Below are 84818 nucleotides of genomic sequence, written 5' to 3' on the forward strand. Positions count from 1 at the left end.
GCGGTAGTTCAGTTGGTTAGAATACCTGCCTGTCACGCAGGGGGTCGCGGGTTCGAGTCCCGTCCGTTCCGCCACTTATTAGAAAATTAAGCCTGCTACTAAGCAGGCTTAATGATAAAAAATTTAGGGGCGTAGCTCAGTTGGTAGAGCACCGGTCTCCAAAACCGGGTGTCGCGAGTTCGAGTCTCTCCGCCCCTGCCAGAAACAATCCTTAGCATTCTTGCTAAGGATTTTTTTTATCTGCAATTTGCGCAGTGCCTTCCAGTTGTTTTATTCTCGGCATCCTTGCCCATATTTTCTTTAATCTTCCAGAATATTCGTGCTCAGCAAGTCGCAAATCAGTGCATGTTTATCGCTGTTTTGCAGCCAAACTGCATATAACGGGCGCGAAAGGGTTGTACTGTCAGTAACCGTATGGAGATCGCTTTTACCTTTAGCCCAACTGACCGGAAGCCAGCTAAAGCCTCTAAGGACTGAAAGTTGCTGCCTGGCCAATTCTGCCGAACTGGTGGTGAGTACCGGCACTTCATCTCCCGCAATCAATCCCGCTTCGTGTTGCTGAAAGTCAGGTCCCCATTCCAGACGCAGATAATTCAGTTCATCCTTGGTTTGCGAAGGAGAGCTGCAATAGAGCGCCAGCGTGAAATATCCCAACAGTTGGCTGCTAAATTCGTCCATTTTGGGCGTTTCGGTAGTAATCAGTAGATCAAGCTGTCGTTCATGGAGCTGTTTTACTAACGACTGTCGCTGAGCGATCCTCGCTTCAAACTGCAGGCTGGATTGCGGCTCCTGGGATTGGTACAAACGCCCCAACCAGCCATTAAGCATGCATTCCCAGAGGGATGCGCTGGCACCAATAGAAAACTCGTTATGCCGCGAGGTATTCGCAACCTCCTTACGTGCGGCTTGCCACGTATTCATCAGCGTTTCAGCGTAAGGCAGTAATTTTTCACCTGCAGCGGTTAAACGGATATTGTTTCTGTGTCGGGTGAACAGGTTTACACCCAATTGATTTTCCAGTTGTCTGATCCGGAAACTAACCGCTGATTGGGTCAGATAGAGCGCTTCAGCAGCCCTGCCAAAGTGGCGTGTCCGGCTAACTTCCAGGAAAGTTTTTAACAATTCCGTATCCACAACTCGCTCCATAAAATTATTTGTCGTTATGATTTAAATCTTTTGTTTGACGCTCTGTCAAGCGTAACTAATACTCCGCGCCATAAATAGCTCGGCCAAAGAATTAGGAGCGTGCAGGATGGCGGAAAGCTTTACGACGACTAATCGATATTTCGATAATAAATATTATCCCCGCGGATTCTCCCGTCATGGTGATTTCACCATTAAAGAAGCACAACTGCTTGAGCGTCACGGTTATGCTTTCAACGAGCTGGATCTGGGCAAGCGTGAGCCGGTAACGGAAGAAGAAAAACTGTTTGTTGCGGTATGCCGTGGTGAGCGCGAACCGGTTACCGAAGCTGAACGTGTGTGGTCCAAATACATGACGCGCATTAAGCGTCCAAAACGCTTCCACACGCTGTCAGGCGGGAAACCTCAGGTGGAAGGTGCGGAAGACTACACCGAATCTGATGATTAATAAAAAAGGGCGAAAGCCCTTTTTTTATGCCAGTAGTTTTTGCAAATGAATGAGTAATCTGTCTATCGCCCGATACCCAACAGCCTCCTGTAAGTGCTGGCGAGAGATATGGTCAGATTGTTCTATATCCGCGATCGTTCGAGCAACCTTTATCAGGCGTAACCAGGCGCGGATAGATAATCCGAGATGCGCGAGCGTTTCTTCAAGCCACTGTGCATCGTCGCTGCGCAGTGGACAGTATTTATGGATATCCTGACTGTCCAGATGCGCGTTTAACTTATTTTGTCGTCGATACTGACGATCTCGCGCTGCCATAACACGTTGCTTCACCGTTGCGCTATCTTCCCCTTTTACCTGGTTCTGGCTGAGTATCCCGGGCGGTGGCAAAGGGATTTCGAGAGAGAGATCGAAGCGGTCAAGAAATGGACCTGATAATCGATTGAGGTAGCGTAGCGTCTGCTCTGGGGTACAGCGGTTATGGTTCCCCTGATAATGGCCTGTTGGGCTGGGATTCATGGCGGCTATGAGTTGAAAGCGAGCGGGATAGGTGATTTTTGCTCTGGTGCGGGATAGATGTATCTGTCCGGACTCAATGGGTTCGCGCAGTGCATCCAGTGTGCGCCGCTCAAACTCGGGTAGTTCATCCAGAAATAGTATGCCGTTATGCGCCAGAGAGATCTCGCCTGGCGCAGGAATAGAGCCTCCACCGACCATGGCGGTTAATGAAGCACTGTGATGCGGAGAGCGAAAAGGGCGTTGTTTCCACTGTTTCTGTAGCGTGTCGGAATTGACCAGACTAAGAATCGCGGCGCTTTCCAGTGCCTCATCGTTACTCAGTGGCGGAAGCAATCCTCTCAGGCGACTGGCCAGCATAGTCTTACCCGTACCCGGAGGGCCGATGAGTATGAGGTTATGACCGCCAGCTGCGGTAAGCTCCAGCCCGCGTTTACCCTGTTCCTGGCCGATAACATCGCTCAGATCATCTGCTAATGCGCAGGGGATAAAATCTGCTGATGATGGTCTGTCTAAATCATGCTTACCTTCGAGGAATGCGCATACTGCCTGTAGATGATCGGCTATGAGGCACCCTTCACCCTGTATTAGTCCAACTTCAGCTGCATTCTCTTTTGCGACAATAATTCTCCTGCCTGCGCGAATGGCTTCGGTTGCACTTGATATCGCACCGGGAACGCCGCGTAACGCACCTGTAAGCGCTAATTCGCCTACCAGCTCATATGTATCGAGATTATGGGTAGTAAGCTGCTCAGAAGCGGCCAGAAGCGCAACTGCGATAGGTAAATCATATCGTCCCCCTTCTTTTGGGAGATCGGCTGGCGCGAGGTTTATGGTTATCTTTTTTGCCGGGAATTCATAACCGCTATTAATTACCGCACTGCGAACCCGATCGCGGGCCTCTTTTACCGTTGTTTCGGGTAATCCCACCATGGTTAAACCAGGCAAACCATTGCTGATATGTACCTCGATGGTAATGGCTGGCGCATTCACGCCCAACGCAGCGCGTGTGTGAACAATCGATAGTGACATAAGCCCTCCTGATGAAAGCATTATGTCGCAATACATCGCTGCAAGATTTCACATAATTACGGTTTTTAGAGGCTTATTCCCGTGTTTTTATGTGGCTCAACACTGATTACATTAAGTCTGGAATAGCGCTCGCAAACGCTTTTGCATGGCGTTTTTAGTAGGGAGTGGGTTGCCGAGAATCACCTGAAACGTGAAATATTTTCACCTTTGATTTTCTGTTTAAAAAACAACGATATTTATCTAAACCGTTAACGTCGTCAGAAAAACGAATAAAAAAATATCTTGTGTCATTTGCAAATTCTATGGTAACTCTTTAGGTATTCCTTCGAACAAGATGCAAGAAAATACAAAAATGACAGCCCTTCTACGAGTGATTAGCCTGGTCGTGATTAGCGTGGTGGTGATTATTATCCCACCGTGCGGGGCTGCACTTGGACGAGGAAAGGCTTAGAAAACAAGCCTTAACGAACTAAGACCCCCGCACCGAAAGGTCCGGGGGTTTTTTTTGACCTTAAAAACATACACGAGGAGCAGAAAGTGAACGGTAGCATAAAATTCTGTTTCTCAAGATTTACGGCGGGGATGTAACTATGAATGGGGCACAGTGGGTGGTACATGCGTTGCGTGCACAAGGGGTTCAAACCGTCTTTGGTTATCCTGGTGGCGCAATTATGCCGGTTTACGATGCGTTATATGACGGCGGCGTAGAACACCTGTTGTGCCGACACGAGCAGGGCGCGGCAATGGCAGCAATTGGCTATGCCCGTGCGACCGGTAAAACCGGCGTGTGTATCGCCACTTCCGGACCTGGTGCTACCAACCTGATCACGGGCCTTGCCGATGCGCTGTTAGATTCAGTTCCTGTGGTGGCGATCACCGGCCAGGTGGCATCATCTTTCATCGGAACGGATGCGTTCCAGGAAGTGGACGTTCTGGGTATGTCTCTGTCCTGCACCAAACACAGTTTCCTGGTGCAGTCACTGGAAGAGCTGCCGCGCATCATGGCTGAAGCTTTTGCTGTGGCGAATTCCGGTCGTCCGGGGCCGGTTCTGGTTGATATCCCGAAAGACATCCAATTGGCCAGCGGTACGCTGGAGCCGTATTTTACGACAGTCAAAAACGTAGAGGTTTTCCCGCACGCTGACGTTGAGCAGGCGCGTAAAATGCTGGCACAAGCGCAGAAACCTATCCTGTACGTAGGTGGCGGCGTTGGTATGGCGCAGGCGGTCCCGGCCCTGCGTGAATTTATCGCGGTAACCCAAATGCCGGTCGCCTGCACGTTGAAGGGGCTGGGCGCAGTAGAGGCTGACTACCCATACTATTTGGGTATGTTGGGAATGCACGGCACTAAAGCGGCAAATTTCGCGGTGCAAGAATGTGATTTACTGATTGCAGTGGGCGCGCGTTTTGATGACCGGGTAACCGGCAAGCTGAATACCTTCGCACCAAACGCCAGCGTGATCCACATGGATATCGACCCTGCGGAAATGAACAAGCTGCGCCAGGCGCACGTAGCATTGCAGGGTGATTTAAATTCTCTGCTGCCGGCATTGCAGCAATCGCTGAAGATTGACGCATGGCGTCAGCATAGTGCTGAACTGCGCACAGAGCATACCTGGCGCTATGATCATCCCGGTGAGGCTATCTACGCGCCACTGTTGTTGAAGCAGTTGTCCGATCGCAAACCCGCGGACAGCGTAGTGACAACGGATGTTGGCCAGCATCAGATGTGGTCGGCGCAGCATATGACCTACACCCGCCCGGAAAATTTTATCACCTCGAGCGGCCTGGGCACGATGGGCTTTGGCTTGCCAGCAGCGGTTGGCGCGCAGGTTGCTCGCCCGAACGATACGGTAATCTGTATCTCCGGTGACGGTTCCTTCATGATGAATGTACAGGAGCTCGGCACCGTAAAACGCAAGCAGTTGCCGCTGAAGATAGTTTTACTCGACAACCAGCGGTTAGGCATGGTGCGACAATGGCAGCAGCTGTTTTTCCAGGAACGTTATAGCGAAACCACCCTTACCGATAACCCCGATTTCCTCATGTTGGCCAGTGCCTTCGGCATCCCAGGTCAACACATCACCCGTAAAGACCAGGTTGAAGCGGCACTCGACACCATGCTGAACAGCGAGGGGCCATACCTGCTTCATGTCTCAATCGACGAACTTGAGAATGTCTGGCCTCTGGTACCGCCAGGTGCCAGTAACTCAGAAATGCTGGAGAAATTATCATGATGCAACATCAGGTCGCCGTTGAGGCTCGGTTCAATCCGGAAACGTTAGAACGTGTTTTACGCGTGGTACGCCATCGCGGTTTTCAGGTGTGCTCCATGAATATGGAAGCCGCCAGCGATGCGCAAAATATAAATATCGAATTGACCGTTGCCAGCCCCCGGTCGGTCGACTTACTGTTTAGTCAGTTAAGTAAACTGGTAGACGTTGCACATGTTGCTATCTGCCAGAGCACAACCACATCACAACAAATCCGCGCCTGAGCGCAAAAGGAAGAAAAATGACGACGAAAAAAGCTGATTACATTTGGTCTAATGGCGAGATGATTCGTTGGGAAGACGCTAAGGTTCACGTGATGTCCCACGCGCTGCACTACGGTACTTCTGTATTTGAAGGCATCCGTTGCTACGATTCTCACAAAGGGCCGGTGGTGTTCCGTCATCGCGAACATATGCAGCGTCTGCGTGATTCAGCCAAGATCTATCGTTTTCCGGTTTCTCAGAGCGTTGATGAGTTGATGGAAGCTTGCCGTGAGGTGATTCGTAAAAACAATCTGACCAGCGCCTATATCCGTCCGCTGGTGTTTGTTGGCGACGTGGGGATGGGCGTTAACCCGCCAGCGGGATACACCACTGACGTGATCATCGCTGCGTTCCCGTGGGGCGCTTACCTTGGTGCTGAAGCGCTGGAACAGGGGATCGACGCGATGGTTTCTTCCTGGAACCGCGTTGCGCCGAACACCATCCCTACAGCGGCTAAAGCGGGCGGTAACTATCTGTCTTCGCTGCTGGTGGGTAGTGAAGCGCGTCGTCATGGCTATCAGGAAGGCATTGCCCTGGATGTGAATGGTTACATTTCTGAAGGCGCGGGTGAAAACCTGTTTGAAGTAAAAGACGGCATTCTGTTTACCCCGCCGTTTACCTCTTCTGCACTGCCGGGTATCACCCGTGACGCGATCATTAAGCTGGCGAAAGATCTCGATATCGAAGTGCGTGAGCAGGTGCTGTCCCGTGAATCGCTGTACCTGGCCGACGAAGTGTTCATGTCCGGTACCGCGGCCGAAATCACCCCAGTACGCAGCGTCGATGGTATCCAGGTGGGCGAAGGCCGCTGCGGTCCGGTCACCAAACGCATCCAGCAGGCCTTCTTTGGCCTCTTCACTGGTGAAACGGAAGATAAATACGGCTGGTTGGATCAGGTTAATCAATAAACATAAATTTGGGACGGCACGCACCGTCCCAATTATTAGACAGACGGGAGTTAATCAAGCATGCCTAAGTATCGTTCTGCTACCACCACCCACGGCCGCAATATGGCGGGTGCCCGCGCACTGTGGCGCGCCACCGGGATGACCGATGATGATTTCGGTAAACCGATTATCGCTGTGGTGAACTCTTTTACCCAGTTTGTGCCGGGTCACGTCCACCTGCGCGATCTCGGTAAACTGGTTGCCGAACAAATCGAAGCCTCAGGCGGCGTGGCGAAAGAGTTCAACACCATTGCTGTGGATGATGGTATCGCCATGGGGCACGGTGGCATGCTGTATTCACTGCCGTCGCGCGAGCTGATTGCTGACTCCGTTGAGTACATGGTTAACGCCCACTGCGCCGATGCGATGGTCTGTATCTCTAACTGCGACAAAATCACCCCTGGGATGTTAATGGCCTCTTTGCGCCTGAATATTCCGGTGATCTTTGTTTCCGGCGGTCCGATGGAAGCCGGGAAAACCAAGCTCTCTGACCAAATCATCAAGCTCGACCTGGTTGATGCGATGATTCAGGGCGCTGACCCGAAAGTCTCCGACTCACAAAGCGAGCAGGTTGAACGTTCCGCCTGTCCAACCTGCGGCTCCTGCTCCGGCATGTTCACCGCCAACTCAATGAACTGCCTGACCGAAGCGCTGGGCCTGTCGCAGCCGGGTAACGGTTCGCTGCTGGCGACTCACGCCGACCGTAAAACGCTGTTCCTTAACGCGGGTAAACGCATCGTTGAGCTGACTAAACGCTACTATGAGCAGGATGATGCCTCCGCCCTGCCGCGCAACATTGCCAGTAAAGCGGCGTTTGAGAACGCCATGACGCTGGATATCGCCATGGGCGGCTCCACCAACACCGTTCTGCACCTGCTGGCGGCCGCACAGGAAGCGGAAATCGACTTCACCATGAGTGATATCGACAAGCTGTCCCGCAAAGTCCCACAGCTGTGTAAAGTGGCGCCGAGCACGCAGAAATACCATATGGAAGACGTGCACCGCGCAGGCGGCGTACTGGGTATTTTAGGCGAACTGGATCGTGCCGGACTGCTGAACCGCGACGTGAAAAACGTGCTGGGTCTGACTCTGCCGCAAACGCTTGATCGGTATGACGTGATGTTGACCAAAGACGACGCGGTGAAAAAAATGTTCCGCGCCGGACCGGCGGGCATCCGTACCACCCAGGCGTTCTCGCAGGACTGCCGTTGGGATACGCTGGATGACAACCGCGCTGAAGGCTGCATCCGCTCGCTGGAACATGCTTACAGCAAAGACGGCGGTCTGGCAGTCCTGTACGGTAACTTTGCGGAAAACGGCTGTATCGTAAAAACTGCAGGCGTGGATGACAGTATCCTGAAATTCACCGGCCCGGCAAAAGTTTATGAAAGCCAGGACGATGCGGTTGAAGCAATCCTCGGCGGTAAAGTGGTGGCTGGCGACGTGGTTGTCATTCGCTACGAAGGGCCGAAAGGCGGGCCAGGCATGCAGGAAATGCTCTACCCAACCACCTTCCTTAAATCGATGGGCCTCGGCAAGGCTTGTGCGCTGATTACCGATGGTCGTTTCTCCGGCGGTACTTCGGGGCTTTCAATCGGTCACGTTTCTCCGGAAGCGGCCAGCGGCGGTAATATCGCGATTATCGAAGATGGTGACATGATTGCCATCGATATCCCGAATCGTGGCATTCAACTGCAACTGAGTGATGCGGAAATCGCTGCGCGCCGTGAAGCGCAGGAAGCTCGCGGTGACAAAGCCTGGACGCCAAAAGATCGTCAACGTCAGGTCTCCTTTGCACTGCGCGCCTATGCCAGCCTGGCAACCAGTGCCGACAAAGGTGCGGTGCGCGATAAGTCGAAGCTCGGGGGATAATGACCATGGCGGATTCACAACCTCTATCCGGTGCTCCTGAGGGCGCTGAGTATCTCAGAGCGGTACTGCGTGCGCCGGTATACGAAGCGGCACAGGTAACGCCGCTACAGAAAATGGAAAAGCTTTCTTCGCGCCTCGATAACGTCATTCTGGTGAAGCGCGAAGACCGTCAACCCGTTCACAGCTTCAAGCTACGCGGTGCCTATGCCATGATGGCGGGCTTGACCGAAGAGCAAAAAGCGCATGGGGTCATCACCGCATCGGCGGGTAATCATGCTCAGGGTGTCGCGTTCTCTTCTGCGCGCTTAGGCGTGAAGGCGCTGATTGTCATGCCAACGGCTACCGCCGATATCAAAGTCGATGCCGTTCGCGGCTTCGGCGGAGAAGTGCTGCTGCACGGCGCGAATTTTGATGAAGCCAAAGCCAAAGCGATTGAACTGTCACAGCAGCAGGGTTTTACCTGGGTTCCACCGTTTGATCATCCGATGGTGATTGCCGGGCAGGGCACGCTGGCGCTGGAGCTGCTCCAGCAGGACGCTCATCTCGATCGCGTATTCGTGCCTGTTGGTGGTGGCGGATTAGCGGCAGGTGTTGCGGTGCTGATTAAACAGCTGATGCCGCAAATCAAAGTGATTGCCGTGGAAGCGGAAGATTCGGCCTGCCTGAAAGCGGCGCTGGATGCTGGTCATCCGGTGGATCTGCCGCGTGTGGGTCTCTTTGCCGAAGGCGTAGCGGTGAAACGTATTGGCGATGAAACCTTCCGTCTGTGCCAGGAATATCTCGACGATATTATCACTGTCGATAGCGATGCTATTTGTGCGGCAATGAAAGACCTGTTCGAGGATGTACGTGCGGTGGCTGAGCCTTCCGGGGCGCTGGCGCTGGCGGGGATGAAAAAATACATCGCCCAGCACAATATTCGCGGTGAACGTCTGGCGCATGTTCTTTCCGGCGCTAACGTTAACTTCCACGGCCTGCGCTACGTTTCCGAACGTTGCGAGCTGGGCGAACAGCGTGAAGCGTTGCTGGCGGTGACGATTCCGGAAGAGAAGGGCAGCTTCCTGAAGTTCTGCCAGCTGCTGGGAGGGCGTTCGGTGACCGAGTTCAATTATCGCTTTGCTGACGCCAAAGATGCCTGCATCTTCGTGGGCGTGCGGCTGAGCCGCGGCGTTGAGGAGCGTAAGGAAATCCTTAGCCTACTCAAAGATGGCGGTTACAGCGTGGTGGATCTGTCAGACGATGAAATGGCCAAGTTGCATGTGCGCTATATGGTCGGTGGCCGTCCTTCTAAGCCGTTGCAAGAGCGCCTTTATAGCTTTGAGTTCCCGGAATCGCCGGGCGCGCTGCTGAAGTTCCTCTACACCCTGGGAACGCACTGGAATATCTCGCTATTCCACTACCGTAGCCACGGTACCGACTACGGCCGTGTACTGGCGGCGTTTGAGCTGGGCGATAACGAACCGGACTTCGAAACCCGGCTCAATGAACTGGGCTATGAGTGCCACGACGAGACCCATAACCCGGCGTTCAGGTTCTTCCTGGCGGGTTAACAACAGCCATTAAAAAAGGGTTCATGTAAAAACATGAACCCTTTTTGCTACTGTATCAGCAGATTACAGCGTGATAACGTCGAATTCGACTTCGGTGTTCACGTCAGCGTCGTAGTCCACGCCGTCGAGACCAAAACCGAACAGGTTCAGGAATTCCTGCTTGTAGCCTGCATAATCGGTTTCTTGCGCCAGGTTTTCGGTGGTGATCAGCGGCCACAGGTCGCGACATGCCTGCTGAATGTCATCACGCAGTTCCCAGTCATCCATACGGATACGCTGGTTGTCATCAAGCGCCACTTTGTCACCGTACAGGCTGGTGGTCATCAGACGGTTGATTTGCTCGATACAACCTTCATGAATCCCCTGTGCTTTCATCAGCTTGAAGACCATGGAGATGTACAGCGGCATCACTGGAATGGCGGAAGACGCCTGGGTGATTACGGATTTCAGTACGGCAACGTTCGCAGAGCCGTGCAGCGGAGCCAGCTGGTTACGCAGTTCGCCCGCGGCGCGATCGAGATCTTCTTTCGCTTTGCCCAGCGCGCCGTGCCAGTAGATTGGCCAGGTCAGGTCGGTACCGATGTAGGAGTAGGCTACGGTTTTCACGCCGTCAGCCAGCACGCCAGCTTCGCTCAGCGCGCCCATCCACAGTTCCCAGTCTTCTCCGCCCATTACGGTAACGGTGTTCTGAACTTCTTCTTCGGTTGCCGGCTCAATGCTGGCGGTGATGATCTGATCTTTGTTGGTATCGATCGCTTTAGAGGTGTAAACCTCACCGATTGGCTTCAGCGCAGAACGGACGATTTCACCGGTTTTCGGCATTTTACGCACTGGGGACGCCAGTGAGTAAACCACCAGGTCAATCTGACCCAGGTCTTCTTTTATCAGTTTGATCACTTCATCACGGCATTCGTCAGAGAACGCATCGCCGTTGATGCTTTTGGAGTACAGACCTTCACGCTTAGCGGCTTCATCGAAGGCGGCAGAGTTATACCAGCCTGCGGAACCCGGTTTGGTATCCGTGCCCGGTTTTTCGAAAAATACGCCGATAGTGGCGGCTCCGCTGCCAAAGGCGGCAGAAATTCTGGAAGCCAGACCGTAACCGGTGGAAGCACCGATCACCAGCACGCGGGACGGGCCGTTCTCGATTTTCCCGTTCTGCTTAACATACTCGATCTGCTTTTCCACGTTGACTTTGCAGCCAGTCGGATGGGTCGTTGTACAGATGAATCCACGAATTTTTGGTTTGATTATCATAATGATGGCTAATTAAGTTTGTATTTTCGCTGTCAAGTGCGCAATGACACCGTCTGTTCTGGCCTGCTTAACGCGATGGTTAACAAGCCCCCCACTACAATGGATCACGACATTATACAGAAAAGGAGCGCCAATACTGAATCTACCACTGATTTTAGGCCTGACGCTGGCGCTAGTCGGCAGATTTACGTTCCAGAACAATCTTCCAGAACGCGTCGATCAGCGGTTCATGCAGCCGCTTTTTCGGCGCGCAGACGCCGAGTTCGAACGGCGTTTTCTCGTCGCTGCGTTCTAAAATCATCACGCGGTTACGTACCGGCTCCGGGCTGTTTTCCAGCACCACTTCCGGCAGCAGCGCCACGCCGCAGCCCAGCGCCACCATTGAGACCATCGCTTCATGACCGCCTACCGTAGCGTAAATCGATGGGTTGCTGATTTTGTGACGGCGGAACCACAGCTCAATGCGGCGGCGGACCGGCCCCTGGTCGGCCATGATAAACGGCACCGTCGACCAGTCGGGTTTCTCGACGGAAACCTGATTACGCACCGGGCAGGGCAGCGCCGGGGCGATCAGCACCACCGTCAGATTCTCCAGCATCGAGAACGCCACCGCGCCGGGTAGTGTCTCGGGCTTACCGGCAATCGCCAGATCGGCTTCACCAGTGACCACTTTGTCCATCGCATCGGCGGCGTCGCCGGTGGTGAGCTTAATTTCCACCGATGGATGCTCGGCGCGGAAACGATCGAGAATGGGTGGCAGATGGCTGTATGCCGCAGTTACCGAACAGAAAATATGCAGTTCGCCTGACAGCGACGGCCCTTGTTGATCGAGGGTGTGGCGCAGTTGCTGGTATTGCAGCAGCGTCTGTTGGGCGAATACGCGCAGCTCTTCGCCCGCTTCGGTCAGCGTGACCGTGCGGTTATCGCGCACAAACAGCGGCTGGCCGAGATCTTCTTCCAGGCGCTGAATCTGGCGCGAAAGCGTGGAGGGGCTGACGTGCATTGCCCGTGCGCTGCGGCCAAAGTGGCGACTTTCAGCCAAATGCAGGAACATTTTCAGATCGCGTAAATCCACAGACGAACCTCCGATTTTCTACGTTGCATAAATTGCAATGTGATGTTGTGAATATATCAATTTCCGCAATAAATTTCCTGTTGTAATGTGGATTCAATCTCGCAAATACAAATCTGCGAACCGAATAATAAGCACCACAACACAACATCACGGAGTACACCATCATGGCTAACTACTTTAATACACTGAACCTGCGCCAGCAGCTGGCACAGCTGGGTAAATGTCGCTTTATGGGCCGCGACGAATTCGCCGATGGTGCGAGCTACCTTCAGGGTAAAAAAGTGGTCATCGTCGGCTGTGGCGCTCAGGGTCTGAACCAGGGCCTGAACATGCGTGACTCCGGTCTGGATATCTCCTACGCACTGCGTAAAGAAGCCATTGCTGAGAAGCGTGCTTCCTGGCGTAAAGCGACCGAAAACGGCTTCAAAGTGGGTACCTACGAAGAGCTGATCCCGCAGGCGGACCTGGTCGTTAACCTGACCCCGGACAAACAGCACTCCGACGTGGTGCGCTCCGTACAGCCGCTGATGAAAGATGGCGCGGCGCTGGGCTACTCCCACGGCTTCAACATCGTCGAAGTGGGCGAGCAGATCCGTAAAGACATCACCGTTGTGATGGTGGCACCGAAGTGCCCGGGTACTGAAGTTCGTGAAGAGTACAAACGTGGCTTCGGTGTACCGACCCTGATCGCCGTTCACCCGGAAAACGATCCGAAAGGAGAAGGCATGGCGATTGCTAAAGCCTGGGCTGCGGCCACCGGTGGTCACCGTGCGGGCGTGCTGGAGTCCTCCTTCGTTGCGGAAGTGAAATCTGATCTGATGGGTGAGCAGACTATCCTGTGCGGTATGCTGCAGGCAGGTTCTCTGCTGTGCTTCGATAAGCTGGTGGAAGAAGGTACTGACCCGGCATATGCTGAAAAACTGATTCAGTTCGGCTGGGAAACCATCACCGAAGCGCTGAAGCAGGGCGGCATCACCCTGATGATGGACCGTCTGTCTAACCCGGCGAAACTGCGTGCTTACGCGCTGTCCGAACAGCTGAAAGAGATTATGGCGCCGCTGTTCCAGAAACACATGGACGACATCATTTCCGGCGAATTCTCTTCCGGCATGATGGCTGACTGGGCTAACGACGATAAGAAACTGCTGACCTGGCGTGAAGAGACCGGTAAAACCGCGTTCGAAACCGCCCCGCAGTTTGAAGGTAAAATCGGTGAGCAGGAGTACTTCGATAAAGGCGTTCTAATGATTGCGATGGTGAAAGCGGGCGTTGAGCTGGCATTCGAAACCATGGTTGATTCCGGCATCATCGAAGAATCTGCTTACTACGAATCACTGCATGAACTGCCGCTGATCGCCAATACCATCGCCCGTAAGCGTCTGTACGAAATGAACGTGGTTATCTCCGATACCGCAGAATACGGCAACTACCTGTTCTCTTACGCTTGCGTACCGCTGCTGAAAGAGTTCATGACCACCCTGCAGACCGGCGACCTGGGCAAAGCGATTGCCGAAGGCGCGGTAGACAACGCGCAGCTGCGCGACGTGAACGATGCGATTCGCAGCCACGCTATCGAGAAAGTGGGCCAGAAACTGCGTGGCTATATGACCGATATGAAACGCATTGCCGTTGCTGGCTAAATAGGATGTCGGGTGGCGCTTGCGCTTACCCGACCTACGCACAGCAGATGTAGGCCGGATAAGGCGTAGCCGCCATCCGGCAAAAAAAGTCCGGTGTTTAACACCGGGCTTTCTATTAGTTACGGTACAGCACTTTAATGATGTGGTAACCAAACTGAGTGTGCAGCGGGCCGGTTGGCTCCAGCACAGGGCAGGAAAAGACCACTTTGTCGAACGCCGGAACCATCTGGCCCTGACGGAATTCACCTAAATCACCGCCGCGTTTGCCTGATGGACAGATAGAGTGTTTCTTCGCCAATTTGCCGAAGTCGGCGCCGTTTTTAATCTGTTCCAGAAGATCCAGTGCCAGTTTCTCTTCTTTAACAAGGATATGCACTGCTGCTGCTGTTTTTGCCATGATCGTGCCTTGAGTGGGGTGGTTAAGGCTGGCTATACTACCACGCTGTTATTCTCCCCTCCCGACTTTCATGAGTGACCCTTTATGCGTTTGAACCCCGGACAACAACAAGCCGTCGAATTCGTCACCGGACCTTGCCTGGTGCTGGCGGGAGCGGGTTCCGGCAAGACGCGTGTTATCACCAACAAAATCGCCCATCTGATCCGTGAATGTGGTTATCAGGCACGCCATATTGCGGCCGTGACCTTTACCAATAAGGCTGCGCGCGAGATGAAAGAGCGCGTGGCGCAAACGCTGGGTCGTAAAGAGGCGCGTGGGTTGATGATCTCCACCTTCCACACCCTGGGACTGGATATCATTAAGCGTGAATATGCGGCGCTGGGGATGAAGTCGAACTTCTCGTTGTTTGACGATACTGACCAGGTGGCCTTGCTTAAGGAACTGACCGAAGGGCTAATCGAAGACGATAAGCTTATCCTCCAGCAGTTGATCTCGACGATCTCCAACTGGAAAAACGATCTGATGACTCCGGCACAGGCGGCAGCCAGCGCCAAGGGCGAGCGCGATCGTATTTTTGCCCACTGCTATGGTCTGTATGACGCGCATATGAAGGCGTGTAACGTCCTCGATTTTGACGATCTGATCCTGCTTCCCACGCTGCTGCTACAGCGCAATGAAGAAGTGCGTGAGCGCTGGCAAAACAGAATCCGCTACCTGCTGGTGGATGAATATCAGGATACCAACACCAGCCAGTACGAGCTGGTGAAGTTGCTGGTAGGTAAACGCGCGCGCTTTACCGTCGTGGGCGATGACGATCAGTCGATCTACTCCTGGCGCGGCGCCCGTCCACAGAACCTGGTACTGTTAAGCAAAGATTTTCCGGCTTTGCAGGTGGTGAAGCTGGAGCAAAACTACCGTTCATCAGGTCGCATCCTGAAGGCGGCGAACATCCTTATTGCGAACAATCCACACGTCTTTGAAAAGCGACTCTTTTCCGAGTTGGGTTACGGTGCTGAACTGAAGGTACTGAGTGCCAATAATGAAGAGCACGAAGCGGAACGCGTGACCGGGGAATTAATTGCCCATCATTTTGTGAACAAGACGCAGTATAAAGACTACGCCATCCTGTATCGCGGTAATCATCAGTCGCGCGTGTTCGAAAAGTTTCTAATGCAGAACCGTATCCCGTACAAAATTTCCGGCGGAACGTCGTTCTTCTCGCGTCCGGAGATTAAAGATCTGCTGGCTTATCTGCGCGTGCTGAGCAACCCGGATGACGATAGCGCATTTTTGCGGATCGTAAACACGCCAAAACGTGAAATCGGCCCGGCCACGCTGCAAAAGTTGGGGGAATGGGCGATGACACGTAATAAAAGCCTGTTTACCGCCAGCTTTGATATGGGGCTTAGCCAGACACTGACCGGGCGCGGGTATGATTCTCTGACTCGCTTTACGCACTGGCTGGGGGTAATTCAGCGTCTGGCGGAGCGTGAGCCGGTTGCCGCTGTGCGCGATCTTATCCACGGTATTGATTACGAATCCTGGCTGTATGAAACCTCGCCGAGCCCGAAAGCGGCTGAAATGCGTATGAAAAACGTCAATACGCTGTTCAGTTGGATGACGGAGATGCTGGAAGGCAGTGAGCTGGAAGAGCCAATGACCCTGACCCAGGTTGTTACCCGCTTTACCCTACGCGACATGATGGAACGTGGAGAGAGTGAAGAAGAGCTGGATCAGGTGCAATTGATGACACTGCATGCCTCAAAAGGGCTGGAGTTTCCATACGTGTTTATGGTGGGAATGGAAGAAGGATTTTTGCCGCACCAGAGCAGTATCGATGAAGACAATATCGACGAAGAACGTCGTCTGGCTTATGTAGGGATTACGCGTGCACAAAAAGAGCTCATCTTCACGCTATGTAAAGAGCGTCGTCAGTACGGTGAGCTGGTGCGTCCGGAACCGAGTCGTTTCCTTCTGGAGCTGCCACAGGATGACGTTATCTGGGAGCAAGAGCGAAAAGTGGTGAGCGCAGAGGAACGGATGCAAAAAGGTCAGGCCAGCATCGCTAATATTCGGGCAATGATGGCGAAAGCTAAAGCGAAGTAGGTATTTTATGGGCCGGATATGTGTAAGCACTATCCGGCAACCAACATCTAATGAACGTCCAGCGGCCAATGGACATAGCTTTGCCACTGGCTTTCCTGATCGATTAACTCTTTACCCAGCGGATGATGTTCCAGCCAGCCTTCTGGTAGAGTGACCGTCAGGTGCTCGTTTCTTGCATCCAGTTGAATTTCCGGCACAAGATCGTCACGGCGACGACTGGCGAAAATGATCGCCAGGCGTAGCAAACGACAAAGATGCTCCGCGATGCGCGGTGGCACTGCGTTTTGCTGGTGGAGCGAAGAGAGATCGACGGGATTGGTCTGGTTGAGTAACAGCGTCGCTAGCAGTTTCTTTTGCGCAGGTGTAAAACCCGGAAGATCGAGATTGCGCACCAGATAAGCGGCATGCTGTGGTGCCTGTTTAAAATCAACGCTTAGGCCAATTTCATGCAACTGACAGGCACTAATCAGTAGTTCGCGGCTAATCGGTTCAAGATGCCACTTTTTTTCTACCTGATCGAGAAATTTAGTCGCTAAATTGGCAACACGATGTGCTTGCTCTGTATCGACCATAAAGCGGCGCTGGATATTGCGTAATGTGCGGCTACGAATATCCTGATCCACCGCCAGATGCAGCATACCGTAGACCAGACCTTCACGTAATGCGCCGCCGGCCAGGGTCATGCATTGAATGTTTAGTTCGGTGAAAATAGCAATCAGAATGGCCAGCCCGCTGGGGAAAACCAGCGCACGTTCCAGCGTTAACCCTTCGATTTCCAGCTCTTCCAGACGACCGCAGTGAATGGCACGCTGCTTAAGCTGCTGAAGTTTGGCCAGCGTAATGCGCTCATCCATGCCCTGCGCCATCATGATTTCCTGCAACGCCTGGACGGTGCCAGAGGCACCAACGCAAACTTTCCAGCCATGAAAACGCAGTTTGTCGGCGACCGGGCGCAGAACTTCGCGAGCGGCTTTCTCGGCCTCGTCAAAGTTTTCCTGTGCCAGATTACGATCGGTAAAATAGCGTTCGAGCCAGGTGACGCAGCCCATTGACAGGCTGAACAGGGAAGTGGTTTGCGCGCCAGAACCTGTAACCAACTCTGTGCTGGCCCCGCCAATGTCGACGACCAGACGCTGATCTGCGCCGCCGGTAGTGTGGGCCACACCTTGATAAATCAGGCGCGCTTCTTCTTCACCGCTAATCACCTGGACAGGGCAGCCGAGGATCTCTTGCGCTTTAGCAATAAACACATCGGCATTTACGGCGATGCGTAATGTTGCCGTGGCGACCACGCGGATTTGTGGATGCGGGATATCCTGCAGACGTTCTGCAAACAGGCGCAAACATTGCCAGCCGCGCTCCATTGCTTCAACAGAGAGCTCGTTGTCACCGTTGAGTCCAGCAGCCAGACGCACTTTGCGTTTGATACGAGTGAGCGTCTGGATGCTTCCTGCCACCTCGCGTACAACCAGCATATGAAAACTATTTGATCCGAGATCGATTGCCGCATACAGCGAAGTAGAATTCATACACTTCATCCTTCAACCTGTATCTGTGTTGGCTGCGTTCTCTCACCCGAATCACTTACTAAAGTAGGTTCATCAGGATTCGTTTTCTTGCCGCCTTGATACAGGCTGAATGATTTTGTGTATGGCATAACTTTTCTTAACCTGAACGACGACGATTACGCGGAGCACCACCGGTACGGCGTGGGCCATTGCCTGTGCGCGGGCGCGTTAAGCGCAAAGGCTTCGGCAGATCGGTCATCAGCGCATCCGGGTTATATTTGCTGACCGGAATCGAGTGGCCGATATAGGTCTCAATTGCGGGTAAATTCAGCGCGTACTCTTCACAAGCGAGGCTGATAGAGTGACCGCTTGCACCAGCACGACCGGTACGACCAATACGGTGAACGTAATCTTCACAGTCATCCGGCAGGTCATAGTTAAATACGTGCGTTACGGCTGGGATATGCAGACCACGTGCAGCAACATCCGTCGCAACGAGAATGTCGATATCGCCACGGGTGAATTCATCGAGGATTCGCAGACGTTTTTTCTGCGCCACGTCACCGGTCAGCAGACCGACACGATGGCCGTCTGCAGCAAGGCTGCCCCAGATATCTTCACAACGATGCTTGGTGTTAGCAAAAACAATGGCGCGATCTGGCCACTCTTCTTCAATCAGCGTTTGCAGCAAACGCATTTTCTCTTCGTTGGAGGGGTAGAAGAGCTCTTCTTTAATGCGATGGCCAGTTTTCTGTTCCGGTTCGACTTCAACGTACTCAGCGTTATTCATTTGTTCGAACGCCAGTTCGCGAACGCGATAAGAGAGGGTTGCAGAAAACAGCATATTCAGACGTTGGGTGGTTGGCGGCATACGACGGAACAGCCAACGGATATCTTTAATAAAGCCCAGATCGTACATACGATCGGCTTCATCCAGCACCACGACCTGAATCGCGCCCAGATTAATGTGGTTCTGTTTTGCATAGTCGATAAGACGACCGGTCGTGCCGATAAGAATATCGACGCCGCTTTCCAGCACTTTCAGCTGTTTATCGTAACCGTCGCCGCCATACGCCAGGCCTAATTTCAGACCAGTGGTCTGTGCCAGCGGCTCGGCATCGGCGTGGATCTGCACGGCTAACTCACGCGTTGGCGCCATAATTAACGCACGCGGTTGGTTCACCTTGCGATCGGCAATCGCGGGATGAGAGAGAAGATAATGAAACGTTGACGTCAGGAACGCCATCGTTTTTCCGGTACCGGTTTGCGCCTGCCCGGCAACATCACGACCAGCCAGCGTTAGCGGCAGCGCGAGGGCCTGAATGGGCGTGCAGTTATGAAAGCCTTTGTTTTCAAGGGCTTCTATCACCTTTGGGTGCAGGGCGAAGTCGGAAAACTTCTGTTCTGTTAAATGTGTTTTGCTCATAGTGTGGTAGAATATCAGCTTACTATTGCTTTACGAAAGCGTATCCGGTGAAATAAAGTCAACCTTTAGTTGGTTAATGCTACATCAACACGTCGTTGATTAATGCTACACCAATGCACCAGGCTTATTCCTGTGGAGTTATTATGAGCGATAAAATTATTCACCTGACTGACGACAGTTTTGACACGGATGTACTCAAAGCGGACGGAGCAATCCTCGTTGATTTCTGGGCAGAGTGGTGCGGTCCGTGCAAAATGATCGCTCCGATTCTGGATGAAATCGCTGACGAATATCAGGGCAAACTGACGGTTGCTAAATTGAACATTGACCAAAACCCAGGCACCGCGCCGAAGTATGGTATCCGTGGCATCCCGACCCTGTTGCTGTTTAAAAACGGCGAAGTTGCGGCGACAAAAGTCGGCGCGCTGTCCAAAGGTCAGTTGAAAGAATTCCTCGACGCTAATTTAGCGTAAGGAAGTCTCATGATCGGGCGACCATACTTCGAAATGATTCGGATGACTGGACGCCCGACTTGAGTCGTGCTAAGTTAGTGTTGACTTCGTATTAAACATACCTTATTAAGTTTGAATCTAGTTATATCCAATACTTCCCGTTGTTTCTCGCGCGAGAAGTGGACAGATTCCTGGCTTGTCACTCAATCCGTCTTGTCGTTTCAGTTCTGCGTACTTTCCTGTGACCAGACAGCGAACAGACATGAGTTGATGGCCGTAAACAGGCATGGATGACCCTGCCATACCATTCACAACATTAAGTTCGAGATTTACCCCAAGTTTAAGAACTCACACCATTATGAATCTTACCGAATTAAAGAATACGCCGGTTTCTGAGCTGATCACTCTCGGCGAAAATATGGGCCTTGAAAACCTGGCTCGTATGCGCAAGCAGGACATTATTTTTGCCATCCTGAAGCAGCACGCAAAGAGTGGCGAAGATATCTTTGGTGACGGTGTGCTGGAGATATTGCAGGATGGATTTGGTTTCCTCCGCTCTGCAGACAGCTCCTACCTCGCCGGTCCTGATGACATCTACGTTTCTCCCAGCCAAATCCGCCGTTTCAACCTCCGCACTGGTGATACCATTTCTGGTAAGATTCGCCCGCCGAAAGAAGGTGAACGCTACTTTGCGCTGTTGAAAGTTAACGAAGTTAACTACGACAAACCAGAAAACGCCCGTAACAAAATCCTCTTTGAGAACTTAACGCCGCTGCACGCAAACTCTCGTCTGCGTATGGAGCGTGGTAACGGTTCTACTGAAGATTTAACGGCACGTGTACTGGATTTGGCATCGCCGATCGGTCGTGGCCAACGTGGTCTGATTGTTGCTCCGCCGAAAGCGGGTAAAACCATGCTGCTGCAGAACATCGCGCAGAGCATTGCATACAATCATCCTGACTGCGTGTTGATGGTGCTGCTGATTGACGAACGTCCGGAAGAAGTTACCGAGATGCAGCGTCTGGTGAAAGGTGAAGTGGTTGCGTCTACTTTTGACGAACCAGCCTCCCGCCACGTTCAGGTTGCGGAAATGGTTATCGAGAAGGCGAAACGTCTGGTTGAACACAAGAAAGACGTTATCATTCTGCTTGACTCCATCACCCGTCTGGCACGTGCATATAACACCGTGGTTCCTGCTTCCGGTAAAGTACTGACCGGTGGTGTGGACGCCAACGCCCTGCATCGTCCGAAGCGTTTCTTTGGTGCTGCACGTAACGTGGAAGAGGGCGGTAGCCTGACCATCATCGCGACTGCGCTGATTGATACCGGCTCTAAAATGGATGAAGTTATCTATGAAGAGTTTAAAGGTACCGGCAACATGGAACTGCACCTCTCTCGTAAGATTGCTGAAAAACGCGTCTTCCCGGCTATCGACTACAACCGTTCCGGTACCCGTAAAGAAGAGTTGCTCACCACCCAGGAAGAGCTGCAGAAAATGTGGATCCTGCGTAAAATCATCCATCCGATGGGTGAAATCGACGCCATGGAGTTCCTCATTAACAAGCTGGCGATGACCAAGACCAATGACGACTTCTTCGATATGATGAAGCGTTCCTGATTCAGGCATCATCTGAAAACGCCACGTTTTTACGTGGCGTTTTGCTTTTGTGGATGTAATCTTAACGACACAATAATAATAATCCGGTATGACATACCGCCTGGTGACGAAGGGTTGTAATTCGTATTTTGTGGTTAATAATCATACAGAACCACCTGATATGGAATCGGGTTTCTCTTCTGAATAATCGCCCGGATGGTTATACTTCATATATTGATATTCTCTGAGAGCATGTATAGTGAATTTACTGACAGCAAGTACTGATCTCATCAGTATTTTTTTATTCACAACGCTGTTTCTTTTCTTTGCCCGCAAGGTTGCGAAAAAGATTGGATTGGTGGATAAACCCAACTTCCGTAAACGTCATCAGGGACTGATTCCGCTGGTTGGGGGGATTTCGGTTTACGCAGGCATTTGCTTTACCTTCCTCATCGCCGATTATTATATCCCGCATGCGACTCTCTACCTGGCTTGTGCCGGTGTACTGGTGTTTATTGGTGCGCTGGACGACCGCTTTGATATCAGTGTAAAAATCCGCGCGACCATCCAGGCCCTTATTGGCATCATTATGATGTCAGTGGGCAAACTCTATCTGCTAAGCCTTGGCTATATTTTCGGCCCCTGGGAGATGGTGCTCGGTCCTTTTGGTTATTTCCTGACCCTGTTTGCCGTTTGGGCGGCGATTAACGCCTTCAATATGGTCGATGGGATCGATGGTCTGCTCGGTGGGCTATCCAGCGTCTCATTCGCAGCGATGGGGCTTATTCTGTGGTTCGATGGCCAGACAAGCCTGGCAATCTGGTGTTTTGCCATGATCGCCGCCATTCTGCCTTACATCCTACTGAACCTGGGGATTCTCGGACGCCGCTATAAAGTCTTTATGGGGGATGCAGGAAGTACGTTGATTGGCTTCACGGTGATTTGGATTCTGCTGGAGACTACCCAGGGGCCAACGCATCCTATTAGCCCGGTCACGGCTCTGTGGATTATTGCCATTCCGTTAATGGATATGGTGGCAATTATGTATCGCCGTTTACGTAAAGGCATGAGCCCTTTCTCCCCGGATCGCCAACATATTCACCATTTAATCATGCGCGCCGGGTTTACTTCCCGACAGGCTTTTGTCCTGATTACGCTGGCTGCTGCGATCCTGGCTTCTATCGGCGTGTTGGCTGAATATTCTCGTATTGTCCCGGAATGGGTGATGTTGGTGCTCTTTTTACTGGCGTTTGTCCTGTACGACATCTGTATAAAACGCGCCTGGAAGGTGGCGAGATTTATCAAACGCTGGAAGCGCAAGTTGCGTAGAAACCGTGACAGTAAACCAAACTTAACCAAATAAATTGAGGGTACGATGACACAACCATTACCGGGGGAACATGCCATGAGCGCTGAAAATGAACTGGACATCCGTGGGTTGTTTCGTACTTTGTGGACAGGGAAGGTGTGGATCGTCGGTATGGCTCTCGCCTTCGCGTTAGTCGCTCTCGCCTATACGTTCTTTGCTCGTCAGGAGTGGAGTGCGACGGCGATTTCAGACAGGCCAACGGTCAATATGTTGGGCGGCTATTACTCTCAGCAGCAGTTTTTGCGTAACCTGGACATCAAGGCCAGTCTTGCATCTGCGGATCAACCGTCAGTGATGGATGAAGCCTATAAAGAATTTATTATGCAGCTTGCCTCATGGGATACGCGCCGTGAATTCTGGCAGCAGACAGATTACTACAAGCAACGTATGGTGGGTAACAGCAAAGCCGATGCGGCGATGCTGGATGAACTGATCAATAACATTCAGTTTATGCCTGGCGATGCGGTTCGTAATACCAACGACAGCGTGAAGCTGATTGCCGAGACGGCGCCTGATGCCAACAATTTGCTGCGTCAGTACGTGGCGTTTGCCAGCCAGCGCGCAGCGCGTCATCTGAATGATGAGTTGAAGGGCGCCTGGGCTGCACGCACCGTGCAGATGAAGGCGCAGGTTAAACGTCAGGAGGAAGTGGCGAAATCGATCTTCTCTCGCCGTGTTCACAACATTGAGCAGGCGCTCAAAATTGCGGAACAGCATAATATTTCGCGTACTTCTACGGATGTTCCTGCTGAGGAATTACCGGATTCTGAACTGTTCTTGCTTGGACGTCCTATGCTGCAGGCGCGACTCGAGAACCTGCAATCTGTTGGTCCTGATTTCGATCTGGACTACTTCCAAAACCGGGCCATGCTTAACACACTGAACGTTGGGCCAACGCTGGATCCGCGTTTTCAGACCTATCGTTATTTGCGTACGCCGGAAGAACCGGTAAAACGTGACAGCCCTCGTCGTGCTTTCCTGATGATTATGTGGGGCATCGTTGGGGCTCTGATCGGTGCTGGTGTCGCGTTAACCCGCCGCCGCACGATCTAGCAATATCGTTGCAGTGAGGGGCTGGGCCCTCACTGCCAATCCGAAGAGAATCGATGTGAAAGTACTGACTGTATTTGGCACGCGACCGGAGGCCATAAAAATGGCACCTCTGGTTCATGCGTTGGCAAAAGATCCTGATTTTGAGGCAAAAGTTTGCGTCACGGCGCAGCATCGGGAGATGCTCGATCAGGTGTTGAACCTCTTTTCCATTGTACCTGACTACGATCTCAACATTATGCAGCCAGGTCAGGGACTAACAGAAATCACCTGCCGAATACTGGAAGGATTAAAGCCAATTCTGGCTGATTTTAAACCTGATGTGGTGTTGGTTCATGGTGATACCACAACGACCATTGCCACGAGTCTGGCTGCGTTCTATCAGCGCATCCCGGTGGGGCATGTAGAGGCTGGTTTACGTACTGGTGATCTCTATTCTCCCTGGCCGGAAGAGGCGAACCGTACGCTGACCGGGCGTCTGGCTATGTATCATTTTGCGCCAACAGAAAACTCGCGCCAAAATTTGTTACGGGAAGCTATTCCCGAAAATCGTATTTTCGTCACAGGCAATACGGTGATTGATGCGTTGATCTGGGTTCGCGACCGCGTACTGGCGAACGATAAATTGCGTGCTGAATTAGCAGAGCATTATCCTTTCCTGAGCTCTGATAAAAAAATGATACTGGTGACCGGTCATCGTCGGGAAAGCTTCGGTCGCGGTTTTGAACGCATTTGCCATGCGCTGGCGGAAATTGCTGCGGCCAATCAGAACGTGCAGATTGTTTATCCGGTTCACCTGAATCCTAACGTCAGCGAACCGGTGAATCGCATTCTGGGTCACGTTGAAAACGTCATCCTGATTGAACCGCAGGATTACATGCCGTTTGTCTGGCTGATGAATCATGCCTGGCTGATCCTGACCGACTCCGGTGGGATTCAGGAAGAAGCCCCATCTTTGGGGAAACCGGTACTGGTGATGCGCGAAACGACGGAACGTCCGGAAGCGATTACTGCAGGTACAGTACGTCTGGTAGGGACAGACCCGCAGCGTATTGTCGAAGAAGTCACGCGTTTGCTGCATGACGATAATGAATATCAGACCATGAGCCGCGCCCATAATCCGTATGGTGACGGGCAGGCATGTGGCCGCATTTTACACGCGTTAAAAAATAATCGGATATCGCTATGAGTTTTACGACCATTTCTGTCATTGGGCTGGGTTATATCGGACTGCCGACGGCGGCTGCCTTTGCTTCCCGTCAAAAGCATGTGATTGGCGTAGATGTAAATCAACACGCGGTGGATACCATTAATCGCGGTGAAATTCATATCGTTGAGCCAGATTTGGGCGCCGTGGTGAAAACGGCGGTCGAAAATGGATTTCTGCGTGCGACCACAACCCCTGTAGATGCGGATGCCTTTCTGATTGCTGTGCCTACTCCGTTTAAGGGGGAGCACGAACCCGATATGGTCTACGTTGAAGCCGCAGCCAAGTCTCTTGCACCGGTGTTGAAAAAAGGCGCGTTGGTGATCCTTGAATCGACGTCGCCTGTCGGGGCTACCGAACAGATGGCCACATGGCTGGCTGAAATGCGTCCTGATTTGACTTTCCCGCAGCAGGTCGGTGAACAGGCTGACGTTAACATTGCTTATTGTCCAGAACGTGTGCTGCCGGGCCAGGTGATGGTTGAACTGATTAAAAACGACCGCGTGATTGGGGGCATGACCTCCGTCTGTTCCGCACGCGCCAGTGAGCTGTACAACATCTTCCTTGAAGGGGAATGTGTCGTGACCAACGCCCGCACTGCGGAAATGTGCAAGCTGACTGAAAATAGCTTCCGCGACGTCAATATCGCCTTCGCTAATGAGTTGTCGCTGATTTGCGCCGATCAGGGGATCAACGTCTGGGAACTGATTCGCCTGGCAAATCGCCATCCGCGCGTGAATATTTTGCAGCCGGGTCCGGGTGTTGGCGGGCACTGTATCGCAGTTGATCCGTGGTTTATCGTGGCGCAGAACCCGCAGCAGGCGAAATTGATTCGCACCGCGCGTGAGGTAAACGACGGTAAGCCTCATTGGGTGGTCGATCGGGTAAAAGCAGCCGTGGCCGACTGTCTGGCGGATACCAATAAACGGGCCAGCGAAGTGAAAATTGCCTGTTTTGGTCTGGCATTTAAACCGAATATTGATGATTTACGTGAAAGCCCGGCGATGGGAATTGCGCAAAGTATCGCGCATTGGCACAAAGGCGAAACATTGGTGGTGGAACCGAATATCCATCAACTGCCGAAAAAACTGGACGGTCTGTGCCAACTGGCAACGCTGGGCGATGCCCTGGAAAGCGCCGATGTACTGGTCTTGCTGGTCGACCACAATGAATTTAAAGCCATTAAAGGCGATGCGGTTCACCAGCAATATGTCGTTGATACCAAAGGGGTCTGGCGGTGAAAATCCGCGCCAGTATTGAGCCGCTTAGCTGGGAAAATACGTTCTTTGGCGTGCATAGCGCCATTGTGCGTTTTGACCAACACGCGTCGGTTCTGACTGCGGATGCGTTGCAGCCCTGGTCGCGGGTACAGGCAAAAATACCTGCCGCCAATACCCAAGCATTAGATGCCCTGCAACAAATGGGCTTCTCACTGGTTGAAGGTGAAGTAGATTTTGTGCTGCCAGTGACGTGTGCGCATGGTGACCCCGGTGCGCAGGTCGCACAAACTACGGATATCCCTGCATTACGCCATCTGGCAGGACAGGCGTTCGCGCAAAGTCGTTTTCGCGCCCCGTGGTATGCCGCAGATGCCAGCGCGCGTTTTTATGCGCAGTGGATTGAAAACGCGGTGCTGGGGACGTTCGATCATCAATGCCTCGTTTTTCGTACACCAACAGGTGAGATTCGTGGCTATGTCTCGCTGCGTGAACTGAATGCGACCGAGGCGCGAATTGGCCTGCTAGCCGGGCGTGGGGCGGGAGCAGAACTGATGCAGGCCGCGCTTTGCTGGGCGCAGGCTCACGGTAAAACAGCACTGCGTGTGGCGACCCAAATGGGCAATACCGCCGCGCTTAAACGTTATATACACAGTGGTGCGAATGTGGAAAGCACCGCGTATTGGTTATACAGGTGACACGATGATTCCATTTAACGCACCGCCGGTGGTGGGCACTGAACTCGATTACATGCAGTCTGCGATGAACAGCGGCAAACTGTGTGGCGATGGCGGTTTTACCCGTCGCTGCCAGCAGTGGCTGGAACAGCATTTTGGCAGCGAGAAAGTATTGCTGACGCCTTCATGCACCGCATCGCTTGAGATGGCGGCATTGCTGCTGGATATCCAGCCTGGCGATGAAGTCATTATGCCAAGCTATACGTTTGTCTCCACGGCCAATGCTTTCGTGCTGCGAGGCGCGAAAATTGTCTTTGTTGATATCCGCCCGGATACCATGAATATTGACGAAACGCTGATTGAAGCGGCGATCACCGACAAAACCCGCGCTATTGTGCCGGTGCATTACGCAGGCGTGGCCTGCGAAATGGATACTATTATGGCGCTGGCGACCAAACATAACCTGTTTGTGGTGGAAGATGCGGCCCAGGGCGTTATGTCGACTTACAAAGGTCGGGCGCTGGGGACGATTGGTCACATCGGTTGCTTTAGCTTTCATGAGACCAAAAATTATACCGCAGGTGGTGAAGGCGGCGCGACGCTGATTAATGATAAAAAATTAGTCGAACGTGCAGAGATCATCCGTGAAAAAGGGACAAACCGCAGCCAGTTTTTCCGTGGCCAGGTAGATAAATATACCTGGCGTGATATCGGCTCCAGCTATTTGATGTCCGATCTACAGGCCGCCTATCTGTGGGCGCAACTGGAAGCGGCGGACCGCATTAACCAGCAGCGTCTGGCGCTGTGGCAGAACTACTATGATGCTCTTGAACCGCTGGCGCGTGCCGGACGTATCGAGCTGCCTTCTGTACCGGAAGACTGCGTGCAAAACGCCCATATGTTTTACATCAAGCTGCGCGATATCGACGATCGCACGGCGTTGATTAACTTCCTGAAAGAAGCTGAAATTATGGCGGTGTTCCACTATATCCCGCTGCATGATTGCCCGGCTGGCGACAAATTCGGCGTATTTGCCGGTGTTGATCGTTACACCACCAAAGAGAGCGAGCGTTTGCTGCGTTTACCGCTGTTCTACAACCTGTCGCCGGTCAACCAGCGAACGGTAATTTCGACCTTACTCAACTACTTCGCCTGAAATGTCGCTTGCTAAAGCGTCCTTATGGACGGCAGCCAGTACGCTGGTAAAAATTGGTGCGGGTTTGCTGGTCGTGAAGCTGCTGGCGGTGTCGTTTGGCCCGGCAGGCGTGGGGCAGGCGGGTAACTTCCGCCAGATGGTCACCGTGCTTGGTGTCCTGGCGGGGGCCGGCATTTTCAACGGCGTCACGAAATATGTTGCGCAGCACCATGACGATCCGAACCGGCTCCGCAAGGTCGTCGGTACATCTTCCGCGATGGTGCTGGGATTCTCTACGCTGATGGCGGTGATTTTTCTGCTGGCGGCCGCACCAATCAGTCAGGGATTGTTTGGTCATACTCATTATCAGGGGCTGGTAAGACTGGTTGCGCTGGTGCAGATGGGCATTGCCTGGGCGAATCTGCTGCTGGCGTTGATGAAGGGGTTTCGCGATGCGGCGGGTAACGCGCTGTCGCTGATTGTGGGTAGTCTGGTGGGCGTAGTGGCTTATTATGGCTGTTATCGCCTGGGAGGGTATGAAGGCGCTTTGCTGGGTCTGGCGTTAGTGCCCGCGTTGGTCGTTATCCCTGCCGCTATTATGCTGATTAAGCGCGGGGCGATTCCTCTGCATTACCTGAAACCCTCGTGGGATAACGGTCTGGCTGGACAGCTAAGCAAGTTTACGCTGATGGCGCTGATTACCTCCGTAACGTTGCCTGTGGCATACGTGATGATGCGAAACCTGCTGGCGGCGCAGTACAGTTGGGATGATGTGGGGATTTGGCAGGGGGTAAGCAGTATCTCTGATGCTTATCTGCAATTCATTACCGCTTCATTCAGCGTTTACTTGCTGCCGACGTTGTCGCGACTGACTGAAAAGCGCGACATTACGCGCGAGGTGGTTAAGTCGCTGAAGTTCGTGTTACCAGCAGTTGCCGCCGCGAGCTTTACCGTTTGGCTACTGCGTGACTTTGCTATCTGGCTGCTTTTCTCCGCAAAATTCACCGCCATGCGCGATCTGTTTGCCTGGCAACTGGTTGGCGATGTCCTAAAAGTTGGGGCGTATGTCTTTGGGTATCTGGTGATCGCGAAAGCATCACTGCGGTTTTATATTTTGGCTGAAATTAGCCAGTTCATGTTATTGACGGTGTTTGCTCACTGGCTGATCCCTGCACATGGTTCGCTGGGAGCGGCACAGGCTTATATGGCAACGTACATCGTCTATTTTTCTCTTTGTTGTGGCGTGTTTTTACTCTGGCGTAGGCGGGCATGACTGTACTGATTCACGTTCTGGGATCGGATATCCCTCACCATAACCAAACCGTGCTGCGGTTTTTCAACGACTCGCTTGCCGCGACGAGCGAGCACGCGCGCACGTTTATGGTTGCCGGTCAGGATGCGGGATTCAGTGAGAGCTGCCCGGCGTTATCGCTGAGTTTCTACAGCGGGAAAAAAGCGTTAGCCGAAGCAGTTATTGCGAAAGCAAAAGCGAATCGCCAACAGCGATTCTTCTTCCACGGTCAGTTCAACACCAGCCTGTGGTTGGCGCTGCTGAGCGGGGGAATTAAACCGACGCAGTTTTACTGGCATATCTGGGGTGCTGATTTATACGAAGTCTCCAGTGGGCTGAAATTCCGCCTGTTTTACCCGATTCGCCGCATGGCGCAGAACCGCGTGGGCTGCGTATTTGCCACGCGGGGTGATTTACGTTATTTCGCCGAGCAACATCCGCATGTACGGGGTGAGTTGCTCTATTTCCCAACGCGAATGGATCCTTCACTCAATAACATGAGCAATGATTGTCAGCGCAGCGGCAAGATGACGGTGCTGGTTGGCAACTCTGGCGATCGCAGCAATGAGCATGTTGCCGCGCTGCGTGCTGTCCATCAGCAGTTCGGCGACACGGTGAACGTGATTGTACCGATGGGTTACCCCGCCAATAATGAGGCCTATATCGACGAGGTTCGCCAGGCCGGTATGGCATTATTTAGCGCTGATAATCTGCAGATTTTAAGTGAAAAGCTGGAATTTGATGCCTATCTAACATTATTGCGGCAATGCGATTTGGGTTACTTTATTTTTGCCCGACAGCAGGGGATCGGTACCCTGTGTTTGCTGATCCAGGCGGGTATCCCGTGCGTGCTCAACCGTGAAAATCCCTTCTGGCAGGATATGGTGGAACAGAATCTTCCGGTGTTATTTACCACGGATGATCTCAATGAAGGCGTCGTACGTGAAGCGCAGCGCCAGTTGGCATCGGTAGATAAAAACACGATTACCTTCTTTAGCCCGAATTATCTGCAGCCGTGGTATAACGCGCTGCGCATTGCTTCAGGAGAAACCGTATGAGCCTGATGCAATTCAGCGGTCTGCTGGTAGTCTGGCTGCTCTCCACCTTGTTTATCGCCACGCTGACCTGGTTTGAGTTCCGCCGCGTACGTTTTAACTTCAATGTTTTCTTCTCATTGTTGTTCTTGCTGACGTTCTTCTTCGGATTCCCGTTAACCAGCATCCTGGTGTTCCGCTTTGATGTGGCAGTGGCTCCGCCGGAGATCCTGCTGCAGGCCTTGCTGTCAGCAGCCTGTTTCTATGCCGTCTACTACGTGACGTATAAAACGCGATTGCGTAAGCGAGTAGAGGGTAAGCCGCGCAGGCCGCTGTTTACCATCAATCGCGTTGAAGCCCATTTGACCTGGGTTATCCTGATGGCGATTGCGCTGGTGAGCGTGGGCGTCTTCTTTATGCACAATGGATTCCTGCTGTTCAGACTGCAATCCTATAGCCAGATTTTTTCCAGCGAAGTCTCTGGAGTCGCTCTGAAGCGTTTCTTCTACTTCTTCATTCCGGCCATGCTGGTGGTTTATTTCCTGCGTCAGGACAGCAAAGCGTGGTTGTTCTTCCTGGTGAGCACCGTCGCGTTTGGTTTGCTGACCTATATGATTGTGGGCGGGACGCGCGCCAATATCATAATCGCGTTTGCCATCTTCTTGTTTATCGGCATTATTCGCGGCTGGATTTCGCTGTGGATGTTGGTCGCCGCAGGCGTGCTGGGTATTGTCGGGATGTTCTGGCTGGCCTTGAAGCGCTACGGAATGAGCGTTAGCGGCGATGAGGCGTTCTATACGTTCCTGTACCTTACGCGCGACACCTTCTCGCCGTGGGAGAACCTGGCGCTGTTGCTGCAGAATTACCACAATATTGAGTTCCAGGGGCTGGCGCCGATTGTTCGTGACTTCTATGTCTTTATCCCTTCCTGGCTGTGGCCTGGGCGGCCGAGTATTGTACTCAACTCAGCGAACTACTTTACCTGGGAAGTGTTGAACAACCACTCGGGACTGGCGATTTCGCCGACGTTAATTGGTTCACTGGTGGTGATGGGCGGGGCGCTTTTTATACCATTAGGCGCGATTGTCGTTGGACTCATTATCAAGTGGTTCGACTGGCTGTATGAGCTAGGTAACCAAGAAACCAATCGCTATAAGGCGGCGATTTTGCACAGTTTCTGTTTTGGCGCCATTTTCAATATGATCGTGTTGGCACGTGAAGGGCTGGATTCGTTTGTCTCGCGAGTGGTCTTTTTCCTCGTGATTTTTGGCGTTTGCCTACTGATGGCAAAACTGCTGTTTTGGCTATTCGATAGCGCAGGACTCATCCATAAACGAATCAAGTCGCTGCCCCGGACACAAATTGAAGGATCGTAATGACAGATAACATAACTGCGCCGCTGTATTCGCTGCGCGGATTACAACTGATTGGCTGGCGCGATATGCAACATGCGCTGAATTACCTGTTTGCCGAAGGACACCTCAGGTCAGGAACGCTGGTGGCTATCAACGCTGAGAAAATGCTGACAGCAGAAGATAATCCTGAAGTGAGGGAGCTGATCAACGCCGCGGAGTTCAAATATGCGGATGGGATTAGCGTGGTGCGTTCGGTGCGCAAAAAATTCCCACAGGCGCAGGTTTCACGTGTGGCCGGTGCTGACCTTTGGGAAGCGCTGATGGCGCGAGCCGGGCAAAACGGAACGCCTGTTTTCCTGGTTGGTGGCAAGCCTGACGTTCTGGCGCAAACAGAGGCAAAACTACGTGCACAGTGGCGTGTGAACATTGTGGGTAGCCAGGATGGTTATTTTACCCCAGAGCAGCGTCAGGCGTTATTTGAGCGTATTCACGCCAGCGGCGCGCAAATTGTGACGGTGGCGATGGGTTCGCCGAAACAAGAGATCTTTATGCGTGATTGCCGCAAGACTCACCCTGACGCGCTGTATATGGGCGTGGGTGGCACCTACGACGTCTTTACCGGTCACGTTAAGCGTGCGCCTAAAATCTGGCAAAATCTGGGACTGGAGTGGCTGTATCGCTTATTGTCGCAACCGAGCCGTATTACTCGACAACTTCGCTTATTACGCTATCTACGCTGGCACTATACCGGCAACCTCTGACGCCCTCTCTCCTCTGATAAGTAGCGTGATCTGCTAATTACGCTACTTATTCACAACATAATCGCTGCTTTCTCGCACAATATATTCATTTTTTGAATGCTTTAATTGCCATTTAAGCGATTTTAGGAAACCATTCGCAACAATCATTTCAGTGCCGTGGAGTTTTGACGCCAACTGCTAAGCGGTCGGTGTCGTATAGCCTGTTATGACATAACAAGATGTACCCATAACGAGAACCGGTAATACCGGACAGCATGCAAACACAACAAGAGGATTTATGGCCGAGAACAAACCTGAGCTACAGCGTGGGCTGGAGGCTCGTCACATCGAATTAATTGCCCTCGGGGGCACTATTGGCGTCGGGCTGTTTATGGGGGCCGCCAGTACCCTGAAATGGGCGGGACCTTCGGTTCTGCTGGCGTATATCGTCGCCGGGCTGTTCGTATTTTTCATTATGCGTTCTATGGGGGAGATGTTATTCCTCGAGCCGGTTGCCGGTTCATTCGCTGTTTACGCTCACCGTTATATGAGCCCCTTCTTTGGCTATCTCACCGCCTGGTCATACTGGTTTATGTGGATGGCGGTGGGGATCTCAGAGATTACCGCCATCGGGGTGTACGTCCAGTTCTGGTTCCCGGAAATGGCGCAATGGATACCCGCACTGATCGCGGTCGGACTGGTTGCATTGGCGAACCTCGCCGCAGTTCGCTTGTATGGTGAAATTGAGTTCTGGTTTGCCATGATCAAAGTGACCACCATCATTGTGATGATCGTCATTGGGTTAGGGGTGATTTTCTTCGGTTTTGGTAATGGCGGTCAGGCGATCGGCTTTGGCAACCTGACCGAACACGGCGGTTTCTTTGCCGGCGGTTGGAAGGGCTTCCTGACAGCATTGTGTATTGTCGTGGCTTCTTACCAGGGCGTGGAGCTGATTGGCATTACTGCAGGTGAAGCGAAGAACCCACAGGTCACGCTACGTAGCGCGGTAGGTAAAGTGCTGTGGCGTATCCTGATTTTCTACGTTGGTGCGATTTTTGTTATCGTCACTATTTTCCCGTGGAACGAGATTGGCAGCAACGGCAGTCCGTTTGTTCTCACCTTTGCCAAGATTGGTATTACCGCCGCGGCGGGGATTATTAACTTTGTGGTCCTGACGGCGGCGCTGTCGGGTTGTAACAGTGGCATGTACAGCTGTGGGCGTATGCTCTACGCGCTGGCCAAGAATCGCCAGCTCCCCGCCGCTGTTGGGAAAGTTTCTCGCCATGGCGTACCGGTTGCCGGCGTGGCCATTTCTATCGCGATCCTGCTGATTGGTTCGTGCCTGAACTACATCATTCCCAATCCGCAGCGCGTGTTTGTTTATGTCTATAGCGCCAGCGTGTTGCCGGGGATGGTGCCGTGGTTTGTGATCCTGATAAGTCAGCTGCGTTTCCGTCAGGCGCATAAAGCGGCGATTGCCAGTCATCCATTCCGCTCCATTCTGTTCCCTTGGGCGAATTATTTGACGATGGCGTTCCTGATTTGCGTATTAATTGGCATGTACTTTAATGAAGATACCCGAATGTCGCTTTTTGTTGGCATGGGTTTCTTGTTGGCCGTGACGTTCATTTATAAGGTTTTTGGTCTGAATCGTCATGGCACAGCCCATAAATTGCGGGAATAAGCGACAAAACGCACAAACCATGACCAAACGATAATTTATTTTAAAAAAGCACTAGACAGAAGACCGAGACCTCCGTAATATCCAGCCCCGCAACGGCGCTAAGCGCCCGTAGCTCAGCTGGATAGAGCGCTGCCCTCCGGAGGCAGAGGTCTCAGGTTCGAATCCTGTCGGGCGCACCATTTAGTAGGGTGCCAGAGCTGCGGTGGTTTTAATACCGCGTAAAAGATTTGCAGTGGTGGCTATAGCTCAGTTGGTAGAGCCCTGGATTGTGATTCCAGTTGTCGTGGGTTCGAATCCCATTAGCCACCCCATTAATTTAAAGTTGTGAAATGCGAAGGTGGCGGAATTGGTAGACGCGCTAGCTTCAGGTGTTAGTGTCCTTAGGATGTGGGGGTTCGAGTCCCCCCCCTCGCACCACGACTTAAAGAATTGAACTAAAAATTCAAAAAGCAGTAAAACGGCGAGTAGCGCAGCTTGGTAGCGCAACTGGTTTGGGACCAGTGGGTCGGAGGTTCGAATCCTCTCTCGCCGACCAATTTTGAACCCCGCTTCGGCGGGGTTTTTTGTTTTCTGATTTTCCCTTCTCAGCCTTTATTCCCGCGAATTACCTGATGTCTTAAAAAGTCCGAATACCTGGTTTTTGCAGTGCAATCGTGGCATGCCTTGTGCAATAATATGCGGGTAGATGCTCATTCCATCTCTTATGTTCGCCCTCTGGCCTCATAAACTCAGGAATGATGCAGAGCCATTTACGGTGCTTATCGTCCACAGACAGATGTCGCGTAGCCTCATCAAACACCATGGACATAACGTTGAGTGAAGCACCCATTTATGTTGTCATACAGACCTGTTTAACGCCTGCTCCTTACCGAGTGGGCGTTTTTTTATGCATACACAAAATCCTTCGAGCTGTTTCTCGAATGATTTTGTGTATACGAGATGAAAAATATGTAGGCCCGGTAAGCGAAAGCGCCACCGGGCATTCAGGAGTTACTGCGGGGGATTGTTGTTCTGCAACGTCAACATCAGGCCATCACGACGCATGGTGGCGGCTTCTTCCGGTTGATGCAGTCTGTCCAGCGCGTCAGCAAGCCAGGCGTAGTCATAGGCATCCGGGCGCTGTTTGAGAGCGGCACGGAAGGCGAGCGTGGCTTCCTGCCATTCCCCATGCTTCATTAACGACTGACCCAGCGTACTCCACAGCAACGGGCGATCGCCCACGGCTTTAATCTGCTGGCGCAGCACTTTTTCTATCTGTTCCGGATTATTGGTTTTCAGACGCGGGATTGGCAGCACCAGGCGGTCATCGTACTGACGTTTCAAACCATCAATGATGACCTGCTGCGCCGTATCGTGATCGTCACACTCAATCAGATGTTCAGCCATTGCTACCTGCAAAGCAACCTGATGACGGGTTTTACGGTTCTGGTTTTTCCACCATGCACGCAGCCCCTCGCTGCCCTGATCGGCACGGACCTGATCCATCAAGCCAACCCATGCCTGTTGTTCCAGCATAGCGCGGTGCTCGTCATCACCCACATGCGCTTTTGCCATGGATGGGATGATATCCAGCAAGGAACTCCATGCGCCGGTGCGAATGTAGGCCTGCTCAGCCAGACGCAGCACTTCCGGATGACGTGGCGTTACTTCCAGCAGTTTGTCTATGCTGTGGCGTGCGGCGTGATTTTCATTACGCGCCAGTTGCAGGCGAACGCGAGCGATTTCTACCGGGATCGTATCATTTCCCGCCAGTTCGGCAGCACGCTCAAGGTGTTGGTTGGCGCGAGCTTCGTCACCGCGCTGCTGAGCCGCTTCTGCCGCCAGCAGGTAATTCACTACTGGCTGTTCTGCATGATCGGCATTTTTCGACATCAGCTTCTCAACCTGCTGATAGTCACCTTCTGCCAGTTTGAGCAGCGCCTGTTCGGTCTGCTTACGGGCGCGACGACGTTTACGACCCACAAACCACCCACGGGTATGTGCGCCGGTGCGGAAAATTCGGCGCAACAGCCATTCAATCGCAAACAGGACGACCATGGCGACGATCAGGATGATCACCAGGCCCGTCACGCTGGTTTCGATATTGTAGTTATCCGTCTGGATCAGCACATAGCCCTGATGACCGGCTATCATCGGACCGACGACGATCCCGGCGATCAACAGCACAAAGAGCAACAATACTTTTAGCATCATTATTCTCCTTGCGGCGCGGTTGCCGGAGCGTCTGTCGAAGGCGCTGGCGCTGCTGCTACCGGTGCTGTGGCAGGTTGCGCCAGTAAATTACGTACGCGGGTCTGCATTAACTTGTCGAGAATAGCCTGACTCTGCAGCGTTTCTGGGACATCCATACTGATGCTTTGCTGGCTCAGTTGGTCTACTTCTTCAAGGAACGCTTTGGTCGCTGCATCGTCGGTGTCGTAGTAAGCACGCACCCATGTGGAGACATTTTCCAGCGCCTGGCGGTATGTCTCTTCCTGATGACGCGGCACGGCCTGTGCAGCTACTAACAGGCGGGAACGGATATTTTCACGTAAGTAAACGTCCTGGTTCGGTGCCAGCAGCGGTACGGCAGTTTCATCACGACGGCGCACGGTGATAAAGCTGTCCATAAAGTTCTGCCAGCTTTTTTGCAGATTGACGCGCCATTCGCTAATCGAGCTGGAAAGCTCGCTGCTGTCCGAGTCCATCGGTGAATCGTCGGTGTCGTTGTCGGCCAAACGCAGGTTATCGATCTGATTAGAGAGTTGATTCACTTTCAGGATAATGCCGTCATAGTCGACCTGAGTCACCGCGGAGAGGCTCGCGATATCGTCAGTAATCGCACGTCGCGCGGTAATTAAGCTCGGGTCGTTCATATCTGCCAGACTGGCATCGGCGCTTTTCAGCAGCGCCGCGGCGGTAGTGACGTCCTGATCGCTCCATAATTTGCGACCAGCCAGTTTCACCAGGAAATCAGCCTGCGCCAGCAGCCATGTTCCAGCATCGCTGCCGGAGATGGTGGCGACTTTTTGCTGGACTTCATCAAGCTGTTTGACCAGCGCGGCCTGCTGGCGAGTGGCTTCATCCAGCTGCGTTGCCTGCTGTTTAATAATGCCTTCCAGCTCAGCTTTTTGGCTTTCCTGCGCTTTTTGCAGTGCCGTCAGCTGGTTCGCCAGCGCATCGCTGGTTGCCGTTTGTGTTGTTGCCTGTTGTTTCCCCCAGCCGTACAGCCCAACGCCTGCTGCCAGCGCAATAGCAATCGCCACAGCGCTCAGAATCAGCGCGGTGCTGTTCTTACTCTTTTTTTCAGTATTAACTGGCTGTGACGTGGTTTCCACGGCCTCCCTGGTCTCTTCAACCACGGCGGAGGATTTTTCTTGTTCCGTCATTATGGCATCCCATTATGAGAGTTATTGTAATGCGCGTAGTAGCGCATCGTTGTCGGCGTTATCAGCGACCTTAATATCTTGCCAGCCCAGTTCCCGGGCGAGGTGCGCCAGACGCTCACTGACGACCAGCAGCCGACAGCGTAGTAACCAGTGCTCACGATACCACTGTGGAATGAGCGTCCAGAGTTGTTGTAGCATCTCTCCGCTAGTGACAACCACCGTGGTTACGCCACGGGATTGCCAGCGCATCGCTTCTTCTGCACCATCGTAATATTTTGCACTGCGTTGATAACATTCACAAAAATCGACATCGGCTCCGCGTGCCGTCAGGGTTTCACCTATCAGCTCACGGCCACCGTTGCCGCGTAATATAAGCGCGCGTTTTCCCGCAATATTTTGTAATTCAGGTAATTGTAGCAAGACTTCGCTAATTTCCCGATCCAGAGGGTAGTGAATATTGAAGCCGCTAACAGTATGCAGCGCCAGCGCCGTTGTACGGCCAATGGCAAAATACCGCGGAAGGGATGGCCAGCTTTTCTCTTGCTGCTGAAGCTCGGCATCTGCAAAGGTAACGGCGTGCTGCGAGAGGGCGAAGACCAGATCGTTCTCCGTCAGCGCCGACAGTCGGGAAGCAAGCGTCGCCAGTTCCCGACCAGGTGAAAACTCGATGAGCGGAAAACTCCAGGCCACCTGCCCCAGTGTGCGCAGACGGCTCACTAACTCTTCCCCAGCGGGAGACGGGCGGGTGACCAGAATACTCATGCGGGTGCTTCTCCGTTATAAACTTCAGCCAGAATGGCGCGCGCACCGTTCTCCAGCAGTTCTTCTGCCAGAGAGATGCCCATCTGTTCGGCATCCTGTGTGGCGCCGCGACGTTCTCCGCATACCATCTGTGAACCGTCTGGCGCGCCGACCAGCGCACGTAGCCAAATCTCACCGTCGATGATTTCGGCATAGCTACCAATAGGTACCTGACATCCCCCTTCCAGGCGGGTGTTCATGGCGCGTTCTGCTTTGACGCGTAGCGCCGTCTCTTCATGGTTGAGCGGCGCTAACAGCGCCTGAGTGCGCATATCATCCAGTCGACATTCTATGCCTACTGCGCCTTGTCCGACAGCGGGCAGGGAGACTTCCGGCGGCAGAGCGGTACGGACTCGCGACTCAAGACCTAAACGTTTTAATCCAGCGACCGCCAGAATAATGGCGTCATAATCGCCGTTATCCAGTTTGCTGAGGCGCGTGCCTACGTTGCCGCGCAGCGAACGGATGACGAGATCCGGGCGACGCTTCGCCAACTGGCACTGGCGACGCAAACTGGATGTCCCAACGATGCTGCCTGCGGGGAGTTCATCCAGCGTGTTGTACTTATTTGAGACGAAAGCATCACGCGGATCCTCTCGCTCGCAAATGGTGACCAGTCCAAGACCGTCAGGGAATTCAACCGGCACATCCTTCATGGAATGCACGGCGATATCGGCGCGTTTTTCCAGCAGCGCGACTTCCAGCTCTTTAACAAACAACCCTTTCCCTCCGACTTTCGCCAGCGGGGTATCAAGGATCACATCGCCACGGGTTACCATAGGAACCAGTTCCACGATCAGACCTGGGTGGTTTGCCATTAAGGCGTCTTTGACATAATGTGCCTGCCAGAGCGCAAGGGGGCTTTGGCGTGTGGCAATTCTCAAAACATTGTCTAACATGCTTGTTACCGTCATTATCAATCATTGACCATCCTAACATCCTTATCAAAGGGATGTCAGCGTTACGCTCAAACGTAAGTGAGAGGAAAAGGCGCTGCATCATCACTGTCAGTGAATAATGACGAGAAAAACCTCCCGACCGTATGAAGGAATTTACACGTAACGAACGGTGCTACACTGGTATGTAGCGCATCTTTCTTTACGGTCAATGAGCAAGGTGTTAAATTGATCACGTTTTAGACCATTTTTTCATCTGTAACTAATAAAAGTGCAGGGGAAAAAGGTAACGGTTATTTTTGACATACGGTTTATCCGGACTGATGACGAGGGTGGTGAGCGTTTGCGCCGCTGCTATCGACGCCATGACGGATGCAACATCAGGCGATACGTCTTGTACCTCTATATTGAGACTCTGAAACAGAGACTGGATGCCATAAATCAACTGCGTGTGGATCGCGCGCTTGCTGCCATGGGACCTGCTTTCCAGCAGGTATACAGTCTGCTGCCGACATTATTGCACTACCACCATCCGCTGATGCCGGGTTACCTTGATGGTAACGTTCCCAAGGGCATATGCCTTTACACGCCTGATGAAACCCAACGCCACTACCTGAACGAGCTGGAACTGTACCGCGGTATGTCGCCGCAGGACCCGCCGAAGGGCGAACTGCCGATCACCGGCGTTTACTCAATGGGCAGTACCTCTTCGGTAGGGCAAAGCTGTTCGTCTGACCTTGATATCTGGGTCTGCCATCAATCCTGGCTGGATAGCGAAGAGCGCCAACTGCTGCAGCGTAAATGTAGCCTGCTGGAAAGCTGGGCGGCCTCGTTGGGCGTGGAAGTCAGTTTCTTCCTGATTGACGAAAACCGTTTCCGTCACAATGAAAGCGGCAGTCTGGGTGGTGAGGACTGTGGCTCGACGCAGCATATCCTGTTGCTGGATGAATTCTATCGCACCGCTGTGCGCCTCGCGGGTAAACGTATTCTGTGGAATATGGTGCCGGGCGACGAAGAAGAGCACTACGACGATTACGTCATGACGCTCTACGCACAGGGGGTGTTAACGCCAAATGAATGGCTGGATCTCGGCGGACTCAGTTCGCTTTCCGCCGAAGAGTACTTTGGCGCCAGCCTCTGGCAGTTGTACAAGAGTATCGACTCCCCGTACAAAGCGGTGCTGAAAACGCTGTTGCTGGAAGCCTATTCCTGGGAATATCCCAACCCACGCCTGTTGGCGAAAGACATTAAACAGCGCTTGCATGACGGCGAGATCGTCTCTTTTGGTCTCGACCCTTACTGCATGATGCTGGAGCGCGTTACCGAGTACCTCACGGCGATCGAAGATCCGACGCGCCTGGATTTAGTACGTCGATGTTTCTACTTAAAAGTGTGCGAGAAACTGAGCCGTGAGCGCGCCTGCGTGGGCTGGCGTCGTGAAGTATTAAGTCAGTTAGTGAAAGAGTGGGGCTGGGATGACACCCGTCTGACCATGCTGGATAACCGCGCTAACTGGAAGATTGACCAGGTACGTGAAGCGCATAACGAACTGCTCGATGCGATGATGCAGAGCTATCGTAACCTGATCCGCTTTGCGCGGCGCAATAACCTCAGCGTCAGCGCCAGCCCGCAGGATATCGGTGTGCTGACCCGTAAGCTGTATGCTGCGTTTGAAGCGTTGCCGGGTAAGGTCACGCTGGTGAACCCGCAGATATCTCCGGATCTCTCGGAACCGAATCTGACCTTTATCCATGTACCGCCGGGTCGTGCCAACCGTTCGGGTTGGTATCTCTACAACCGCGCGCCTAACATGGACTCGATCATCAGCCATCAGCCGCTGGAATATAACCGCTATCTCAACAAGCTGGTGGCGTGGGCCTGGTTCAATGGCCTGCTGACCTCGCGTACGCATTTGTTTATTAAGGGCAACGGCATTGTTGATTTGCCGAAGCTGCAGGAAATGGTCGCCGACGTGTCGCACCACTTCCCTCTGCGACTGCCTGCGCCAACGCCGAAAGCGCTCTATAGCCCATGCGAAATTCGCCATCTGGCGATTATCGTTAACCTCGAATATGACCCGACGGCAGCGTTTCGCAATCAGGTGGTGCATTTTGATTTCCGTAAGCTGGACGTCTTCAGTTTTGGTGAAGAGCAAAAATGCCTGGTGGGTAGCGTAGACCTGCTGTACCGCAACTCGTGGAATGAAGTACGTACGCTGCACTTCAACGGCGAGCAGGCGATGATTGAAGCGTTAAAAACGATTCTGGGCAAAATGCACCAGGATGCCGCGCCGCCAGATAGCGTCGAGGTTTTCTGCTATAGCCAGCATCTGCGCGGTTTAATTCGCACCCGCGTTCAGCAACTGGTGTCTGAGTGCATCGAACTACGCCTCTCCAGCACCCGTCAGGAAACCGGACGTTTCAAAGCGCTGCGTGTTTCCGGCCAGACGTGGGGGCTGTTCTTCGAACGCCTGAACGTCTCGGTACAGAAGCTGGAAAACGCGATTGAATTCTATGGCGCGATTTCACATAACAAACTGCACGGGCTTTCCGTCCAGGTTGAGACCAACCATGTGAAACTCCCGTCGGTGGTGGACGGATTTGCCAGTGAAGGGATCATTCAGTTCTTTTTCGAAGAAACGGGTGATGAGCAGGGCTTTAATATCTACATTCTGGACGAAAGCAATCGGGCTGAGGTGTATCACCACTGCGAAGGTAGTAAAGAGGAACTGGTACGCGACGTCAGCCGTTTCTACTCATCGTCGCACGATCGTTTTACCTACGGCTCCAGCTTCATCAACTTTAACCTGCCGCAGTTCTATCAGATTGTGAAAACCGACGGGCGCGCGCAGGTGATTCCGTTCCGCACCCAGCCGATTAGCGCTGTTCCGCCCGTTAATCAGGACAACGACGCGCCGCAGTTGCAGCAGTATTTCTCTTAAGCATAGTGCCGGATGGCGGTGTAAACACCTTATCCGGCCTCCAAATGCGCGAGATACCCAGGCAGGATAAGCGAAGCGCATCCGGCAATCACACTTAGTGGAAGCTCACCTCTTCACCTGCCTGCTGCGTTGCCGCCTGTTCCAGCAGATCCCAGAACGTTTCGCCGCTTCGGTCGCAGATCCACTCGTCGCCTTTCAGGTCAAAATGGTAGCCGCCCTGTTTGGTCGCCAGCCATACCTGGTGCAGCGGCTCCTGACGGTTAATGATAATTTTGCTGCCGTTTTCGAAACTGATGGTCAGAACGCCGCCGTTGATCTCACAATCAATATCGCTGTCGCCATCCCAGTCATCCAGACGTTCTTCAATGGTCATCCACAGGGTGTCAGCAAGGCGATGAAATTCACTGTCGTTCATTTTCTTATCCTATTTTTCTTGATGCCCGCAGTATAACGTGGAATAAATCGCGATGCAGTTTTTAGCCAAACTCTTGCTTTTACGCCTTCTCCTGCGATGATAGAAAACAGAAAGCATGAACTTTACAGGCCATCAATAATGAAAAACGTGTTAAAGCCACTCGCTGTCATTTTTACTCTGTTCAGCCTGACGGGCTGTGGGCTAAAAGGCCCGCTCTATTTCCCGCCAGCTGATAAAACCGCGCCGCCTCCGACCAAGAGCGTTCAGCCGCAATCGCAATCCACCACGCCTGAGAAAAACGATCGTGGGATTAGTGATGGGCCTTCTCAGGTGAATTACTAACGGCAGGAATAGATTTTACATTTCTGTACCCGCGTGAACGGAGTGAATGATGCAATTCTCTAAAATGCATGGCCTTGGCAACGATTTTATGGTCGTCGACGCGGTAACGCAGAATGTCTTTTTCTCACCAGAGCTGATCCGCCGCCTGGCCGACAGACATCTCGGCGTTGGATTTGATCAACTGCTGGTGGTTGAACCTCCGTATGATCCGGAGCTGGATTTCCACTACCGTATTTTTAATGCCGACGGCAGTGAAGTGTCACAGTGCGGCAATGGCGCCCGCTGTTTTGCCCGTTTTGTTCGCCTGAAAGGGCTGACCAATAAGCGCGATATTCGCGTCAGTACCGCGAATGGTCGTATGGTATTAACCGTAACCGACGACGAGCTGGTGCGGGTGAATATGGGCGAACCCAATTTTGAACCCTCGCAGGTTCCTTTTCGCGCTAATAAAGCAGAGAAGACCTATATTATGCGCGTGGCCGAACAGACAGTATTGTGCGGCGTGGTTTCAATGGGGAACCCGCACTGCGTGATTCAGGTTGATGATGTTGATACGGCCACGGTAGAAACACTGGGACCGGTTCTGGAAAGCCATGAACGCTTCCCTGAACGCGCCAACATCGGATTTATGCAGGTGGTAAAACGCGAGCATATCCGACTGCGCGTCTATGAGCGCGGTGCGGGTGAAACGCAGGCCTGCGGCAGCGGTGCATGCGCCGCCGTTGCAGTCGGTATCCAGCAGGGGCTGCTGGCAGAAGAAGTGAGGGTGGAATTACCGGGCGGTCGACTTGATATCGCCTGGAAAGGTCCGGGTCATCCGCTGTATATGACTGGCCCGGCGGCACATGTCTACGACGGATTTATTCACTTATGAAGCAACCAGGGGAAGAACTACAGGAAACGCTCATGGAGCTCGACGATCGGGCGGTCGTCGATTATCTGCAACGTAATCCTGAGTTTTTTATCCGTAATGCCCAGGCTGTTGAAGCGATGCGAGTTCCGCACCCAGTGCGGGGCACGGTCTCTTTAGTGGAATGGCATATGGCGCGGGCGCGTAATCATATTAACGTGCTGGAAGAGAACATGGCGCTGTTGATGGAACAGGCCAACGCCAATGAAAGCCTGTTCTATCGTCTGTTAAATCTGCAAGGACGTCTGGTGGCGGCCAGCAGCCTTGACGATATGCTGATGCGATTTCATCGCTGGGCGCGTGAGTTAGGGCTGGCAGGAGCGACGGTTCGTCTGTTCCCGGATCGCTGGCGACTAGGCGCGCCCTCAAAATTCACCCATCTGGCATTAAGCCGTCAGGCTTTTGAACCGTTGCGTATCCAGCGTTTGGGCCAGTCGCAGCACTATCTTGGGCCGCTCAATGGTCCTGAATTGCTGGTCATGATGCCGGAGGCGAAAGCCATAGGCTCAGTCGCGATGTCGATGCTCGGGCAGGATGGATCCCTTGGCGTGATGCTGTTTAGCAGTCGTGATGTTAATCATTACCAGCAGGGGCAAGGCACGCAATTGCTGCAGGAAATCTCGCTGATGTTGCCGGAGCTGCTGGAGCGCTGGATTGAACGCGTATGACCGATTCACCCCTTTCTCAGGATGTGGCGCGCTTTTTGCGCTATCTGGGCGTTGAGCGTCAGCTTAGCCCGATCACCTTGCTTAATTATCAGCGTCAGCTTGATGCCATCATTGCGTTAGCTGGAGAGACCGGTCTGCAAAGCTGGCAACAATGTGATGCGCTCATGGTCCGCAGTTTTGCTGTTCGCAGCCGTCGTAAAGGATTGGGGCCGGCGAGTCTGGCGCTGCGTCTCTCCGCGTTACGCAGTTTCTTCGACTGGCTGGTTAATCAGGGCGAACTGAAAGCCAATCCGGCAAAAAGCGTTTCCGCGCCGAAAGCACCGCGTCATCTGCCTAAAAATATCGATGTCGACGACGTTAATCGTCTGCTGGATATCGATCTCAACGACCCCCTTGCCGTGCGTGATAGAGCGATGCTGGAAGTGATGTACGGCGCGGGTCTGCGTTTATCTGAACTGGTTGGGCTGGATATTAAACATCTCGATCTCGACACCGGCGAAGTGTGGGTGATGGGTAAGGGCAGTAAAGAGCGTCGCCTGCCGATTGGCCGCAATGCGGTGGCGTGGATTGAGCACTGGCTGGATCTGCGCGGACTCTTTGGCTGCGATGACGATGCGCTATTTCTGTCCAAACTGGGCAAACGCATCTCGGCGCGTAACGTGCAGAAACGCTTTGCTGAATGGGGTATCAAGCAGGGGCTGAACAGCCACGTACATCCCCACAAATTACGCCACTCCTTTGCGACGCATATGCTGGAGTCGAGCGGCGATCTGCGCGGAGTGCAGGAGTTATTGGGTCATGCCAATCTCTCCACAACTCAAATCTATACCCATCTTGATTTTCAACACCTGGCTTCAGTGTACGATGCGGCGCATCCGCGCGCCAAACGGGGGAAATAATGCGTTTTTACCGGCCTTTGGGGCGCATTTCTGCGCTCACCTTTGACCTTGATGACACCCTTTACGATAACCGTCCCGTTATCACACGCACCGAGCAGGAAGCGCTCGCGTTTGTACAAAATTACCATCCGGCGTTGAATTCGCTGCAAAATAGCGACCTACAGCGCTTGCGTCAGGCCGTTCGCGACGCCGAGCCGGAAATCTATCACGATGTTACCCAATGGCGTCACCGGGCCGTAGAACGCGCTATGCTGGAGGCGGGTTTGTCAGCGGCAGAAGCCAGAATGGGGGCGAATGCGGCGATGATGAATTTTGCCAAATGGCGTAGCCGCATTGAAGTCCCACAGACGACGCATGACACGCTGAAAGCGCTGGCTCGCAAATGGCCGCTGGTGGCGATCACCAACGGTAACGCGCAGCCGGAACTGTTTGGCCTGGGTGATTACTTTGAGTTTGTGCTGCGCGCCGGCCCCGACGGACGATCAAAACCGTTCAGCGACATGTACACGCTGGCGGCGGAAAAACTGAAAATGCCTGTAGGTGAGATCCTACATGTGGGTGATGACCTGACGACAGACGTCGCGGGCGCCATCCGTTGTGGTATGCAGGCCTGCTGGATCAAACCGGAAAATGCCGACCTGATGCACACCGCAGACAGTCGTTTGCTGCCGCATATCGAAATTTCACAGTTGGCATCTCTGACCTCGCTGATATAATCACCAACAACTCTGTATAAATTCCCAGGGGTCCGGCTGGGCCCTGTTGATTCCGGCGGTGCCAATGGACGTTTCTTACCTGCTCGATAGCCTCAATGACGAACAGCGCCAGGCTGTGGCCGCGCCACGCAGCAACATGTTGGTTCTGGCAGGCGCGGGGAGTGGTAAAACGCGCGTGCTGGTGCACCGTATCGCCTGGTTACTGACGGTAGAGAACAACTCGCCGTATTCGATTATGGCGGTAACCTTTACCAATAAAGCGGCGGCGGAAATGCGCCACCGTATTGGTCAGATCATGGGAACCAGCCAGGGCGGTATGTGGGTGGGGACGTTCCACGGTCTGGCGCACCGTCTGCTGCGCGCGCACCATATGGATGCCAACCTGCCGCAGGATTTCCAGATCCTCGACAGCGAAGACCAACTGCGTCTGCTTAAGCGCCTGATCAAGGCGATGAACCTGGATGAGAAGCAGTGGCCGCCGCGTCAGGCGATGTGGTTTATTAATAGTCAGAAAGACGAAGGGCTGCGCCCGCACCATCTGCAGAGCTATGGCAACCCGGTTGAGCAAACCTGGCAGAAAGTGTATCAGGCTTACCAGGAAGCGTGTGATCGCGCCGGGCTGGTGGATTTCGCCGAGCTGCTACTGCGCGCCCATGAACTGTGGCTCAACAAGCCGCATATCCTGCAGCACTATCGCGAACGCTTTACCAATATCCTGGTGGACGAATTTCAGGATACCAACAACATTCAATACGCCTGGATCCGCCTGCTGGCGGGCGATACCGGTAAAGTGATGATCGTGGGTGATGACGACCAGTCGATCTACGGCTGGCGCGGGGCGCAGGTGGAAAACATCCAGCGCTTCCTCACCGATTTCCCTGGCGCAGAAACCATTCGTCTGGAGCAGAATTACCGCTCGACCAACAATATCCTCAGCGCAGCTAACGCCCTGATTGAGAACAACAACGGGCGTCTGGGTAAAAAGCTGTGGACCGACGGTGTCGACGGTGAACCGATCTCGCTTTACTGCGCGTTCAACGAACTTGATGAAGCGCGTTTTGTGGTTAACCGCATCAAGACCTGGCAGGACAACGGTGGCGCGCTTGAACAATGCGCTATTCTGTACCGCAGCAACGCCCAGTCGCGCGTACTGGAAGAGGCGTTGTTACAGGCCAGCATGCCGTATCGGATTTATGGCGGGATGCGCTTCTTCGAACGCCAGGAAATCAAAGATGCGCTCTCTTACCTGCGCCTGATCGCTAATCGCAATGACGACGCCGCATTTGAGCGCGTGGTGAATACACCGACCCGCGGGATTGGCGATCGTACTTTAGATGTGGTGCGTCAGACCTCCCGTGACCGCCAGCTAACGTTGTGGCAGGCTTGTCGTGAGCTGTTGCAGGAAAAAGCCCTCGCGGGGCGCGCTGCCAGCGCCTTACAGCGTTTTATGGAGCTGATTGACGCCCTGGCACAGGAGACCGCCGATATGCCGCTGCACGTGCAAACTGACCGGGTGATTAAAGACTCCGGCCTGCGCATGATGTACGAGCAGGAAAAAGGCGAGAAGGGCCAGACGCGTATCGAAAACTTAGACGAACTGGTGACGGCAACGCGCCAGTTTAGCTACAACGAGGAAGATGAAGACTTAATGCCGTTGCAGGCGTTCCTGTCTCACGCCGCGCTGGAGGCGGGCGAAGGGCAGGCGGATACCTGGCAGGATGCGGTTCAGCTGATGACCCTGCACTCGGCGAAAGGTCTGGAGTTCCCGCAGGTGTTTATCGTCGGCATGGAAGAAGGCATGTTCCCCAGCCAGATGTCGCTGGACGAAGGCGGACGTCTCGAAGAGGAACGCCGCCTGGCCTACGTCGGCGTGACCCGCGCGATGCAAAAGCTGACGCTGACCTACGCCGAAACGCGTCGTCTGTACGGCAAAGAGGTTTACCATCGCCCGTCGCGCTTTATTGGTGAACTGCCGGAAGCGTGTGTTGAAGAGGTACGTCTGCGCGCCACGGTCAGCCGCCCGGTAAGCCATCAGCGAATGGGCACGCCAATGGCGGAAAACGATACCGGCTATAAGCTTGGCCAGCGCGTACGCCATGCCAAGTTTGGCGAGGGCACCATTGTCAATCTGGAAGGCAGCGGCGAGCACAGTCGTTTGCAGGTCGCGTTCCAGGGGCAGGGGATCAAATGGCTGGTGGCGGCCTATGCCCGACTGGAAACGGTATAACTTTCAGAAAAATATCATTATTTTGTAACGATCTGCTAGCCTTACTGATGAGCAGGTAATTTATCCAGGCTAGCGTTTCGTTGCGTGTTGACGTCAAAATTTTGCTGGCGTAACATGCGCGCACGATTACGCTAAGAGGACATTCGCCTTGGACACACCCAGTAGATACTGGCTCATTATCCTGTCATCCAGGATCAACTCCTAAGGCTATCCCTTTTTGCTGATAGCCTTCGCGGTTGTCAGCGACCTTCTGTTTTTCCCGTCGCGCTGAGTCAGGCTGTTTAATGGTCTGAAACCCAATTTGTTTCTGTGTGCCCTCCGAACTGTCCGATAATTTTTTGCATTGGGAGTCCCGGTCATGCTGAGCGCATTTCAACTGGAAAACAATCGTTTAACTCGCCTTGAGGCAGACGAGATCGAGCACCTGGCCAGTTCGGTTTGGGTCGATTTAGTCGAGCCGGATGACGAAGAACGAAACCGTGTGCAAAAGGACTTGGGCCAGAATCTGGCTACGCGCCCTGAACTGGAAGACATCGAAGCATCCGCGCGTTTTTTTGAAGACGAAGACGGTCTGCACATTCACTCCTTCTTCTTTTATGAAGATGCCGACGATCACGCGGGTAACTCAACCGTCGCATTTACTATTCGCGAAGGCCGTCTGTTTACCCTGCGTGAGCGCGAATTGCCGGCCTTTCGCCTGTACCGCATGCGTGCGCGTAACCAGGCTATGGTGGATGGCAATGCCTACGAGCTGTTGCTCGACCTGTTCGAAACCAAAATTGAACAGCTGGCGGATGAGATCGAAAACATCTACAGCGACCTGGAAAAACTCAGCCGTGTGATCATGGAAGGGCGTCAGGGCGATGAATATGACGAAGCGCTGTCGACGCTGGCGGAACTGGAAGATATCGGCTGGAAGGTACGCTTGTGTCTGATGGATACCCAACGCGCACTGAACTTCCTGGTGCGTAAAGCGCGGTTGCCGGGCAGTCAGCTGGAGCAGGCGCGTGAGATCCTGCGCGATATCGAATCTCTGCTGCCGCACAATGAATCGCTGTTCCAGAAGGTTAACTTCCTGATGCAGGCGGCGATGGGTTTTATCAACATCGAGCAGAACCGCATCATCAAGATCTTCTCAGTGGTTTCTGTGGTGTTCCTGCCGCCGACGCTGGTGGCGTCCAGCTATGGGATGAACTTTGAGTTCATGCCGGAACTGCACTGGAGCTTTGGTTATCCTGGGGCGATTGTCTTTATGATGCTCGCCGGTCTGGCGCCGTATCTGTACTTTAAGCGCAAGAACTGGCTGTAATGGCGGTGACTTATCCGGCCTACGGTGATGTGTTTTTGTAGGCCGGATAAGCGAAGCGCCATCCGGCAATCCCCTAGCTCCGACGAACCCGTCGTTGCGTATAAATCGCATCCATTACGAAAATCGCCAGCGCGACCCAGATAAACGCGAAAGTGACCATCTTGTCCGCACCCGGTACTTCACCGTAGAACGTTACCGCCAGCAGGAACATCAGCGTAGGGCCAATGTACTGGAAAAAACCCAGCGTCGACAGACGCAGGCGGGTTGCCGCGCCGGTAAAGCACAGCAGCGGTATGGTGGTCACGACACCCGCAGCAATCAGCAGCAGATTGAGCGACATCGGGTTTTGCCCCATATGGCTGGTTGGGCTGTCCGCAATGCCAAACAGATAGATGGCTGCAACGGGTAAAAGCCACAGGGTTTCGATCAGCATGCCGGTTTGTGCTTCGACCGCAATCTTCTTGCGCACCAGGCCATAGAACGCAAAGCTGAACGCCAGTCCCAGCGCGATGATTGGCAGCGATCCGAAGGTCCACAGCTGTACCAGCACGCCGCATGCGGCTAACAGTACCGCCAGCCACTGCATGCGACGAAAGCGTTCGCCGAGGAAAAGCATTCCCAGCACAATATTCACCAGCGGGTTAATAAAATAGCCGAGGCTGGCTTCCAGCATATGGTGATTATTGACCGCCCAAATGAACAGCAGCCAGTTTCCGCCGATGAGCACCGCCGAGAGCGCCAGCAGGAAGATCTTCTTTGGCGTTTGGAGCAGCGTTTTGACACCCGACCATTGGCGGCTGATGCTCATCAGCACCACCATGAAGAAAAATGACCAGATGACACGGTGCGTCAAGATCTCATCCGCCGGGACATAGTAAATCAGCTTGAAGTAGGCAGGTGCGATACCCCAAATAAAATAAGCAGCAAGAGCGAGTAACACGCCCTGCCGCGTTTGTTTAGCATCCATCGGGAAAACTCATTGCAGAAATGTAACAGCAGTTTACCTTTTTTTGGCTGCTTACCCCACCATATAAGTGGCGGTTGCGCTGGCAATATAAAGCTGTTCTTCGTTATGCAGTTCCACGCGTGCCACGGCGACTTTATTACCCGCCCGCAGCAGGCTGCTGGTGGCGGTAAAGCGATTCCCTCTCCCTGGACGCAGGTAATCAACGCGCAAATCGATGGTTCCCATGCGTGACATCCGCTGACGCAGTTCGTCCTCACTGATCGTCTCATGGCGGGTTAGCGTACTGCCAACGCACACCAGTCCGGCGGCGACGTCCAGCGCCGAGGCGATCACGCCGCCATGCAAAATGCTTTGCGCCCAGTTGCCGACCATCATCGGTTGATTATTAAAGGCTAATTGAGCAAATTCTTTCTCATAGCGTTCAAGCTCCAGTCCCAGCGCCCGGTTAAACGGCATATGATAGACAAACATTTCACCCACTAACTTCAGCGCTTCCTCAGCAGTAAGTACGGCAGACATATGATCCCTACATCTTAATAGTTAATGAAATGTTGATATTATGCTTATTATTTGTTGTTTTCTACTTTAGGACGGGATAACTAACGAGGAACTCGCTAAGTATGTAGAATACTTGCCAGATAATTATACAATTCATCAATATTTTGGTTCAGGAGAACAGTACCGATGCGGGCGATTCTGGGATGGTTACTACCAGCAGTCATGCTGCCGTTGACCGCGTATGCGCAGGAAGCGACAGTGAAAGAGATTCATGATGCACCGGCGGTTCGTGGCAGTATTATCGCCAACATGCTGCAGGAACATGACAACCCTTTCACGCTTTATCCTTATGACACTAACTATCTTATCTACACTAATACCAGCGACATGAACAAAGAGGCGATCAGCAGCTATAGCTGGTCCGAAAATGCGCGCAAAGATGAGGTTAAGTTTCAGCTAAGCCTGGCGTTTCCGCTGTGGCGCGGGATATTAGGCCCAAATTCGGTACTCGGCGGCTCCTATACCCAGAAATCCTGGTGGCAGCTTTCTAACAGTGAAGAGTCTTCACCGTTTCGCGAAACCAACTACGAACCGCAATTGTTCCTCGGTTTCGCCACAGACTACCGCTTTGCCGGTTGGACGCTTCGTGATGTCGAAATGGGCTATAACCATGATTCCAACGGTCGTTCCGATCCGACCTCGCGTAGCTGGAACCGTCTTTATACTCGTCTGATGGCTGAAAACGGTAACTGGCTGGTGGAAGTTAAGCCGTGGTACGTCATCGGCAGCACTGATGATAACCCGGATATCACAAAATATATGGGCTACTATCAGCTCAAACTGGGTTATCACCTCGGTGACGCCGTCTTAAGTGCGAAAGGTCAGTACAACTGGAATACCGGTTACGGCGGCGCTGAGTTGGGTGTCAGTTACCCCATTACGAAGCATGTACGTCTTTACACCCAGGTTTACAGCGGTTACGGCGAATCGCTGATTGACTATAACTTCAATCAGACCCGTGTTGGTGTGGGCGTGATGCTCAACGATATCTTCTGATAAGTATTGAGAGTATTTTAATCATTGCAGTTTCTCTCTCAGGCGCTGAAAATAGCGCCTGTTTTTATTTCAGGCTAATGGGGTTAATGTGGCGCAGGCGGAAGTGTTGAATCTGGAAATGGGCGCTAAACAGGTTTTGCAAGAAACCTTTGGCTACCAACAGTTTCGCCCTGGTCAGGAAGAAATCATTGATACCGTGCTCTCTGGTCGCGACTGCCTGGTCGTTATGCCGACCGGCGGCGGTAAATCCCTGTGCTATCAAATTCCCGCATTATTGCTAAACGGACTCACCGTTGTTGTTTCTCCGCTGATTTCCTTGATGAAGGATCAGGTCGATCAACTGCTGGCCAACGGCGTGGCGGCGGCGTGCCTTAACTCTACTCAAAGTCGTGAGCAGCAGCTTGAGGTGATGGCAGGCTGTCGTACAGGACAGATTCGCTTACTGTACATTGCGCCCGAACGCCTGATGCTGGATAACTTCCTTGAGCATCTGGCGCACTGGAATCCGGTGCTGCTGGCGGTTGATGAAGCGCACTGTATTTCGCAGTGGGGGCATGATTTCCGCCCCGAATACGCGGCGCTGGGCCAGTTGCGCCAACGTTTCCCAACCCTGCCGTTTGTGGCGCTGACCGCGACTGCGGATGAGACAACCCGGCTGGACATTGTGCGTCTGCTGGGACTCAACGACCCGTTAATTCAGATCAGCAGCTTTGACCGCCCGAACATTCGCTACATGTTGATGGAGAAATTTAAGCCGCTCGATCAGCTGATGCGCTATGTGCAAGAGCAGCGCGGCAAGTCTGGCATTATCTACTGTAACAGTCGCGCTAAAGTCGAGGACACCGCCGCGCGTCTGCAAAGCCGTGGCATCAGCGCCGGGGCTTATCATGCTGGGCTGGAAAATGCCGTACGCGCCGAGGTGCAGGAGAAATTCCAGCGCGACGACCTGCAAATCGTGGTGGCGACCGTGGCGTTCGGTATGGGGATCAACAAACCTAACGTACGCTTCGTGGTGCATTTCGACATTCCGCGCAATATCGAATCCTATTACCAGGAAACCGGCCGCGCCGGGCGTGATGGCCTACCGGCAGAAGCGATGCTGTTTTACGATCCGGCTGATATGGCATGGCTACGCCGTTGCCTCGAAGAGAAACCCGCTGGGCAACTGCTGGATATCGAACGGCATAAGCTCAATGCGATGGGGGCGTTTGCCGAGGCGCAAACCTGTCGTCGCCTGGTGCTGCTGAACTATTTTGGCGAAGGGCGTCAGGAGCCGTGTGGTAACTGCGACATCTGCCTCGATCCGCCAAAGCAGTACGACGGACTCATGGATGCGCGTAAAGCGCTGTCGACGATTTACCGTGTTAACCAACGCTTCGGCATGGGGTACGTCGTGGAAGTGCTGCGCGGAGCGAATAACCAGCGTATTCGCGAACTGGCTCATGACAAACTGCCGGTCTATGGCATTGGTCGCGAGCAAAGCCACGAACACTGGGTGAGCGTTATTCGCCAGCTTATTCACCTGGGCCTGGTGACGCAGAATATTGCTCATCACTCCGCGTTACAGTTAACCGAAGCCGCGCGTCCGGTCCTGCGCGGTGAAGTTCCACTACAGCTTGCCGTGCCGCGTATTGTGGCGCTGAAACCGCGCGCGATGCAGAAATCCTTCGGCGGCAACTATGACCGCAAACTGTTCGCCAAATTGCGTAAGCTGCGTAAAGCCATTGCCGATGAAGAGAACATCCCACCGTACGTGGTGTTCAACGACGCCACGCTGATTGAAATGGCCGAACAAACGCCGGTTTCACCGAGTGAAATGCTGAGCGTCAACGGCGTGGGAATGCGTAAACTTGAACGTTTTGGCAAAGAGTTTATGGCGCTTATCCGCGCACACGTTGATGGTGATGACGAAGAGTAGTCAGCAGGGCAAAAAAGTGCCAGGATGGTGACTCACTGAACTATTCCCCCGCGAGTCATTTTTATGTTAACGCTATTTTTCACCGTTGCGTTGGTGCATATCGTTGCGCTGATGAGCCCCGGTCCCGATTTCTTTTTTGTTTCTCAAACTGCGGTTAGCCGTTCGCGCAAAGAGGCGATGATGGGCGTGCTGGGTATTACCTGCGGCGTCATGGTCTGGGCTGGCGTGGCACTGCTCGGCCTGCATCTGATTATCGAAAAAATGGCCTGGCTGCACACCATTATTATGGTAGGTGGGGGTCTGTATCTGTGCTGGATGGGTTATCAGATGCTGCGCGGCGCGTTTAAAAAACAGGATGTTGCAGCTCCCACTCCGCAGGTTGAGCTGGCGCAGAGCGGACGCAGCTTCTTGAAAGGCCTGCTGACCAATCTGGCGAACCCTAAAGCCATTATCTATTTTGGCTCCGTCTTCTCGTTATTTGTTGGCGACAACGTCGGAACGGGAGCGCGTTGGGGGATTTTTGCCCTGATTATTGTGGAAACGCTGGCGTGGTTTACCGTGGTTGCCAGCCTGTTTGCGCTGCCGAAGATGCGTCGTGGCTATCAGCGCCTGGCGAAGTGGATTGATGGTTTTGCCGGGGCGCTGTTCGCGGGTTTCGGCATCCACCTGATTATTTCGCGCTAAGTTTGTTACCCGCCTGGGAGTCCCAGGCGGAGTACGGTTTATTGCGCAAGCTTCTGTAATTCATCCTTCGAAAGGCCGGTCATTTCCATAATCGCATCGGTATCAAGACCTCGCTTGAGCATTGCTTTTGCTACATCAGTGAGGGCAATGCGTTTGCCCTCTTCACGGCCTATCTGCTTTAGTTGATCCGCCATTGTCATCAGTTTGTCTCCATGCTGCGGCACACGCTGTGCCAGCTTATACAGTAATGTCTGAACATCTTGTGTATTCCCTGCTTGCACCATGTAGTTTACCAGCACGGTTATTTGTTGTCCGCTCATCTTCTCCAGCATAAACAGGCGGGTAAGTTTATCCAGCAGCTGTGCCATGTCGCGCTGGCGAATATGCTTTTGCACTAATGTCAGCGCCGCCATACTGCGATGCTGCATGATTTCATCATCTGGAATAACCGTCACATCCACCAACGGAAACGGTGTGCTGTAAAGTTGAAGGGCGGTTCCCGAATCCTCAAAGTGATCCAGCCAGTTCATTGAGCCTTGCCATGGGCTTTGCTTGCCATGGTAAAAGAGCACTGGAATCACCAGCGGTAGAGTGTCGTTTCCAGCCTCAAGATGACGTTGCATCGCGGCGATAGCGTAGCGCATCAGGCGAAATGACATATGCTTGTCAGGTGAGCTTTGATGCTCAATAAGCACATGTACATAGCCTTGTCCGCTGGTGGTTTCCAGTGAGTAGAGAATATCGCTGAAATAGGGGCGCAGATCGTCCTCCACAAAACTGCCTGATTCCAGACGGAGCGTTTCCAGTTTGCAGATTTTGATTAACGAGGGAGGAAGATGAAGTTCGATAAAGTCCCGCGCGGTTTCCACGCGGGAGAGGAAGGTCTTAAATACTGCGTCATGGGGTGTCGTTGCTTCCGCCATCGTCCATCATCCGTGAGAAGTGAGAGTGGCGGCATTCTTACACTGGTATTCAACACCTAACAGCGCAGAATAAAAGACTTTTCCTCCTTTGCGGCTAAGTACGGAAAGTCATATTCAGACGTTCATACTGTTAGCATTTCTTTGCGAGTGCCGTTCCATTGGCTAGGCATGCCTTGCCGATGCCAGCAGGGCGCCTATCAGCATAAACAGCGAGCCGAACACTTTGTTCAGCGCCTTCATTTGCTTTGGCCCTTTAATCCAGCCAGCAATGCGCGTGGCCAGCGTTGCGTAACCGATCATCACAATGATATCGACTACAATGGTCGTAACGCCAAGCACCACGTACTGCATCAGTTGCGGTTCCTGCGGCAGGATAAACTGCGGGAACAGGGCGGCAAGAAAAACAATGCTCTTGGGGTTGGTCAGATTCACAAAGACCGCGCGTTTGAACAGGCGGCTGCGTGATTGTGTATTCGCCATGGTGTTCAGATCGATAGCGCCCGCAGCCCGCCATTGTTGAATACCCAGCCAAATCAGATAGGCCGCTCCCGCCCACTTCAGCACCTCAAATGCGATCACCGAACGTGAAAATAGCGTTCCCAGCCCCACGCCTACCAAAACGATATGAATGCCCAGCCCGGTCTGTAAACCCGCAATCGACGCGCTGGCACCGCGATAACCATGGCTGATGGCGGTGGTCATAGTGTTGATTGCGCCAGAGCCTGGAGACAAGCTCAAAATAATAGAGGTCAGCAGGTAGGCGAACCACCATTCAAAGGTCATGAGAAACTCCCGGATTGTCTATTTTTATGCCACAATACGCTACTGCCGTTAGGTTGTATCAGCGACGGCGAAAAAAACGATTTTACTTGGTCAGCGAGGCTGGATACCCGATGTTTCAGCAGCAAAAGGACTGGGAAACAAGAGAAAACGCGTTTGCTGCTTTTTCCATGGGGCCACTGACAGATTTCTGGCGTCAGCGGGAAGAAGCGGAATTTACGGGTGTGGATGATATCCCCGTACATTTTGTGCGTTTTCATGCAGAAAAAAACGATCGCGTCATCGTCGTCTGTCCTGGACGCATTGAAAGCTATGTGAAATACGCTGAACTGGCGTATGACCTGTTTCATTCTGGTTTTGACGTGCTCATTATCGATCACCGTGGTCAGGGGCGTTCCGGGCGAATGCTTTCGGATCCACATCGCGGTCATGTCGATAACTTTAATGACTATGTCGACGATTTAACCGCCTTCTGGCAGCAGGAGGTGCTACCCGGCCCGTGGAGAAAACGCTATATCCTGGCGCATTCAATGGGCGGGGCGATTGCCACGTTATTCCTGCAGCGCCACCCGAATCAGTGTGATGCCATCGCGCTTTGTGCACCGATGTTTGGTATTGTGATGCGCTTTCCCGACTGGATGGTGCGCCACATTCTGGACTGGGCTGAAGGGCATCCGCGGATTCGCGAAGGCTATGCGATGGGAACCGGGCGCTGGCGGGCGCTGCCGTTCGGTATGAATGCGTTAACCCATAGTCGACAGCGCTATCGGCGCAATCTACGCTTCTATGCTGATGAGCCGCGGTTGCGCGTTGGCGGTCCCACCTATCACTGGGTACGCGAAGGGATTCTGGCTGGTGAACAGGTTTTGGCTGGCGCGGGAGACGACGCGACGCCGACGCTGCTTATTCAGGCTGAAGAAGAACGTGTAGTGGATAACCGCATGCACGATCGTTTTTGTGAACTCCGCGCCGCAGCGGGCCATCCTGTAGAAGGAGGTCAGCCGCTTGTCATAAAAGGCGCGTACCATGAGATCCTTTTTGAAAAGGACGCCATGCGCTCAGTCGCGCTTAACGCTATTGTCGAATTTTTCGACAAACATAACTCATCCAGCGGAACCCGCTTTGCCTAGAGGTTGAATTTTCTTATGTATCAGGTTGTTGCGTCTGATTTAGACGGTACGCTGCTTTCCCCCGACCATACTCTGTCCCCTTATGCCAAAGAGACGCTGAAGTTATTGACCGCTCGCGGCGTTAACTTCGTGTTTGCGACTGGCCGTCATCATGTTGATGTGGGGCAAATTCGCGATAACCTCGGCATTAAAACCTACATGATCACGTCCAACGGCGCGCGGGTGCATGATTCTGACGGGAATCTGGTTTTTTCCCATAACCTGGATCGCGACATTGCCAGCGACCTGTTTGGCGTAGTGAATGCAAATCCGGACATCGTGACCAACGTTTATCGCGATGATGAATGGTTTATGAATCGCCATCGTCCGGACGAAATGCGATTCTTCAAAGAAGCAGTGTTTAACTATTCCCTGTTTGAACCTGCATTACTGGAGCCTGAAGGTGTCAGCAAAGTGTTCTTCACCACCGACTCTCACGAAAGACTGCTACCGCTGGAGCAGGCGATTAACGCCCGCTGGGGCGATCGCGTCAACGTCAGCTTCTCTACGCTTACCTGTCTGGAAGTCATGGCGGGCGGCGTGTCGAAAGGTCATGCGCTGGAAGCGGTAGCGAAAGCGATGGGCTACAGCCTGAAAGACTGCATCGCTTTTGGCGATGGGATGAACGATGCGGAAATGCTCTCCATGGCGGGCAAAGGCTGCATCATGGGCAATGCCCACCAGCGCCTGAAGGATCTGCATCCGGAGCTGGAAGTCATTGGTCTTAATGCTGACGATGCCGTGCCGCACTACCTGCGCGATCTCTTTTTAAAGTGATTGTTCTTTAGTTGACCAGTTGTCAACTAAACTCTCCGCTACAATGGACGTTCCCTGTTCTAAGAGACATCCATTGTGGCGCTACTCATCATTACCACTATTTTGTGGGCCTTTTCCTTCAGCCTGTTTGGCGAGTACCTTGCCGGTCATGTCGATAGCTATTTTGCGGTGCTGGTGCGCGTTGGACTCGCGGCGCTGGTGTTCCTGCCGTTCTTACGTACCCGCGGGCACAGCGTAAAAACGATCGCGCTATATATGCTGGTGGGGGCCATGCAGCTTGGCATTATGTATATGCTGAGTTTTCACGCCTACCTGTACCTGACGGTTTCAGAGCTGTTGCTTTTCACCGTGCTGACGCCGCTCTACATCACGCTGATTTATGACCTGATGAGCGGGCGCCGTTTGCGTTGGAGCTACGCTTTCAGTGCGTTACTGGCGGTGATTGGCGCGGGGATTATTCGTTACGATCAGGTAACCAGCCACTTCTGGACTGGCCTGCTGCTGGTGCAGCTTTCCAACATTAGTTTTGCCATCGGTATGGTGGGCTACAAGCGTCTGATGGAAACCCGCCCAATGCCACAGCATAACGCTTTTGCCTGGTTTTATATGGGGGCCTTTATGGTGGCTGTCGTGGCCTGGTTCATGCTGGGCAATGCGCAGAAAATGCCTACCACTACGCTACAGTGGGGTATCCTGGTCTTTCTTGGCGTGGCAGCGTCCGGCATTGGTTACTTTATGTGGAACTACGGCGCGACCCAGGTGGATGCCGGTACGCTGGGCATCATGAACAATATGCATGTGCCGGCCGGGCTGTTGGTCAACCTGGCTATCTGGCATCAACAGCCTCACTGGCCAAGCTTCATCATTGGCGCGGCTGTGATAGTGGCCTCACTGTGGGTACATCGAAAGTGGGTCGTTCCGCATTCCGCACAAACGGCAGATGATCGCAGGCGTGATTCCGCGCTGAGCGAATAAACGCTTCAGTGACCGGCTGTCGCTGCTCGCCATCACGCACGGCGGCGTACAGTCGGCTCCACAATCCATCACCCAGGGTTTTAGTCACTACTAAACCCTGGCGTTCAAAACTCTCCACCACCCAGTGCGGTAACGCCGCGATACCCATTCTGGCTGCAACCATCTGAATCAGCAGCAGGGTGTTATCCACGCTCTTCAGCGACGGACTAACACCCGCAGGCTGCAGGAAATGCCGCCATACATCCAGTCGACTCCGTTGCACTGGGTAAATGAGCAGCGTCTCGCTGGCCAAATCTTCCGGCGTGATTTGCGTTTTGCTGGCCAACGGATGGTCCGGCGCCAGTACCAGGCGGACTTCAAAATCAAACATCGGTGAGTAGTGCAATCCGCTGCGCGGCAGGATGTCGGAGGTTAATACCAGATCCAGCTCATCCTGCTGTAGCGCTGGTTGCGGATCGAACGTCACGCCGGATTTAAAGTCCATCTCCACCTGTGGCCAGTTGGCACGAAAATTCTCCAGCGCGGGCGCCAGCCATTGAATACAACTGTGACATTCAATTGCGATTCGCAGCCGGGTTTGCTGCGGTTCGTTGCAAGCCTGCAGCGCACGACCAATTTGCGGCAACACCTGATTGGCTAACTGCAGCAGGATTTCTCCCTGCGGCGTAAAGCGCAGAGGCTGGCTTTTACGGATAAAAAGTCGAAAGCCAAGGCGCTGCTCCAGATCGCTGAACTGGTGAGAAAGGGCGGATTGGGTCTGATGCAACGTCGCCGCGGCGGCTGCCAGCGAACCGCTATTCCGCAACGCCTGGAGCGTTTTCAGGTGTTTAATCTCGATCATGAAAGTCCTTCACTTCGGCATGAACAAATTGCGCTTGAGGAATATACAGTAACCGCCAATTATGGATGTGTAAACATCTGGACGGCTAAAATCCTTCGTCTTTTAAATTTATGGTGCGTTGGCTTAGTTTCCCCACCCCAGTCACTTACTTCAGTAAGCTCCTGGGGATGAGTAAACTTGCCGCCTTCCCTAAATTCAAAATCCATAGGATTTACATATAATTAGAGGAAGAAAAATGACAATATTGAATCACACCCTCGGTTTCCCTCGCGTTGGCCTGCGTCGCGAGTTGAAGAAAGCGCAAGAAAGCTACTGGGCGGGAAATTCCTCCCGTGAAGAATTGCTGGCCGTTGGCCGCGAGCTGCGTGCCCGCCATTGGGAGCAGCAGAAGCAGGCGGGTGTTGACCTGCTGCCGGTAGGTGATTTTGCCTGGTACGATCACGTGCTGACTACCAGCCTGCTGCTCGGCAACGTTCCGGCTCGTCATCAGAATAAAGACGGCTCGGTCGATATCGATACCTTATTCCGTATTGGCCGTGGCCGCGCACCGACCGGTGAGCCAGCGGCGGCGGCAGAAATGACCAAATGGTTTAATACCAACTATCACTACATGGTGCCAGAGTTCACCAAAGGTCAGCAGTTCAAACTGACCTGGACGCAACTGCTGGATGAAGTAGACGAAGCGCTGGCGCTCGGGCACAAGGTGAAACCTGTGCTGCTGGGGCCGGTAACTTACCTGTGGCTGGGGAAAGTGAAGGGCGAACAGTTTGACCGCCTGAGTCTGTTGAACGACATTCTGCCGGTTTACCAGCAGGTGTTGTCTGAGCTGGCAAAACGGGGTATTGAGTGGGTGCAGATTGACGAACCTGCTCTGGTGCTGGAATTACCGCAAGCGTGGCTGGACGCTTTCAAACCAGCTTATGATGCCTTGCGGGGCCAGGTGAAGCTGTTACTGACCACCTACTTCGAAGGCGTAACGCCAAACCTGGATACCATTACCGCGCTGCCGGTGCAGGGACTGCACGTTGACTTCGTGCACGGTAAAGATGATGTCGCCGAGCTGCACAAACGTCTGCCTGCCGACTGGCTGCTGTCAGCGGGCCTGGTGAACGGGCGCAACGTCTGGCGCGCCGATCTCAGCGAAAAATACGCGCAAATTAAAGATATCGTCGGGAAACGTGACCTGTGGGTGGCTTCTTCCTGCTCCCTGCTGCACAGCCCCATCGATCTCAGCGTGGAAACCCGCCTTGATGCAGAGGTGAAGAGCTGGTTTGCCTTCGCCCTGCAAAAATGCGGCGAGCTGGCGCTGCTGCGTGATGCGTTGAACAGCGGTGATACGGCGGCAATTGTCGAATGGAGCGCACCGATTCAGGCTCGTCGTCACTCTACTCGTGTCCACAACGCCGCAGTGGAAAAACGTCTGGCGGCAATCACCGCCCAGGACAGCCAGCGCGCCAACGCTTATCCGGTTCGTGCCGAGGCGCAACGTGCCCGCTTTAATCTGCCGGCATGGCCGACCACGACTATCGGCTCATTCCCGCAAACCACCGAAATTCGCGGTCTGCGTCTGGACTTCAAAAAGGGCAACCTGGATGCCGGTAACTACCGCACCGGTATTGCGGAACATATCAAACAGGCGATCGCCGAACAGGAGCGTCTGGGGCTCGACGTGCTGGTACACGGTGAAGCCGAACGTAACGACATGGTGGAATACTTTGGTGAGCATCTGGACGGGTTCGTCTTTACCCAGAACGGTTGGGTGCAGAGCTATGGCTCCCGTTGCGTGAAGCCACCGGTAGTCATTGGCGACGTCAGCCGCCCGGAAGCGATCACCGTGGAGTGGGCGAAGTATGCCCAGTCACTGACCGACAAACCGGTAAAAGGTATGCTGACCGGTCCGGTGACCATTCTTTGCTGGTCATTCCCGCGTGAAGACGTGACGCGTGAAACCATCGCGAAGCAGATTGCGCTGGCGTTGCGTGATGAAGTTGCGGATCTGGAAGCAGCGGGGATCGGCATTATCCAGATTGATGAGCCGGCACTGCGTGAAGGTTTACCGCTGCGTCGCAGCGACTGGGCGGCATATCTGGAATGGGGCGTGGAGGCTTTCCGCATTAACGCGGCGGTGGCGAAGGATGAAACCCAGATCCACACCCACATGTGTTACTGCGAGTTCAACGACATCATGGACTCCATTGCGGCGCTGGACGCAGACGTGATCACTATTGAGACTTCACGTTCTGATATGGAGCTGCTGGAGTCGTTCGAAGAGTTCGACTATCCGAACGAAATAGGGCCGGGCGTCTACGACATTCACTCGCCGAACGTCCCGAGCGTGGAGTGGATTGAAGCTCTGCTGAAGAAAGCCGAGCAGCGTATTCCGGCTGAGCGTCTGTGGGTGAACCCGGACTGCGGTCTGAAAACGCGCGGTTGGCCGGAAACCCGTGCCGCGCTGGCAAACATGGTTAAAGCGGCGCAGAATCTGCGTCAGGCGTAAAAACAAAACGGAGGCTGATGCCTCCGTTTTGTTTATTGGTTTGCCTGGCGGGAATTATTTCTTCCCACCGTATTGCGCGAACCACTCCAGCATTCTCTGCCAGCCGTCTTTCGCGGACTCTTCGTGATAGCTCGGGCGATAATCGGCGTTGAAGGCATGTCCGGCATCGGGATAGACCACGATTTCCGCTTTCGCATTGGCGGCGCGTAGCGCCTGACGCATTGTTTCAACGGTATCTTGCGGAATGCTGGTATCCTGGGCGCCATAAAGTCCCAAAACGGGGGCGTTAAGATCGGTTGCGATATCAACGGGATGTTTCGGCGAGTTGAGGGTTTTATCACCCACCAGTTTGCCATACCACGCCACCGCCGCTTTTAACTGCGGATTATGTGCGGCATACAGCCAGGTGATGCGTCCACCCCAGCAAAATCCGGTGATCATCAGTTGGTGCGCATCTCCCCCGTTGCGGGAGGCCCAACTGGCGACGTGGTCCAGATCGGCCAGTACCTGAGAGTCAGGCACTTTGGCGACAAGGCCGCTGAGCAACGTGGGGATATCGGCAAAGTCATTGGGATCGCCTTCGCGAAAATAGAGTTCTGGTGCGATAGCCAGATACCCTTCCAGAGCCAGACGGCGGCAAACGTCACGAATGTGCTCATGAATACCAAAAATCTCCTGCACGACAATGACCACGGGAAGCAGTCCATCGGTTTGTTTTGGTCGTGCGTGATACGCTGGCATATCATCGCCTTGTGAAGGTATGGACGTTACACCGGCGATAATTTCGTTATCCGGAGTGTGAACCGTGGTAGACGTCGGTGGAGATACAGCAGGTGCAAAGCCAGATTGTCGTGTTGTCATGGTATTCTCCGTACCCTTAAATATTCAGCCAAAAAGCGCATTGTTAACTATAGACACATGCAACGAACCACATTGCCTTAAACGGGCTATCTTTTGTGCAGGGCTTCCTTACATCGCATCATTTATGTGATACGCATCACTTTTTGATGGTAATTGAATGCAATTGATTTACATCATAGTGATGACTGTCACGAAAATATGTTCATGCCTTCGGTAAAGTGTGTTTTTGCTTCTTCTGACAAAACCGATTCACAGAGGAGTTTTTATGTCTAAGTCTGATGTTTTTCATCTCGGCCTCACTAAGAGCGACTTACAAGGGGCTACGCTTGCTATCGTCCCTGGCGACCCGGAGCGGGTGGAAAAGATCGCCGCGCTGATGGATAAGCCGGTTAAGCTGGCATCTCATCGCGAGTTCACTACCTGGCGTGCTGAGCTGGATGGTAAAGCCGTGATCGTTTGCTCTACCGGTATCGGCGGCCCGTCAACCTCTATTGCCGTTGAAGAACTGGCACAACTGGGCATTCGTACCTTCCTGCGTATCGGTACGACTGGCGCTATCCAACCGCATATCAATGTAGGTGATGTCCTGGTCACCACGGCGTCTGTCCGTCTGGACGGCGCAAGCCTGCACTTCGCGCCAATGGAGTTCCCGGCCGTTGCGGACTTCGAGTGCACCACCGCGCTGGTGGAAGCGGCGAAATCTATCGGCGCCACTACCCACGTGGGCGTTACCGCATCTTCTGACACCTTCTACCCGGGCCAGGAACGTTACGACACCTTCTCTGGTCGCGTCGTGAGCCGTTTCAAAGGCTCGATGGAAGAGTGGCAGTCTATGGGCGTTATGAACTACGAAATGGAATCTGCCACGCTGCTGACCATGTGCGCAAGCCAGGGTCTGCGTGCCGGTATGGTCGCGGGTGTTATCGTGAACCGTACTCAGCAAGAGATCCCTAATGCGGAAACGATGAAACAAACAGAAAGCCATGCGGTAAAAATCGTGGTGGAAGCTGCGCGTCGTTTACTGTAATTCTCCCGTCTATTCAAAAAGGCCGACGCGTTCGGCCTTTTTATTTTGCGTAGTACCTCGCAGGAAATTCCTTTTAAACTGGACGTTTATACAGCACAATTCTATTTTGTGCGGGTAAGTCGTTGCTGTAAGGGGGCGTTGTGGATATTTCAATTATGATGAGTGCCGTGTTGGCGTTAGCCGCAGGGCTGCTGGTTGGGTGGCTGGCAACAAAAGCGCACGCCGACAGGATCCGTGCCGATCTCATCGAAGAACGACGTGAACTGGATATCGCGCTAAGTGCCGCCCGGCAACAACTCTCACAGGAAGCCCACTGGCGTGATGAGTGCGAACTGCTTAATAACGAATTGCGCAGCCTGCACAGTATCAACACCTCTCTGGAAGCTGATCTCCGTGAAGTCACTACCCGGCTGGAAGCAACGCAACAGCATGCGGAAGATAAGATCCGTCAGATGATCAACAGCGAACAGCGCCTGAGCGAGCAGTTTGAAAATCTGGCGAACCGTATATTCGAGCACAGCAATCGCCGCGTAGATGAGCAAAATCGCCAAAGCCTGAACAGCCTGCTGGCACCGCTTCGCGAACAATTGGACGGATTTCGACGCCAGGTTCAGGACAGCTTTGGTAAAGAGGCACAGGAACGTCATACTCTGGCGCACGAAATTCGTAATCTCCAGCAACTGAATGCGCAGATGGCACAGGAAGCGGTAAACCTGACGCGGGCATTAAAAGGCGATAACAAAACGCAGGGTAACTGGGGCGAGGTCGTACTCACGCGGGTGCTTGAGGCTTCCGGTCTGCGCGAAGGCTATGAATACGAAACCCAGGTCAGCATCGAAAACGACGCCCGTTCGCGGATGCAGCCAGATGTTATTGTCCGATTACCGCAGGGCAAAGATGTGGTGATTGATGCGAAAATGACGCTGGTCGCCTATGAACGCTATTTTAACGCTGAAGATGAATTCACCCGCGAGAGCGCGTTGCAGGAGCACATCGCCTCGGTGCGCAACCACATTCGTCTGCTGGGCCGCAAAGACTATCAGCAGCTTCCGGGGCTGCGTACGCTTGACTATGTGCTGATGTTTATCCCCGTTGAGCCCGCTTTTTTGCTGGCGTTAGACAGACAGCCCGAACTGATTACCGAAGCGCTTAGAAATAACATTATGCTGGTGAGTCCTACCACGCTGTTGGTGGCATTGCGCACGATCGCCAACCTGTGGCGCTACGAGCATCAGAGTCGTAATGCGCAACAAATTGCCGATCGGGCCAGCAAACTTTATGACAAGATGCGGTTGTTTGTGGATGATATGTCGGCAATAGGTCAAAGCCTGGACAAAGCCCAGGATAATTACCGACAGGCGATGAAAAAACTCTCTTCCGGTCGTGGAAACGTCCTGTCGCAGGCAGAAGCGTTTCGCAGTTTAGGTGTAGAAATTAAGCGCGAGATTAATCCTGAGCTGGCTGAGCAAGCCACTACGCAGGATGAAGAATACCGCTTGCGCTCGGTCCCTGAGACGCAACAAGATGCATCTTGCCCCGATGGTGAAGCGGTAAATCAGCAATCAAACTAGTCCATTTGGGGTAGTTGAACCCGGCAGAAGGGTAGGGCAAATTGGCCCAATCTGTTACACTTCTCGAACATTTTTTGGATGAGCAGGCACTGAGATGGTGGATAATTCACAAGAAACGACGCACTTTGGCTTTCAGACCGTCGCTAAAGAGCAGAAAGCTGACATGGTGGCCCACGTTTTTCATTCTGTGGCCTCTAAATATGACGTTATGAATGACTTAATGTCATTCGGCATTCATCGTTTGTGGAAGCGCTTCACCATTGACTGCAGTGGCGTGCGTCGCGGGCAAACCGTTCTCGATTTAGCAGGCGGTACCGGCGATCTGACGGCGAAATTCTCTCGCATGGTAGGCGAAACCGGCAAAGTTGTGCTGGCGGATATCAATGACTCAATGCTCAAAATGGGTCGCGAAAAGCTGCGCAATATTGGTGTGGTGGGTAACGTTGAGTACGTTCAGGCGAATGCGGAAGCACTACCTTTCCCTGACAACACGTTTGACTGCATCACCATCTCTTTCGGTCTGCGCAACGTTACGGATAAAGACAAAGCATTACGCTCCATGTACCGCGTATTGAAGCCGGGCGGACGTCTACTGGTGCTGGAATTCTCCAAGCCGATTATCGAACCGTTGAGCAAAGCCTACGACGCGTACTCTTTCCATGTTCTGCCGCGTATAGGTTCAATGGTAGCAAGCGATGCGGACAGCTATCGCTATCTGGCGGAATCCATCCGCATGCATCCCGATCAGGACACCTTAAAAGCAATGATGCAAGATGCCGGGTTCGAAAGCGTTGATTACTACAACCTGACAGCAGGTGTCGTTGCGCTGCATCGTGGATACAAGTTCTGACAGGAGAGTGGGGATGCCTTTAAAACCCTTAGTGACCGCAGGCGTTGAAAATCTGCTCAACACCTTTCTGTACCGCTCTCCTGCGCTCAAGTCAGCCAGAACGCGTTTACAGGGCAAAGTGCTACGTGTTGATCTCAAAGGATTTTCAACATCGTTAGTCCTGGTGTTTAGTGAGCGCCAGGTCGATGTGCTGGGGGCGTGGGAAGGCGAAGCCGATTGCACCGTAATCACATATGCCAGTGTGTTACCGAAATTGCGTGACAGACAGCAACTCACCACGCTTATCCGCAGCGGTGAACTGGAAGTCCAGGGTGATATCCAGGTAGTACAGAACTTTGTTGCGCTTGCCGATCTGGCCGAGTTGGATCCTGCAGAACTGTTAGCACCCTATACTGGCGATATCGTCGCGGAAGGGGTCAGCAAAGTCTTGCGTGGTGGAGCGAAGTTCCTGTGCCATAACTTTCAGCGCCAGCAGCGCTATGTCGCCGAAGCGATCACCGAAGAGTGGCGCATGGCTCCTGGCCCACTAGAGGTTGCATGGTTTGCTGAAGAAACGGCAGCCGTTGAGCGCGCGGTTGAATCTCTGGCCAAACGGCTGGAAAAACTGGAGGCCAAATGACGCCAGGTGAAGTACGGCGCCTTTATTTCATCATTCGCACTTTTTTAAGCTACGGTCTTGATGAACTCATCCCCAAAATGCGAATCACGCTGCCGCTTAGGTTGTGGCGATACTCGTTGTTCTGGATGCCCAACCGACATAAAGACAAACCGCTGGGAGAAAGGCTGAGACTGGCTTTACAGGAACTCGGCCCGGTGTGGATCAAGTTTGGGCAGATGCTCTCCACCCGTCGTGACCTTTTCCCTCCGCACATCGCCGATCAGCTTGCGCTATTGCAGGATCGTGTTGCCCCGTTTGATGGGCTTAGAGCGAAAAAACAAATCGAAGAGGCCATGGGCGGGCTGCCCGTCGAGGAATGGTTTGATGATTTTGAAATCACGCCGCTGGCATCTGCGTCTGTTGCTCAGGTTCACACTGCGCGATTGAAATCGAATGGCAAAGAGGTGGTGATCAAAGTTATTCGCCCGGACATACTGCCGGTCATCAAAGCGGATTTAAAACTGATCTACCGCCTGGCTCGTTGGGTTCCTCGTCTGCTGCCAGATGGGCGTCGCCTGCGACCAACAGAAGTCGTCCGTGAATATGAAAAAACGTTGATTGATGAGCTAAATCTGCTGCGCGAATCGGCGAACGCCATTCAGCTACGACGTAATTTTGAAGATAGCCCGATGCTGTACATCCCGGAAGTGTATTCCGACTATTGCAGTCAGAACATGATGGTGATGGAGCGCATTTACGGTATCCCGGTTTCAGATGTCACCACGCTTGAGAAGAACGGCACCAATATGAAGTTGCTGGCTGAACGTGGTGTTCAGGTCTTCTTTACTCAGGTATTCCGCGACAGCTTTTTCCATGCGGATATGCACCCTGGGAACATTTTTGTCAGTTATGAGCACCCTGAAAACCCGAAATACATTGGTATTGATTGTGGGATTGTGGGCTCTTTAAACAAAGAAGATAAACGTTACCTGGCTGAAAACTTCATTGCGTTCTTTAACCGCGATTACCGCAAAGTTGCTGAACTGCACGTGGATTCTGGTTGGGTTCCACCGGATACCAACGTTGAAGAGTTTGAATTTGCCATTCGTACCGTGTGCGAGCCGATTTTTGAAAAACCGCTGGCGGAGATTTCCTTTGGTCATGTGCTGTTGAATTTGTTCAACACTGCGCGCCGCTTCAATATGGAAGTCCAGCCTCAACTGGTATTGCTACAGAAGACGCTGCTGTACGTTGAGGGGGTCGGACGACAGCTCTACCCGCAGTTAGATTTGTGGAAAACGGCTAAGCCATTCCTCGAATCCTGGATTAAAGATCAGGTCGGTATTCCGGCGCTCGTTAGGGCATTTAAAGAAAAAGCACCGTTCTGGGTCGAAAAAATGCCAGAAATACCTGAACTGGTGTATGACAGTTTGCGCCAGGGCAAATATTTACAGCACAGTGTTGATAAGATTGCCCGCGAGCTTCACGCGAATCATGTACGCCAGGGACAATCCCGTTATTTATTGGGCATTGGCGCAACATTGTTGCTAAGTGGAACATTCCTGCTGGTAAGCCGCCCTGAGTGGGGGCTTATGCCGGGCTGGTTGATGGCAGGCGGTGTCTTAGCCTGGTTAATCGGCTGGCGCAAAATGCGCTGAATTTTTCATCGCCCAAGGCAGGCCGTGTAACGTATACTACGGCCTTATTAATTCATCATCTATGACAGAGGAACATGTATGGGTGGTATCAGTATTTGGCAGTTGTTGATCATTGCCGTCATCGTTGTACTGCTATTTGGCACCAAGAAACTCGGCTCCATCGGTTCCGATCTTGGCGCATCGATTAAAGGCTTCAAAAAAGCGATGGGTGATGATGAGCCTAAGCAAGATAAAACCAGCCAGGACGCTGATTTTACAGCTAAATCCATCACCGATAAGCAGGGCGAAGTGAAAAAGGAAGACGCCAAAAGCCAAGATAAAGAGCAGGTATAATCCGTGTTTGATATCGGTTTTAGCGAACTGTTATTGGTGTTCGTGATCGGCCTCATTGTCCTGGGGCCGCAACGATTACCCGTAGCGGTAAAAACGGTTGCTGGCTGGGTGCGTGCTTTACGTTCCCTGGCAACTACTGTTCAGAATGAACTGACCCAGGAGCTTAAGCTTCAGGAGTTTCAGGACAGCCTGAAGAAAGTAGAGAAAGCGAGCCTGACAAATCTGACCCCGGAGCTGAAAGCGTCAATGGATGAGCTGCGTGAAGCGGCGGAATCGATGAAGCGTTCTTACAGCGTGCACGATCCTGAGAAAGCGAGCGATGAAGCGCACACTATCCATAATCCGGTGGTGAAAGAAGGTGAAGCGCAGCGAGAAGGGGTCACCCCTGCCGCCGCTGAAAATCAGGCCAGTTCGCCGGAGCAAAAACCGGAATCCACGGGTGCTAAAACGCCAGAGCCGACGGAAAACACTTCCGCTACGTTGATGGATGCAGAAAAGAAAGCTGCCGCACCTGTTGTCGAATCCTCACCCTCGTCGAGTGATAAACCGTAAACATGTCTGTAGAAGATACCCAACCGCTCATCACGCATCTTATTGAGCTGCGTAAGCGACTCCTGAACTGCATTATTGCGGTAATCGTGATCTTTCTGGCGTTGGTTTATTTTGCCAACGACATTTACCATATGGTTGCAGCGCCTCTGATTAAACAGATGCCGCAGGGTGCAACGATGATCGCCACCGATGTGGCTTCGCCGTTCTTTACGCCAATCAAGTTGACCTTCATGGTGTCGCTGATCCTGTCAGCGCCAGTGATCCTCTACCAGGTATGGGCATTCATTGCGCCTGCTTTGTACAAACATGAACGTCGCCTGGTTGTGCCGCTGCTGGTCTCCAGTTCGTTGCTGTTCTACATCGGCATGGCATTCGCCTATTTTGTTGTCTTCCCGTTGGCGTTTGGTTTTCTGGCTAACACGGCTCCGCAAGGCGTACAGGTATCAACGGACATTGCCAGCTATCTCAGTTTCGTCATGGCGCTGTTTATGGCTTTCGGGGTCTCTTTTGAGGTCCCTGTCGCCATTGTGCTGCTATGCTGGATGGGCATTACGACGCCAGACGATTTACGCAAGAAGCGTCCTTACGTTGTGGTTGGGGCATTTGTCGTCGGGATGTTACTGACCCCGCCAGATGTCTTCTCGCAAACGTTGTTGGCGATACCGATGTACTGCCTGTTTGAAGTGGGCGTTTTCTTCTCTCGTTTCTATGTCGGCAAGCGACGTACGCGAGATGAGGACAACGAGGCCGAAGAAGCAAAAGAAGCCGAAGCCACCGAGAAAACAGAAGAGTAAATTCAACCGCCCGTCAGGGCGGTTGTCATATGGGAGGTAGCATGTTTGACATTGGCGTTAATTTAACCAGTTCACAATTTGCAAAAGACAGGGATGATGTTGTGGCGCGCGCCTTTGCTGCGGGCGTAAACGGTATGCTTCTGACCGGAACAAACCTGCACGAAAGCCAGCAGGCGCTAAAGTTGGCACAGCATTATCCGCATTGCTGGTCCACGGCTGGCGTGCACCCGCATGACAGCAGCCAATGGCAATCCTCAACGGAAGACGAGATTATCGCGCTGGCAAACCAGTCTGAGGTGGTCGCTATTGGCGAGTGCGGTCTGGATTTCAATCGCAATTTCTCCACGCCGCAGGAGCAGGAACGTGCTTTTGAGGCGCAACTGCGCATTGCTGCTGAACTGCAGATGCCGATTTTCATGCATTGTCGGGATGCCCATGAGCGTTTTCTGACGTTGCTGGAGCCGTGGCTGGATAGCCTCCCAGGCGCGGTGCTGCACTGTTTTACCGGAACGCGGCAGGAGATGCAGGACTGCGTGGACCGGGGACTTTATATCGGTATCACCGGCTGGGTCTGTGATGAGCGCCGGGGGATGGAACTGCGGGAACTGCTGCCGTTTATTCCGGTGGAAAGGCTGCTGATTGAAACCGATGCGCCTTACCTACTCCCTCGCGACTTAACGCCTAAACCGACGTCACGGCGCAATGAACCGGCGCACCTGCCACATATTCTTGAGCGTATTGCCCACTGGCGCGGGGAAAATCCTCAATGGCTGTCAGCAACCATTGATGCTAACGTCCGAACACTGTTCGAAGTGACCTTCTAAACGGCTTAAATTTTTCGAAAGCCGGTATTTTTCACACTCTGCTTAACCTCTTTATTCAACAGGTTAAGCAGTAGCATGGAACGTGCTTCGCCATCCGGTTCGGTGAAGATCGCTTTTAGCCCCTCAAACGCCCCTTCAGTAATAATCACGCTGTCCCCTGGCTGAGGAGTTTGCGGGTCAACAATTCCTTCAGGCTTGTAGATAGAAAGCTGGTGAATAACGGGAGAAGGAACTGTCGCAGGCGTCGCGCCAAAACGGACGAAATGGCTGACACCACGCGTGGCATTGATAGTGGTGGTGTGGATCACTTCCGGGTCGAACTCGACAAACATGTAATTAGGGAATAGTGGTTCACTGACTGTGGTACGTTTACCGCGCACTATTTTTTCCAGGGTGATCATAGGCGTCAGGCAGTTCACCGCCTGCCTTTCCAGGTGTTCCTGGGCTCGCTGAAGTTGCCCACGTTTGCAGTACAGTAAATACCAGGATTGCATAATAACTCTTATCCGCTTGTTCTGAGCGCCAGCATAGCAAAAGCCATGCGTTAAGTTAATTATACCCGCCTCAACGCAGGCTGAAACCCAATGGGTATATACTCCCAGGGCTTATATGTATCGCCAGAGTTCACGCTAATTTAACAAAAATACAGCATCACAATGATGAACGCCGTATAATGAAGCGCTTACGAAGAGGCCACAATGGACGCCATGAAATATCACGATTTACGCGACTTCCTGACGCTGCTTGAACAGCAGGGCGAACTCAAACGCATTTCGCTTGAGGTGGATCCCCACCTGGAAATTACTGAAATTGCCGATCGCACTCTGCGTGCCGGTGGGCCTGCGTTACTGTTTGAGAATCCGAAAGGCTATTCAATGCCGGTGCTGTGTAACCTGTTTGGCACACCAAAGCGTGTTGCGATGGGAATGGGACAAGAAGATGTCTCGGCGCTACGAGAAGTCGGTAAACTGTTGGCGTTTTTGAAAGAGCCAGAGCCACCGAAAGGATTCCGCGATCTGTTTGATAAGCTGCCGCAGTTTAAGCAGGTGTTGAACATGCCGACTAAGCGGTTGCGCGGTGCGCCTTGTCAGCAAAAAATCTACTCCGGCGATGACGTTGATTTAAACCGCATTCCGATTATGACCTGCTGGCCGGAAGATGCCGCGCCGCTGATTACCTGGGGACTCACCGTCACGCGTGGTCCGCATAAAGAGCGGCAGAATCTGGGCATCTATCGCCAGCAGCTGATTGGTAAAAACAAGCTTATTATGCGCTGGTTGTCCCATCGCGGCGGCGCGCTTGATTATCAGGAGTGGTGCGCGGCGCATCCTGGTGAACGTTTCCCGGTTTCAGTGGCGTTGGGGGCAGATCCTGCGACCATTCTGGGGGCTGTGACACCCGTTCCTGATACATTATCCGAGTACGCATTTGCCGGGCTGTTGCGCGGTACCAAGACCGAAGTGGTCAAATGTATTTCCAACGACCTGGAAGTGCCTGCCAGCGCAGAAATCGTACTGGAAGGGTACATCGAACCGGGCGAGCTGGCTCCAGAAGGGCCCTATGGCGATCATACCGGCTACTACAACGAAGTAGATAATTTCCCGGTCTTTACCGTCACCCACATTACCCAGCGTGAAGATGCTATTTATCACTCTACCTATACCGGACGTCCGCCTGATGAGCCAGCAGTGCTCGGCGTGGCGCTGAACGAAGTATTCGTTCCTATTCTGCAAAAGCAGTTCCCGGAAATCGTCGATTTTTACCTGCCTCCGGAAGGCTGTTCATATCGTCTGGCCGTGGTGACGATGAAAAAACAGTACGCAGGCCATGCCAAACGCGTCATGATGGGTGTTTGGTCGTTTTTGCGTCAGTTCATGTACACCAAATTTGTTATTGTCTGCGATGATGACGTTAACGCGCGCGACTGGAATGATGTAATTTGGGCTATTACTACCCGTATGGACCCCGCCCGGGATACGGTACTGGTAGAGAATACGCCAATTGATTACCTGGACTTTGCCTCGCCGGTTTCCGGCCTTGGTTCAAAAATGGGGCTGGATGCCACAAATAAATGGCCGGGCGAAACCCAACGCGAATGGGGACGTCCGATTAAAAAAGATCCTGAAGTGATTGCGCGTATTGACGCAATTTGGGATGAACTGGCCATCTTTAATGACGGCAAAAGCGCCTGAGGCGCGATCGTTTTGCCTATTGATCCGACAGAGAGAGCGCATGACAACCTTAAGCTGTAAAGTGACCTCGGTAGAAGCTATAACTGACACCGTATATCGCGTTCGTTTAGTGCCAGACGCGGCGTTTTCCTTTCGTGCTGGCCAGTATTTAATGGTCGTTATGGACGAAAGGGATAAGCGTCCGTTCTCCATGGCATCAACGCCGGACGAGCAAGGATTCATTGAGCTGCACGTTGGCGCCTCTGAGCTAAATCTTTACGCCATGGCCGTGATGGACCGTATTCTGAAAGACCGGGAAATCAAGGTCGATATTCCGCATGGCGAAGCCTGGCTGCGTGATGAAGACGAGCGCCCGCTGATCCTGATTGCCGGAGGTACAGGGTTCTCTTACGTGCGTTCTATTTTGCTTACCGCGCTGGCACGCAATCCCAACCGCGATATCACTATTTACTGGGGCGGGCGCGAAGAGAAGCATCTCTACGATCTCTCAGAGCTGGAAGCATTGTCGGTGAATCACCCGAACCTGCGTGTTGAGCCGGTGGTAGAGCAGCCTGAAGACGGCTGGCGTGGTCGTACGGGAACCGTGTTAACGGCAGTATTGCAGGATTACGGTACTCTGGCGGAACACGATATCTACATTGCCGGTCGTTTTGAGATGGCAAAAATCGCGCGCGACCTGTTCTGTAATGAGCGTCAGGCACGTGAAGATCGCCTGTTTGGCGACGCGTTCGCGTTCATTTAAGCGCTGTGCGCCGGAGTCCTTCCGGCGCATCCATCACCAACCTTACTTCTTCTAACAGGGTGCAAGCCCGGTCTCACTGCTCCTCTTTTCAGCACATTTTTAGTAAACATGTTTTTCCTGTCTATTAACCATAAAACTGATTTTTTGTGACGGGTCTCATTTTGTTTAGTAAACAAAATGGGCAAGCTGTATCGCATCACATTGCTGGACATCAACGAGGGAAAACCATGAGGCTCGGACTGGATATCGGCGGGACTAAAATTGAAGCGGTGGTGATTGATAACGCGGGTGAAATTGTTTACCGCGAGCGATGTGCGACACCAAAGCAGAGTTACGGTGATTTTTTCCAGGCCGTGACGGAGATGATTTCTAAGGCCAGACTGGCCGTTAATCAGTCTTTATCGGTTGGTGTTGGAGTGCCTGGCGCGGTGGATAGCGAAGGTTTGATTAAGAATTCGAACATCCTGGTGTTGAATCAGCAGGCTTTTGCTCAAGACCTTGAGCGAGCGTTAGGAATACCCGTGCCTGTTACTAATGATGCCAACTGCTTTACCCTGTCGGAAGCGATGGACGGTAGCGGACACGGGCATAGCGTGGTATTTGGCGTGATCCTCGGTACCGGTTGCGGCGGTGGACTATGCATCGATAACCGTTTGATCTCTGGGCCTAACGCCTGTGCAGGAGAGTGGGGACATAATGCATTGCCGCGCTACCACGAATCTCGGGATGGGGCTGAAGTGACATGCTATTGCGGACAGGTGAACTGTATTGAGAGCTTTATTTCCGGCAGCGGCCTGGAGCGTCAGTATATGAGTCACACCGCACAACATGCAGATGTGCCACATATTATGCAGCGGGTAGAATCGGGTGATGCAGATGCCTGTTTGTTATGGGAACGCTATTGCGATCAACTGGCGCGCGCGTTGGCGGGGGTGGTGAATACGCTCGATCCCGATGTTATCGTGCTGGGCGGTGGGGTATCCAATATCACTTTACTGTACTCAGGCTTGCAGGCGCGAGTGGCGCAGTACGTATTTGGTAAACAGTGCCGTACGCCGATCGTTCAGGCCCGACACGGTGACAGCAGCGGCGTACGCGGCGCGGCCTGGCTGGGGGCGCAAAAGGCCAGCGTAAATCAATGAGAGTGACATGACGAAACCTGTACGTATCAGGGACATTGCCGAAGCTTGTGGTGTCTCGGTTGGCGCGGTTTCCCGCGCCTTGAAAGGGCAGCCAGGGCTACGTGAAGATACCCGGCTGCGCATTATTTCTGTGGCGCAGCAGCAGGGTTATGATTTTTCTCGCCTGCGTGCAGACAAGATCAAACGCGTCCTGTTTTTGCTGCACCGCCAGCACAATATCAGCCGGGCATTGCCGTTTTATTCTCAACTGCTGCTGGGGATAGAAGATAACTGTCGTGACCATGGTATTGCGCTGAGCTTTCTCTCCATTGGTCCAGGCGATGCAGTGAGTGAGCAGGTGATGTTGCACCAGCCTGATGCGCTGATCTGCGCGGGATTTTTTGAGCCTGAATTACTTGGCTTGCTGCAACAGATGAAACTGCCGTTGGTGCTGGTGGATCTCTGGGCGCCGGGCCTGCCTTGCGTGAACCCGGACAATACCCAGGGCGGTTATCTGGCCACGCAACATCTGATTGCGCAAGGGCGCAGCCGTATCGCTTTTCTTGCCAGTTCACTTGCGCACTACAGCATCCGTCAGCGCGAGAAGGGCTACCGTCAGGCATTGTATGAAGCCCGTTTGCTGATGCCGCCAGAGTATGAAGCCATTGCGCCGCCACTGCTGGATACCGAGCAATCTTTGGTGGAGGCGATTAATGAATTGCTCAGCCTGCCAGAGCCGCCCGACGCTATTTTTGCCTATAACGACGCGGCAGCGCTGGTTGTTCAACGGGTGTGTGCGCAGCAGGGTATACGTATCCCGGAAGATCTTGCGTTGGTGGGGTTTGATGATATTGATGCTGCGGCCTGGTCACATCCACCACTCACCACCATTGCGGTTGATAAACAACAATTGGGGCGTGAAGCGCTGCGTTTATTGCTGGAAGAAAATCAGGAAGAGAATCTGCTGTTGCCGGTGCAGTTAGTGGTGCGTGGTAGTTCAGGGAAATAAAAAACCCGCCCCTGACAGGCGGGAAGAACGGCAACTAAACCTTTCCCCGTCATAATTCACACTGCCTCTTTGTTGGCTGCCTTTGCTCACCCCGGTCACATAGTTATCTATGCTCCCGGGGATTCGCTCAGTTGCCGCCGCGATGCAGCGCGAATTATTTAGGGGAATTTATCTTTGATTAAACTCGCTCAAATACCGTCGCGATGCCCTGACCTAACCCGATACACATCGTCGCCAGACCAAACTGCACGTCTTTACGTTCCATCAGGTTGAGCAGGGTGGTGCTGATACGCGCCCCGGAGCATCCCAGTGGGTGGCCCAGAGCGATCGCGCCGCCGTTGAGGTTGATCTTCTCGTCTATCTGCTCCATCAGTCCCAGATCTTTAATGCACGGCAGGATCTGAGCGGCAAAGGCTTCGTTCATTTCAAACAAGCCGATGTCGCTGGTGGAGAGTCCCGCTTTTTTCAGCGCCAGCTTTGAGGCCGGAACCGGACCGTAACCCATGATGGAAGGGTCGCAGCCGACTACCGCCATCGAACGAATACGGGCACGCGGCGTCAGACCCAGTTCACGGGCGCGACTTTCACTCATGACCAGCATCGCCGCTGCGCCGTCGGAGAGCGCGGAGGAGGTACCGGCAGTGACCGTTCCACTAACCGGATCGAACGCTGGGCGCAGGGTGGAGAGCGCTTCAACGGTTGTCTCCGGGCGGATAACCTCATCGTAGTTAAACTGCTTCAGCACGCCGTCGGCATCATGACCGCCGGTCGGGATGATTTCGTTTTTAAATGCGCCAGACTGTGTTGCAGCCCAGGCGCGAGCATGTGAACGTGCGGCGAAAGCATCCTGCATTTCACGGCTGATGCCGTGCATGCGGGAGAGCATTTCTGCGGTCAGACCCATCATCCCCGCCGCTTTTGCTACGTTGCGGCTCATGCCCGGATGGAAATCAACGCCGTGGCTCATTGGTACATGGCCCATATGCTCCACGCCACCAATCAGGCACGCCTGAGCATCGCCGGTCATGATCATACGTGCCGCGTCGTGCAGCGCCTGCATTGATGAACCGCACAGGCGGTTCACGGTGACCGCCGGAACGGAGTGCGGAATTTCCGCCAGCAGCGCGGCGTTACGGGCGATGTTGAAACCCTGCTCCAGCGTTTGCTGCACACAGCCCCAGTAAATGTCATCCAGCGCGGTTGGATCCAGTGCCGGATTACGCGCCAGCAGGCTACGCATTAAGTGTGCGGAGAGATCTTCTGCCCGCACGTTACGAAACGCCCCCCCTTTTGAACGGCCCATCGGGGTACGGATCGCATCAACAATTACAACCTGTTCCATTGTGACTCCTTAAGCCGTTTTCAGGCTGCCAACCGGGCGGGCAGGCTCAACCTGGGGATAATACGGTTCGTTATGGCGCGCCTTATCATGCAGACCAGCAGGAACTTCATACAGCGCTCCGAGGTGCTGATACTGCTGGGCCATATCGAGATACTTTGCGCTGCCGAGCGTATCCAGCCAGCGGAACGCGCCGCCGTGGAACGGAGGGAAGCCCAGGCCATACACCAGCGCCATATCGGCTTCTGCCGGGCTGGCGATAATGCCTTCTTCCAGGCACCGTACCACTTCGTTGACCATTGGGATCATCATGCGAGCGATAATCTCTTCATCACTGAATTCGCGTTTCGGCTGGCTGACTTCTGCCAGCAGATCATCAACGGTGGCATCCTCTTCTTTTTTCGGCTTGCCCTTGTTGTCTTCTTTATAACGCCAGAATCCAAGACCGTTTTTCTGTCCGAAACGGTTAGCATCAAACAGGGCGTCTATCGCGTCGCGATAATCTTTCTGCATACGCTGAGGGAAGCCTGCGGACATCACTGCCTGCGCGTGATGTGCGGTATCAATTCCCACCACGTCCAGCAGATAAGCCGGGCCCATCGGCCAGCCAAACTGTTTTTCCATGACTTTATCGACTTTGCGGAAATCCGCCCCATCGCGCAGCAGCTGGCTGAAACCGGCAAAATACGGGAACAGCACGCGGTTCACGAAGAAACCGGGGCAGTCGTTGACCACAATTGGCGTTTTGCCCATCTGGCTTGCCCATGCGACAACTTTGGCGATGGTTTCATCCGAGCTTTTCTCGCCGCGAATGATCTCAACCAGTGGCATGCGGTGTACTGGGTTAAAGAAGTGCATCCCACAGAAGTTTTCCGGGCGCTTGAGCGCGCTGGCCAGCTCGTTGATTGGGATGGTCGAGGTATTCGACGCCAGTACGGTGTCCGGGCGTACCTGATCTTCGGTTTCCGCCAGTACCGCTTTTTTCACTTTCGGGTTTTCCACGACCGCTTCAACCACCACGTCCACACGCTCAAAACCGCTATAGTCGAGGGTTGGATGAATAGTGGAAATCACGCCCGCCATTTTCAGACCGTCAATTTTGCCGCGCTCAAGCTGTTTGTTCAGCAGTTTGGCCGCTTCGGTCATGCCCAGCGTTAATGATTTGTCGTTGATATCTTTCATGACAACCGGCACGCCTTTCCAGGCTGACTGGTAAGCGATGCCGCCGCCCATAATGCCTGCACCCAGCACTGCCGCTTGCTTTGGTGCTTCAATATTTTTGGTGAGCTTTTTGGCTTTGGCTTTCACGAACTGATCGTTAAGGAAGATCCCAACCAGCGCGCGAGCTTCACTGGTGTGCGCCAGTGGCACAAAGCTTTTATTTTCCAGATTCAGCGCTTCTTCACGGCCAAAACGAGCCGCTGCTTCAATGGTTTTTACCGCGGTAATCGGTGCGGGATAATGCTTACCTGCCGTCTGCGCCACCATGCCTTTGGCGATGGTAAAGCTCATAGCCGCTTCAATTTTGCTGAGTTTCAACGGCTCCAGCTTAGGCTGACGTTTGGCTTTCCAGTCGAGGTCGCCGTTAATCGCCTGACGTAATACCGCGATCGCGCCATCAAGCAGTTTGTCTTGCTTCACTACGCCATCGACCAGACCGATTTTTAGCGCCTGCTCAGCACCAACGTCTTTACCTGCCGCAATAATTTCCAGCGCGCTGTCCGCACCCAGCATACGTGGCATACGCACAGAGCCGCCAAAGCCCGGCATAATGCCCAGCTTGGTTTCCGGCAGACCAATGCGCAGGTCCGGCGTTGCCAGACGATAATCGGTTGCCAGGACACACTCGCAGCCACCGCCCAACGCATAGCCATTTACCGCTGAGAGGGTCGGAACAGGTAGATCTTCGAGGCGGTTAAAGACGCTGTTGGCAAAATGCAGCCACTGGCTCAGTTGCTCTTCAGGCACGAGGAACAGTGAAAGGAATTCGGTGATATCGGCACCAACAATAAAGGCTGCTTTGTTAGAGCGCAGCAGCAGCCCTTTTAAATTCGGTTGTTTTTCCAGCACATCAAGCGCATGGCCCAGGCTGGCAACGGTGGCCGTGTCGAGTTTATTGACCGAACCAGGGGCATCGAACACCAGTTCGGCGATGCCATCTTCCAGCCAGTCGAGGTACAGGGTGTCGCCTTTGTAAAGCATGTCAGTCTCCTGAATCCGCAAGGTGATCTGGTCATACCAGATGAATCGAAGTGTGTGTTTTATGTTAATAAAATGCAAATGAATGATTAAAGAAATGACGATTCGATCACGCTCGGCAGAAATCACGCACTCACAAAGCGATGTGCTAAGATGCGGAGACTTGAGGTCAAAAAAACAGAAGGGTAGAAAATGGAATCACTGGCCGCACTCTATAAAAATCATATCGTTACCTTACAAGAACGGACGCGCGACGCGCTGGAGCGCTTCAAGCTGGATGCGTTACTTATTCACTCAGGCGAACTTGTTAACGTCTTTCTCGACGATCATCCGTATCCGTTTAAGGTCAATCCGCAATTCAAAGCCTGGGTGCCTGTCACGCAGGTTCCTAACTGCTGGTTGCTGGTGGATGGCGTAAACAAGCCGAAACTGTGGTTCTACCTGCCGGTCGATTACTGGCACAACGTTGAGCCGCTGCCTACCTCTTTCTGGACGGAAGAAATCGAGATCATCGCGCTGCCGAAAGCGGATGGTATCGGTAGCCAACTGCCTGCTGCTCGCGGCAATATCGGTTACATTGGCCCGGTTCCGGAACGTGCCCTGCAACTGGACATCGCGGCCAGCAACATCAACCCGAAAGGGGTGATCGACTACCTGCATTATTACCGTGCCTATAAAACGGACTACGAACTGGCCTGTATGCGCGAAGCGCAGAAAATGGCAGTAAATGGACACCGTGCAGCAGAAGAAGCGTTCCGTTCCGGAATGAGCGAGTTTGATATCAACCTCGCTTACCTGACTGCCACCGGTCACCGCGACACCGACGTGCCATACAGCAACATCGTGGCGCTTAACGAGCATGCTTCGGTTCTTCATTACACCAAGCTGGATCATCAGGCGCCGTCTGAAATCCGCAGCTTCCTGCTCGACGCTGGCGCAGAATACAACGGCTATGCGGCAGACCTGACGCGTACCTGGTCGGCGAAAAACGACAACGACTATGCGCATCTGGTGAAAGACGTTAACGACGAAGAGCTGGCGCTGATTGCCACCATGAAAGCAGGTGCCAGCTACGTGGATTACCACATTCAGTTCCATCAGCGCATCGCGAAGCTGCTGCGTAAGCATCAAATCATCACCGATATGAGTGAAGAGGCGATGGTAGAAAACGATCTTACTGGGCCGTTTATGCCACACGGCATTGGTCACCAGTTGGGCCTGCAGGTACATGATGTCGCTGGCTTTATGCAGGATGACAGTGGTACCCATCTGGCCGCGCCGTCGAAGTATCCTTACCTGCGTTGCACCCGCGTATTGCAACCGGGCATGGTTCTGACCATCGAACCGGGCATTTACTTCATTGAATCTCTGCTGGCGCCGTGGCGTGAAGGGCAGTTCAGCAAACACTTCAACTGGCAGAAAATTGAAGCCCTGAAACCGTTCGGCGGTATTCGTATTGAAGACAACGTGGTGGTCCACGAAAACAATATCGAAAACATGACTCGGGATTTGAAACTGGCGTAATGGACAGTTGGTTAATCCCTGCGGGGCCGGTTAGCGTCGTCGAAGAGATCAAAAAAAGCCGCTTCATTACGCTGCTCGCCCATACGGACGGCGTAGAAGCGGCAAAAGCGTTTGTTGAGTCAGTCAAAGCGGAACACCCGGACGCCCGCCACCATTGCGTGGCGTGGGTGGCGGGTGCGCCCAATGACTCGCAGCAGCTAGGATTTTCAGACGATGGCGAACCGGCGGGTACGGCAGGTAAACCGATGCTCGCACAGCTGATGGGGAGCGGTGTCGGTGAGATTACCGCTGTAGTCGTGCGCTACTACGGCGGTATCCTTCTCGGTACTGGAGGATTGGTAAAAGCCTACGGCGGCGGTGTGAATCAGGCGTTGCGCCAGTTAACGACACAGCGCAAGACGCCATTAACCGAATATACTTTGCAGTGTGAGTACGGTCAACTGGCAGGCATTGAAGCTTTGCTGGGGCAGTTTGACGGTAAAGTCGTTGCCAGTGATTACCAGGCTTTTGTTCGACTCAGGGTGGCGCTTCCTTTTGCCAAAGTGGATGAGTTTTCGGCAAAACTGGCGGATTTTAGTCGTGGTTCATTGCAATTGTTAGCGATTGAAGAATAATCCCCACCTCATTTTAAAGAACTAAGGAAGCGGCAGAGATGCATTTTCGCGCCATCACCCGAATCGTTGGACTACTGGTCATCTTATTCTCGGGGACAATGATTATCCCTGGACTGGTAGCGCTCATCTACCGTGACGGGGCAGGGCGTGCATTCACCCAAACTTTCTTCGTTGCTTTGGCGATCGGCTCCATGCTGTGGTGGCCAAACCGTAAAGAGAAGGGCGAGCTGAAATCGCGCGAAGGATTTCTGATTGTCGTTTTGTTCTGGACCGTTCTGGGCAGCGTGGGTGCGCTACCGTTCATCTTTGCGGAAAGCCCAAACCTGACGATAACCGACGCTTTTTTTGAATCCTTTTCCGGATTGACCACCACCGGTGCAACGACGTTGGTGGGGCTGGATTCATTGCCACACGCGATTCTCTTTTATCGCCAGATGCTGCAATGGTTCGGCGGGATGGGGATCATCGTGCTGGCGGTGGCTATCCTGCCTATTCTTGGCGTGGGTGGGATGCAGCTTTATCGGGCAGAAATGCCGGGGCCGCTGAAAGATAATAAGATGCGCCCGCGTATTGCCGAAACGGCGAAAACGCTGTGGCTTATCTATGTATTACTGACGGTGGCGTGCGCGCTGGCGCTATGGTTTGCCGGGATGCCCGCGTTTGACGCCATTGGGCACAGTTTTGCCACGATTGCCATCGGTGGTTTTTCCACACACGATGCCAGCGTGGGGTATTTCGACAGTCCCACGATTAATACGATTATTGCTATCTTCTTGCTGATCTCCGGTTGTAACTACGGTCTGCACTTCTCTTTATTAAGCGGGCGTAGTCTGAAGGTTTACTGGCGCGATCCGGAATTCCGCATGTTCATCGGCGTGCAGTTGACGCTGGTGGCTGTCTGTACGTTGGTGCTGTGGATACACAATACCTATGGCTCGGCGCTCACGACGATTAACCAGGCCTTTTTCCAGGTGGTATCGATGGCGACGACTGCCGGATTTACCACGGACAGTATTGCCCGCTGGCCGCTGTTCCTGCCGGTGCTGTTGCTGTGTTCTGCTTTTATCGGCGGCTGTGCCGGGTCGACGGGGGGGGGCTTGAAGGTGATTCGTATCCTGCTGCTGTTTAAGCAAGGCAACCGCGAATTGAAACGACTGGTTCATCCGAATGCGGTTTACAGTATCAAACTGGGTAACCGTGCGTTGCCGGAGCGAATTCTTGAAGCCGTATGGGGATTCTTCTCTGCCTATGCGTTGGTCTTTATTATCAGTATGCTGGCGATTATTGCGACCGGCGTTGATGACTTCTCCGCGTTTGCCTCTGTTGTGGCAACGTTGAATAACCTGGGGCCTGGACTGGGGGTTGTTGCCGACAACTTTGCCAGTATGAACCCTGTGGCGAAGTGGATCCTGATTGCCAATATGCTGTTTGGTCGTCTGGAGGTCTTTACTCTGCTGGTGCTCTTTACCCCTACCTTCTGGCGTGAATAATGGAGTAACACGTGAAAACACTGATTCTTTTTTCTTCCCGGGACGGACAAACGCGTGAAATCGCTGAATATCTGGCTTCTGAACTCAAAGAGCTGGGCGTTTGGGCAGATGTTGTTAATTTGCATCGTACCGCGGAGCCGGACTGGCAAAATTATGACAGCGTGGTGATTGGCGCTTCGATTCGCTATGGTCATTACCATGCTGCTTTTCAGGAGTTTGTGAAAAAGCATGCCACACGGCTGAATTCGATGCCGAGTGCGTTCTACTCCGTAAACCTCGTTGCCCGTAAACCGGAGAAACGTACGCCGCAAACCAACAGCTATGCGCGTAAGTTCCTGATGAGTTCTCCGTGGCGACCAGATCACAGTGCAGTCATTGCGGGTGCTTTGCTGTATCCCCGCTATCGCTGGTATGACCGCGTTATGATCCAACTGATAATGAAGATGTCAGGCGGTGAAACGGATACGAATAAAGAAGTGGTGTATACCGATTGGGAACAGGTTGCGAGATTCGCGCGGGAAATAGCCCAATTAACCAACAAAACGTCGTTAAAATAAACGTAAAGAATAAAAAATACGCACTCGGAAGATTATTTTAAATTTCCCCTTGTCAGCCTGAAATAACTCCCTATAATGCGCCTCCACTGACACGGAACAACGGATTACAAGCCGCCGGGTCAGCGGGG

77 protein-coding genes and 5 tRNA genes are annotated in these 84818 nt (G+C 53.1%); 61 read left to right on the top strand and 21 right to left on the bottom strand.

The genetic code is table 11. The features are described from left to right. Positions 1 to 125: 125 nt before the first annotated feature. Positions 126 to 201, top strand: a tRNA-Trp gene (locus tag OGV57_RS00895). Between the two features lie 99 nt (positions 202 to 300). Here OGV57_RS00895 and hdfR read toward each other — a convergent pair. Beyond that, positions 301 to 1146 (bottom strand): HTH-type transcriptional regulator HdfR, encoded by an 846-nt coding sequence (gene hdfR, locus OGV57_RS00900; protein WP_086529734.1) that lies wholly within the window; start codon positions 1144 to 1146, stop codon positions 301 to 303. A 106-nt stretch (positions 1147 to 1252) separates the two neighbouring features. Here hdfR and maoP point away from each other — a divergent pair, with 106 nt between their 5' ends. Then, complete coding sequence (maoP, locus tag OGV57_RS00905) at positions 1253 to 1591, top strand: macrodomain Ori organization protein MaoP (RefSeq protein WP_003018025.1); 339 nt, start codon at positions 1253 to 1255, stop codon at positions 1589 to 1591. Positions 1592 to 1615: 24 nt separating this feature from the next. On the opposite strand, the gene OGV57_RS00910 is transcribed toward maoP, so the two are convergent. Then, on the bottom strand, positions 1616 to 3136 hold the full coding sequence (locus OGV57_RS00910) for a YifB family Mg chelatase-like AAA ATPase (protein WP_054528914.1): 1521 nt from the start codon (positions 3134 to 3136) through the stop codon (positions 1616 to 1618). A 352-nt stretch (positions 3137 to 3488) separates the two neighbouring features. On the opposite strand from OGV57_RS00910, the gene ilvL reads away from it, so the two are divergent. From ilvL to ilvA, 6 genes are all read left to right on the top strand, one after another. Then, entirely contained in the window at positions 3489 to 3587 is a 99-nt protein-coding gene (gene ilvL / locus OGV57_RS00915) for an ilv operon leader peptide (protein WP_001311244.1), read from the top strand. Positions 3588 to 3726: 139 nt separating this feature from the next. Then, entirely contained in the window at positions 3727 to 5373 is a 1647-nt protein-coding gene (ilvG, locus tag OGV57_RS00920; RefSeq protein WP_003841174.1) for an acetolactate synthase 2 catalytic subunit, read from the top strand. Then, positions 5370 to 5633 carry an acetolactate synthase 2 small subunit gene (gene ilvM / locus OGV57_RS00925; protein ID WP_003018017.1) on the top strand — a complete coding sequence of 88 codons (264 nt, stop codon included), beginning with the start codon at positions 5370 to 5372 and terminating at the stop codon, positions 5631 to 5633. The genes ilvG and ilvM overlap by 4 nt, the downstream gene beginning before the upstream one ends. A gap of 17 nt (positions 5634 to 5650) precedes the next feature. Further along, a complete protein-coding gene (locus tag OGV57_RS00930; protein ID WP_003018014.1) occupies positions 5651 to 6580 on the top strand; it encodes a branched-chain amino acid transaminase in 930 nt (309 codons plus the stop codon). A gap of 60 nt (positions 6581 to 6640) precedes the next feature. Beyond that, the gene (gene ilvD, locus OGV57_RS00935) at positions 6641 to 8491 is read left to right on the top strand and encodes a dihydroxy-acid dehydratase (RefSeq protein ID WP_016151227.1); all 1851 of its coding nucleotides are present in this window, start codon (positions 6641 to 6643) and stop codon (positions 8489 to 8491) included. Positions 8492 to 8496: 5 nt separating this feature from the next. Then, positions 8497 to 10041, top strand: coding sequence for a threonine ammonia-lyase, biosynthetic (gene ilvA / locus OGV57_RS00940; protein ID WP_003844611.1), 1545 nt, complete (start codon positions 8497 to 8499; stop codon positions 10039 to 10041). A 63-nt stretch (positions 10042 to 10104) separates the two neighbouring features. On the opposite strand, the gene fabV is transcribed toward ilvA, so the two are convergent. After that, positions 10105 to 11298 carry an enoyl-ACP reductase FabV gene (gene fabV, locus OGV57_RS00945; RefSeq protein ID WP_003841179.1) on the bottom strand — a complete coding sequence of 398 codons (1194 nt, stop codon included), beginning with the start codon at positions 11296 to 11298 and terminating at the stop codon, positions 10105 to 10107. Positions 11299 to 11470: 172 nt separating this feature from the next. After that, a complete protein-coding gene (gene ilvY / locus OGV57_RS00950; RefSeq protein ID WP_003018003.1) occupies positions 11471 to 12373 on the bottom strand; it encodes an HTH-type transcriptional activator IlvY in 903 nt (300 codons plus the stop codon). A gap of 164 nt (positions 12374 to 12537) precedes the next feature. Between ilvY and ilvC the strand changes: the two genes are divergently transcribed. Further along, positions 12538 to 14013: a ketol-acid reductoisomerase gene (gene ilvC, locus OGV57_RS00955; RefSeq protein ID WP_003844614.1), complete on the top strand. Its 1476-nt coding sequence runs from the start codon at positions 12538 to 12540 to the stop codon at positions 14011 to 14013. 115 nt (positions 14014 to 14128) lie between these two features. Here the strand turns inward: ilvC and ppiC are convergent, their stop codons facing one another. Beyond that, positions 14129 to 14410: a peptidylprolyl isomerase PpiC gene (gene ppiC / locus OGV57_RS00960; protein WP_003017999.1), complete on the bottom strand. Its 282-nt coding sequence runs from the start codon at positions 14408 to 14410 to the stop codon at positions 14129 to 14131. Between the two features lie 84 nt (positions 14411 to 14494). Between ppiC and rep the strand changes: the two genes are divergently transcribed. After that, on the top strand, positions 14495 to 16516 hold the full coding sequence (gene rep, locus OGV57_RS00965) for a DNA helicase Rep (protein WP_054528915.1): 2022 nt from the start codon (positions 14495 to 14497) through the stop codon (positions 16514 to 16516). A 47-nt stretch (positions 16517 to 16563) separates the two neighbouring features. Here the strand turns inward: rep and gppA are convergent, their stop codons facing one another. Further along, the gene (gene gppA, locus OGV57_RS00970; RefSeq protein ID WP_003017996.1) at positions 16564 to 18045 is read right to left on the bottom strand and encodes a guanosine-5'-triphosphate,3'-diphosphate diphosphatase; all 1482 of its coding nucleotides are present in this window, start codon (positions 18043 to 18045) and stop codon (positions 16564 to 16566) included. 136 nt (positions 18046 to 18181) lie between these two features. Next, positions 18182 to 19450 (bottom strand): ATP-dependent RNA helicase RhlB, encoded by a 1269-nt coding sequence (rhlB, locus tag OGV57_RS00975; RefSeq protein WP_003017994.1) that lies wholly within the window; start codon positions 19448 to 19450, stop codon positions 18182 to 18184. 143 nt (positions 19451 to 19593) lie between these two features. Between rhlB and trxA the strand changes: the two genes are divergently transcribed. The 18 genes from trxA to OGV57_RS01065 all read left to right on the top strand — a co-directional run bounded on the left by trxA (position 19594) and on the right by OGV57_RS01065 (position 34793). Continuing rightward, positions 19594 to 19923 carry a thioredoxin TrxA gene (gene trxA / locus OGV57_RS00980; RefSeq protein WP_001280776.1) on the top strand — a complete coding sequence of 110 codons (330 nt, stop codon included), beginning with the start codon at positions 19594 to 19596 and terminating at the stop codon, positions 19921 to 19923. Positions 19924 to 20053: 130 nt separating this feature from the next. Next, positions 20054 to 20173, top strand: coding sequence for a rho operon leader peptide (locus OGV57_RS00985; protein WP_049259789.1), 120 nt, complete (start codon positions 20054 to 20056; stop codon positions 20171 to 20173). A gap of 87 nt (positions 20174 to 20260) precedes the next feature. Next, entirely contained in the window at positions 20261 to 21520 is a 1260-nt protein-coding gene (rho, locus tag OGV57_RS00990) for a transcription termination factor Rho (RefSeq protein ID WP_002437993.1), read from the top strand. A 238-nt stretch (positions 21521 to 21758) separates the two neighbouring features. Further along, a complete protein-coding gene (gene wecA, locus OGV57_RS00995) occupies positions 21759 to 22862 on the top strand; it encodes a UDP-N-acetylglucosamine--undecaprenyl-phosphate N-acetylglucosaminephosphotransferase (RefSeq protein WP_003017991.1) in 1104 nt (367 codons plus the stop codon). 12 nt (positions 22863 to 22874) lie between these two features. Further along, positions 22875 to 23921: an ECA polysaccharide chain length modulation protein gene (gene wzzE / locus OGV57_RS01000; RefSeq protein WP_003829003.1), complete on the top strand. Its 1047-nt coding sequence runs from the start codon at positions 22875 to 22877 to the stop codon at positions 23919 to 23921. 55 nt (positions 23922 to 23976) lie between these two features. Continuing rightward, positions 23977 to 25107: a non-hydrolyzing UDP-N-acetylglucosamine 2-epimerase gene (gene wecB, locus OGV57_RS01005; RefSeq protein WP_003841188.1), complete on the top strand. Its 1131-nt coding sequence runs from the start codon at positions 23977 to 23979 to the stop codon at positions 25105 to 25107. Continuing rightward, a complete protein-coding gene (gene wecC / locus OGV57_RS01010) occupies positions 25104 to 26366 on the top strand; it encodes a UDP-N-acetyl-D-mannosamine dehydrogenase (RefSeq protein ID WP_003841190.1) in 1263 nt (420 codons plus the stop codon). The genes wecB and wecC overlap by 4 nt, the downstream gene beginning before the upstream one ends. Beyond that, complete coding sequence (gene rffC, locus OGV57_RS01015) at positions 26363 to 27040, top strand: dTDP-4-amino-4,6-dideoxy-D-galactose acyltransferase (protein WP_032938460.1); 678 nt, start codon at positions 26363 to 26365, stop codon at positions 27038 to 27040. The genes wecC and rffC overlap by 4 nt, the downstream gene beginning before the upstream one ends. A gap of 4 nt (positions 27041 to 27044) precedes the next feature. Next, positions 27045 to 28175: a dTDP-4-amino-4,6-dideoxygalactose transaminase gene (gene rffA, locus OGV57_RS01020; protein ID WP_044714765.1), complete on the top strand. Its 1131-nt coding sequence runs from the start codon at positions 27045 to 27047 to the stop codon at positions 28173 to 28175. Position 28176: 1 nt separating this feature from the next. Next, complete coding sequence (gene wzxE, locus OGV57_RS01025) at positions 28177 to 29427, top strand: lipid III flippase WzxE (RefSeq protein ID WP_054528916.1); 1251 nt, start codon at positions 28177 to 28179, stop codon at positions 29425 to 29427. Next, complete coding sequence (locus OGV57_RS01030; RefSeq protein WP_054528917.1) at positions 29424 to 30503, top strand: TDP-N-acetylfucosamine:lipid II N-acetylfucosaminyltransferase; 1080 nt, start codon at positions 29424 to 29426, stop codon at positions 30501 to 30503. Before wzxE ends, OGV57_RS01030 begins: the two co-directional genes overlap by 4 nt. Further along, positions 30500 to 31855 (top strand): ECA oligosaccharide polymerase, encoded by a 1356-nt coding sequence (gene wzyE, locus OGV57_RS01035; protein ID WP_003017967.1) that lies wholly within the window; start codon positions 30500 to 30502, stop codon positions 31853 to 31855. Before OGV57_RS01030 ends, wzyE begins: the two co-directional genes overlap by 4 nt. Continuing rightward, positions 31855 to 32595, top strand: a complete 741-nt coding sequence (wecG, locus tag OGV57_RS01040) for a lipopolysaccharide N-acetylmannosaminouronosyltransferase (RefSeq protein ID WP_054528918.1) — start codon at positions 31855 to 31857, stop codon at positions 32593 to 32595. The genes wzyE and wecG overlap by 1 nt, the downstream gene beginning before the upstream one ends. A gap of 277 nt (positions 32596 to 32872) precedes the next feature. Further along, positions 32873 to 34258, top strand: a complete 1386-nt coding sequence (thrP, locus tag OGV57_RS01045; RefSeq protein ID WP_003017961.1) for a bifunctional threonine/serine APC transporter ThrP — start codon at positions 32873 to 32875, stop codon at positions 34256 to 34258. 102 nt (positions 34259 to 34360) lie between these two features. Then, positions 34361 to 34437: transfer RNA gene (locus OGV57_RS01050), tRNA-Arg, on the top strand. Positions 34438 to 34493: 56 nt separating this feature from the next. Further along, positions 34494 to 34569, top strand: a tRNA-His gene (locus OGV57_RS01055). Between the two features lie 20 nt (positions 34570 to 34589). Then, positions 34590 to 34675, top strand: a tRNA-Leu gene (locus OGV57_RS01060). Between the two features lie 41 nt (positions 34676 to 34716). After that, positions 34717 to 34793: transfer RNA gene (locus tag OGV57_RS01065), tRNA-Pro, on the top strand. Positions 34794 to 35248: 455 nt separating this feature from the next. Here the strand turns inward: OGV57_RS01065 and hemY are convergent. The 4 genes from hemY to hemC are packed head-to-tail and all read right to left on the bottom strand — an operon-like array spanning position 35249 to position 39326. Then, the gene (gene hemY / locus OGV57_RS01070; protein ID WP_003017958.1) at positions 35249 to 36448 is read right to left on the bottom strand and encodes a protoheme IX biogenesis protein HemY; all 1200 of its coding nucleotides are present in this window, start codon (positions 36446 to 36448) and stop codon (positions 35249 to 35251) included. A 2-nt stretch (positions 36449 to 36450) separates the two neighbouring features. Then, entirely contained in the window at positions 36451 to 37626 is a 1176-nt protein-coding gene (gene hemX, locus OGV57_RS01075) for a uroporphyrinogen-III C-methyltransferase (RefSeq protein ID WP_003017955.1), read from the bottom strand. 21 nt (positions 37627 to 37647) lie between these two features. Next, positions 37648 to 38388, bottom strand: a complete 741-nt coding sequence (hemD, locus tag OGV57_RS01080; RefSeq protein ID WP_005133323.1) for a uroporphyrinogen-III synthase — start codon at positions 38386 to 38388, stop codon at positions 37648 to 37650. Next, positions 38385 to 39326 (bottom strand): hydroxymethylbilane synthase, encoded by a 942-nt coding sequence (hemC, locus tag OGV57_RS01085; protein WP_003841203.1) that lies wholly within the window; start codon positions 39324 to 39326, stop codon positions 38385 to 38387. The genes hemD and hemC overlap by 4 nt, the downstream gene beginning before the upstream one ends. Before the next feature lie 391 nt (positions 39327 to 39717). Here hemC and cyaA point away from each other — a divergent pair, with 391 nt between their 5' ends. After that, entirely contained in the window at positions 39718 to 42264 is a 2547-nt protein-coding gene (cyaA, locus tag OGV57_RS01090; protein ID WP_003017946.1) for a class I adenylate cyclase, read from the top strand. Between the two features lie 94 nt (positions 42265 to 42358). On the opposite strand, the gene cyaY is transcribed toward cyaA, so the two are convergent. After that, positions 42359 to 42679: an iron donor protein CyaY gene (gene cyaY, locus OGV57_RS01095; RefSeq protein ID WP_003017943.1), complete on the bottom strand. Its 321-nt coding sequence runs from the start codon at positions 42677 to 42679 to the stop codon at positions 42359 to 42361. Positions 42680 to 42817: 138 nt separating this feature from the next. Between cyaY and lptM the strand changes: the two genes are divergently transcribed. The 8 genes from lptM to corA all read left to right on the top strand — a co-directional run bounded on the left by lptM (position 42818) and on the right by corA (position 49750). After that, positions 42818 to 43021: an LPS translocon maturation chaperone LptM gene (gene lptM, locus OGV57_RS01100; protein WP_003017937.1), complete on the top strand. Its 204-nt coding sequence runs from the start codon at positions 42818 to 42820 to the stop codon at positions 43019 to 43021. A 49-nt stretch (positions 43022 to 43070) separates the two neighbouring features. After that, positions 43071 to 43895 carry a diaminopimelate epimerase gene (gene dapF / locus OGV57_RS01105; protein WP_003841207.1) on the top strand — a complete coding sequence of 275 codons (825 nt, stop codon included), beginning with the start codon at positions 43071 to 43073 and terminating at the stop codon, positions 43893 to 43895. Continuing rightward, positions 43892 to 44599, top strand: a complete 708-nt coding sequence (locus OGV57_RS01110; protein WP_003841208.1) for a DUF484 domain-containing protein — start codon at positions 43892 to 43894, stop codon at positions 44597 to 44599. Before dapF ends, OGV57_RS01110 begins: the two co-directional genes overlap by 4 nt. Further along, positions 44596 to 45498, top strand: a complete 903-nt coding sequence (gene xerC, locus OGV57_RS01115) for a tyrosine recombinase XerC (protein WP_003841210.1) — start codon at positions 44596 to 44598, stop codon at positions 45496 to 45498. Before OGV57_RS01110 ends, xerC begins: the two co-directional genes overlap by 4 nt. Then, complete coding sequence (gene yigB / locus OGV57_RS01120; RefSeq protein WP_003017925.1) at positions 45498 to 46214, top strand: 5-amino-6-(5-phospho-D-ribitylamino)uracil phosphatase YigB; 717 nt, start codon at positions 45498 to 45500, stop codon at positions 46212 to 46214. The genes xerC and yigB overlap by 1 nt, the downstream gene beginning before the upstream one ends. Before the next feature lie 64 nt (positions 46215 to 46278). Beyond that, positions 46279 to 48441, top strand: coding sequence for a DNA helicase II (uvrD, locus tag OGV57_RS01125; protein WP_003017922.1), 2163 nt, complete (start codon positions 46279 to 46281; stop codon positions 48439 to 48441). Between the two features lie 148 nt (positions 48442 to 48589). Next, a complete protein-coding gene (gene ysgD, locus OGV57_RS01130) occupies positions 48590 to 48646 on the top strand; it encodes a YsgD/CorL family protein (RefSeq protein ID WP_212723238.1) in 57 nt (18 codons plus the stop codon). A 153-nt stretch (positions 48647 to 48799) separates the two neighbouring features. Beyond that, the gene (corA, locus tag OGV57_RS01135) at positions 48800 to 49750 is read left to right on the top strand and encodes a magnesium/cobalt transporter CorA (protein ID WP_003017920.1); all 951 of its coding nucleotides are present in this window, start codon (positions 48800 to 48802) and stop codon (positions 49748 to 49750) included. Positions 49751 to 49823: 73 nt separating this feature from the next. Here the strand turns inward: corA and rarD are convergent, their stop codons facing one another. Continuing rightward, positions 49824 to 50717, bottom strand: a complete 894-nt coding sequence (gene rarD, locus OGV57_RS01140) for an EamA family transporter RarD (protein ID WP_003841213.1) — start codon at positions 50715 to 50717, stop codon at positions 49824 to 49826. Between the two features lie 51 nt (positions 50718 to 50768). Next, positions 50769 to 51236: an acyl-CoA thioesterase YigI gene (gene yigI, locus OGV57_RS01145; RefSeq protein WP_003017917.1), complete on the bottom strand. Its 468-nt coding sequence runs from the start codon at positions 51234 to 51236 to the stop codon at positions 50769 to 50771. A 165-nt stretch (positions 51237 to 51401) separates the two neighbouring features. Between yigI and pldA the strand changes: the two genes are divergently transcribed. The 3 genes from pldA (at position 51402) to rhtC (ending at position 54873) form a co-directional block, all read left to right on the top strand. Then, positions 51402 to 52271, top strand: a complete 870-nt coding sequence (gene pldA, locus OGV57_RS01150) for a phospholipase A (protein WP_003017916.1) — start codon at positions 51402 to 51404, stop codon at positions 52269 to 52271. Positions 52272 to 52359: 88 nt separating this feature from the next. Beyond that, positions 52360 to 54189 (top strand): ATP-dependent DNA helicase RecQ, encoded by a 1830-nt coding sequence (gene recQ, locus OGV57_RS01155; RefSeq protein WP_054528919.1) that lies wholly within the window; start codon positions 52360 to 52362, stop codon positions 54187 to 54189. A 63-nt stretch (positions 54190 to 54252) separates the two neighbouring features. Next, entirely contained in the window at positions 54253 to 54873 is a 621-nt protein-coding gene (rhtC, locus tag OGV57_RS01160) for a threonine export protein RhtC (protein WP_003828942.1), read from the top strand. Positions 54874 to 54911: 38 nt separating this feature from the next. Here the strand turns inward: rhtC and OGV57_RS01165 are convergent, their stop codons facing one another. Then, positions 54912 to 55796, bottom strand: coding sequence for an Rpn family recombination-promoting nuclease/putative transposase (locus OGV57_RS01165; RefSeq protein ID WP_032938478.1), 885 nt, complete (start codon positions 55794 to 55796; stop codon positions 54912 to 54914). A gap of 162 nt (positions 55797 to 55958) precedes the next feature. Continuing rightward, entirely contained in the window at positions 55959 to 56579 is a 621-nt protein-coding gene (rhtB, locus tag OGV57_RS01170; protein WP_003828938.1) for a homoserine/homoserine lactone efflux protein, read from the bottom strand. Between the two features lie 110 nt (positions 56580 to 56689). Here rhtB and pldB point away from each other — a divergent pair, with 110 nt between their 5' ends. From pldB to OGV57_RS01185, 3 genes are all read left to right on the top strand, one after another. Next, complete coding sequence (pldB, locus tag OGV57_RS01175; RefSeq protein WP_003017911.1) at positions 56690 to 57706, top strand: lysophospholipase L2; 1017 nt, start codon at positions 56690 to 56692, stop codon at positions 57704 to 57706. Positions 57707 to 57721: 15 nt separating this feature from the next. Beyond that, complete coding sequence (gene yigL, locus OGV57_RS01180; RefSeq protein WP_003017910.1) at positions 57722 to 58522, top strand: sugar/pyridoxal phosphate phosphatase YigL; 801 nt, start codon at positions 57722 to 57724, stop codon at positions 58520 to 58522. A gap of 75 nt (positions 58523 to 58597) precedes the next feature. Continuing rightward, entirely contained in the window at positions 58598 to 59497 is a 900-nt protein-coding gene (locus tag OGV57_RS01185; protein WP_003844634.1) for a carboxylate/amino acid/amine transporter, read from the top strand. On the opposite strand, the gene metR is transcribed toward OGV57_RS01185, so the two are convergent. Beyond that, on the bottom strand, positions 59385 to 60338 hold the full coding sequence (gene metR / locus OGV57_RS01190; RefSeq protein ID WP_054528920.1) for an HTH-type transcriptional regulator MetR: 954 nt from the start codon (positions 60336 to 60338) through the stop codon (positions 59385 to 59387). The genes OGV57_RS01185 and metR overlap by 113 nt on opposite strands. A gap of 235 nt (positions 60339 to 60573) precedes the next feature. Here metR and metE point away from each other — a divergent pair, with 235 nt between their 5' ends. Further along, a complete protein-coding gene (metE, locus tag OGV57_RS01195; RefSeq protein ID WP_032938482.1) occupies positions 60574 to 62835 on the top strand; it encodes a 5-methyltetrahydropteroyltriglutamate--homocysteine S-methyltransferase in 2262 nt (753 codons plus the stop codon). 54 nt (positions 62836 to 62889) lie between these two features. Here metE and OGV57_RS01200 read toward each other — a convergent pair whose 3' ends face one another. Continuing rightward, the gene (locus tag OGV57_RS01200; protein WP_032938484.1) at positions 62890 to 63696 is read right to left on the bottom strand and encodes a dienelactone hydrolase family protein; all 807 of its coding nucleotides are present in this window, start codon (positions 63694 to 63696) and stop codon (positions 62890 to 62892) included. Positions 63697 to 63961: 265 nt separating this feature from the next. Between OGV57_RS01200 and udp the strand changes: the two genes are divergently transcribed. The 9 genes from udp to tatD all read left to right on the top strand — a co-directional run bounded on the left by udp (position 63962) and on the right by tatD (position 71903). Beyond that, positions 63962 to 64723 carry a uridine phosphorylase gene (udp, locus tag OGV57_RS01205; protein ID WP_003017903.1) on the top strand — a complete coding sequence of 254 codons (762 nt, stop codon included), beginning with the start codon at positions 63962 to 63964 and terminating at the stop codon, positions 64721 to 64723. Between the two features lie 140 nt (positions 64724 to 64863). Next, the gene (rmuC, locus tag OGV57_RS01210; protein ID WP_096890398.1) at positions 64864 to 66294 is read left to right on the top strand and encodes a DNA recombination protein RmuC; all 1431 of its coding nucleotides are present in this window, start codon (positions 64864 to 64866) and stop codon (positions 66292 to 66294) included. A gap of 94 nt (positions 66295 to 66388) precedes the next feature. Next, complete coding sequence (gene ubiE, locus OGV57_RS01215) at positions 66389 to 67144, top strand: bifunctional demethylmenaquinone methyltransferase/2-methoxy-6-polyprenyl-1,4-benzoquinol methylase UbiE (RefSeq protein ID WP_003017897.1); 756 nt, start codon at positions 66389 to 66391, stop codon at positions 67142 to 67144. A gap of 13 nt (positions 67145 to 67157) precedes the next feature. Further along, positions 67158 to 67763, top strand: coding sequence for a ubiquinone biosynthesis protein UbiJ (gene ubiJ / locus OGV57_RS01220; RefSeq protein WP_003017894.1), 606 nt, complete (start codon positions 67158 to 67160; stop codon positions 67761 to 67763). Continuing rightward, entirely contained in the window at positions 67760 to 69400 is a 1641-nt protein-coding gene (gene ubiB / locus OGV57_RS01225) for a ubiquinone biosynthesis regulatory protein kinase UbiB (RefSeq protein ID WP_003841233.1), read from the top strand. Before ubiJ ends, ubiB begins: the two co-directional genes overlap by 4 nt. Before the next feature lie 78 nt (positions 69401 to 69478). Further along, positions 69479 to 69733, top strand: coding sequence for a Sec-independent protein translocase subunit TatA (tatA, locus tag OGV57_RS01230; RefSeq protein ID WP_003017888.1), 255 nt, complete (start codon positions 69479 to 69481; stop codon positions 69731 to 69733). A 3-nt stretch (positions 69734 to 69736) separates the two neighbouring features. After that, positions 69737 to 70285: a Sec-independent protein translocase protein TatB gene (gene tatB / locus OGV57_RS01235; protein ID WP_003841235.1), complete on the top strand. Its 549-nt coding sequence runs from the start codon at positions 69737 to 69739 to the stop codon at positions 70283 to 70285. A gap of 2 nt (positions 70286 to 70287) precedes the next feature. After that, positions 70288 to 71079 (top strand): Sec-independent protein translocase subunit TatC, encoded by a 792-nt coding sequence (gene tatC / locus OGV57_RS01240; protein ID WP_003017884.1) that lies wholly within the window; start codon positions 70288 to 70290, stop codon positions 71077 to 71079. 41 nt (positions 71080 to 71120) lie between these two features. After that, a complete protein-coding gene (gene tatD / locus OGV57_RS01245) occupies positions 71121 to 71903 on the top strand; it encodes a 3'-5' ssDNA/RNA exonuclease TatD (RefSeq protein ID WP_003017882.1) in 783 nt (260 codons plus the stop codon). A 5-nt stretch (positions 71904 to 71908) separates the two neighbouring features. On the opposite strand, the gene rfaH is transcribed toward tatD, so the two are convergent. Beyond that, positions 71909 to 72397 carry a transcription/translation regulatory transformer protein RfaH gene (gene rfaH, locus OGV57_RS01250; protein ID WP_003017881.1) on the bottom strand — a complete coding sequence of 163 codons (489 nt, stop codon included), beginning with the start codon at positions 72395 to 72397 and terminating at the stop codon, positions 71909 to 71911. Between the two features lie 204 nt (positions 72398 to 72601). Here rfaH and ubiD point away from each other — a divergent pair, with 204 nt between their 5' ends. From ubiD to OGV57_RS01270, 4 genes are all read left to right on the top strand, one after another. After that, positions 72602 to 74095, top strand: coding sequence for a 4-hydroxy-3-polyprenylbenzoate decarboxylase (gene ubiD, locus OGV57_RS01255; protein WP_003841240.1), 1494 nt, complete (start codon positions 72602 to 72604; stop codon positions 74093 to 74095). A gap of 40 nt (positions 74096 to 74135) precedes the next feature. Beyond that, a complete protein-coding gene (gene fre / locus OGV57_RS01260; protein WP_003017873.1) occupies positions 74136 to 74837 on the top strand; it encodes an NAD(P)H-flavin reductase in 702 nt (233 codons plus the stop codon). Positions 74838 to 75064: 227 nt separating this feature from the next. Then, on the top strand, positions 75065 to 75979 hold the full coding sequence (locus OGV57_RS01265; protein ID WP_003844652.1) for an ROK family protein: 915 nt from the start codon (positions 75065 to 75067) through the stop codon (positions 75977 to 75979). 7 nt (positions 75980 to 75986) lie between these two features. Next, positions 75987 to 76967 (top strand): LacI family DNA-binding transcriptional regulator, encoded by a 981-nt coding sequence (locus tag OGV57_RS01270; protein WP_003017867.1) that lies wholly within the window; start codon positions 75987 to 75989, stop codon positions 76965 to 76967. A gap of 178 nt (positions 76968 to 77145) precedes the next feature. Here the strand turns inward: OGV57_RS01270 and fadA are convergent, their stop codons facing one another. Beyond that, positions 77146 to 78309 carry an acetyl-CoA C-acyltransferase FadA gene (gene fadA / locus OGV57_RS01275; protein ID WP_003017858.1) on the bottom strand — a complete coding sequence of 388 codons (1164 nt, stop codon included), beginning with the start codon at positions 78307 to 78309 and terminating at the stop codon, positions 77146 to 77148. Between the two features lie 9 nt (positions 78310 to 78318). Beyond that, on the bottom strand, positions 78319 to 80508 hold the full coding sequence (gene fadB, locus OGV57_RS01280) for a fatty acid oxidation complex subunit alpha FadB (protein WP_054528921.1): 2190 nt from the start codon (positions 80506 to 80508) through the stop codon (positions 78319 to 78321). 189 nt (positions 80509 to 80697) lie between these two features. Here fadB and pepQ point away from each other — a divergent pair, with 189 nt between their 5' ends. From pepQ to hemG, 4 genes are read left to right on the top strand one after another with little or no spacing between them, the layout of a single operon-like run. Then, positions 80698 to 82029, top strand: coding sequence for a Xaa-Pro dipeptidase (gene pepQ / locus OGV57_RS01285; protein WP_003841250.1), 1332 nt, complete (start codon positions 80698 to 80700; stop codon positions 82027 to 82029). Beyond that, a complete protein-coding gene (locus tag OGV57_RS01290) occupies positions 82029 to 82643 on the top strand; it encodes an IMPACT family protein (protein WP_003841252.1) in 615 nt (204 codons plus the stop codon). Before pepQ ends, OGV57_RS01290 begins: the two co-directional genes overlap by 1 nt. A 38-nt stretch (positions 82644 to 82681) precedes the next feature. Then, positions 82682 to 84133 carry a Trk system potassium transporter TrkH gene (trkH, locus tag OGV57_RS01295; protein WP_003017848.1) on the top strand — a complete coding sequence of 484 codons (1452 nt, stop codon included), beginning with the start codon at positions 82682 to 82684 and terminating at the stop codon, positions 84131 to 84133. Positions 84134 to 84144: 11 nt separating this feature from the next. Beyond that, entirely contained in the window at positions 84145 to 84690 is a 546-nt protein-coding gene (gene hemG, locus OGV57_RS01300; RefSeq protein WP_003017846.1) for a menaquinone-dependent protoporphyrinogen IX dehydrogenase, read from the top strand. Positions 84691 to 84818 lie beyond the last annotated feature (128 nt).

Source organism: Citrobacter sp. Cf087 (assembly GCF_030334285.1).
In the GTDB taxonomy this organism is placed as follows: Bacteria; Pseudomonadota; Gammaproteobacteria; order Enterobacterales; family Enterobacteriaceae; genus Citrobacter; species Citrobacter freundii.

Bases quoted from the DNA above. Each gene is read 5' to 3' on its own strand.
- hemX (WP_003017955.1), bottom strand. From the start codon at position 37,626: ATGACGGAACAAGAAAAATCCTCCGCCGTGGTTGAAGAGACCAGGGAG.
- trxA (WP_001280776.1), top strand. From the start codon at position 19,594: ATGAGCGATAAAATTATTCACCTGACTGACGACAGTTTTGACACGGAT.
- OGV57_RS01110 (WP_003841208.1), top strand. From the start codon at position 43,892: ATGAAGCAACCAGGGGAAGAACTACAGGAAACGCTCATGGAGCTCGAC.
- tatA (WP_003017888.1), top strand. From the start codon at position 69,479: ATGGGTGGTATCAGTATTTGGCAGTTGTTGATCATTGCCGTCATCGTT.
- hemD (WP_005133323.1), bottom strand. From the start codon at position 38,388: ATGAGTATTCTGGTCACCCGCCCGTCTCCCGCTGGGGAAGAGTTAGTG.
- corA (WP_003017920.1), top strand. From the start codon at position 48,800: ATGCTGAGCGCATTTCAACTGGAAAACAATCGTTTAACTCGCCTTGAG.
- OGV57_RS01030 (WP_054528917.1), top strand. From the start codon at position 29,424: ATGACTGTACTGATTCACGTTCTGGGATCGGATATCCCTCACCATAAC.
- ppiC (WP_003017999.1), bottom strand. From the start codon at position 14,410: ATGGCAAAAACAGCAGCAGCAGTGCATATCCTTGTTAAAGAAGAGAAA.
- udp (WP_003017903.1), top strand. From the start codon at position 63,962: ATGTCTAAGTCTGATGTTTTTCATCTCGGCCTCACTAAGAGCGACTTA.
- yigL (WP_003017910.1), top strand. From the start codon at position 57,722: ATGTATCAGGTTGTTGCGTCTGATTTAGACGGTACGCTGCTTTCCCCC.
- ilvA (WP_003844611.1), top strand. From the start codon at position 8,497: ATGGCGGATTCACAACCTCTATCCGGTGCTCCTGAGGGCGCTGAGTAT.
- hemY (WP_003017958.1), bottom strand. From the start codon at position 36,448: ATGCTAAAAGTATTGTTGCTCTTTGTGCTGTTGATCGCCGGGATCGTC.
- dapF (WP_003841207.1), top strand. From the start codon at position 43,071: ATGCAATTCTCTAAAATGCATGGCCTTGGCAACGATTTTATGGTCGTC.
- tatD (WP_003017882.1), top strand. From the start codon at position 71,121: ATGTTTGACATTGGCGTTAATTTAACCAGTTCACAATTTGCAAAAGAC.
- ubiJ (WP_003017894.1), top strand. From the start codon at position 67,158: ATGCCTTTAAAACCCTTAGTGACCGCAGGCGTTGAAAATCTGCTCAAC.
- fabV (WP_003841179.1), bottom strand. From the start codon at position 11,298: ATGATAATCAAACCAAAAATTCGTGGATTCATCTGTACAACGACCCAT.
- xerC (WP_003841210.1), top strand. From the start codon at position 44,596: ATGACCGATTCACCCCTTTCTCAGGATGTGGCGCGCTTTTTGCGCTAT.
- fadB (WP_054528921.1), bottom strand. From the start codon at position 80,508: ATGCTTTACAAAGGCGACACCCTGTACCTCGACTGGCTGGAAGATGGC.
- OGV57_RS00930 (WP_003018014.1), top strand. From the start codon at position 5,651: ATGACGACGAAAAAAGCTGATTACATTTGGTCTAATGGCGAGATGATT.
- thrP (WP_003017961.1), top strand. From the start codon at position 32,873: ATGGCCGAGAACAAACCTGAGCTACAGCGTGGGCTGGAGGCTCGTCAC.
- hemC (WP_003841203.1), bottom strand. From the start codon at position 39,326: ATGTTAGACAATGTTTTGAGAATTGCCACACGCCAAAGCCCCCTTGCG.
- rarD (WP_003841213.1), bottom strand. From the start codon at position 50,717: ATGGATGCTAAACAAACGCGGCAGGGCGTGTTACTCGCTCTTGCTGCT.
- wzxE (WP_054528916.1), top strand. From the start codon at position 28,177: ATGTCGCTTGCTAAAGCGTCCTTATGGACGGCAGCCAGTACGCTGGTA.
- maoP (WP_003018025.1), top strand. From the start codon at position 1,253: ATGGCGGAAAGCTTTACGACGACTAATCGATATTTCGATAATAAATAT.
- wecG (WP_054528918.1), top strand. From the start codon at position 31,855: ATGACAGATAACATAACTGCGCCGCTGTATTCGCTGCGCGGATTACAA.
- ilvC (WP_003844614.1), top strand. From the start codon at position 12,538: ATGGCTAACTACTTTAATACACTGAACCTGCGCCAGCAGCTGGCACAG.
- ubiE (WP_003017897.1), top strand. From the start codon at position 66,389: ATGGTGGATAATTCACAAGAAACGACGCACTTTGGCTTTCAGACCGTC.
- pldB (WP_003017911.1), top strand. From the start codon at position 56,690: ATGTTTCAGCAGCAAAAGGACTGGGAAACAAGAGAAAACGCGTTTGCT.
- yigI (WP_003017917.1), bottom strand. From the start codon at position 51,236: ATGTCTGCCGTACTTACTGCTGAGGAAGCGCTGAAGTTAGTGGGTGAA.
- OGV57_RS00910 (WP_054528914.1), bottom strand. From the start codon at position 3,136: ATGTCACTATCGATTGTTCACACACGCGCTGCGTTGGGCGTGAATGCG.
- wzzE (WP_003829003.1), top strand. From the start codon at position 22,875: ATGACACAACCATTACCGGGGGAACATGCCATGAGCGCTGAAAATGAA.
- OGV57_RS01265 (WP_003844652.1), top strand. From the start codon at position 75,065: ATGAGGCTCGGACTGGATATCGGCGGGACTAAAATTGAAGCGGTGGTG.
- ilvD (WP_016151227.1), top strand. From the start codon at position 6,641: ATGCCTAAGTATCGTTCTGCTACCACCACCCACGGCCGCAATATGGCG.
- OGV57_RS01165 (WP_032938478.1), bottom strand. From the start codon at position 55,796: ATGGCGGAAGCAACGACACCCCATGACGCAGTATTTAAGACCTTCCTC.
- gppA (WP_003017996.1), bottom strand. From the start codon at position 18,045: ATGAATTCTACTTCGCTGTATGCGGCAATCGATCTCGGATCAAATAGT.
- tatC (WP_003017884.1), top strand. From the start codon at position 70,288: ATGTCTGTAGAAGATACCCAACCGCTCATCACGCATCTTATTGAGCTG.
- pldA (WP_003017916.1), top strand. From the start codon at position 51,402: ATGCGGGCGATTCTGGGATGGTTACTACCAGCAGTCATGCTGCCGTTG.
- OGV57_RS01290 (WP_003841252.1), top strand. From the start codon at position 82,029: ATGGACAGTTGGTTAATCCCTGCGGGGCCGGTTAGCGTCGTCGAAGAG.
- lptM (WP_003017937.1), top strand. From the start codon at position 42,818: ATGAAAAACGTGTTAAAGCCACTCGCTGTCATTTTTACTCTGTTCAGC.
- trkH (WP_003017848.1), top strand. From the start codon at position 82,682: ATGCATTTTCGCGCCATCACCCGAATCGTTGGACTACTGGTCATCTTA.
- rep (WP_054528915.1), top strand. From the start codon at position 14,495: ATGCGTTTGAACCCCGGACAACAACAAGCCGTCGAATTCGTCACCGGA.
- rhlB (WP_003017994.1), bottom strand. From the start codon at position 19,450: ATGAGCAAAACACATTTAACAGAACAGAAGTTTTCCGACTTCGCCCTG.
- wecC (WP_003841190.1), top strand. From the start codon at position 25,104: ATGAGTTTTACGACCATTTCTGTCATTGGGCTGGGTTATATCGGACTG.
- OGV57_RS01270 (WP_003017867.1), top strand. From the start codon at position 75,987: ATGACGAAACCTGTACGTATCAGGGACATTGCCGAAGCTTGTGGTGTC.
- rhtB (WP_003828938.1), bottom strand. From the start codon at position 56,579: ATGACCTTTGAATGGTGGTTCGCCTACCTGCTGACCTCTATTATTTTG.
- uvrD (WP_003017922.1), top strand. From the start codon at position 46,279: ATGGACGTTTCTTACCTGCTCGATAGCCTCAATGACGAACAGCGCCAG.
- OGV57_RS01200 (WP_032938484.1), bottom strand. From the start codon at position 63,696: ATGACAACACGACAATCTGGCTTTGCACCTGCTGTATCTCCACCGACG.
- rfaH (WP_003017881.1), bottom strand. From the start codon at position 72,397: ATGCAATCCTGGTATTTACTGTACTGCAAACGTGGGCAACTTCAGCGA.
- metE (WP_032938482.1), top strand. From the start codon at position 60,574: ATGACAATATTGAATCACACCCTCGGTTTCCCTCGCGTTGGCCTGCGT.
- rho (WP_002437993.1), top strand. From the start codon at position 20,261: ATGAATCTTACCGAATTAAAGAATACGCCGGTTTCTGAGCTGATCACT.
- ilvL (WP_001311244.1), top strand. From the start codon at position 3,489: ATGACAGCCCTTCTACGAGTGATTAGCCTGGTCGTGATTAGCGTGGTG.
- rhtC (WP_003828942.1), top strand. From the start codon at position 54,253: ATGTTAACGCTATTTTTCACCGTTGCGTTGGTGCATATCGTTGCGCTG.
- ilvG (WP_003841174.1), top strand. From the start codon at position 3,727: ATGAATGGGGCACAGTGGGTGGTACATGCGTTGCGTGCACAAGGGGTT.
- metR (WP_054528920.1), bottom strand. From the start codon at position 60,338: ATGATCGAGATTAAACACCTGAAAACGCTCCAGGCGTTGCGGAATAGC.
- fadA (WP_003017858.1), bottom strand. From the start codon at position 78,309: ATGGAACAGGTTGTAATTGTTGATGCGATCCGTACCCCGATGGGCCGT.
- cyaY (WP_003017943.1), bottom strand. From the start codon at position 42,679: ATGAACGACAGTGAATTTCATCGCCTTGCTGACACCCTGTGGATGACC.
- yigB (WP_003017925.1), top strand. From the start codon at position 45,498: ATGCGTTTTTACCGGCCTTTGGGGCGCATTTCTGCGCTCACCTTTGAC.
- rffA (WP_044714765.1), top strand. From the start codon at position 27,045: ATGATTCCATTTAACGCACCGCCGGTGGTGGGCACTGAACTCGATTAC.
- ilvM (WP_003018017.1), top strand. From the start codon at position 5,370: ATGATGCAACATCAGGTCGCCGTTGAGGCTCGGTTCAATCCGGAAACG.
- fre (WP_003017873.1), top strand. From the start codon at position 74,136: ATGACAACCTTAAGCTGTAAAGTGACCTCGGTAGAAGCTATAACTGAC.
- pepQ (WP_003841250.1), top strand. From the start codon at position 80,698: ATGGAATCACTGGCCGCACTCTATAAAAATCATATCGTTACCTTACAA.
- wzyE (WP_003017967.1), top strand. From the start codon at position 30,500: ATGAGCCTGATGCAATTCAGCGGTCTGCTGGTAGTCTGGCTGCTCTCC.
- ubiB (WP_003841233.1), top strand. From the start codon at position 67,760: ATGACGCCAGGTGAAGTACGGCGCCTTTATTTCATCATTCGCACTTTT.
- ubiD (WP_003841240.1), top strand. From the start codon at position 72,602: ATGGACGCCATGAAATATCACGATTTACGCGACTTCCTGACGCTGCTT.
- hdfR (WP_086529734.1), bottom strand. From the start codon at position 1,146: ATGGAGCGAGTTGTGGATACGGAATTGTTAAAAACTTTCCTGGAAGTT.